Below are 115343 nucleotides of genomic sequence, written 5' to 3'. Positions count from 1 at the left end.
CCCGAGGAGCAGGAGCTCGTCGCCGGCCTCCTCCTCGACGTCCTCGGGAATTGAGGACGAACGGGACTGAGGTCCCGTGACGTGGACGCCCCTGGGTCGTTGAGATCCGCATGCAGCTGGGGGGCTGAAACGTAAAGGAGTGAGGGAACATGACGGCTCGGCCTGTGGACGTGCTGGTCGCCGGTGGCGGCGGCTTCATCGGAGGACATCTCGCGGCCGACCTGCTGGCGCAGGGCAAGTCCGTGCGGGTGGTCGACGTGAAGCCGCAGGACGAGTGGTACCAGGTCCACGCCGACGCGGAGAACGTCCAGGCCGACCTCTCCCTCCTCGACGCCGCCGAGGCCGCGACCGCCGGCGCGCGCGAGGTCTACATGCTCGCCGCCGACATGGGCGGCATGGGCTTCATCGAGAACAACAAGGCCCTGTGCATGCTGACCGTGCTGACCAGCACCCACATGCTCCAGGCGGCCCAGAAGTACGATGTCGAGCGCTACTTCTACTCCTCCTCGGCCTGCGTCTACGCCGCCGACAAGCAGACGGACACCGCGGTGACCGCGCTGCGGGAGGCCGACGCCTATCCCGCGATGCCGGAGGACGGCTACGGCTGGGAGAAGCTCTTCAGCGAGCGGATGGCCCGCCACTTCGCCGAGGACTTCGGCCTGATCACGCGCACCGCCCGCTACCACAACGTCTACGGTCCGGAGGGCACCTGGACCGGAGGTCGCGAGAAGGCGCCCGCCGCCGTATGCCGCAAGATCGCCGAGGCGGTCATCTCCGGCCGGCACGAGCTGGAGATCTGGGGCGACGGCGAGCAGACCCGCAGCTTCATGTACGTCGACGACTGCGTGCGGGGCTCCCAGATGATCCTGGCGAGCGACCTCCAGGAGCCCATCAACCTCGGCTCGGCCGAGCTGGTCTCGATCAACCAGCTCTACTCGATCGTCGAGGAGATCGCCGGCATCAAGTGCGAGCGGAAGTACGACCTGTCCGCGCCGCAGGGCGTGCGCGGGCGCAACTCCGACAACACGATGATCAACGAGGTCTTCGGCTGGGAGCCGTCGATCACCCTGGCCGACGGTCTCGCGAAGACCTACGCGTGGGTCTACGACCAGGTCAAGCGCGCCCAGGGCTGAGCGCTCCTCCCCGACGTGCGCATCCTCGTCCACGACTACTCCGGGCACCCGTTCCAGGTCGAGCTCAGCCGTGAGCTCGCCCGGCGGGGGCACGCCGTCACCCACTCCTTCTGCCCGGGGTGGGTGTCGGGCAAGGGTCACCTGCGGGCCGAGGCGGGCGAGACGCTGGTCTTCGACCCGGTCGGCCCGACCGATCCGATCGCCAAGGACCGCTTCGCCAAGCGGGTCCTGATCGAGGCGGTCGTCGGCTGGCAGCTGCTGCGCCAGGTGCGCCGCACCCGGGCCCACACGGCGATGCTGTCCAACGCGCAGATCCCGACCCTGGTCGTGTTCGCGCTGGGCATGGCGTTGCTGCGCCGGCCATGGGTGCTGTGGCACCAGGACGTCTACGCCGTCGCGGTGCGGTCCTTCGCCGGCGACAAGCTCGGCGGGCTGTTCCGGTTCGTCGCCACCGCCTTCAGCATCGCCGAGCGCTGGGTCTCGCGCCGCGCGGCGGCGATCGTCGTGATCGCGCCCTCCTTCGTCCCCGTCCACGAGGAGTGGGGCACCGCCGACAAGGTCACCGTGATCCCCAACTGGGCACCGCTCGACGAGATCGTGCCGGTGCCCCGCACCAACAGCTGGGCCAAGGAGCAGGAGCTCGACGACACCGCCACCCTGCTCTACTCCGGCACCCTCGGCCTCAAGCACGACCCGACGCTGCTGGTCGGTCTGGCCCGCCAGGTGATCGACGCGGGCCGACCGGTCCGCCTGGTCGTGGTCAACGAGGGCCCGGCGATCGAGGTGATCCGCGACGAGGCCCGCCGGCTCGACGTACCCGTCACGCTGCTGCCCTTCCAGCCCTACGAGCGGCTGTCCGAGGTGCTCGGCTCCGGCGACGTCCTCGTGGTCCTGCTGGACAAGCAGGCCGGCGCCTTCTCGGTGCCGTCCAAGACCCTGTCCTATCTCTGCGCGGGCCGGCCCGTGCTGGGCATGATGCCGAGCGAGAACCTCGCATCGGCCCTGATCAGCAAGGCCGGCGGGGCGGTGGTCGCCCCCGACGCCCACTCGCTGCCCGAGGCGGCCGCCTGGGTCGCGCGGGTCGTCGCCGACCCCGAGCTCCGCGAGGAGCTGGGCGAGGCGTCGCGGGACCTCGCGGAGCAGGAGTTCGCGCTGGCCGGGTGCGCCGACCGGTTCGAGACCATCCTGCATCAGGCCGGCCGGTGAGCCGTCCGGCCGCGACGGTCCTCCTCGGCCCGAAGACCCGGCTGGGCCGGGCCGTCGCCGACGAGCTCCGTGGATCCCCGCTGCTGGCGATCGCGCGCGACCCGGCCGACGTCGAGGCCGTCGCCGTCGCGACCGGACTCGCCCCGGCCGACGTCGTCGACGCCTCGGGCGACGGCCTCGCCGACCGGGTCCGCGCGCTCCCCGACGGCCCGGTGCGCCTCGTCGTGGCGGCGCTCGGCCCGGTCCACCCGGTGGAGCCCGACTTCGAGGCCGACCTCGCCGCGGTCCGCCGCGACCTCGCCTACGTCGACGACGTGCTCGCCTGCGGCCGGCCGGTCGAGGTGGTCCTCGTCTCCACCGTCATCGCGCTCGCACCGGGCGACGACCGGCGCTACTACGGCGGCTGGAAGTGCCTGCTCGAGGAGCTGCTCCAGCAGCGGGCCGCGCGTCACGGGGCCACGCTCGCCGTGCTCTACCCGGGACGTCTGCGCCCAGGGCGCGGCGGCGCGCCCTGGCACCGCCTGCACGCGTCGTACGACCGGCTCTCGCGCACCGCTCTCGACCCCGACCTGGGCGACGCCCGGCGGACCGTCGGAGCGGACGCGCGAATTTGGCTGGCCGTGAGGAGTATCTCTTTCGCATTTCGCTCGTTGAGTCTCTCATCGGGACGAGGCCGCAGCGCGCTGGGGGGCGCTAGGGACAGCGGGTCGACCGGGAGAGCACGGGAGTAGCGGATGCACATCAAGCGGGTGTTCGACGTGGTCGTGGTCAGCCTGGCTGCGGTGGTGTGGCTGCCGGCGGTGGCCGGTGGCGCGCTGTTGGTCCTGATCACCTCGGGGCGGCCGGTCTTCTACCGGTCCAACCGCCTCGTCGGGAGCGGGGATCCGACCAAGGTCGTGAAGTTCCGGACCATGGTCAAGAACGCCGACCGGCTGGTCAACCGCGACACGGTGCCGGTCACCAGCACCCGCTTCCTCAACATCGCCCCCGACTCCCCCCTCTACACCCGGGCCGGACGCCTCCTCGAGAAGTGCGGGCTGACCGAGATCCCCCAGCTCGTCCACGTCCTGAGCGGCAAGATGAGCATCGTCGGCAACCGGCCGCTGCCGACCAACGTGATGAACGCGCTGCTCGACGAGTACTCCTACGCCGGCGACCGGTTCCTCACCGCGGCGGGCCTCACCGGCCCCGCCCAGCTGGTCGGCCGCGACGCGCTCACGGACTCGGAGCGGCTGCGCATCGAGGGTGCCTACTGCCACGCCGTCATCGACGGCTACCGGCTGCGGCTCGACTTCACGATCCTGCTCCGCACGGTCCTGATCGTCGCCCACCTCAAGCCGTCGCTCAGCTACACCGAGGTCATGGACCTCATCGCGCGCAACAGCGGCTCCCGCTCCGTCGTCGCGCTCGACGAGCACGCCTCGCCGCGGGCCGACAACACCGAGGTCGCCTGAGCCTGTCCGCAGGCTGACCTTCGCGGTCAGTCGGCCAGCAGCCGGTCCAGCGCCTGCTCCACCCGGGCGGGTGCCAGGTCGATGTCGTCCATCACGCCCCGCTGGGGACGACCGGGGCGGGACGCCCGGGGACCGTCGCCGACGACGTACCGGTAGCGGCTCTCGGGGATGTTGCCGACGATCGACCAGTAGCCGCCGTTGAGATAGGTCGGCGCGAACAGCTCGAGCACCCGGACCCCGTCGCGCGCGAACACCAGGTTGGTCAGTGCCGCGCCGTGCGGTGCCACCACGACCCGGGCGGCCGCGAAGTGGTCGATCTGCTCCTGGACGCTCACCGTGCCGGGGTCGAGGACGGCGAAGCCCCGCCGGCGCAGCAGCGCGACCACGGCCTCCTCCTGGACCATCCGACGGGTGTTCGGGGTCGTCCCCCGGGTGACATAGAGACGGTCCGGCAGACCGCTCGCCGCCGCCCTGGGCGGCAGCCGGTCCCGCAGCCAGGCGCTGGTCTCCGGCGAGACCAGCGTGCTCACGTTCGGCAGCGACGGCACCAGCAGCCGCCGGGCCTGCAGCGAGAAGCCGGGGCCCGGCGCGACCAGCCGGTCCTGCTCGAGACCGAGCATCGCGATCAGCTCCCGCTGGTAGCGCGTGGCGGTGTCGACGACCCAGCGATCCGGCCGCAGGCCCGGATGGGCCGCGTCCAGCATCGCCAGCCGCGGAAGGCCGTCGATGAGGAAGTGGTAGTAGTTGTGGCCGGTGCCGCGGGCCGCGAGCACCGCCACGGTGCCGTCCACCCGCGCGGCCGGCCGCGGGCGGGGGTTCCAGAACACCGGGTGCTCGCGCCAGCCGGCGATGTCGAAGTAGTGGCTGGTCTCCAGGTCGAGCACGCCGCCGGTCGTGACGACCGCGGCGTGCCGGCCCTGCAGCCGCCCCTCCGTCAGCTCCAGGACGAAGCGCTCGGGGACCCGCTGCTCCAGCCGGTCCGCGAAGTACCAGTGCGCCGGCGGCTCACCGACGGGCAGGGTGCGCCGCACCGTGAAGGCCTCGCCGACCGACACGATGCGGGTGGTCGCAGGCTCCAGCAGCGCGGTGTCGCGGGACCGCTCGCTGCCGGTGCGCGGCAGGCCGCGCGCCGGTCCGACCGTACGCCGGCCCGCGGCACCCAGCACCCGGGCACCCCAGCGGTGCCCCCGTTTGACGACCGGCCACAGCGGCTGCAGCTGCGACGGCAGGCGGCTCACGGAGCGTCAGGCCGGTCGCGAGAGCCAGATGACCCCCAGGCCGGGGCGCAGGCCGGGGTCGTGGCGGCCGGGCTCGAGCCCGACGGCGGCGAAGAAGGCCAGCAGCTCGTCGAGCGTGTGCCCGTCGACCGGGTGGTACTCCATGACGACCTTGCGCACCTGGGCCCACGACGCCGGCGAGCTGCGCAGCACGATGTCGTACTCGGCGCCCTCGACGTCCATCTTCACGATCTGCACCGAGCGGCCCTCGGCCTCGATCTCGGCGACCGCGCGGTCGAACGACTGGGCGGGCACGGTCACCTCGGTGGCGCCCTGCTCCTTCATCCAGCCCGGCGCGGTGAGGCCGTTGTGGCCGCTGGCCGTGCCGCTGTCGACGAAGGTGAACTCGCCGGGCTCGCCGGCCATGGCCTCGCCGTGGACGGTGATCGTGGCGCCGAGGCCGTTGTCGTCGACGTTGCGGCCGATGTACGAGGCGGAGACCGGCGACGCCTCGTAGACGTGGATCCGGCTCTTCGGCAGCACCTCGGCCAGCGCCAGCGAGAAGCTGCCGATCTGGCCGCCGACGTCGAGCACGGCGGCGTCGGCGTCGACACCGGCGGTGAGCTCCTGCAGGTGGTAGGCGTCGTCGGCGAAGATCTCGTAGAGGGGGAAGCGGGCGCCGTTGACGTTGGGGCAGGTCACGACGTACCCGTTGCGCATCCGGAAGGTCATCTCCTTGCGGCGCAGGCGCGTCCGGTGCGTCCCGAGGTCCCAGAACACCTCCGGGAAGTTGCGGAACAACTGGGGCGTCTGGCGCACACGCTTGGCCAGGTGGGCGCCGCTGCGGACGAGCGTCATCGATCAGCCTTTCGGGGGGCGGCGCCGGCCGGGGCGAGCGCCGTGGGGGGCGTTCCTGACGGTCGTTCCGACAGGAACCAGGGTGTTGTTCGGCGGTACTCCATCACGGCCACGGCACCCAGGGCGAGGGGCAACCAGATGCTGCGGTCGTAGAAGCCCGGCACTGTCGCGCCGAACCCGATGAAGGCCCACGCGACATACAACAGCCGACGATGCGGAACGTCACTGAACAAAGGCCGGGCGAACACGAAAATCACGCAGAGGTACGCCGCGAGGCCGAAGACGCCGATGGCCGCCGCGATCTCGAGGTACATGTTGTGGATCTCGAACAGGTCGATCAGCCCAGTGCCGATGAACGGCTGGGACAGGAACCGTTCGATGCCGCTCTGCTGCCCGAGCTCGCGGGCCTGGTCGGAGAAGCCCGAGCTGCTGCCGCCCACCAACCGGCCCAGCGAGGACGTCTCGCCACTGATGTCGACCAGGATGGGGATCGCGATCACGAACAGCGCCCCGCCGATGGCGTAGAGGAAGCCCATGATCGCCGAGCGCTCGACGACCGGGATCATCAGGATCAGGACGGCGGCGACCACCATCGCCGCCCGGCTGCCGCTGAGGTAGATCGTCGCGCCGCACACGGCCCCGGCGCCGACGATCACGATCCGCACGAGCCAGGTGCGATGGCGGTAGAGCAGGTAGAGCAGCACGCAGAACGTGATCAGGCCGCCCTGCGCGAAGTAGTTGGGATGTGTCGCCAGGCCGCCGTACCGACCCTGGTTGGAGGGGCCGTAGTACATGGCGTAGCCGAAGCTGACCATGTGCCCGAAGACGTAGCACCAGCACAGCAGGTCGAACACGACGTCGCTCGGCCGCCAGATCGCGAAGACCGCCGGCAGCCCGGCCATGACGCCCAGCCACAGGATCATGGTGAGGTAGCTCTTCGCGGGCTCCGGCGAGGCCACCGACGCGATCGAGGACATCACGAACACGACCGTCACGCCGAAGGCGAACAGGCCCGGGACCTCGATCCGCTTGTTGAACAGCGACGGGGCGAGCAGCAGGACGCCGAGCGCCACCAGGCCGTCGGTGGCGGTCACCAGCGAGCTGGCCGAGGGCGCCAGGCCCTTGTACATCGGCGCGGTGGCGAAGGCCGCCATCAGCGTGAAGACCGCCGTGCGCTCGCGTCCGACGAGCGCCAGCATCAGGACGTAGAAGGCCACCGCACCGGCCACGATCAGCGCGATCGTGCCCTGACTGGCCAGCGCGGCCAGCACCACCGCCAGGAGCACCAGGCAGGCCGTGACGGCCATGCTGTCGGCCCGATACCGCCCGGGCGGGCGGGGCTTTCGGGAGGAGGCGAGCACCCGGGGAGTATAGGAGGTCCGGCCGCTCCGCGAAGGCGTCCTCAGCCTCCGGCGAACGGCGGCAGGAACTCGACGACGTCGCCGGGGCGGACCAGCACGGCCGCCGGGTCCTCCGAGGAGACCGGCCGCTCGCCGACCAGCACCGAGCAGATGCCGACGACGTCGGGCAGCCGGGTGCCCGGATGCCGGCCGACCACCTCGGCCCGCAGCTCGGCGAGGCTCACCGGTCCGCTGACGGCCACCTCCTCCTCCGCGATCCCGGCCGCCGCGCGGGCGGCCGCCCAGTACCGGACCCGGATGACCTGCGTCTCACTCACCTCGACGACCCTTCCCCGCTGCGTGCCTATGTCGGTATCGTCCCCCATCAGAAAACTGGCCGGGGCCCAACGGTGCGTTTCGGTCTCGACTCGGTGCCGCCGCGACGCGGCGCCGGCGAGGAGGCCAGATGAGCACGCTCCTGCTGTTGACCAGCGCCCTGCAGCCCTCGGCCGAGGTGCTGCCCGGGCTCGCCCTGCTCGGCCACCAGGTGCGGATCCTGCCCGCCGAGGGCAGCGCCCTCCTCGACGCACCCGACTCGGACCTCCTGCTCGTCGACGGCCGCCAGGATCTCGCCGGAGCCCGCGACCTGTGCCGGCTGATCCGCACAACCGGCACCGACGTCCCCGTCCTCCTGATCGTGACCGAGGGCGGCCTCGCCGTCGTCCACCACGACTGGGGCATGGACGACGTCGTCCTGCACACCTGCGGCCCGGCCGAGCTCGAGGCCCGGATCCGGCTGGCGATCGGGCGGCTCACCGCGGCCCGCGACGCCGCGGACCCCGACGCCCACCTGATCCGCTCCGGCGAGGTCGTCGTCGACGAGGCCACCTACACCGCGAAGGTCGGCAGCCGCACCCTCGACCTCACCTTCAAGGAGTTCGAGCTCCTCAAGTTCCTCGCCCAGCATCCCGGTCGGGTGTTCAGCCGCCAGCAGCTGCTGCAGGAGGTGTGGGGCTACGACTACTTCGGCGGCACCCGGACCGTCGACGTCCACGTCCGGCGGCTGCGCGCCAAGCTCGGCCCCGAGAACGAGACCCTGATCGGGACCGTCCGCAACGTCGGGTACCGGTTCGTGCTGCCCACCAAGGACACCGAGTCCGCTCCGGCCCCCGAGGTCGAGAACCACGGCGTCTGATCGCGCCATCCCACACCGTCGAGGCCACGGCGTGAACGCCGCACGAGAAGGCGTAGGGAGCGACGAAGGAGCGACCGGAGCCGACGAGGGCGGCGCTTCGCGTCGTGCCGATGTGTGGCCGCCACACGAACGGGCCCACCTGACCAAGCCAACCGCGTGCGCGGCAGCGCGGCGCGAGGAACGAGCGACGCGCTCGCGCCATCCCCTAGGGTTCGTGCCGTGAACGAGACCGGATGGCTCCCGACCCGGATCTTCATCCGGGGCGCATCGACGGCCGGCTGGACCAGCCCGATGAGCGGGCCGCGCAGTGACCTGGGGTTCCCGCGCGTCATCGAGCGCGAGCTGCTCGCGTCGGGACAGCCGACCGAGGTCCGCTCCGTCACGGTCGGCGGGATGCCGACGTCGACCGTCGTGCGCACCTGGGAACGAGACGTCGTCGGCTTCTCGCCCGATGTCGTCATCTACATGGTCGGCCACTACGAGACCCTGCACCTGATCTGGCCGAACTGGCTCGAGCGCCATGCCAATGCCTTCACCTGGCTGCCGCGACGCCTCTCGACGGCGTACCGGACCAAGGTGCTGCGGCCGCTGTGGCGCTCCCTGGTGCGTGCCCAGACGGCGCTGGACCGACGGCTCCCGCCTCGGTACGGCGAGCGCCGGGTCCGCAACGCGGTCGCCGACATCATGCGCGCCACCACCCGGGTCCGGGAGATCCAGAGTCCCCTCGTGATCCTCATGGAGACGCCGCTGCCGGGGACCTACGGCGTGCAGCTCTTCCCGGGGATGCCCCACCGGGTCGACCTCCTCAACCGGCTCCTCGCGGTGGCCGTCAAGGCGCGGGGCGACAGCGAGGTGCAGGTGTTCCCCACCAACGAGATCGTCTCGGCGGCGTACCCGGTCCGTGACGACGCGGTCCCCGACGGCTTCCACTTCTCCCCCGAGGCGCACGACCTGGTCGGCCGCGCGCTCACCGCCCGGATCCAGGAGTGGACCCGCACCCAGGCACACCTGCGTCAACCCGACTCGGCGCGCCCGCTACGGTCGGAAGGGTGACCTCGGAGCTCTCCCTGCTGACGGACGCGCCCGCCCTCGATGCGATCGGCCGGGTCCGCGACGCCAGCCGCGAGATCGACGGGACCGACCCGGTCGACGAGGCGGTGACCCTCCGACTCAAGCATCACGGGCTCGACGGCATCGGGGCCTGGGTGAGCGGCGACGGGTTCGCCCTGCGCCGCGGCACCGAGCTCGACCTCGTCGTCGCGCCGTCGGCCCGCGGCGGGGGGCTGGGCGCCGCCCTCGGCGCCCTGGCCGTCGCGGAGCCGGGGGCGCTGAGTGCCTGGTCGCACGGCGACCACCCGGCCGCGGGGGCGCTCGCCGCCCGCTGGGGGTTCGCCCGGACCCGCGAGCTGTGGGTGATGCGCCGGCCCGCCGCCGTACCGCTGCCGGCGGTGGAGCCGCCCGCCGGCGTCCGGATCCGCGGCTACGGCGACGGTGACGGCGCCGCGCTGCTCGCGGTCAACGCCGCCGCCTTCGCGCATCATCCCGAGCAGGGCGCACTGGACGCCGGCGGCCTGGCCGAGCGGATGGCCGAACCGTGGTTCGACCCCGCCGGCCTGCTCCTCGCCGTCGACGACGACGGCGTGCTGCTCGGCTTCCACTGGACCAAGCAGCACGACTCCTCGCTGGGCGAGGTGTACGTCGTCGGCGTCTCCCCCGCCGCCCAGGGCCGGGGACTGGGCCGGGTGCTCACCGTGGCCGGGCTGCACCATCTCGAGGCGCGCGGCGTGGCCGAGGTGCTGCTGTATGTCGAGTCGGACAACTCCCCCGCGCGACGGCTCTACGAGGATCTCGGCTTCCACCATGCGGCGGCCGACACCCACGTGCAGTACCAGCGCCCGGAACTCGCCCGTAACTCGGCGACCGCTGAGTAGATTTACCCACCATGAGCTCTGTCACCGACGGCGAGCCGGGTCCCGAGGACTCCCGGCTCGCTGAGGCGCGTCCCGGACGCGGCCGGGGACGGAGGGGACTCCTGCGGCGGCGTACCGACGACGGGCCGGTCGTCGGCGAGCTCGACGCCGACGACATCCAGGAGCTGCTGCGCCGCAGCAACACCTCGGTGCCGCCTGAGGAGGAGGCCGACGAGAGTCCCGTGGTCGCGGTCGACGAGCCCGTCGACGACATCGTGGCACGCGTCGGCAGTCGCACCGGGACGCTTCGTGCGGCCGAGGACGCGGACGGTGACGCAGACAATGGTGACGCAGACGATGACGCGGACGACGGCGACGAGTCGGCCGGGGACTCGGCTGCCGACGCCCTCACGGCCCCGACGAGCACCGACTGGGCCAGCGTCATCGACCGATCCCTGGGCCGGCCGTTGACGGAGATCGACCCACGGGAGTTCGAGGCCGGCTCGGCCGCGACCACCGACGACCCGACGCTGCGGGGCACGCTGACCGACCGGCTGGAGCGGATGCGCTCGGAGCCCGCCGGCGCCGTGGACGAAGCGAACGATCTGGACGACGCGAACGACCTGGACGACCCGGACGCGGCCGGCGAGCCGACTGCCGGGACCGCGGCCGAGGTGGACGCCGCGGCGGGAGCCGAGGCGGCAGGAGACGGCGCGGCGGAGCCGGGGCCGGACGCGCCCGACGCCGGCGACTGGTCGGCCATCATCGCCCGCGCCACGCAACGACCCTTCGGCGACTCGCTCGGGGTGATCGCCCCGGTCCCGGAGGTCGACCCGCTCACCGCGGAGGTCTGGCACGACGAGGGCGCTGGTACGGCCGACGCCTTCGACGCCCCGGCCCCGACGGAGGCGGAGATCGAGGCCGCGGCCGAGGGCGAGCAGCCGGTCGAGCAGCCGGTCGAGCAGGCGCCGCCCGCTCGACGGGTGAGCGACGAGGAGGCCGGTCAGCGGGTGATCGCGGCCGCCGTCGACGCCGGCTTCGCCGAGCCGACACCGGTACCCCAGCCCAAGGGCCTGGCCCGACTCCGCCGACGCCCCGGTGCGAGCGCGGCGCCGAAGCCTCAGGCCCGGCCCCGGCCGGAGGTCATCGAGCCCCCGCTGCTCGAGGAGCCGATCCCGAACATCACCGAGGGCACCGAGACGCCGCGCCGTCCGGAGGAGGTCCTGGCGCACGCCCGCGCCGAGATCGAGGCCGAGCTGGTCACGCCGACCGAGACCGACGGCACGGTGGCGGACGACGCCGCCGGCGTACCGGACAACGCGGAGGTCGTCGCCGCGCTCGCCGCCCGGCTGCGCCGCGACGCCGAGTTGGCCGCCGCCGAGCAGGCCGCCGAGCGACTCGCCGCCGAGGAGGCGGCCCAGCTCGCCAACGAAGCCCGCGCCGAGGCCGACCGCCTGGCTCAGGAGCAGGCCGAGACCGCTGCCCTGGCTCATCGGGCGCGGGCCGAGGCCGAGGAGCTCGCCCGCACCGAGGCCGCCGCCCGCGAGGCCGCGGAGCGGGCCGCCCGGGAGCGGGCCGAGCTCGCCGACGCCGAGTCCGCGCGGCGCGAGGAGGCCGAGCGGCACGCCGTCGAGCAGGCCGAGCGTGCCGCGGCCGCGCACGCCGCCCGGGAGGCCGCAGAGACCCGCGCGCAGGAGCAGGCCGAGCTGGTGAGCAGCGCCGCCGCGGCCCGGCAGGAGGCCGAATCGGCCGCCGAGTCGTACGCCGCCGCCGCTCGCCTGGCCCACGAAGAGCGCGCCGCCGCGGAGGAGCGGGCCCGCGTCATGGCCGAGGCGGCCGCCGTGAGTGCGGCCGAGCACGCCGAGTTCGCCCGTCGGATGCTCGAGGAGCGGGAGGCCGCCGAGCGCAGTTCCGCGGAGATCGCCCAGGCTCGGGCCCTGGCCGAAGAGGCCGCCCGCCAGCAGGCCGCCCTGGCCCAGGACGCGCACCGCGCCGCCGAGGCCGCCGAGGAGCGGGCCCGGCTGCTGGCCGAGCAGGCCGCCGCCAGCGCCCAGGAGCACGGCGCGCTGGCCCGCCAGGCCGTCGAGGAGCGGGCCGCGGCCGAACAGGCCGCCGCCGACCACGCCCGCCTCGCCCAGGAGGCCCACCAGGCCCGCGGCGCCGCGGAGCAGGCCGCCCTGGAGCAGGCCGAGATGGCGCGCCTCGCGCTCGAGACCGCCGAGGCCGCCGAACGCCGCGCCGTGGACGCCTCCGAGGCCCGCCGCCTCGCCGAGGAGGACGCCCGCCAGCAGCTCGAGCTCGCCGCCGAGGCGCACGCCAGTGCGGTCCAGGGCCTGCGCTCGGACCTGGTCCAGGCCGAGGAGCGCGCACTCGAGCACGCCCGGGCCCGCGAGGAGGCCGAGGCCCGCGCCGCCGAGCTCGCCCGCGAACGCGAGCGCGCTCTTGCCGACGCCGCCGCCCTCGCTCAGCAGGTGGCCCAGATCCAGGCCCAGCTGAGTACCGACGTCCCCGTCGCCGCCCCCGTCGCCGAGAGGTCCGTCCCCGAGAGGTCCGTCGCCGAGGAGTCCGTCCCCGAGGAGTCCATCCCCGAGGAGTCCCTCCCCGAGGAGTCCCTCCCCGAGGAGTCCGTCCCCGAGGAGTCCATCCCCGAGGAGTCCCTCCCCGAGGAGTCCCTCCCCGAGGAGTCCATCCCCGAGGAGTCCCTCCCCGAGGAGTCCCTCCCCGAGGAGTCCCTCCCCGAGGAGTCCGTCGCCATCTCCGTACCTGTCGACGATCAGCCGGAGCCCGAGCCGGAGCCCGAGCCGGAGCCCGAGCCGGAGCCCGAGCCGGAGCCCGAGCCGGAGCCCGAGCCCGAGCCGGAGCCGGTCGCCGCTCTCGAGCCCGCGCCGCTGGACGTCGAGGCCCTGGTCGAGGCCGAGCCGGCGTCGGACGTCCCACCGGTCGGCGATCTCGCCGCCCAGATGGCCCAGATCCGCGCCCGTCTCGCCGCCGAGGCCGCCCCTGCCCCCGTGGCGGAGCCCGAGGTCGACCTCGCCGTCACGACCGAGACCGGCGAGTCCGCGGCCGAGGACGCGCTCGACGCACCCGCCGGACGGACCCCCTCGTTGCTGGAGCAGTGGCGGGCGACGGCGAGCACGCCCGCCGAGACCGACGAGACCGAGGAGTTCCTCGACGACCTCGAGACGCTCGACGTCGCGGCGGAGGACGACGACGCCCTCGCCGCGGAGCTGATCGACGACGAGCCGGAGCCCGAGCCGGAGCCTGAACCCGAGCCGGAGCCCGAGCCTGAGCCTGAGCCCGAGCCCGAGCCTGGGCCGGAGGCCGAGCCTGCGACGCTGGTGCAGCCGGTCGTCGACGAGCCCGTGGTCGAGGAACCGGAGCCGGAGCCCGAGGCACTCCACCCCGAGCCCGAGCCCCAGCCCGAGCCCCAGCGCGAGCCTGAGCCCGCCCCTGTGGCCGCCGCGGTCGCCGCGCCAGGCCCGACGGTGAAGCGGGTGCCCTTCCACGCCAAGCGCGGCAGCGACAGTCTCGCCCCGCTGGCGATCCTGGGCGCGATCGGCCTGGCCGCGATGGTCGGCCGGATGGCGATCAAGGGCACCCTCGCCGACGACATCGCCTTCAGCGCGACCCTGACCGTGGTGGCCGCGATCCTGCTCGGCTACGCGCTCAAGGCCAGCAACTCCTCGCGCAGCGTCGCCATCGACGAGACCGGCGTCCTCAAGGTCACCCAGGGCGACACCAACAGCACCTTCGACCTGACCAGCCCGAACACCAAGATCGAGCAGACCGGTACGCCGGGCTCGAAGTCGTGGCGGGTCCTCATCCTGCGGCGCAGCATGTCGCCGGTCGTGATCGACGCCCGGATGGTCGACGCACCCATCTTCCTGGAGGCGCTGCGCCAGTGGCGTCAGGATCTGTGACCCGGAGCCGATGACCCAGCCCGACGTGGACCCGGTGGTCGCCCTCCGCCTGGAGCGCGACGACCTGGCCCGTCGGCTCACGGCGAGCCAGGACGAGGTCGTCCGGCTCGCCGCCGAGCTGGAGAGCGCTCGGGCGCAGGTCAGTGCGCTGCAGACGCAGGGCGGGGAGTCGCTGTCGCTGTTCGAGGGTGAGCCGGCCGCCGGTGACCGGCTGACCGGCGACGGCAGCGACCCCCGGGTGCTCTCGATGGTGCTCGGCGCGACGGCGATCGTGGCCGCGATGGTCGCGCTGCTGACCCTGGTCAACGGCAAGCTCGGTACGCCGTTCGGCGTGGTCATGGTGCTCATCGCGGTCGGCCTCGGCTGGGCCGCGGCGCGCACGCGCGTCGTACCCGTCGAGGTCAGCGTGGTGCGTGGCGTGGTCTACGTCGAGCAGGGCGAGTCCACCCACCGCTTCGACATCCGCAAGCCGGCCACGCGGGTCGAGATGGTCGGTCGCCCCGGCGACCCCGGCTGGGCGGTGCGCTTCCCCCGCCGGGGCCTGGACCCGTTCGTGATCGACGGCTCGATGGTCGACGCCGAGGCCTTCGTCCGGCAGCTGCGCGAACATCGTCCCGACCTCTGATGCCCGACCCGTCGCCGGGTCGAGGTCGCCTGCTCATCGACCCGTCGCATCTGAACGTCGTACAGACGCCGACCCGGCGCGTTTGAACGCGCCGGGTCGGCGCTTCTCAGACGTTCAGATGCGACGGGTCGGCTATCCCAGAGCAGCCCGGAGCCGGCCCGCGATCTCGCGCACGGCACCTCGGCTGCTCCGGCCGACGCCGACGATGTTCAAGAAGCCGTGGATCTGGTCGGCGTACCGGCGCAGCTCGACGTCCGCGCCGGCGTCGGCCATCCGTCGTGCGTACTGCTCGCCCTCGTCGCGCAGCGGGTCGAAGCCGGCCGTCACGACGTACGCCGGAGCGAGTCCGGGCGGCAGGTCGATGTCGAGCAGGTTCATCCGCTCGTCGGCCTGGTCCTCGGGGCGGGGCAGGTAGGTGTCGTTGAACGACGCGATCGACTCGGCGGTGAGGTAGAGCCCCTCGCCGAACAACCGGAGGCTGTCGGTGGCGCGATCGGCGTCGGTGCAGGGGTAGACCAGCAGCTGGAAGGCGAGCGGGAGGCCGGCACGGGCGGCGGTGATCGCGGTGTAGGCAGCGAGATTGCCGCCGGCGGAGTCGCCGGCGACGCCGATCCGGTCCGGGTCCACGCCGAGCTCGCCGTGGTGCTCGTGCACCCAGCGCAGCGCCGCCTCGGCGTCGTCGAAGGCGGCGGGGAAGGCGGCCTCGGGACCGACGCGGTACTCGACCGCCAGCACCCGTACGCCCGACCGCTCGGCGAGCACCCGGCACGGCGCGTCGTGGGAGGCGAGGTCGCCGTAGAGGAAGCCACCGCCGTGGAAGAACAGCAGCAGCCCCCGCCCGACCGGCGTGGACGGCTCGTAGAGGCGGGCCGGCAGGTCGGCCACGGCGAGGTCGCGGACGCTGCCGATCGCCGGCCGGCCGCCGGCGAGAGCGGCGTTCTCGCGCAGCGCCGTGCGTCCCTGGACGACGCCCCCGCCGGCGAGATCGCCCTTGCCGGCCAGGCGCTGCAGGGTCAGCATCATGCGCAGGTCGTCCGCGAGTGTCTGACCGTCCAGGACGAGGGGCCCGCCGGACAGCACCCGCTGCACCCGGGGCGGGAGTCCCATCACCGTCGTCAGCGCACGGGACTCGATCGCGGTTCGCATGCTCACGGGATTCAACATACTTCGGGTACGGCCGTCCCCGCAGGAGTCACCTGCCGTTCACCCGGAGGTGCCACACTCGCGAGCATGTCGACCGAGCAGCAGCCGACGTCCCTCCTGCCGGAGGCCGACACCGGCACCCTGAGCGCCGTGCCCGACGAGAGGGACGGCGCGCAGGAGTGCGGCTACGTCCCGGATCCCGCACTGGTGGAGGCGATCGAGTCGGTCGACAACAGGTTCGTCGACCGGGAGCTGTCCTGGCTCCGGTTCAACGAGCGCGTGCTCGAACTGGCCGAGGACACCGAGCTCCCGCTGCTCGAGCGGGCCCGGTTCCTGGCGATCTTCACCAGCAACCTCGACGAGTTCTTCATGGTCCGGGTGGCCGGTCTCAAGCGCCGGATCGCGACCGGTCTCGCCGTCCGCGCGGCCAGCGGCCTGATGCCGCTGGAGGTGCTCGAGGCGATCTGGCGCCGTTCGGCCGAGCTCAGTCAGCGCCACGCCCGGGTGTTCCACGACGACGTCATCCCGGCACTCAGCGCCGAGGGCATCGACCTGGTCCGGTGGGCCGACCTGGACCGCGACGAGCAGAAGGAGTGCAAGCGGCTCTTCAAGGACCGGATCTTCCCGGTCCTGACCCCGCTGGCCGTCGACCCGGCGCACCCCTTCCCCTACATCTCCGGCCTCTCGCTCAACCTCGCGGTCGTGCTGCGCAACCCCAAGACCGGCAAGGAGCTCTTCGCGCGGGTCAAGGTGCCCTCGAACTTCGACCGCTTCGTCGCGCTCGGCAACGCCCGCTTCGTACCGCTGGAGGACGTGATCGGCGCCCACCTCCGCCGATTGTTCCCCGGGATGGAGGTGCTGGAGGCGCACACCTTCCGGGTCACCCGCAACGAGGACCTCGAGGTCGAGGAGGACGACGCCGAGAACCTCCTCGCCGCCCTGGAGAAGGAGCTGCTGCGCCGCAAGTTCGGGCCGCCCGTGCGGCTCGAGGTCGAGGAGTCGATCGCGCCCTCGGTCCTGGAGCTGCTCGTCTCCGAGCTCGACATCAGCGAGAACGAGGTGTTCCGGCTGCCCGGGCCGCTCGACCTGCGCGGCCTGCACTCGATCGCCGACCTCCCGCGCGAGGATCTGAAGTACCCGTCCTTCGTGCCGAGTACCCACACCCGGCTGGCCGACTTCGAGTCCGCGGCCCCGGTCGACGTGTTCAAGGCACTGCGCCGCCGCGACGTACTCCTGCACCACCCCTACGACTCGTTCGCCACGTCGGTGCAGCGGTTCATCGAGCAGGCCGCGGCCGATCCGCACGTGCTGGCGATCAAGCAGACGCTGTACCGCACCTCCGGCGACTCGCCCATCATCGACGCCCTCATCGACGCGGCCGAGGCCGGCAAGCAGGTGCTGGTGCTGGTCGAGATCAAGGCCCGCTTCGACGAGCAGGCCAACATCCGCTGGGCCCGCAAGCTCGAGCAGGCCGGCTGCCACGTCGTGTACGGCCTGGTCGGCCTGAAGACCCACTGCAAGCTGGCGATGGTGGTGCGCGACGAGGGCGAGCAGGCGGGCGGGATCCGCCGCTACACCCACATCGGCACGGGCAACTACAACCCGAAGACCTCGCGGATGTACGAGGACCTCGGCCTCCTCACGACCGACGACGCGATCGGCGAGGACGTCGCCCACCTGTTCAACAACCTGTCCGGCTGGTCCCGCAAGGCGACCTACGAGCAGCTGCTCGTCGCGCCCGACTCGGTCCGCGCCGGCCTCATCGAGCAGATCCGCGCCGAGATCGACCACCACCGGGCCGGCCGCCCCGCCGGGATCCGGTTCAAGGCCAACTCGGTCGTCGACGAGGAGACCATCGACGCCCTCTACCTCGCCTCGTGCGAGGGGGTGCCCGTCGAGCTGCTGGTCCGCGGCATCTGCGCGCTGCGGCCCGGCGTACCCGGCCTGAGCGAGAACGTCCGGGTCCGCTCCGTCCTGGGCCGGTTCCTGGAGCACAGTCGGGTCTTCTCGTTCGAGGGCGGCGGCGAGCCGGTGACCTGGATCGGCTCGGCCGACCTCATGCACCGCAACCTCGACCGCCGCGTGGAGGTCCTGGTACGGCTGCCCGACGCCAGCCGCGACGAGGTACGCCGCCTCCTGGACCTCGCCTTCGCCCCGACCACCCAGGCGTGGGAGCTCGGCTCCGATGGCGAGTGGAAGCGCAACGACGGCACGGTCCACCTCCAAGAGACCCTCATCGAGCAGCAGCGCAAGCGCCGTACCGCCGGCTGAACGGCCTCTGACCTGCGACAACGTGGCCGCGTGCGCCGCGCCACAGGTGGGGAGTGCGCCCGCAGTTGCATTCACGCACTCGTGGTCCCCTAGCATGAGCGCGTTCGCCTCCGCCTCAACGGGAGTCCATGTGGGTCTACGTCTGCGTCCGGTCGATACCTCCTTCTACGACCTCTTCACCCAGTCGGCCCAGCACCTCGTGGGCGGCGCCGAGCTCCTCGCGGAGATGCTGTCCGAGTCCTCGGACAAAGGGTCCGTCGCCGAGCGGATGCGTGCCGCCGAGCACGCCGCCGACGAGACGACCCACGAGATCGTGAAGAAGGTCAACAGCACCTTCGTCACGCCCTTCGATCGCGAGGACATCTACGACCTCGGCTCCGGTCTCGACGACGTCATGGACATGATGGACGAGGCGGTCGACCTGATCCTGCTCTACGAGGTGCAGGTGGCGTTCCCCGCCGAGCTCTCCGAGCAGGTCGAGGTGCTCCAGCGCTGCGCCGAGCTGACCGCGGCCGCGATGCCGCGCCTGCAGTCGATGCAGTCGCTCGACGACTACTGGATCGAGATCAACCGGCTCGAGAACGCCGGCGACCGCAATCACCGGCGCACCCTCGCCAAGCTGTTCTCCGGGGAGTACCCGACCATCGAGGTGCTCAAGCTCAAGGACATCGTCGAGTCGCTCGAGAGCGCCATCGACGCGTTCGAGAAGGTCGCGAACATCGTCGAGCAGATCGCCGTCAAGGAAGGCTGACCGGTCCTCCCATGACCCTCACCCTGGCGATCGTCATCGCCGTGGTCGTCATCGCCTTGGCGTTCGACTACACCAACGGCTTCCACGACGCCGCGAACGCGATCGCGACCTCGGTCTCGACCCGCGCTCTCACGCCGCGGATCGCGCTCACGCTGGCCGCGCTGATGAACTTCATCGGCGCGCTCCTCGGACAGGAGGTCGCCAAGACGGTCGCGGACGTGATCACGATCGAGGACAAGAGCGGCACGCTGCTCGTCGGGGTGCACCACGGCCTCGTCATCGTGATGGCCGGCCTGCTCGGCGCGATCATCTGGAACATGATCACCTGGTACTTCGGGCTGCCGTCGTCCTCCTCGCACGCCCTCATCGGCGGCCTGGTCGGCGCGGCGATCGCCGGCGGGGTCAGCGTCAAGTGGGACACCATCGTGCAGAAGGTGCTCATCCCGATGGTCGTGTCGCCGCTGTTCGGCTTCTGCGCCGCCTTCGCGGTGATGACCGCCATCCTGTGGATCTTCCGCCGCAGCAACCCGCACCGGATCAACCGCGGCTTCCGCGGCATGCAGACCATCTCCGCCGCCGCCCTCGCGCTCGGCCACGGCCTGCAGGACGCCCAGAAGACGATGGGCGTCATCCTGCTGACCCTGGTGATCGCCTATCCCGGCGACTACAGCATCGACCACCTCCCCATCTGGGTCGTGCTGGCCGCCGCGGGCGCGATCTCCGCCGGCACGTACGCCGGCGGCTGGCGGATCATGCGCACGCTGGGCCGCAAGATCATCCACCTCGACCCGCCACGCGGCTTCGCTGCCGAATCGGTGGGCGCGGGCGTGCTCTACACGACGGCCTTCGTCTTCCACGCCCCGATCTCGACGACCCACACCATCACCTCCGCGGTGATGGGCGCCGGCGCGACGAAGCGGCTCTCCGCGGTCCGCTGGGGCATGGCCCGCACCATCCTGCTGGCCTGGGTCTCGACCTTCCCCGCCGCCGCGCTCGCCGCCTGGGGCTGCTACGAGATCCTCCGCCTCATCCTGCTCTGACCTCCTGGGCCGAGCGTGTCGACCATCGAAGGCTGCGCACAGACCCTCCGGGCCCATGCTCGCCCCCGATGCGCTGCGCGCGGCCGCCACGCTGCCGGCCGCTGACCTCCTGGGCCGAGCGTGTCGACCATCGAAGGCTGCGCACAGACCCTCCGGGCCCATGCTCGCCCCCGATGCGCTGCGCGCAGCCGCCACGCTGCCGGCCGCTGACCTCCTGGGCCGAGCGTGTCGACCATCGAAGGCTCGGGCGTTCAGCTCACGGTGAGCGAGTAGCCGCGTCCCCGGATCCGGCGTACGTCCGCGACGCCGCCCAGCCGCGTCCGCAGCCGGGTGACGTGCATGGCGATCGTGTTGCCGCCCGGCCGCTTGCCGTCGGTGCCCCACAGGGCGTCGCGCAGCTCGTCGTCGGTGACCACGCCGGGCGAGGCGAGCATCAGCGCTCGCAGCAGCTCGAACTCCTTGAGCGGCAGGTCCGCGATCCGCTCACCGTGGACCCGCACGCTGTATGCCGTCGCGTCGAGCGCGAGCGGCCCCACCTCGAGCCGGGCGTGCTCGGCGAGCGAGCGCGGTGCGTGGGTCAGCAGCTCCCACAGGTGCTGCGGCGCGTAGGGCCGCACGGCGACCGCGGAGGCGCCGGCGAGCATGAGGGCCCCCACGCCGTCCGTCCCGGCGTCCGCCGCGAGGCAGGACCCAGCGATGACGTACGGCGCCCCGTGCTGCCGGATCACGTCGACGAACTCCGCCGCCGGGATGCCCGGCGCCTCGGGGGTCACCACGACCGCGTGGGGATCGGTGCGCCCGAACTCCACGAGGCCGTCGAGGGTCGATCCGACCCAGGTCACATGCACGCCGCGCCCGGCCATCGCCTCCGCCAGCGCACCCCCGTCGTCGGTGGGGTCGACCACGAGGAGCTGTGCCCCCGAGGACTCGACCCAGCGGTGGAGGTAGGCGCGCACGGACTGGCGACGGACGTCGTGGCGTCCGTCCCGTGTGCCCATCGTTCTGCGGCGGCCCGGCTCAGCCGAAGCGACCGGAGATGTAGGCCTCGGTGGAGGGGTCGTCGGGGTTCGCGAACATCTTCTTGGTCGGGTTGAACTCGACCAGGTGCCCCGGCTCGCCGGTCGCCTTGAGGTTGAAGAAGCCGGTGTCGTCCGAGACCCGTGCCGCCTGCTGCATGTTGTGGGTGACGATCACGATCGTGAACTCGTCCTTGAGCTCGTGGATCAGGTCCTCGATCGCCGACGTCGAGATCGGGTCGAGCGCCGAGCAGGGCTCGTCCATGAGCAGGATCTGCGGCTCGACGGCGATCGCGCGGGCGATGCACAGGCGCTGCTGCTGGCCGCCGGAGAGGCCCATGCCCGGCTTGTTGAGCCGATCCTTGACCTCGTTCCACAGGTTGGCGCCGCGCAGCGACTTCTCGACGATGTCGTCGGCCGCCGACCTCTTCATCTTGCCGGCGTTGAGCTTGAGGCCCGCGAGGACGTTGTCGTAGATCGACATCGTCGGGAACGGGTTGGGGCGCTGGAAGACCATGCCGACCTGGCGGCGTACGGCGACCGGGTCGACGCCGGGCTCGTAGAGGTCCTGCCCGTCGACGACGATCTTGCCCTCGACCCGCGCGCCCGGGATCACCTCGTGCATCCGGTTGAGCGAGCGCAGGAAGGTGGACTTGCCGCATCCCGAGGGGCCGATGAACGCGGTCACCGCGCCGGCGCGGATCGTCATGTTGACGCCCTCCACCGCGAGGAAGTCGCCGTAGTAGATGTTGACGTCGGAGACGTCGATGCTCTTGGCCATGACTGTTTGCCTCTCAAACCCTGCGGGTCACTTGTTTCGGGGCGCGAAGATCTTGCCGACGATGCGTGCTGCGAGGTTGAGCACCATCACGATCACGATGAGGATGAAGGCGGCGCCCCAGGCGATCGCCTCGGCGGGGGCGTCGCCCCGCAGGTTCTGTCCGTAGATGAGGACCGGCAGGGTCGTCATCGCGCCGTCGAACAGGTTCATGTTGGTGCGGTCCGTGGCGCCGGCGATGAGCAGCAGCGGCGCGGTCTCGCCGATGACCCGGGAGGTCGCGAGGGTGACGCCGGTGAGGATGCCGCCGAGCGCGGTGGGCAGCACGATCCGCACGATCGTCTTCCACTTCGGCGTGCCGAGCGCGTACGACGCCTCGCGCAGGTCGTCGGGCACCAGCATCAGCATCTCCTCCGTGGCCCGCACCACGATGGGGATCATCAGCAGCGAGAGCGCCACCGATCCCCCGAACCCGGACACGTAGGCCGGGCCGAAGATCAGGGTGAACAGCGCGAAGGCGAACAGGCCGGCGACGATGGACGGGATGCCGGTCATCACGTCCACGAGGAAGGTGATCGCCTTGGCGAGCTTGTTGCCCTTGCCGTACTCGATCAGGTAGATCGCGGCCATCACGCCCACGGGGACCGAGATGATCGCGGCGCCGAGCGTGACCAGCAGGGTGCCGATGATCGCGTGGTAGACGCCGACCGGCTGGTCGATCTGCGTCTTGAAGAACGAGTAGCTGAGGAAGGTGCCGTCGATCCGGCCCGCTCCCTTGCTGACAACCCGCCAGATCAGCGAGACCAGCGGGACGACGGCGATGCCGAAGGACGTCCAGATCAGCCCGGTCATCAGCCGGTCGGTGGCGCCGCGGCGGCCCTCGATCACCAGCGACCAGACCGGCAGCGCGACCAGGTAGGCGACCGCGCCGAGGATGACGGCGCCCACGATGCCGAGACCGAGCACCAGCAGGAGGGCACCGAAGGCGACGGCGATCACGCCGACGATCGCGGGCGCCTGCCGCGGCAGCCGCGGCTGGACGAGCGGGATGTGGACCCGCGTCTGCACCTCTTCGAGGGTGGTCACTTCGCCATCCGCCTCTCACTGCGGCCCACGATCCAGCGGGCGAGGAAGTTGACCAGGAAGGTCATCAGGAAGAGCACCAGGCCCGTCGCGACGAGGACGTTGAGCAGGTCGGCGCTGCGCTCCTTGTACTTGAGCGCGATATTGGCGGCGATCGAGGTCGGGCTGGACGTGGCGATGATGTTCCAGGACAGGTCGAAGCCGACCGAGAGCACCATCGTGACGGCCATCGTCTCGCCGAGCGCCCGGCCGAGGCCGAGCATGACGGCGGAGACCATGCCGGAGCGGGCATAGGGGAAGACGGTCATCCGCACCATCTCCCAGCGCGTGGCGCCGAGGGCCAGCGCGGCCTCCTCGTGCAGCCGCGGCGTACGCGAGAAGACCTCACGGGTGATGGCGGTGATGATCGGGAGGATCATGATCGCGAGCACGATGCCGGCGGTCAGCACCGAGCGGCCGGCCGGGTTCGGCTCGCCGAACAGGTTGCCGACGATCGGGATCGGACCGATGTGCTCGTGCAGCCACACGTGCATCGGCACGAGCTTGTTGGCGAGGAAGAACGCGCCCCACAGGCCGTAGACGACCGAGGGGACGGCGGCGAGCAGGTCGATCACGTATGCCACCGGTGCCGCGATCCAGCGCGGCGCGTAGTGGCTGATGACCAGCGCGATGCCGAAGGACAGCGGGACCGCGATGATCAGCGCGATGATCGAGGCGGTGAACGTCCCGACGAGCAGCGGGAGGACGTAGCCGAGGAAGCTCTCGGCGTGGGGTCCGTAGACCTCCGCCGGCTTGGTGAAGCCGGACGCACCCTTGATCGCGAGGAAGATGAAGACGCCGGCCAGCGCGGCCAGGATGGTCAGGCCGGCCGCGAGAGCGCTGCCGGCGAAGATACGGTCGCCGACGCCGGCGCGGGCCCTTGCCCAGTTCGCGGAGGCCTCCTCGGCCTCGGCGGCGGGTGCTGTCACTGGTGTCACCTCATGCTCGGTGCTGCTCGGGGTGCTGCTCGGGGTGCTGCTCGGGTGGTGCCGGGGTGGCCGTGAGGGGTGAGGACGCGAACGCCGTCCTCACCCCTCACGTGGAGCTCACTGGGCGGTGATGCCCGCAACGATCTCCTGCGCCTGGGCGGCGGTCTCGGGCGCGAGCTTCGCGGAGCCGGCGAAGTCGGCCGCCTCGGCCTGGCCCTCGTCGGAGACGATGTAGCTCAGGTAGCCCTTGACGTTGTCCGCCTCGGCCTGGTCCTCGTAGGTCTCGCAGGCGATGAGGTAGGACAGCAGGATGACCGGGTAGGCGCCGGCCTCCGTGGTGTTGCGGTCGACGTCGACCGCGATGTCGGTGGCGTCGCGACCCTCGACGACCGGCGAGACCGCGACGGTCTTGGCGGCACCCTCGGGCGACGGGGCGACATACTCCTCGCCGACCTTGACCGAGACGACGTTCAGGTCGCCGGTCTGGCTGGCGTCGGCGTACCCGATCGCGCCGTCGACGTCGCCGATCTGCTTGACGACACCCGAGGTGCCCTCCGCGGAGAGACCGCCGGAGACCGGGAACGCGTCCTCTGCCTCGTAGCCCCAGTCGGACGAGGCGACCTTGCCGAGGTAGTCGGTGAAGTTCTTGGTCGTGCCCGAGTCGTCGGCGCGGTGGACCGGCGAGATCTTCAGGTCGGGGAGGGTGGCGTCCGGGTTCTGGTCGGCGATCGCCTTGTCGTTCCAGTTGGTGATCTTGCCGTCGAAGATCTTCGCGATGGTCGAGGCGTCGAGGTTGACGGTGTCGACGTCGGGGACGTTGAACGCGATCGCGATCGAGGAGATGTACGCCGGGACCTCGATGACGTTGCCGCTGCAGCGCTCCTTGGCCGCGTCGAGCTCCTCGTCGGCGATGTAGGAGTCGGAGCCCGCGAAGGACAGGGCGCCGCTGGTGAACTGGCTGCGGCCGTCGGTCGAGCCGAGCAGCGCGTAGTCGATGGTGAGGCCGTCGTTCTGACCCTGGAACGCGGTCTTCCACGCCTCCTGGGCCTTCTCCTGCGACGTCGCGCCGCCACCCTTCAGGTTGCCGCTGAGGCCGCTGGCGGAGTCACCGTTGTCGCTGCCGCCGTCCTCGTTGGACGCGCCGCAGGCGCTCATCAGCAGGGCCAGCGCAGCGATACCGGGCACCGCGGTGCGGCGGATGGACTTGAGGTTCAAGGAACTCGCCTCTCGGAGGTGAGGGGCATCGGTTCCCGCCCCTCGATACGTAGTAGGACGATCGTGAAGTTAGGCAGCGTCGGTAACACAACTCCCCGACCGATCTGAACGAACGGTGAACAGTGGCGGTCGGGGCGGGGACACCCCGTGGCGGCGGTCACCCGCTCCGTTGAGTTGCCCCGAACCAGCCGTTGAGTTGCCCCGAACTCACCGTTGAGTTCGCGGCAACTCAACGGTGAGTTCGCGACAACTCAACGGTGAGGATGGGGCAACTCAACGAGGACGGTGACGCTCGAGCGCAACCACGCGGCTCTTGCGCACGTGGAGGACGAGCACCTCGGCGGGGGCCAGTCCGGACTCGGGGTCGAGTTCGATCCCCGCGGCGTCGTACACGAGGGGCAGGACGGGGCGGTGGGTGCACAGCACGCTCCCGTTCTCGGTGTCGAACAGGTCCTCGACGACCTTCGCCACCGCCTTCGGCGTGGCGTGCTCCTCGCTCAGCCGCGGGCGCAGGTCGAGCGGGAAGCCCGCGGTCTCGGCGTACGGGCGCACGGTCTGCACGCAGCGGGTGCTGGTGGACGTGACGATGCGGGTGACGTCGTAGGCCGCCAGGAGCGGCACCAGCCGGTCCGCCTCGGTCTCGCCGACCTGGAGCAGCGTGCGCCCGGCGTCCGCGCCGCGCCAGGCGCTGCGCGAGCGGGCCCGGGCATGGCGCAGGACGACGACTGCGTGGGTACGTCGACGCACCCGGAGCGCCGCGGCGAGCGTCTCCCGGTCGTGGTCGTAGCTGAGGCGGGCCGGAGCCTCGTCGACCGGCACCCAGGCGACGGCGTCGATCTCGTCGTTGGGCCGGTACGCCGACACGTCGTCGTCGCCGACGACACGACCGGTCCAGTAGTGGACGGTCTTCATCCGCCGACCGACGGGGTAGCGCTGCGACAGCAGGGGCGGGCCGAGGCGGACGTGGACGCCGGTCTCCTCGGCGACCTCGCGGACCGCGGCCGCGGTGGGGTGCTCTCCACGGTCGAGCTTGCCCTTCGGGAACGACCAGTCGTCGTACTTCGGGCGGTGCACGAGGAGCACCTCGCGTCCGGGACGGAACACGACCACGCCGGCAGCGAGGATGTCGGGCACGGGCCCAGACTAGGGCCCCGCCCTTAGGGTACGGGCATGCGTCGCCGCCGGATCGTGCTCCTGCTCGTCGCGACACTCGTGATCTCCGCTGCCGTCGTCGTGGTCTGGCGACTGCGCTCGGAGGACCGCTCCCGGTTCGCCGACGCGCTCACGCTCGCGCCGACCACGGCCGCGCGGCTCAGCTGGACCGACTGGGCCGGTGTCCGGGAGGAACTGGAGGCCGACCTGTCGTCGACGTCCACCGGCACCGAGGTGGAGGACTTCCTCCGGGACGCCTTCGACCACGACCTGTCCTCGACCACGGCCCTCGACGCGTCGGCGCCGACGATCCAGGACGAGATCGGCCTCTCCCCCGCCACCCTCGAGTGGGAGCTGTTCACCCAGGGCGCGGACGGCGCACTGGTGCTGATGGGCCTTCCCGACGAATTCGACGTGGCCGGGCTGCGGGAACGGCTGCGCGCGATCGGCTTCGCGGAGCCCGACGACGCCGACGGCGTGTGGCGCGGCGGGGTCGACCTGCTCGAGGGGCTCGGCGGACCGGTCACCCCCGAGCTCGCGGCTGTCGCGATCGACGAGGACGCCGGGGTCGTGGCCGGCAGCGACGACCCGGACTTCCTCGAACAGCGCGGCGACCTGGCGCGTGGCTTCACCGACGATGGGGTCAGCGACGTCGTCGAGGCCGTCGGACCGGCCCTGAGCGCCTCCGTCGCGACCGGGGACCAGGCCTGCTCGGCGCTCGCGATGACGGATGCCGATCCGGCCGACCGGACCCGGGCTACCGAGCTGGTCGAGCAGGCCGGCGGCGTGCACCCGCTGACCGGGTTCGCGATCGCGGCCCAGCCGGGCGGCGACATCCGGGTCGCGATGGCCTTCGAGAAGGACGACCATGCCCGAGCGGACGCCGACAGCCGCTCCCGCCTGGCCGCGGGGCCGGCCCCGGGACAGGGCGGCACCTTCCCCGAGCGGTTCGCGCTCGGCAGGGTCGTCGCGTCCGGGCGCGTGCTCACCATGGCGATGACGCCGGTCGAGGGCACCTTCGTGCTCTCCGACCTCAGCCACGGGCCGGTGCTGTTCGCGACCTGCTGACCATCGCGCGGCAGCGTGGCGTCCACGCGGCGTGTGGCCGCCGGGACAACTCCATCCGCTCACTACCCGACGGCATGCGCGGCAGCGTGGCGTCCGCGCGGCGTGTGGCCGCCAGCACGGCCTCGCCCGCTCCTACTCGACCGCGTGCGCGGCAGCGTGGCGCACGGCGGCGAAGCCGCATCGTGCGACGCCCGCGGGGCTGAGCTTGCGAGGCCCCGGGCGGCGAGCACGATCTGCGACACGCTCGTGCAGACAAAAACTAATGCAGTACGCCGAGGATCCGGTCGATCTCCTCGACCGAGAGCCGGTCGTCGCTGGCGCTGGCGGCGATGATCAGGTTGGTGGTCAGCTCGACCTCCGTGAGGAGCTCGCCGTCCTCGAGGGTGACGTCGAACTGATCGGCCATCCTTCCCCTCCTCGAGCCGAGCCCAGCGCGGTCTTCCGACACCATGATCCCCCGCCGCGACCTCGGCAAACCCAAAAATTGCGGAAAAGTTCGGCGGGGCGAAAACCGTCGTGGGGCCCCGCCGACCGGCGGGGCCCCACGGGGGATGAGGTGTCCTCGGAACGGGTCAGAGAGGACGGACGTTCTCGGCCTGCGGGCCCTTCGGGCCCTGGGTGACGTCGAACTCGACCTTCTGGTTGTCCTCCAGGGACTTGTAGCCCTGGGACTGGATCGCCGAGTAGTGGACGAAGACGTCGTCGCCGCCACCCTCCTGCTCGATGAAGCCGAAGCCCTTCTCGGCGCTGAACCACTTGACGGTGCCCTGAGCCATAGTGCTCGTTACTCCTCGTATCGGGGCGAGAGCCGCCACCTCGACGGCCCGCAGCGGCTGCGATGACGCGTCGCTCCGACCGTGATGGGGCCACCACAAACCAGACACGCCGTCGGCCACAGACTCCGCAGGCGTTCACCTTCGAGAACTGCAGTCGCTGCGACGTCGACCCTACCAATCCGCGGCCGCAGCGGAACCTCTCGAGCGCAACGAACTTCGGTCCGCCCATGAAGGTTCCGCAACACACATGTGACGGTCCGGAAAACCGCTCGGGCAGGCTCACCCGAGCCGGTCGACGTAGGCGAGGACGCGGTTGAACAGCGCCGTCACGCCCGGTGGAGTCGGCGGCCGCGGCGCCGGTGGCTCGGCGAGCTCGTCGAGCAACGACCTCGCCTCGCCCGACCCGCCCGCGGCGGCCACCGAGGCCGCGACCCGGGCCGCGTCGCGCACGGCGGAGGGGTCCACGGTCCACAGTGTCTCGAAGATCCGTTGCCGGTCCGGTGTCGCGGCCTGTCCGGGCAGCTCCCATGCCGACAGGCACGCCGTCGAGTCCGGGGCGTCGCAGACCACGGCCCACTCCCGGCGCATGGGCGCGTCGGGGGCGAGGTCGACCCGGACCGGCCCCGGACGCGTCCGCGCGCCGGGATCCCACTGGTCGGCGAGGACGACCGCCGAGCGTGCGACGCGGGCGAGCTCTGACCACCGCGCCGCCGACACGTCGTAGAACCTGCCGCGCTGGAAGGCGCCGAAGAGGACCGGACGGTCGGCGACGGCACAGCACTCGTCCTCGATCGCCCAGGACAGGGCGATGAGCGTGGACTTGCGCAGACGGTGGACCGCCAGGGCGGGGTGGCGCCGGCGGAGCTCGGCGAAGACCGACGGGCTGTCCGGGACCGCACTGCCCGCCACCTCGGCGATCGCCACCTCCAGCCGGACCCCCGCGGTCTTGCGGCGCAGCACCTGCCGTACGAGATCGACGTCGGCCTCGGTGTAGCGCCGGTGGCCGCTGATCAGCCGGCGCGCGACGGGGAACCCGTGGCGGGACTCCCACATCCGCACCACGGCGGGGCTCACCCCCGCCCTGCGGGCCAGCTCACCGATGGTGAGCGTGCTGGCGTCCTCGTCGACCTCGACCACGACCGGGGGTTGCGCGACGCCGGTGCCCTGGTCCATGCTCATAGTCTAATCTTAAACAGATCGTTGAAGATCTTGTGTAACTTCGGGGAGGTCCCATGAGCAGGACGGCAACAACGCCGCGACCGCACGTCGGTGCGGCGCCCACGGACCCGGGTGACCGCACCGCCGTACCCGACGCGGAGCTGCGCCGCCTGCTCACCCGCGCGGCGACCGGCGACGTCGACGCCTTCCTGGCCTTCTACGACGCGACCTGTGGCGTCACCTGGCGGCTCGAGCTGTGCCGGCACGGCGACCGCGAGCAGGCGCGGGACGCCACGATGCTCCGCTACGCCGACGCCTGGCGCTCCGCCGCCGCCCAGGCCGGGTCGGGGCTCACCGCGCGGGCGTGGCTGCTCAGCCTCTCCCCCGAACTGCTGCCCCCCGCGCGCGGTGCCGCGATGGCCCGGGTCAGCGGGTGAGCCGCCCCCTCCTCGTCGCCGGCGGCACCGGGTTCGTCGGCCGTCGGCTCGTCGCCGCCCTGGTCGAGCAGGGACGCCCGGTCCGCGTGATGACCCGCCATCCGGACCGGTACGACGGACCGGGGACCCCCGTCCGCGGAGACGTCGCCGACCCGGCGTCGCTCGTCGCACCACTGCGCGGCTGCGGCGCGGCCTACTACCTCGTGCACTCCCTGGACAGCGCGGACTTCGAGGCGCGCGACGCCCGGGCCGCCGAGGCCTTCGGTACCGCGGCGGCGCGGGCCGGGCTGGACCAGGTTGTCTACCTCGGCGGCCTGGGCAAGGACGGCGACGACCTCTCGCCCCATCTGCGCAGTCGCCGCGAGGTGGAGGCACGCCTCGCCGCCGGCGGCGTACCCGTCACCGTCCTGCGCGCCGGCATCGTGGTCGGCCACGGGGGCATCTCGTGGGAGATCACGCGCCAGCTGGTGGAGCACCTCCCCGCGATGGTGACGCCGCGGTGGGTACGGACCCGCACCCAACCGATCGCCGTCGCCGACGTCGTGCGCTACCTGGTCGGCGTCCTCGAGCATCCTGCTGCCCGGAGCCGCGTCTTCGAGATCGGTGGACCCGACGTCCTGGAGTACGCCGAGATGCTCGAACGGGTCGCGGCCGTCGAGGGGAGACGGCTCCCGATCGTGCCCGTTCCCCTGCTGACGCCGGGACTGTCCTCGCGCTGGCTGGCGCTGGTCACCGATGTCGACGTCCGGTCCGGTCGCCACCTGGTCGACTCGATGGTCAACGAGGTCGTCGTCACCGAGTCCGGCATCCGCGAGGTGGTCCCCTTCGAGCCGATGGCCTACGACGACGCGGTGCGGGTCGCCCTGATGGAGCGCGCGGGCGGTCGATGAGTCCCCGGAACCGGCTGGACCGGCTGCTGCCCAGGCCGCTGTCGCACGTCGTGGTCACCGAGGTCGCCGCGACCCCGGCCGAGCATCGCCGCCGACGACGAGTGGTGGCGACCACCGCCGTGGCCGGCGCGGGCCTGCTCGGCGCCTCGCTCTCCACCGCCCCGGGATCACGCGAGTTCTACCTCTCGACCGCCGCGGTCGCGGGAGTGTGGAGCGTCGGCGGGTTGGCCTCCGGACCGCTCCACCTGGGCTGGATCGAGAACCGGGACGCGACGCTGCGCCGCCCGATCCTCACCCCCGTGGCCACCGGCGTGGCGGCCTTCGGCGTGTTCTACGCCGGGGCGCTGCTGACCCGGCGGGTCCCGCTCCTCGGTGACGCGGTGGCGCGGGTGCTGCGCTTCGCACACGAGGGGGAGGACCGGAGGGTGCTGGCCACCACGCTCGCCAACGGGGTCGGCGAGGAGATCTTCTTCCGCGGCGCACTGTATGCAGCCCTCGGAGGGAGGAACCCGGTCGCGCGGTCGACAGCGGTGTACACGCTTGCCACCGCCACCACCCGCAACCCCGCCCTCGTCCTCGCGGCGGGCGTCATGGGCACCCTGTTCGGCCTCCAGCGTCGCGCCTCGGGCGGCCTCCAGGCCCCGCTGATCACCCATACGGTCTGGTCGGCGCTGATGGTGCGCTACCTGCCGCCGTTGTTCCGCGGTGCGTCACGCGCCCGGGCGATCGCGACCGCACCCGGGCCGACCACTAGGCTCGCCCCGGGCCGTTAGCTCAGTTGGTAGAGCACCGGACTTTTAATCCGAGTGTCGCGGGTTCGAGCCCCGCACGGCCTACTCCGAGCGCTCTACTCCGAGCGCTGCGCCTGCCGCCGCGCGCAGTCGGCGCACAGTCCGACCAGTTCGACGGTGTGGCTGACCTCGGTGAATCCGTGCTCGTCGGCGATGGCCCGCGCCCACCGCTCCACGGCGGAGCCGGTGATCTCGACGGTGCGACCGCAGGAGCGGCAGACCAGGTGGTGGTGGTGCGAGTCGCTGCACTGCCGGTACGTCGCCTCGCCGGCCGGATTGTGGCGGACGTCGACGTCGCCGGCCTCGGCCATGGCCTGGAGCGTCCGGTAGACCGTGGCGAGGCCGACCTTGTCGCCGGTGCGCCGAAGACTGTCGTGGATCTCCTGCGCGCTCTGGAAGTCGGCCGCCTGGGCCAGGGCATCGGTGATCGCCCGGCGCTGCCGGGTCGGCCGGAGCACGGCGGGGCGGGTGTCGGTCACCGGACCTCCTGAGGACAGGGCCATCGGACTGGGAATCGCTCTCAATCTACCGTCCGGGCGGGAAGGACCACGCGGGCCTGGTCCGTTGGGACTACCCGGACGGGACCACCGGACCGGCGACGGTCCGGTCCGGTGCGGAGTAGCCTGAGCGGCGGAGAGGGAACAGAGAGGACTCGCTCGTGGGGAGCAATGACGAGTTCGGTCCGGACACGGAGAGCATCCGCGCCTGGCTGAACAAGCGGGCCACCTATGCGCGCGACGCCCGGGTCGTCGGTGCGCCCCGCGGCGGTGGCCTCGCCCCGGCCGCCTCCCCCGCTCCACGCCGGACCGACGCCACCCGAGCCGACTCCACCCGAGCCGACTCCACCCGAGCAGGCCGCACGGTCCTCGAGGCGCTCGGCGTCGAAACGCCGCCCGAGCCGCCGCCCCGGATCGCCCAGGCCGGCGGTCTGGACAGCACCGATCTCGGCCGGTCCGTGGTCGAGGCGCTGCGCGCCGACCTGCCGCGGAGGCCGAAGCCGCCGCGCGCGGCCCCCGCGGAGCCGGAAGCGGACCCGGAAGCGGACCCGACGACACCGGCACAGGCACCGGAGGCGACGGCGCCCGCGACCGACCCGGTCCGGCCGGCGCCCCCGCCCCGGGTGCGCGCGGTACCCGAGGTCACCCACGGCCGCTGGACCGAGCCCGAGGACAACCTGACCGCGCTCAACGCCAGCACCGACGCCCAGTTCCCGGTCCGCGGCGGGATCCGCCGGGCGCTCTCCTGGGTACTGCTCACGGTCCTCGCGGCGACCGGCGCGGCGTCGTACGCCGCGGTGCGGGAGCCGACATCGGCGACCGTCGGGGCGGCGGGCATCCTCGGCTTCCTGCTGCTCGTGGTCTGGGCGGTGCGCGCCGGGTGCACGACCACCGAGCTCGCCATCCGGCGCGGCCAGCTCAGCATCCGGCGCAACGGGCAGACCGAGATCGTCGACGTGGCCAGCCCGTACACGCCGATCGCGATCGTGGGCGAGCCGAGCGAGCGCCGCTGGACCGTGCTGATCGAGCGGGAGGGCCTGCCCCTGGTGGTGATCACCCGGTCGATGGTCGACCCGCACTGGTTCACCACCGTGCTCTACCGCCTCCGCCCCGGCCTGCGGCCCACGCCCGCCGACGAGGTCGAGGGCGCGGATGCCGGCGCGACGCTGGACGACCCGGTCAGCCGGCCGTAGGGATCCAGAAGCGCAGTCGACCGGCGCGCTCGTCCTCGAGCCGACCGCCGCCGGCCTCGATCGTGCGGCGCGAGGCCTCGTTGTCGTGGTCGCAGGTGACCAGCACCCGTTCGATCCCGAGCCGACCCGCCGCCTGGACGCCGAGCGCGAGCGCACGCACGGCATGGCCGCGCCGGCGGGCGCCCGGCCGCACGGAGTAGCCGATGTGACCGCCCTGCTCCAAGAGCCACGCGTTGAGCGTGTGGCGCAGGTGCAGGAAGCCGACCAGGTCGTCGTCGGCCGCGCCGGCGTCGGCCGCGATCCAGAAGTACGTCGACGCGACCCGGGTGCCGTCGAGGTCGGCGGTCGAGGTGGCCTCGGTCATGGTCACGAACGCCGCGCAGCCCGCGCGGGTGGGCACCGGGTCGCCGTCGAGGTTCCAGTACCCCGAGCCGTGCATCTCGCCCGGTCCGTCGAAGTCCGCCACCATCGCGGCCCAGGACTGCCAGCGGGAGAGGTCGGGATCGACGAGCGCGGTCATGGTCCCATCCCATCACTGCCGGTCAACGGGGTTTGCCCGCGCCCGAAACGAGAACGTGTTCTACTCTGACGGACATGAACTGGCACCTCCCCGACACCGACGAGACGCCGGCGGACGAGATCGCGCGTCAGGCGGCCGCGTGGGGACCCCTCGCCGCGGCCGCGCGCGAGCTGGTCGACCTGTGCGTGATGTCGGACGTCGACGAGGACGAGGTGCGCGCCGCGCAGGCCGACGTCGAGGCGGCGGTCGCCCGCCTGCGGAAGGTGCGACGCGTCCGGACCCTCGGCGAGGAGAACCTGACCGGCGGGCGACGCCGGCCCTGGGGCAACCCGGTCATCGGGCTGCGCAACCCGATCGCACCGCCGCTGGAGGTCATCAGCGACCCGACCGGCCGGGCGACGACGGAGTTCCACTGCGGCGCGGCGTACGAGGGGCCTCCGGGTCTGGTCCACGGCGGGGTGGTGTCGCTGCTCCTCGACCAGATCCTCGGGCATGCCGTGGGGGCCGCGGGCCGGCCGGGGATGACCGGCACCCTGACGATCGTCTACCGGCGGGGCACGCCGCTGGGCGACCTGCGCGCCGAGGCCTGGATCGATCGCGAGGAGGGCGTGAAGACCTGGGCCCGAGCGCACCTGATCGGTCCGGACGGCGTCACCGCCGAGGCTGAGGGCGTGTTCATCCTGCCCCGCGCGATCCGCGAACGAGGCGCCTGAGATGCGGACTTGTCGGGCATTTCCGGCACTTGTCGGGCGTTGCAACGCACGACAAGTGCCGGAATCGCCGGTCGACCGGCGATTCCTGCAGCCGGCTCAGCCGACCTTGACGCCCCGCTTGTTCTCGTCGCTCAGCCGCGCCTCCTCGGCCGCCTGGGCCTCGAGCTCGGCGCGGCGCTGCGCCTCGTCGTACTCGCCGGGCTGGGAGACCAGGTCGGTGGCGCCGCGGGCCAGGCGCTGGAGCGCCACCCGGGCGAAGATCTGCTGCTCCGTCGAGGTCCGCTCCGAGCGGCCCCGGCCCAGGAAGGAGACCGCCCAGCGCAGCACGGCGGTCACCCGGTTCTTGAAGCCGGTGAGGTAGAACAGATGCACCACCAGCCACATCAGCCACGCGAGGATGCCGGTGATCCGGAGCTGACCGACCATCGCGACGGCCCGGAAGCGGCTGATGATGGCCATCGAGCCCTTGTCGAAGTACTTGAACGGCGGCTGGGCGGGCTTGCCGTCGAGGCGGCCCTCGATCTCCTTGGCGGCGTACTTCGCCCCCTGGATCGCGACCTGCGCGACACCCGGGAGGTTGTCGAGCGAGATCATGTCGCCGACCACGAACACCTCGGGGTAGCCCGGGAGGGTGAGGTCGGGGTTGACCGAGATCCGGCCGGCGCGGTCCAGCGGCGCGCCGGTCTGGGCGGAGAGCTGCTTGCCGAGCGGGTTGGCCTGGACGCCGGCGGCCCAGACCTTGGCGACCGCCTCGATCCGCTCCTCGCTGCCGTCCTTGTACTTCACCGTGAGGCCGCGCTCGTCGACCTGCGAGACCAGCGCGCCGAGCATGACCTCGACGCCGAGCTTCTCCAGCTTCTCCTGGGTCCACTTGCCGAGCTTGGCGCCGAACGGCGGCAGCACCTGCGGCGCGGCGTCGACGAGGATCACGCGGGCGTGGCGGGTCGAGATCGCCCGGAAGTCGCGGGTCAGCGTGCGGTGGGCCAGCTCGGCGATCTGGCCGGCCATCTCCACGCCGGTCGGGCCGGCGCCCACGACCACGAAGGTCAGCAGGTGGTCGACGTTCTCCCCGCGGGAGGCGCCGAGCTCGGCCATCTCGAAGGCGCCGAAGATCCGGCCGCGCAGCTCGAGGGCGTCATCGATGCTCTTCATGCCGGGGGCGAACTCGGCGAAGTGGTCGTTGCCGAAGTAGGACTGGCCCGCGCCGGCGGCGACGATGAGCGAGTCGTACGGCGTCACGATCTCGCGCCCCAGGACGTGCGAGGTGATCTGGCGGCTCTCGAGGTCGATCGTGGTGACCTCGCCGAGCAGCACCTGGGCGTTCTTCTGGTTCGCCAGGACCTCGCGGGTGGGCGGTGCGATCTCACCCTCGGAGAGGATGCCGGTCGCCACCTGGTAGAGCAGCGGCTGGAAGAGGTGGTGGGTCGTCTTCGCGATCATGGTGACGTCGACGTCGGCCTTGCGCAGCTGCTTGGTGCCGAAGAGGCCACCGAAGCCGGAGCCGATGACGACGACCTGGTGACGGTCGGAACGCGGGACGATGATGCGGTCGGGCAGGTCGGGCTGAGTATCGCCTGCTGCCATGGCTTCCTCCTGGGCACCTCGGATGACGACACGATGACGTCCTCGGGTCTCATTCTTCCGCTTCGGCCGCACGACCCCCAACCCGACGTCAAGGTCTGCTCGGTCACACGCGGGTCGGACCGTCACCCAACAACCCGGAGGAGGTTGGTTTAGTGGTGTCCCGGGCGGGGTATCGCACCCGGGATCCCCACCTCCATCGACCGGACGAGACCCCGGAAGGTTCCTCCGTGCAGCACCGGCAGACCCTGGACCTGGCCCCCGGGCCACGGATCGTGCACGACGCACGACGCTGGGTGGTCCAGACCTGCGGTCAGCTGGGTCGCGAGGACCTCGCCGACTGCGCCGAGCTCGCCGTCTCCGAGCTGGTCACCAACGCGGTCCTGCACGGCACCGCCCCGGTCCGGCTCCAGGTGCGGGGCACCGCCGAGCACCCCCGGTTCGAGGTGCACGACGCCTCCGTCATCCCGCCGCAGCCCTCGACCCAGGCGAGCGGCTTCGACATCGACGCCTTCGACCTCGACGCCTTCGACGAGCTCGACGAGGAGCAGCTCGCCGCGCTGACGACCGTCGGCCGTGGCCTCGACATCGTCTCGCGGGCCTCGGTGGCCTGGGGGGCCGAGATCGACGAGGACGGCAAGGCCGTGTGGTTCGAGCCGGCGCCCGAACTGTCCGAGACCGAGGGCGCGCCCTACCAGCAGACCCACAGCATGCCGTCCCTCCAGGCCGATCACACCCGGGTGGGCGAGGTCGGCGTCCAGATCAACGGGGTCCCGATCGGGGCCTTCGGGCGCTTCCAGCGCCACTACCGCGACCTGCGCCGCGAGATCCGGCTGCTCGCCCTCGCCCACGAGGACGACTACCCCCTGGCCAAGGTGCTCTCCGAGCACTTCGACGCCCTGGAGCGTCCGCTGCGCGCCAACATGGGCCGCGAGCAGGTCGACAAGGCGTACGCCGACGGCCGCGCGACGATCGACCTGCGGCTGCGGATGCCGCGGGAGACCGCCCGGCAGATCGGCGGCCTGATCGACCTCCTCGACGCGGCTGACGAGTTCTCCCGCGCCCAGCGGCTGCTGACCGCGCCCCGTACCCCCGAGCAGCGGTCCTTCCAGATCTGGTTCCTCGGCGAGTTCCGCCGCCAGGCCGTCGGCGCCCCGCCGGTCGCCTGGCAGGGCAGTGGCAACGGCTCCGGAGCGCGCCCTAGTCTCCAGGCATGACGCCTGCCCTCCACCCGCGGCTGCTGCTGGCCGTGGCGGCGGGGGGTGCGCTCGGCGCGGTCGCCCGGTACGCCGCGACCGAGCTGGTCGCCGACGGCAGCGGCTTCCCCTGGACGACGTTCGCCGTCAACGTCTCGGGATCGACCCTGCTCGCCGCCCTGCTGCTGCTCCCCCTCGCCCGCCGCTCGGCGGTCTGGGCGGCGGCGCTGGGCCCCGGCGTGCTCGGCGGCTACACGACCTTCTCCGCCACGTCCGAGCAGGCGCGGGCGCTGCTCGCCGACGGCCGGGCCGGTCTCGCGCTCGCCTATGTCGCCGGCACCCTGATCGCCTGCCTGGTGGCGGTCAACCTGGTCGGCCTGCTGGCGCCGCCGCTGCCTGCGGAGGACGAGCTGTGAGCGCGCGATGAACGTCCTCCTCGTCGCGCTCGGCGCCGCCGTCGGCGCGCCCCTGCGCTACGCGCTGGGCCAGCGCTTCGACGGCCTCTGGCACCGCGGCACACTCGCCGCGAACACCATCGCGAGTCTGGTGCTGGGCGCCTGCGCAGGGTGGTCGGTCGGCGGCTCCACCCTGGCCCTGGTCGGGACGGGCTTCTGCGGCGGGCTGTCGACGTACTCCTCGCTCGCCGTGCAGGCACGCGACCTCGGCCCGCGGCGCGGCGCGGCGTACGCCGGCGTCACCATCGTGCTCGGACTGGCGGCCTGCGCGGCGGGATTCCGGGCGACCGGGGGCTAGGACGTGACCAGGGACTCCTCGGCCGCGGCGACCAGGGCGACCACCCGGTCGCGCTCCCGCGGCGCGAGGGGATAGTCGACGCGGCGGTAGTGCGAGAGGCCCTCGGTGCGGTACCACGCGGCGCGGACCGGATCGCCGAGCAGCTCGGTCGCGTCGGCGAGGCGGAGCGCGGCCCGACCGGCCAGTCCCCAGGCGCCGCACTCCCGCGCCAGGCCCAGGGCCTCGCGGCCGTGGACCGCGGAGCGGCCGGGCTCGTCGAACCGCAGCCACGCCTTCGCGGTCGCCCCGTGCGCCAGTGCCGCTGCCGGTCGCGCACCGGCCGAACGCGCCAGCTCGACCGAGGAGCGGAACCACCCCAGGCAGGTCCGGTCCCCGGCATCGCGCAGCGCGCTGCCGAGGTCGACGTGGACCAGGGCCCGGTACCCGGGATCCGCGCCCTTCCGGGCCAGGGCGACGCCTCGCCGCGCCGCCATGACCGCGCCGTCCTGGACACCGCGGCGCCGCAGCACCTGGGCCCGGGCCCGCCACCACAGCACCGCCGGCCCCGGCGTCCACTGGTCGGGCGCGAGGGCGGCGAGGACCCGCTCGGCGTCGTCCGTACGTCGCAGGTGAGTCAGGATCAGCGCCTCGGACACCCGAGAAAGCGCGGCGGGACCGGGCTGCTCCGCCACGTCCACCGACTCCCGGACCAGCCGCAGGCCGCGCTCCAGGTCGCCGATCTGGCAGTTCACCACCGCCATCGAGCGCAGCAGCAGGGCCAGCTCGTCGCGCAGGCCGTTGGCCCGACAGTGCACCTCGATCTGGCCGAGGAGACGCAACGCCTCACCCAGTCTGCCGGCGACGGCCCAGCGCTCCGCCAGCTCCCGCTGACCGGCGGCATGGCGGCCGTCGACGCCCGCTGAGTCCGGATCCGCTGTCACGGCCGGTGCCGCGAGGGGACCGGCCCAGTCGCCGCTGGCCGCCAGTCGCCGCAGCTCCTGCAGCTCACGCCCCGGCTCGACCCCGAGCTCGGCGCGCAGGTCCCGCTCGGCCTCGGCGTACAGGCGAAGCGCGTCGGCCCGGCGCCCGGCGCGCAGCAACGCGGTCATCCAGACCACCCGCAGCCGCTCCCGCCAGGGGTGCTGCCGCGCGAGGGACACGACGTCGCGCAGCACGACGACGTGCTCGCCCCGGTCCAGCAGGTGCTGGAACCGAGTCTCCTGCCCCGACACCTGCATCTCGAGCAGCCGCGCCTGCTCCGCGGCGACCCGCTGGTCGTCGAGCTGGGCGAAAGGCAGCCCCTGCCACAGCCCGAGCACCTGCTCCAGCCGCTCCAGCGCGAGACCGGAGCGGGTCAGCCGGCCGTGGTCGCGCAGCCAGCAGCTCATCGCGCGCTCGAACGTCCAGACATCGACCTCGACGCCGGGATCGAGGCGGTAGCCGTGCTCGCCCCGGACAACGACGCCGTCACCGATCCGCGCGCGGAGGCGATGGACCAGGACGTGCAGGCGGCCCTCGGCCCCCGGACCCGGGTCGTCCGGCCACAGCGCCTCGATCAGGACGTGCGGCGGCGTCCAGCCCGCGCCGTTGACCACCAGCGTCGCGAGCAGTGTGCGCTGCAGACGCCCGGTGATCCGCTCCCGATCGCCCGCGGCTCCGATCACCTCGGTCGTGCCCATCACCCGTAGAGACACCTCACCAGCGTAGGCAAAGTGCCCCGCGGCCGGTAGGGGCACCGGTCGCGGGGCCGCGAGGCTCCGGGCGGCCTCCTCAGCTGTACGCCGTCAGCCGTACAACCGGTCGATCCTCACCAACTGGTCCCAGTCGATGTCGTCGTAGCCGCCCGGCCTGAGGCTGTCGTTGATGTACATCTCGAGCGACTCGCCGTCGAAGATCTCGTCATCGAGTCGGAGCGTCGTCGACCGCTGCCCGGACGGCACCCGGTAGGACCCGTACGACGTGCCGGTGTCCGAGCCGAGCAGCGTCACGTAGAACGCGTCGCCATCGGCCTTGAGATCGCGCAGGCGCAGCACCTGCCCCTTCGGATGCCACTCCGCCTGGAACAGGGCCGCCGTCCTGCGGTACGGCGCCGAGGACGGGTAGACCGTCGCGACGACCCCCACGCCGCCCTTGTCCTTGAGGAACGAGGCGAACCAGTTCCAGCGCTGGTTGAAGCCGCAGGGGCACGAGTCCGTTCTGATCCGGTCCCACTTGACGCCCTTCTTCGCCGCCGCGGCGCCGGTGTCGCGCGCCTGGGCCGCTCCCGCGCCGGGCGCAGCCACCAGGCCCGCGAGGACCACCGCCACCAGCGTCGCCGTCGCTGCCAGTGCCGTCCGGCTGCGGCGGCAGCCGGACGACCTCTTGTCTCTTGTCATCTCGATCATGCGCCCCAGGCTCCGGCGAGCCACTTACGCACGGCTTACACCCGCGGAGCAACCGGACCCTGGGTTCCCCGAGCTAGGCGTAGCCGAGGTCGTGCAACCGGGCGTCGTCGATCCCGAAGTGGTGGGCGACCTCGTGGACCACGGTGATCCGGACCTCCTCGGCGAGGTGGTCCTCGTCGTCGCACATGTCCAGCAGCGGCCCCCGGAAGAGGAAGATCCGATCGGGCAGCTGCGGCAGCAGGCCGCCGCCGCGCTCGGTGAGCGCCACGCCGTCGTACAGGCCGAGCAGGTCGTCGGGCTCCCCCTCGGGCGGCTCGTCCTCGACCAGCACGACCACGTTGTGCACGAGGCGGGCCAGCTCCTCGGGGATGTCGTCGAGGGCGCGGTCGACGAGGGCATCGAAGTCCTCGGGGCTCATCTCGACGGGCATGGCGTCATTGTGCCGGGGGCACCCAGCGCCTCGCGGCCGAAGGCCGCTCACCTCGGCCCATGTCCTCTACAAGGAGCCCCAACCGATCCAATGAGTCGAGCACCACCGCGCGCAACCACTTGTCGCGCCACGTGCCGCGCCCACGTCCGCGGGGACCACGGCATGTGCCGACGGACCGGTGGCGTGCACGTCTGCTGGCGCCGCCACACGTACGGACGCAGCTCACACCGGACACCGACGGTGAACGACTACGGACTCATGGCACGAGCCAGGACATGGCATGGCGCGGCGCATGGAGGTGATGCGTCTACTGCTCGACAACACGCCGCCTGTACCGACTCTCGTAGACCCGCAGAGCCAGCCAGTGGATGAGCCCGGCCAGGCCGGCGCTGCCGACGACAATCGCCAGCACATCCCAGAAAGTCTCGACTCCCCGCAAGAGAACCAGGCAGGCGACCGCTGCGACCCCATAGAGGGTGCCCACCGCCGCGCGAAACGCGATCTCACGACGCATTGACGTCCTCCTCGGGTCACGGTCATTGTCGCGTGGGCCGTGCAGGAACGCACTCAATTCTGCAGATCCAGAAGTCCGCTACGGGCAGTTCGACGCAGGCAGTCGTCGGAAACTGAGTCGACTCCGAGAAGCGTCCAGACTTCAGGGTCATGGCTGTGCCAGGAGGGTGAACGCGTCCACGTGTCCGGGGCCGTGCGACCCGGAAGTGCCGATGTGCCCGTGTCGCGATGCCCGGCGATGCGAGTGACAGCCGACGGCGTGAGATCCGCGAGCTCGACGCTCCCACCTGCGATCGACTTGAGGAAGGCCGACCTCTGCGAACGTCCCCACCTTGGCCTCGAGCAGGTAACCCACTCGACCAAGACGGTCTGCGGCAACAGCAGACGTCTGCCTGCCAGCCGCAGACCGGTGAAGAGCTCGACACAGGCATGGTGGTCGGCGTCCTGGCGATCGGCCGCCGCGAAGATCGGGCCCGTATCGCAGATGATCACGACCGGCGAGCGCCGAACCCCTCGGCGAGGATCTCGTCGGCCCGACGTGCGTTGTCGGTGCGGCCGTCCGTGGATGCGCCGATGCCGAAGAACCTCGGTGGCCACTCACCCACAGGTTTCGTCGTGGTCAACCGACGTACGTCTGCGAGCACGACCTCGACCTGATCGTCGGGCGGGCCCTCGGAACAGGTGGATCAGCCGGCAGACGGTGGCACCTGACCGGCGGCCCGGAAATGCAAGAAGCCCGGACCTTGCGATCCGGGCTGCTGGCGACCCTGACGAGACTCGAACTCGCGACCTCCGCCGTGACAGGGCGGCGCGCTAACCAACTGCGCTACAGGGCCATTCGCTCACCTTGCTGTCGCGCGGTGAAGCGGATGGAACTCTAACCCATCCACCTCCGTGAGTCCCAATCGGGAGCCACGTCGACGGACAAGCGCACCCCCAACCGGATTCGAACCGGCGTACCCGCCGTGAAAGGGCGGTGTCCTAGGCCGCTAGACGATGGGGGCCCACCGCGCGGACAGGTCCGCACGGCGCGCGCCAGCATAGTGCCCGGCGGGGTGCGCCCGCTCATCGCGAGCGTGCACCGAGGGCCGGATCGATCGGATGTCGCCGCCGCTTTCGTACGTCGGCGCACCCTCCGGTAAGGTAGGCGACTGCTTGGGCAGGTAGCTCAGTTGGTACGAGCGATCGCCTGAAAAGTGATAGGTCGGCGGTTCGACCCCGCCCCTGCCCACCGCAGACCAGACCCCCGCCGGACTCCGGCGGGGGTCTCGTCGTCTCCTCCGGCTCTCATGCCCGGCCGGCGTCCTCGCCGACCCGCCGCGGCCACCAGAACCGGTCGCCCAGGCGGACCGCGACGGCCGGCACCAGGACCGTGCGCACCAGCAGCGTGTCGAGCAGCACGCCGACGCAGATCACGATGCCGAGCTGAGCCAGGACGACGAGCGGGAGCACGCCGAGGACGGCGAACACGGCGGCGAGCAGGATGCCCGCACTGGTGATCACCCCGCCGGTGGACGCCAGCGCACGCAGCATTCCCTCGCGGGCCCCGTGGCGGCGCGCCTCCTCGGCCGCCCGCGCGACGAGGAAGATGTTGTAGTCGACGCCGAGCGCCACCAGGAACAGGAACGCCTGGAGGGGCACGCCGACATCGAGCCGGTCGAAGCCGAACAGACCGGTGCTCAGCAGCCACCCCGCGCCGAGGGCCGCCAGGTAGGTCGCGACCACGGTGAGCACCAGCACGACCGGCGCCACCACCGAGCGCAGGAGGAGACCCAGCGCCAGCAGGACCACGGCCAGGATGACCGGCAGGATCAGCCCGCGGTCGGCGCCGGTGGCCGCGTCGGTGTCGACGTCCTCGGCATCGGTGCCGCCGACCAGGGTGTCCGGGAACCCGGCCAGCGCCGTGCGGAGCGCGGCGACGTCGGCCCGGGCCTCCGGCGTACCGGGCGCGTGGGCGAGCACGACGTCGATGCGGCTCCGGCCGTCGTGCTCCCCGGCCGGTCGTGCCGACTCGACACCGTCGGCCCCCTCGGCCGCCCGGACGACGGCCCCGACGTCGGCCCGGGTCAGCACGACCGCGGGGTCGGCGCTGCCGGCCGGGAAGGAGGCGGCCAGCCGCCCGGCGGCGGCGATCGACTCGGGGGTGTCGATGAACTGGTCGGCCTCCGACAGCCCGCTGCGGATGCCGAGCATGCCGCTCGCCATCACCGCCAGGACGACCAGACCCGCCGCCGCGGCGCGGACCGGCCGCCGCGCCACCACGTCGCCCACCCGGCGCCAGAACGAGCGCCCCTCCGAGAGGGCCGGCTCCCCCACCACCGGCCGGCGGGGCCAGAAGATCCACCGCGGGAAGACCACCAGGGCCAGGGGCAGTACGACCAGGACGGCGAACGCCGCGACCACGACGCCGATGGCGCAGGCCAGGCCCAGGCCGCGGGTGGTCGGGAAGGCGGACAGCAGCAGCGCCAGCAGCGCCACGACCACGGTGGCCGCGCTGGCCAGCACGGCCTCGCCCGTGCGCGTCCAGGCGCGGGCCATCGCCTCGGGCCGGCTCGGGGTCCGGCGCAGCTCGTCGCGGTAGCGCGAGATCAACAGCAGCGCGTAGTCGGTGCCCGCACCGAACACCAGCACCGAGAGGATACCCGTCGTCGACTGGTCGAAGGCGACGTCGAGCGCGGTGAGGAGATGGGTCGCGGCCACGGCCGCGAGCCGGTCGGTGAGACCGACGACGAGCAACGGCACCAGCCACAGGACCGGCGAGCGGTAGGTGATGATCAGCAGCACCGCCACGACCGACGCGGTCACCGCGAGCAGGGTGAGGTCGGCACCCTCGAACACCCGGGCCAGGTCGCCCTGGATCGCGGCCGGGCCGGTGACCTCGGCCCGGACCCCGTCGGGCAGGTCCGCGCGTACGCCGGCCCGCAACTCCTCGACGTCGTCGGCGAGCCGCGCGGCGTCCGTGCTCGGCATCGGGAGCACACCGACCAGGGCGGTGCCGTCCGCCGCTGCCTGCGGCGGTGCCGGCGCGGCGCCGCCCGCGGCGCGGGCGAAGACCTCGCCGAGCGTCTCCTGCTCGGCCGGCGTGAGCGTGCGCTCGGCCGTGAACAGCACCACCGCCAGCTGACCGTCGCCGGACGGGAAGTCCTCGAGGAGGCGGACGACCTCCGTGGCGTCGTACCCGTCGGGCAGCTTGTCGGTCGCCGCCCGGTCGACGGGGGCCGTGCCGAGCGCTCCGACAAGGGCGCCTCCGACAAGGAGGTAGAGGACGGGCAGGATCCAGGCCACCCGCGGGCGGAACAGGCGCGCGACCGCGGCAGATGGTTCCATGATGGAAGGATATGCGCATGCCTCCTCCCGCCGACACCCCCGCCCCCGACACCCCGGGGACCCGGGCACCGGTCCTGGTGCAGCGGTTCTCCTACGAGCTCAACCGGTTCACCCACCTGTTCGCGCGTCGCCACGGCCTCCACCCGACCGACGTCGACGCGCTCGCCCACCTCCACCAGGCGAGCCTGCGCGGTGCCGCGATGACGCCCAGCCTGCTCGCGTCCGCGATCGGGTTGAGCGCGCCGGCGACCTCCGCCCTGCTGCGGCGACTGGAGGCGAGCGGCCATGTCGAGCGCGGACCCGACCCGGCCGACGGCCGCCGCCAGCTGCTGGCCCTCACCGGGTCCGCCCGCCGGGTCGCGGGCTCCTTCTTCGGACCACTGGCCGACGCACTGCGGACATCGCTGGCCGACCTCGACGCCGCCGAGGTCGCGGTCGTCGAGCGCTGGCTGGCGAGCGCGGCCGAGGCCACGCGCGAGCTGGCCGACCGCGCATAGCGAAGGACGCGAGGAGAGCGCCGGAGCAGGGCGACCCGGATCTGTCACGGTCAACTTCCCCCAAAGATCCGCCCGAGAATTGCACATCTGTCTGACATCCGCATCGCCACCTGTTCGACAACTCTTGGTCTACCTGTCAGACAGGTGCGTGCGCGGGTGCAGGGCCCGCGTCCTGACCCTCCAGGGGGAGAGCAATGATGCGTTGGCAGCTGCACGGCGACGGGAAGACGATCCGACCGGGCGAGGTGGTGCGCCCCGACGAACGGCTGAGCGCGGGCCGGATGCTGGGCATCTCGGTCCAGCACGTGCTGACCATGTTCGGCGGGACGGTGCTGTTCCCCCTGCTGATCGGCCTGCCCTTCGGGACGGCCGTGTTCATGAGCGGCGTCGGCACCCTGCTCTTCTTCGCCGTCGTCCGGGGACGGATCCCGAGCTACCTCGGCTCGTCCGCGGCCATCATCGGCCCGGCGTTCGCGATCTACGGCCAGGGCGGCAGCGTCGCGGAGGTCACCGGCGCCATGCTGGTCACCGGCGTGGTGCTCATGGGCGTCGGCGCCCTGGTCCACGCCGTCGGCGCGCGAACCCTCCACACCTGGCTCCCGCCCCTGGTGACCGGGACGGTCGTGATGCTCATCGCCTTGAACATCGCCCCGATCCTCGGCGACTTCTGGACCAAGGACCAGACGATGGCGATCGTGACGCTGATCGTGGTCGTCGTCCTGTCGTGGCGGCTGCAGGGCTTCCTGTCGCGGCTGGCCGTGCTGCTGACGATCGTGATCGGCTACGCGCTGTCGTGGGCGGCGGACGGGATCTGGGGCCCGCTGAGCGGCACCGTCGACGGCGAGACGGTCAGCTACGACCGGGTCGACTGGAGCAAGGTCGGGGACGCGGCCTGGTTCGCCCTCCCCGACTTCGCCGCCCCGTCGTTCTCCTGGTCGGCCATCGTGGTGGTGCTCCCGATCGTCGTCGTCCTGCTCGCCGAGAACATCGGCCACGTCAAGGCCGTGGCCGAGATGACCGGCACCGACCTGGACAGCTCGATGGGACGCGCCATCATCGGCGACGGCGCCGCCACCGCCCTCTCCGCGGCCGTCGGCGGCTCCGCGACCACGACCTACGCGGAGAACATCGGCGTGATGGCCGCGAGCCGCGTCTACTCCTCCCTCGCCTACGTGCTGGCCGGCGTGATGGCGATGGCACTCGGCTGCTCGCCGAAGCTGGGAGCCGTCATCTACGCGATCCCGGGTGGCGTGATCGGCGGCATCCTCGTCTACCTGGTGGGCCTGATCGCGGTGATCGGCGCGCGGACCTGGATCGACAACGGCGTCGACCTGCACGAGCCGAAGAACTACATCCCGGCCGCCGTCGGCCTCTGCCTGGGCACCGGCTCGCTCGGCCTGGTGTACGGCGACTTCTTCCTCGGTGGCGTCGCCCTGGGCACCTTCCTCACCATCGTGCTGCACCGCCTGATCGCCCGCACGTCCGGTCCGGTCGCGCCGTCGACCGACGCCGAGGGGGCCGCCGCGTGACCGGCGGGTCCACCGGCGACGGCTTCACCGAAGCATGGTTCGCCGTCGCGGCCATCGGCGACGGGGTCCACCTGATCTCCGAGCCGGGACATGTGAACTGCTTCCTCGTGGTCGGCACGGAGCGCGCGCTGCTGTTCGACACCGGCCTCGGGCTCGGCGACATCGGCAGCGTGGTCGCGGGCATCACCGACCTCCCGGTCGTCGCCGTGAACTCGCACGCCCACCTCGACCACCGCGGCGGGAACCGGCACTTCGATCGGGTGCTCGCCCATCCCGCCGCCGTCCCCGGGCTCGCCACGTCCTACGGACCGCGGGACATCGCCTGGCTCGAGAGCTACGCCGGCCGCATGCTGGCCGCGCACGAGGAGACGCGGCTCGCCGACGAGACCTTCTTCCACCACCGCGACCGGCTGCTCACGCCCCGCCCGCTCCCGATGGAGCAGCTGGCCGGCTACCACGTGCCCGGCTCCGTCCCGACCGGTCTCCTCGAGGACGGCGACGAGATCGACCTCGGCGGCCGGGCCCTCCGGGTGATCCACTGCCCCGGTCACAGTCCCGACTCCGTCGTCCTCGTCGAGGACGCGACCGGCATCGTGCTGGCCGGCGACGTCCTGGTCGCCGGCGTCTCGTACGCCCACCTCCCGGGCGCCGAGCCTGCGGCCTTCGCCCGGTCGGTCGCCCGCCTCGCGGAGCTGACCCCGGGACGACGCCGGATCCTGCTCGCGCACACGATGCGCTACGAGCTGGACGGGACCTTCCTCGACGAGGCCGTCGAGGGATGGCGCCGGATCGCCGGCGGCGCCGCCGGGAGCTGGCGCGCCTGGACCGACATGTTCGACGTCGGCTGCTGGCGCACCGACCTGCGACGGTTCTCCGTCACCCTGTCCACGCCCGGGATGGATGCGCCACCCGGATAGGGGGCGTCACGGGCCCGGGCGGCGGATCCCCCGGCTCGCCGCCGCCAGCGCGGACGCGAACCGGCGGACGTCGGCCCGCACGGTCGGCGCGGTGACCGACAGCGACGCCGGCACCGCGTCGCCGCCGGCCGGCGGCGGGACCGGGACCGCGACCGAGCAGTAGCCGGCGCTGACCTCCTCGAACTCCACCGCGTAGCCGTCGCGAGCGGCCCGGGCGACCTGGTCGCGCAGCCGCTGGGGCGCGGCGACCGTGCGCGCCGTCCGGCGCGGCAGCCCGTGGGCGATCACGGACTCGACGAGCCCCGGCGGGCCGTGGGCGAGGAGCACCTTGCCGGTGGCGGTCGCGTGGGCCGGCATCCGGCCCGCGATCCGCGACGAGCGGGTCGCGCGGGTCGTGGCGACCACCTTCTCGACGTACAACACGTCGTGGCCGTCGAGCACCGCGAGGTGCACGGTCTCGTCGAGCGCGGCGCTGAGTCGCTCCATCGCCGGCCGCGCGGCGTCGCGCAGCAGCCGTAGGTGCGCGACGCGGCCGCCGAGCTCGAAGGCGCGCAGGCCGAGCCGGTAGCGCTCCCCCGCCCGTTCGAGCATGCCCCACGCGACGAGCTCCCGGTTGAGCCGGTGCACGGACGCCTTGGCGACGCCGGTGCGGCGGGCGATCTCACTGAGGGAGAGGTCGGCGTCGTCGGCACCGAAGCACTCCAGGATCAGCCGGGTCTTCCCCAGAACGCTGTCGGGCGGCACGGCGCCACCTCCTCCCCGATCGACACGTCACTCACGGAGCCGGGCGACCAGCTGGGCGCGGCTGTGCACGCCGAGCTTGGCGTAGACGGCCTTCATGTGGTGCTTGACCGTATGGGTGCTGAGGAACAGCTCGGCGGCGATCTCCCGGTCACTGCGCCCGCGTACGGCGCACGCCGCGATCTCGGCCTCGCGCGGGGTGAGCGCGCTGCGCAGCGCCGGGTCGATGCCGCGCTCGGGCTCGCCGACGTCGAGGATCGAGACGACGACGTCGGCGTCGCCGGGCAGGCGCTGCGACGTCGCCACGACGGTCGTGGCGCCGACCCAGGGCCGCACCGCCCGCATCTCGTCGCACTCGAGGAGCAGGGACAGCTCGTGCCCGGTCATCCCGGTCCGCGCGACCAGCTCCGCGGCGGGGGCGTTGACGTGACGCACGGCCGTGCGCAGGTCGGTGACGACGACCGGGGTCCGGCAGCGGTCCAGGGCGGCGACGAGCTGGTCGCGCTCGCGGGCCAGCGCCGTGCGCTCGTTCACGGCGACCACCGCAGTGCCGAGGACCGCGGCCGCGGTGCGGGCAGCCGAGCGGTCGGCGTCGTCGAAGCGGGGCTGCTGGTCATGACGCGCGAGGTTGAGCGTGCCGACCACGCGGCCGTCGACGACGAAGGGCGCGCACAGCACCCGGGCCATCGCGTGCGGCCCGAAGATCTCGCGGACCACGGGCAGCCGGCGCCACTGCTCCTCGGGCATCAACGCGTCGCTGTCGCACAACGCGTGGCTGCTCATCGCGACCTGGACGACGGGATCCTGGTCCCGGCCGTGGCGCTCGTAGCTGCGGACGTAGTAGCTGCCGAGCCCGCGCACCTCGGTGAAGGCCGGCTGCCCGGTCGCCTGGTCGTGGACGTAGACACCGACCGCGAAGGCGCCGAGCCGGTCGATGGCCTCGGTGAGGAAGCGGTCGACCATCTCCTCCACCGAGCGGGCGGCCACCAGGTCCGCGGCGAGGGCGGGCGGCAGCGCCGCCGGGGGCACCGGATCCTCTGGTCGCATCGGTCTCTCCGCTCCGCGTCACTCACCTGCCGGCGGCGCCCGAGGCCGCCGCCGACGCTACCCCGACCGTGCCCGGCACGTCACCCGTCCAGCCGGCCGCGGGCGAAGACCAGCGGGTCGCGGTCCTCGTCGACCATCAGCCGCACGACCCGCCCGATCACGATCCGGTGGGTGTGACTGGTGATCGCGTCGGCGAGGTCGCACTCGAACCAGGCCGCCGCGCCGTGCAGGACCGGCGGCGCGCCGTCGTCCGAGCGGTGCGGGACGCGTGCGAGCTTGTCGGGCTCCTTGGTCGCGAACAGCCGCGCCACATCGACCTGGTCGCGGGCCAGCACGTTGACCGCGAAGCGCCGCGAGCGCTCGATCGCGGGCCAGGTCCGCGACGTGCGGGCCAGGCACACCAGCACCTGCGCGGGCGCGAGCGTCAGCGAGCTGAAGGCGTTGACCGTGCTGCCGTGCAGGTCCCCCGCGTGCGCGGCCGTCACCACCGTGACGCCGGTCGGGAACTGGGCGCAGGCCCGTCGGAAGGCCGACTCGGACAGCTCCGGCCCGGTCAGCGGCATCGGCTCCCCGACCAGGCCGGCGGTCACGACGCGCTCCGCAGCGCGGGCGCCTGACTCGGGTCGAGGCCCATCGCGACCAGCCCGGCCATCTCGGCGCAGGCCAGCGCGTTGGGCGGCATGATCGGCCCCGTGGTCGCGTCGCGGAGCATCCGCTCGTAGGAGCGCGAGCGCAGCAGCGAGTTGAGCCCGCCCGCGGTGGTGCCGAGCGTCGCGACGGTGTTGATCGCGGTGGCGAGCATCAGCTTCGCGCGCAGGAAGGCACCGCAGGTCTCCAGACTGGGGCCGCTGCGCACATCCGCCTCCCACGCCGCCTGGTACATCATCAGCCGCGCCGCCTCGACCTGGGTCGTGGCGTGACCGACCACGCTGCTGATCGTCGGGTGGTAGCCCATCGGCTGGTCGTACCCCTTGGCCGCGCGGGTCCCGAGCGCCTGCTGGAGCCACGACACCATGCCCTCGACCACGCCCAGGTAGCAGCCGGTGTAGCCGCCCCAGGCGATGTGGGCCTGGGCGATGATCCAGTGCCCGATGAAGTCGTCGAACTCGCACAGGACCAGGTCGTCGGGCACGAACGCCCGGTCGATCCGGACCTGGTTGCTGCGCGTCGAGCGCATGCCCAGGGTGTCCCAGTCGTCGACGACGGTGATCGCGTCCGGCTGGTCGGTCGGCATCAGGAAGCCGACGACATGGGTCGGGTCCGCGACCCCCTCGGGGTGGGCGAACATGAAGGCGTAGTCGCTGGCCTCCCACAGCGAGGCGAACATCTTGGTGCCGCTCACCTCGAGGCCGCCCGGGACCCGGCGCGCCGACAGGGTCGGCACATAGCTGGCCGGCAGCAGGCTGGAGGCGGCCGGCTCCGAGAGCGGCGCACAGATCAGGGCACCGTCCAGGACCAGCCCCGCGGCTCGCTTCTTCGCCTCGGCGGGGACGACGTCCAGCGTGGAGATGATCCGCGTGGCGACGTAGTGCATGTTGAAGCCGAGCGCGGTCGAGGCGTCGCCCTGGGCGAGCGCCTCGACGAAGGCGAGCCACTGTGTGGTGCGGGCGCCCTGGCCACCGAGGTCCTGCGGCAGCGCGACGGCGTACAGGCCCTCGTCGCGGAGTCGGGCGAGGTTCTCGGTCGCGGTGCTGCGCTCACGGTCGTGCTGGTCGGCGCGGGTCGCGAAGTCGGCGGCCAGCTCGGCGCCGATCCCGGCCAGCAGCCGGCTGTGCTCATCGAGTCGGAAGTCCATGGTCGTTCTCCTCAGGGTGGGACCGTCAGGTCCACATCGGGGGTCGGGTGCTGTCGAGGCTGGCGTGGACGACCTTGGTCGAGGTGTACTCGAGCAGGGTCGAGGCAGCGCCCTCGCGGCCGAAGCCGCTGGCCCGGACCCCGCCCTGCGGCTGTCCGAGCGGTGTGGCGAACCAGGTGTTGACCCAGACCATCCCGGACTCGAGACGGTCCGCGATCCGCAGTGCCCGGGCCAGGTCGGTCGACCAGACGCCGTTGGCGAGGCCGTAGGCGACGTCGTTGGCGCGGCGTACGACGTCGTCCTCGTCGTCCCACGCCTCGACGGTGAGGACCGGGCCGAAGAACTCCTCGCACGAGGCCGAGGTCGTGCCCTCCGGGGAGGAGAGCACGGTCGGCGTCAGGTAGCTGCCGCCCGCGAGGTCGGCGCCCAGGTCCGGCACCCGGGCGCCGGTGCACAGCTCGGCGCCCTCCGCGACCGCCGCGGCGACCCGTGCGGCGACGCCGTCGCGGTGCGCCCGGGAGATCAGCGGCCCGAGCTGGGTCTGCGGGTCGAGGGCGTCCCCCACCCGGATCCGCTCGGCCCGGGCGCAGACCCGCTCCAGCAGCTCGGCGTGGAGGCTGCGGTGCACCAGGAGCCGGGAGGCGGCGAAGCAGACCTCGCCGTTGGCGGCGAAGATGCCGGTCAGCACGTCCTCGGTGACGGTGTCCAGGTCGGCGTCGGGGCACACCACCATCGAGCCCTTGCCACCGAGCTCCATGAGCGCGGGGACCAGGCGCTCGGACAGTCGCCCGAGGATGCGGCGGCCGGTCTCCGTGCCGCCGGTGAAGCTGACCTTCGCCACGTCGGGGTGCGCGACCAGCGCCTGGCCGACCTCGGGTCCCAGCCCGGTGACGACGTTGACCACGCCGGGCGGGAACACGTCGGCGATCATCCGGACCAGCTCGACGGTGCTGACCGAGGCGAGCTCGCTGGGCTTGACGACCACCGTGTTGCCGGCGGCCAGGGCCGGCGCCAGCTTGTGCGCCACCGAGATCAGCGGCGAGTTCCAGGGCACCAGCGCGGCCACGACGCCCAGCGGGCGCGGCGAGGTCGCGACGTGCGCGCCCGGCCCGCAGGGCAGGCTGCGGCCGTGCAGGTCGCGGACCACGCCGGCGAAGAAGCGGAAGATCTCGGCGGCCGTCGGTACGTCGATCAGCCCGGCCTCGCGGATCGCCCGGCCGTTCTCCGTGGCGAGCAGCGCGGGCCAGCGCTCGGCCGACGCGGTCAGCCGCTCGGCCACCTCCCACAGGCAGGCCTGCCGGGTGTCCAGGGAGCTGGTCCGCCACTGCTCGAAGGCCGCGCCGGCCGCGGCGACCGCCCGGTCGACGTCCGCCGCGGTGCCGGCAGCGACCTCGGCCCAGGTCCGCCCGGTGCTCGGCTCGACCGCGGCGAAGGTCCGGTCGGCGGCGACCTCCTCGCCCCCGATCAGGTGCGGCAGCGGCGCGTCGAGCGTGAGCCGCTGCGGCGCGAGGACACTCGTCATCTCAGAACCCGAGGTGGGCGGAGTGGAACGGGTTGTCGATGCGGATCTTCCAGGTGCCGTCCGGCAGCCGGCAGAAGACGTTGCTGTCGACCGCGCCCATCTCGATCGGCGCGCCGTCGGGTCCGGTGCCGGTCAGGTGCCAACGCAGGGCGACCAGCGCGACGTCGCCGGCCTCGACCCGGTGCAGCTCCTCGATGGTGAGGTGGGGATCGGTGTCGATGAAGGCCTGCAGGGCGTCACGCAGGTTGGCGGTGCCGCTGACCGGCTCGGTCCCCGGCGCGGTCTGGAAGACGGTGTCCTCGTCCCAGCAGGACAGGGCGAGGTCGAGGTCGCCGGCGTTCATCGCCTCGACGAACAGCTCGTTGATCTCGGTGACACTGTTGCGTGAGCCCATCGGACCCTCCTTGGTTGCGGCGTCGTCGCCCCCGGTCCTCGCCGGCGGGCGTGTCGCCAACCCTGGTCCGCGGGGCCGGCCCGCACATCCCTCGATCGCGGTCGCCGACCGGCATCCCCCGATCAGGGGATGCCGGTCGGAAGGGGCCCGGGCAGCACGAAACCCCCGCCGGGACTCATCGAGCGGGGGTTTCGCGTCTGGGGGACCGGGGCGGTCCGGCTCAGCCGACCAGGCGGCTCTCGCGGTCGTAGTTGCGCCCCAGGAACGACGGCTGCCGCGCCCAGCGGAACGCGAACACCATCACGAGCAGCGTGGCGACGTACGGCAGCATCAGCACGAACTGGTGCGGGATCCCGATGCCCGCGACCTGGGCCCGCAGCGCCAGCACCTCCATGCCGGCGAAGAAGGCCGCGCCGGCGACCACGAGGTGGGGACGCCAGCCACCGAGGAACGCGAGCGCGATGACCAGCCAGCCGCGACCGGCGACCATGCCCTCGGTGTAGAGGCCGGTGTAGACCATCGGCAGGTATGCGCCGGCCATGCCGACCAGCCCCGAGCCGACCACCGTGGACCAGGTCCGCGCCCAGGTGACGTTGATGCCGAGGCTGTCGGCCGCCTTCGGGTTCTCGCCGATCGACCGGAACGCCAGGCCGCTGCGGGTCTTGTACATGAACCACCAGATCGCGAGGGAGATCGCGAACGCGAGGTAGACCACCAGGTCGTGGTCGAACAGCACCTCTCCCAGGAACGGGATGTCCGAGAGCAGCGGGATCGGCTTGTCCTCCAGGGTGGGGATCAGCGGCGGCTCCATGGTGATGCCGATGACCTCGCGGTAGAGGAGGCCCGCTGCCCCCAGCGCGGCGAAGTACAGCGCCAGGCCGACGACGAACTGGTCCAGCCGCAGCTGGGTGGTCATGTAGGCCAGCACGAGGCCGAAGACGCCGGCGATCGCGAAGGCCGCCGCCATGCCGACGGTGTTGCTGCCGGCCTTGAAGCTGACCAGGAAGCCCACCGCGGCGCCCAGGACCATGAGGCCCTCCTGCGAGACGTTGAAGACGCCGGCCCGGCCGCTGAGCACGGTGCCCTGCGCCGCGAGCAGGAAGGGCACCATCGCCGGGATCATCAGCGTGAGGAACTCGGTGATCTCACCCATGTCAGGACCTCCGGATCTTCGCTCGGGCGATGTCGGACAACAGCAGGAACAGCAGGATCAGCGCCTCGATGATGAGGACCATCTCGACGGGCACCTGCGCGGTGCGCTGCATGGACCCGGCACCGACCTCGAGGACCGCGATGCCGAAGGCGATGAACGGCAAGGCGAGCATGCTGCCCCGCGCCATCAGGCCGACGATGATGCCGAGGATCAGGAAGTTCGACTGCATCCCCTCGAGCATCTTGCCGTGGACGCCGGCCACCTCGATCGCACCGGCCAGGCCGGCGACGGCGCCGCCCACGACGAGACCCGCGCCGGCGAGTCGCGAGGTGCGGATCCCGTGCACCTGGGCGGCGCGGAGGTTGGCGCCCACCGCGCGCATCTCGAAGCCGGTCGACGTACGTCGCATGAACACCGCGATCACGATCACGAGGAGGACGGTCAGGAGGACACCCGTGTGCATGGGCGGGGCCTGGCCGATGCCCGGCAGCAGCGCACCCTCCCCGACCGGGGTGGTCGCCGGGTGGCCGGCGCCGCGGTCGGGCCAGACGTGGCTGGCGACGTAGTCGATGAGCTGGAAGGAGATGAAGTTCAGCACGACGGTGCTGAGGATCTCGTTGACCTGGAACTTCGTCATCAAGAAGGCGGCGATCCCGGCCCACACGGCGCCCGCGAGGGCTCCGGCGATCAGGACGCAGGGCAGCAGCACGATCATCGGCAGGTCGGACCAGAGGATGCCGAGCGCGACACCGCCCGTCGCGCCGACCAGCAACTGCCCCTCGGCGCCGATGTTGAACTTGCCGGTCGCGAGCGGGATGGCGAAGGCGTAGGCGCACAGCAGCACCGGCACCCACTTGTGCAGGGTCTCGATGGTGCCGAACCGCGTGTTGAAGCTGGTGGTCAGCACCGACTCGAAGGCGGCGAACGGATCCCGGCCGATGGCCGCGATGATCAGGCCGCCCACGACGAACGCGAGGACCACCGAGACGACGTACGGGATGACCAGCCAGAGCGCTTCGGCGACCCGGGAGGGCCGCTTCGCGGGCGCTTCGGCCGGCGGCGCCGGTGGAGCGGTCAGGGTCTCAGACACGGGCTTCTCCCAGTCCAGTCATGCTGCGGCCGACGGCATAGGCGTCGACGGATCCGTGCTGCCACTCCCCTGCCTTGGAGCCCTGGTAGAGCGCGATCACGCGGTCGGACAGGGCGATCACCTCGTCGAGGTCCTCGGAGATCAGCAGGACGGCGCAGCCGGCCGCGGTGGCCTTGCGCACCTGCTGGTACACGAATCGCGTCGAGCCGATGTCGAGGCCGCGCGTCGGGTTGTGCAGGATCAGCATCCGCGGCTGCCGGGCGAAGGCCCGGGCCAGGATGACCCGCTGGATGTTGCCGCCGGACAGGTCGCCGACCAGCGTGCCCGGACCGTTGGCGCGCACCGAGAACTCGGCGATCGCGTCGACGGCCCGCTGCTTCGCGGCGCCCCAGTCGATGAGCCCACGCTTGCGGACCTGGTCGCTGCGCTGCGAGCCGAGCACCAGGTTCTCCGTGATGCTCGCGGTCGGCAGGATGCCGTCGCGGTGCCGGTCCTCCGGCACGTAGGCGACGCCGTGCTCCAGCCACGCCGAGGTCGCCAGGCCGCCCATCGAGCGCCCCGTCACCTCGACCGAGCCCGCGCGCAGGGGGCGTACGCCGGCCAGCGCCTCAGCGAGCTCGACCTGTCCGTTGCCGGCGACGCCGGCGATGCCGACGATCTCGCCCTCGCGCAGCTCCAGGTCGAAGCCCTGGATCAGCTCGTGGCCCTGGTCGTTGACGACGACCAGGTCCCGGACGGCGACCGCGGTCGTCGTACCGACGGAGGACAGGACCTCCTCGACCTTCTCGGCGTCCACCGCCCCGAGAGCGGCGGCGTCCACCGCGGCCCCCGGGTCCGTCGTACTCCCCACCATCTTCTCGGCCAGGTGCTCGGCGTCGGTGTCGGCGCGCTCGATGGTCTCGACCCGGCGGCCGTCGCGCATCACCGTCATCCGGTCGCAGACGCTGAGCGTCTCGCGGATCTTGTGGGTGATGAGCACGACGCTCATGCCGTCGTCCACCATCGCCCGCATCGAGCCGAAGAGGTCGTCGACCTCCTGCGGGGTGAGGTTGGTGGTGGGCTCGTCGAGGATGAGCAGCTTCGCGCCGCGGTAGAGGGCCTTGAGGATCTCGACCCGCTGGCGGACGCCGACGGGCAGCTCCTCGACGACCGCGTCCGGGTCGACGGTGAGGCCGAACCGCTCGCTCAGCTCGCGGATCCGCTCCTTGGCCTCGGAGAGGTCGAGGCGGAGCGGGCCGGGCACGTCGGTGCCCAGGACGATGTTCTCGGTGACGGTATAGTTGTCGACCTGGAGGAACGTCTGGTGGACCATGCCGACCCCGACGGCGATGGCGTCCTTCGGCGAGCTGATGCTGGCCGGCTGGCCGTCGAGGAGCACCTCGCCGGCGTTGGGCCGGTACAGCCCGTAGAGGACGTTCATCAGCGTCGTCTTGCCGGCGCCGTTGCCGCCGAGCAGACCGTGCACCTCGTTGCGCCCGACCACGAGGTCGACAGCGTCGAGGGCGGTGACCGGCCCGAAGGTCTTGACGATCCCCCGCATCTCCAGACGCGGGTTCTCCATGGTGGTCACTTCACTTCGGACTGGTCGAGGCCGACCTCGATCGAGCCGTCCGTGATGCCGGCGACGGCCTTCTCGACCTCGGCCTTCACCTCGGCCGGGACGTTGTCGCCCACGTGGACGCTGGCGCCCTGGCCGAACCCGATGACGTAGTGCCCCGTCGTCGTGTCGCCGTCGATGTCGGCGAGGATCTCGGTCAGCGGCTGCACGAAGTCGTAGAGGACGGTGGCGGCGTAGTGCTCGGGACCGTTCTGCGACTTGTCGGTGTACTTCACCGTCACCCAGGCCGCGCCCGGGGCGGTGTCGTTGACCGCCTTGAACGCGCCGACCACGCCGAGGTTCAGCGAGGTGACGATGACGTCCGCGCCGCCGGAGAGCAGCTGGCTGGTGAGCTGCTGGGCCTTGACGGTGTCGTTGAAGTCGCCGCTCCAGACGGGGTTGAGCTCGACGTCCTTGCCGCTGTCGGCGATCGCCTGCTCCACGGCGTGCACCTCGGAGTAGGAGAAGGGCAGGCTCAGGCCGCCGAGGTAGCCGACCTTGCCGCTCTTGGTGAGGTTCGTGGCGAGCACGCCGATCGGGTAGAAGACCGTGTGGAAGTTGCGGTCGATGACCCAGACGTTCTCGGGCTGGCCCTCGGGCTCACCGTCGAACTCGCCGATGAAGCGGACGTCGGGGTTCTGCTTCGCGATCTTCGCGGTGGCCTCGTAGAACTGCGAGCCGTGCGTCCAGATCACGTTGAAGCCGTCGGCGACGTACTCCTGCAGCACGCGCTCGATGTCGGGCACCGCGACACTCTCGGAGTACGACACCTCCGCGCCGTCCTTCTCGGCCGCCTTCAGCGCCTCGAGTCCGAGAGCGTTGTAGTCGGCGTCCGTCGTCGGTCCGGAGAAGATCGCGGCGATCCGCGTCTTCCCGTCGCCCGAGCCGCCGTCACCGTCGCCGCCACCGCAGCCGGCCGCGACGAGGAGGACCGCCGTCAGGCCCGCCAGAAGTCGAATGAGTCCACGCATGTTGCTTCAACCCTTCAAGGAGTCCGCCGCCCGACCGTCCTGGGGCCCGCCCCGAGGCGGATGTGTCAGGCGTCACTTCCGGAGATCCTTGTGTGGTCTGGTATGCGTCGGCACCGGCGAGCGTTGCCCAACGGTGGGGCGCGGCTTGGTAAACACCTGACTGCGGAGCACGACGGCGACGGCGGCTAGGGTGGTGCTCTCCCCTCGGGACACTCCCGCACCAGCCGGCTCCGCCCCCGGCGCCGGGTTCACAGCCCAGCGGCTCATCGACCAGCCCCCGCGCCGAGCAGGGATGTAGCCGCGTAGCCTTCGCGGGTGCTGCCGTCCTTCGAGATCGCCGCCCGCCACCGCCCGATCACCCTGGTGGCGGCCGAGGGCCTCCCGCTCCGCGCCCCGTTCGGAGCCGTCGAGGCGGCGGTCGAGAGCGGCGCGGCGACCGAGCTCGCCCTGGACGGGGCCGACGGGACCCGCCTGGCGGTACGGCTCGCGGAGGGCCGGGCGTCGCTGCTGGTGCGCGTCGACGGCGCGGAGCACCCGCTGCGCAGCCGCAGGTACGGGCGGGTGGGCGAGCCGCCCACCCGGCTCGGCCTGACCCTGACCGGCAGCCACCTGGCGGTGCTGACCCACGAGGGCGGCACCTGGGTCGCGCGGGGGCGGATCGACCTGCGGGAGGTCGGTGCCCCCGACACCCGGGACCCCGACTGGCTGGCGGGACTCCGGCCGGCCGTGTCCGGGCCGGTCAGCGACGTGCGCGCAGGGAGCTTCGGTCAGCTCGGGCTGCGCGACGTCCGGCTGGTGACGCACGCCGACGGGTCGCCGTACCGGGTCGGGACCGACGTGCTCCTCACCGCCACCAGCGCCGGGCCCGGCTTCTTCGACACCGCGCACACGTCGGTGTGGGCGCTGTCGGCGACCGGCGACCTCTCCTGGCGCAGCGACCTGTTCTTCGAGCGTCCCGATCGTCCCGGCGTGTACGGCGACCACGCCACCCACCTGGTCCGCGACGGCGACCGCTGGCTGGTCGCGACCAGCACCTGGTCCGACTTCCCCGCGCGCCGGGCCGACCGGGCGCCGGGCGCCCTCGGCATCACCCTCGCCACGGCGACCGACAACCTCACCCGCGGGCGGCACGTGCTGGCGACCCGGCGGCTGGAGGTGCCGACCGACGGCCCGAGCGTCGGCGTGTGGGATCCGTACCTGGTGCGTCCCGACGGGCCGGACGGCGGCTGGCTGGTCGGCTACGTCAGCGCGCGGAGGTTCTTCGACTTCCACCCGTTGCTCGCCGCCGGCCCCTCACTCGACCACCTCGCCCTGCGGGGCGCGGCGACCGACCGGCGGGCGACCGAGGGCACCACCCTGCTCCGTGTGGGCGAGGACTGGCGGGTCCTCGCCAGCGACGGCAGGGACAACCGACGCGCCGTCCGGGCCCGCTTCCCGGTCTTCGACACGACGATGACCGAGATCGGCACCCTGGCCGCGCCGTACCCCACCAACATCCCGTGGCCGACCGTCGTACCGCCCGACCCGGACGTGCCGGGCGACGAGTGGCGGCTGGTGACGTTCGACGGCACCAGGTACGGCGGCCGGCTGGCCGGCTACGGCACCCACGGAGACGTGGTGGTCATGCGACAGGCCGCCCCCGCCTGACCCGATCCGCGTCGACCCACGTCGTCGGTCATCGCGGGAAGCGATGGCGACGGAGCGCAGGGAGCGAGGAACGAGCGACCGCAGCGGAGGAGCCGAGTCTTTCCGCGAGCCGACGGTGTCGCCGCCACGCGAACGTGACGACCACGGAACTCGGCTGCGGCGCGGCAGCGCGGCGCGAGGAACGAGCGACGCGCCCGCGCCATTCAGCTCAGTCGCGACGGTCGGCGTAGTCCGACCACTTGTCGTCGATGTCGTCGACCTCGTCGGTCCTGCCGACATCCTCGGACTCACCATGGAGCTCACGCGCGAGTGCGCCGAGATCCGTGTCGTGAGTGCGGTACTTCAGGTCGCGCGCGACCTTCGTCTGCTTGGCTTTCGCTCGGCCGCGGCCCATAGGGTCCAGCCCCCTCGCACACTTGGCCGGGAGCCCTCCGGGCCCCGGACTGCTGAATACGTAGTCTCGTGGGTCCAACGGTACATGGCCGGTGGCTGTTCCCGCACGCCGGGAGGCCCTTCCGCGCGCGTGGCGCGCGCGGATGAGGCGCAGGTCACCAACCGGGGTGCTGACCCACCAGCTCGACGGTGCCCTGGCGGGCCGGGTCGGGGGCGACCTCGCCGGCCACCCAGCTGTCGATCCCGAACTCGCCCAGGCGGGCCACGACGGCGTCCGCGGAGTCCGGCGCGACGAGGGCGACCATGCCGACCCCGCAATTGAGGGTGGCCTCGAGGTCGGGCTGCGCGACCTCGCCGACCGAGCGGACGACGTCGAAGACGGGGGCGGGGGTCCAGCTGCCGCGGTCGAGGGTCGCCTTCAGCTCGGGCGGCATCACCCGGGCGAGGTTGTTGGCCAGGCCGCCGCCGGTGACGTGGGCCATCGCGTGGGTCTCGGTCTCGCGGGCGATCGCGAGGCACGGCTTGGTGTAGAGCCGGGTGGGCTCGAGGAGCTCCTCGCCCAGGGTCCGGCCGAACTCCTCCACGTGGCGGTCGACGGTCCAGCCGGCCTGGGTGAAGAAGACGTGCCGGGCCAGGGAGTAGCCGTTGGAGTGCAGGCCGCTGGCGGCCATCGCGATCACGATGTCACCCGCGCGGACCCGGGAGGCGCCGAGCAGGGCGTCGGCCTCGACCACGCCCGTGGTGGCGCCCGCGACATCGTACTCGTCGGGGTCGAGCAGGCCGGGGTGCTCGGCGGTCTCGCCGCCGACGAGCGCGCAGCCGGCCTCGACGCACGCCTCGGCGATGCCCTTGACGATCGCGGCGATCCGCTCCGGCACGACCTTGCCGGTCGCGATGTAGTCGGTCATGAACAGCGGCTCGGCGCCGCAGACGACGAGATCGTCGACGACCATGCCGACCAGGTCGAAGCCGATGGTGTCGTGCTTGTCCATCAGCTGCGCGACGGCGACCTTGGTGCCGACGCCGTCGGTCGAGGTGGCCAGCAGCGGCCGCCGGTACGCCGTCAGGGCGCTCGCGTCGAAGAGGCCGGCGAAGCCGCCGAGGCCGCCGAGCATCTCGGGACGGCGGGCCTTCTCGACCCACTCCTTCATCAGGTCGACGGCGCGGTCCGCGGCCTCGATGTCGACACCGGCGCGGGCGTAGGCGTTGTCAGTCAATGCAATTCCTTAATCTGCGGTGTTGCCGGCAGCGTGGCGCGCCGCGCGAAGCGCATCGAGGGCGTCCGCGGTGCGAGCGAAGCGAGGACCGTGCGGCGTCCTCGATCGGGCGACCCCGCTCGGCCCATCATGGATTGTTGAAGACGGGGAGGGCCTCGCCGTGCGTGCTCGGCTGGAGCGTCGCCTCGAGGAGGTGCTTGCCGAGCAAGCTCTCGTCGGGGAGCTCGATCGGGTACTCGCCGGTGAAGCAGGCGGTGCACAGCGTCTGGACCGGCTGCCCGGTCGCCTGGACCATGCCCTCCAGCGAGATGTAGCCCAGGCTGTCGGCGCCGACGCTGGCGGCGATCTCGTCGACGTCGAGGCCGTTGGCGATCAGCTCCGCGCGGGTGGCGAAGTCGATGCCGTAGAAGCACGGCCACTTCACCGGCGGGGAGGAGATCCGGACGTGGACCTCGGTCGCGCCGGCCTCGCGCAGCATCCGGACCTGGGCCCGCTGGGTGTTGCCGCGCACGATCGAGTCGTCGACCACGACGATCCGCTTGCCGCGGATCATGTGCTCGAGGGCGTTCAGCTTGAGCCGGATGCCGAGCTGGCGCAGGGTCTGCGACGGCTGGATGAAGGTGCGGCCGACGTAGGCGTTCTTGACGAAGCCCTGACCGAACGGGATGCCGCTCTCCAGCGCGTAGCCGGAGGCGGCCGGCGTACCGGACTCGGGGACCGGGATGACCAGGTCGGCCTCGACGGGGAACTCGCGGGCCAGCTGGCGGCCCATCTCGACCCGCGCCTCATGGACGCTGCGGTTGGCGATGGTGGCGTCGGGGCGGGCGAGGTAGACGTACTCGAAGACGCAGCCCTTGCGGCGCGGCTCGGCGAACCGGTGGGAGCGCAGGCCGTCCTCGTCGATGACGATGAGCTCGCCCGGCTCGACCTCGCGCACGACGCTCGCGCCGGTGGTGGCGAGCGCGGCGTCCTCGCTGGCGACGACCCAGCCGCGCTCGAGACGGCCGAGGACCAGCGGTCGGATGCCCTCGGGGTCGCGGGCGGCGTAGAGCGTGTTCTCGTTCATGAACACGAAGGAGAAGGCGCCCTGGACCTGCGGCAGGAGCTCCAGCGCGCGGGCCTCCAGCGACTGGTCCGGGTGGTGGGCGAGCAGCGCGGTCACCAGACTGGTGTCGTTGGTGGACGACTCGAGGTTGCGGGCGTGGATGTCGAGCTCGCCGTCGTCGCTCGGCAGCGCCTTGACCAGCTCCGCGAGGTGTGCGGTGTTGATCAGGTTGCCGTTGTGGCCCAGGGCGATCGAACCGTCCTCGGTGGGTCGGAAGGTCGGCTGGGCGTTCTGCCAGGTGCTCGCGCCGGTCGTCGAGTAGCGACAGTGACCGACGGCGAGATGACCGGCGAACGACTCCAGCGTGTTCTCGTCGAACACCTGGGACACCAGGCCCATGTCCTTGTAGACGAGGATCTGCCGACCATTGCTGACCGAGATGCCCGCGGACTCCTGTCCGCGGTGCTGCAGCGAGTAGAGACCGAAGTACGTCAGCTTCGCGACGTCCTCGCCCGGGGCCCATACTCCGAAGACTCCGCACACGTTGCGCAAGCCTACCGGCCGGGCTCCCGATCCTTCAGTTCGCGGCGACCCGACGAGACGCGCGCTCGACCACGGCGGTCGCGACCTGGGCGGCCTGACCCCGGATCTCGGGGATGGCGGTCGACTCCCACAGCGTGCCCTTGCGCGGTGGGCCGACGACGAAGAGCCCGTCGACCACCCGGCCGCCGGCGTCGCGGACGGCGCCGTCGACGGTGGCGTCGATGCCGAGGGCGAGGGGATCGGGCGCGACCGTGCCGCGGGCGACGAGAGCGCGCAGCAGCGGGTCGCCGCTGTGCCGCACGTCGGCGAGCGGGCCGGTGCAGTTGACGACCGCCTCGGCCTCGACCGGCTCCTGGCCGGGCGCGAGGGTGACCCGACACCGCTCACCGAGGTCCACGACGGCGTGCAGACCGCCGGCCCGGAGGTCCAGCCGGTCGTCGTACCGGTAGGACTGGAGTCGCAGCGCGACCTCGGGCGCCATCCGGTGCCGACGTACCTCCCAGTCGCGGGCGTGGACGTCGAGGAAGCGGCGGCGCTCGGCGAGCGGGAGCCGGCGCCACAGCTCCTGGGTGAGCGGGCGGAGACCGTCGACCACCGCCCGCCAGCCGACGCCGCGCTCGACGGCGGCCCGGCACTCCTCGGCGACCGCGGCCGCGATCGCGTCGGCGGTCACGGCGTCGTCGGGGACCTTGGTGACCCACGCGGTGTGGGCCTGGCCGACGTGCGGCTTGGGCAGCAGGCCGTGGCGACTGACCAGGGTGACGTGCCGGGCCGGGCCGTCCTCGAGCAGGGTGATGGCGGTGTCGATGCCGGTCAGGCCGGTGCCGACCACGACGACCCGCGCGTCGGCCGGCAGCGTGCGCAGGCGGCCCAGCTCCCACGGGTTGGCGATGTGCCAGGACGCGTCGGGCAGCGCCGCCCCGTCCGCCGTGGCGAGCGGACGGGGCGGCTGGTTCCCGTGGCAGAGCACGACGGCGTCCGCGGTCGACCTGGACCGCTCGGTGACGAGCTCGAAGCCGGCACCGGTGCGGACGACGTCGAGCACCCGCCCGGCCCGGATCCGGAGCCGGTCGTCGGCGACGTCGGCCAGCCGGTCCTGGAGGTAGATCGCGTAGTCGGCGCGCGGGAGGAAGCCCTGCGGGTCGCTGCTGCGGCCGGTGCGCTGCGCCCAGTCGAGGAGATCGGACGGGGCGTCCGGGAACGCGCTCATGTGACGGGCCCGGACGTTGAGCAGGTGCCGCCAGTCGTTGGTGCCGTACGCCACGCCGCGGCCGACGATCCCGCTGGCCTCGTGGACCACGACCTCGAAGCCGGGGTCGTGCGAGCGGACGAGCAGGTTGATCGCGGTCAGCACCCCACTCGCGCCACCGCCGATCACCGCCACCCGGGTACGCGCGCGAGGGGCTGTCGAGGGGATCGTCACCGTCATGGAAGTTAGTTTAGCGGATCACTCTACTTAGGTCTGTTTCGTTGAGTTGCCGCATCCTCGCCGTTGAGTTGCCGCATCCTCACCATTGAGTTGCGCACCGCGCAGACTCGACACCTCGACAGCGGCAACTCGAGCGCGAGGATGCGGCAACTCAACGGCGAGAACGGGGAAACTCAACGACGGCCGAGGTTGCGCAGCAGCAGCGCCTCGGCGAGCAGCACCTTCTCGAACTCGGCGAGGTGGAGTCCCTCGTTGGGGCCGTGGGCGCGGGTGTCAGGGTCCTCGACGCCGGTGACCAGCACGGCGGCCCGGGGGAAGGACTCCAGGAACTCCGCGATGAACGGGATCGAGCCGCCGACGCCCATGTCGACCGGCGCGGTGCCGTCCCAGGCCTCGGTGAACGCCGCCCGCGCGGCGTCGTACGCCGGGCCGGTGACGTCGAGCGCGATCGGCTCGCCGGTGTCGACGACCTCGATCGAGAGCTGGGCACCCCAGGGGACGTGCGCCTCGAGGTGGGCGCGCAGGCAGGCCAGCGCGTTCTCAGAGGTCTCGCCGGGGGCGGTACGCAGCGCGAGGCGGGCGCGGGCCGACGGGATGAGGGTGTTGGAGGAGCCGTCGACCTTGGGCGCGTCGAGTCCGATGACCGAGAGCGCGGGCTGGGTCCACAGCCGCTCGACGGCCGGCCCGGAGCCGATCCACTCCACGCCTTCGGCGACGCCGGACTCGGCGCGCAGCCGCTCCTCGGGGTAGTCGATGTCGGCGGCCGGGCCGCTGTGCAGGCCGGCGACGGCGACCGTGCCGGCGTCGTCGTGCAGAGTGGCGATCAGGCGCGAGAGGGTGATCAGGGCATCCGGGACGAGGCCGCCCCACATGCCCTGGTGGACGGCGTGGCCGAGGGTGCGGACCTCGACGTTGACCCGGACCAGGCCGCGCAGGCTGGTGGTCAGCGCGGGGACGCCGATGTCCCAGTTGCCGGAGTCGGCGATGACGATGACGTCGGAGCGCAGCTCGTCGACGTACTTCTCCAGCAGCTGCGGGAGGGTCGCGCTGGCGACCTCCTCCTCGCCCTCGATGAACAGGCGCACGGTGACGGGCAGGTCGTCGCCGAGCAGCCGCAGGGCGGCGACGTGGGTCATGATGCCGGCCTTGTCGTCGGCGGCACCGCGCCCGTAGAGCCGGCCGTTGCGCTCGGTCGGCTCCCACGGCGCGCTGTCCCACTCGGCGTGGTCGTTCTCGGGCTGCACGTCGTGGTGGGCGTAGAGGAGCACCGTGGGCGCACCCGCGGGCCCCACCTTCTCGCCGATCACGGCGGGCGGGGCGCCGTCGAAGGCGCGCACGATCTGCACGTCCACTCCCTCGGCAGCGAAGAGGTCGGCGGTCGCCCGCGCGCTCACCTCGACCTGGTCGAGGCGGCTGGGGTCGGCGCTGACGGACTGGATGCGGACGAGGGCCTCGAGGTCCGATCGGACACCCGGGAGGAGCTCGGCGAGGCGCGTGCGCAGGTCGGTGGTGGAGACGGGTCCGGACATGCCTCTCAACATAGGGGGCAGGATCGGGCCATGGCACTTTCTCGGACCCTCGTGACCATCGCCGCCTCGGCGGCCCTCGCCCTCGCCCTCGGTGGGTGCGGAGACGACGGCGACGACAGCGTCAGCGGGGGCGACCGCGCGACCCCCTCCCCCACCGACGACGCCGGTACGCCGGCCGAGCCGGTGCAGGTCCGCCGGGTGCTCGCGATGGCGGCCGACGCCTGTCCCGCCGCCGCCCAGCCGGACCCGGCGGCGGAGGCGCTCGCCTGCGACGACGAGGGCACGGCCTACCGGCTCGCGCCGGCGGACATCGTCGGCGGCGTCGACGACGCGGAGGCGGTGCTCGGCGCGGACGGCACCGGATGGACGGTCGCGGTCGAGTTCGACGACGAGGCAGCCTCGGCCTTCGCGGACCTCACCCGGGAGCTGGTCGGGACGGGACAGCAGGTCGCGATCGTCGCGGGTGGGACGATCATCACCGCGCCGGTCATCCAGTCGGCGATCACCGACGGCAAGGTGCAGATCGCGGGCGACCTGGACCGCGCCGGGGCCGAGGCCCTGGCCGGCGAGCTGGAGGGCTGAGCCCCCTCACCCCAGCGGCAGGTACGGCGTCAGGTCGGTCCGCTCGCCGCTGGCCCGCACCCGGCCGTCGGCGACGGCCGACGCCCACCCGAGTCCTCCGGTGGCGAGGGCGATCCAGGTGGCGGCATCGGTCTCGATGACGGCGGGCGGGGTGCCGCGGGTGTGCCGCACGCCCTCGATCACCTGCACGGCGGCGTAGGGCGGCACCCGGACCTCGACCGAGCGTCCGGGCGCGCGGGTCTCCAGGAGCGCGAGGAAGTGCTTGGTGAGCAGCCGGAGGTCCGCGCGCTCGGCCGGACCGGACGCGAGGCGGGCCAGGGCGGCCGCCACGTCGCCGTCAGGGGCGGGCTTGAGCCGGGCGGGCATCAGACGTCGTCCTCCGGATAGGGCTGGATGAGCTGGAACACCGAGTAGGTCTCACGATCCTCGCCGGGCCCGCGGGCGCGGCCGGCCTCACGCCGGCGCTCGACGACCTCGGCGAGCTCCTCCATCAGTGCGCGGGCCTCGTCGGCGCTCAGCAGCAGCGACCACTCCGAGACGCTGCGGCCGGGGTTGTCCGTGCCGTCGACGGCGAGCGCGCGCTCGACGAGGTGCCGGCCGCGGGCGACGGTGTTGCGCTGGAAGACGGCGTACGCGGCACGCCCGCCGGGCTGGGCCAGCATGTCGGCGGTGCGGAACCGGATGCCGTCGGGGTCGACCAGCCGCCAGACCCGGTCGCGGCGGTCGCGCCCGGCGTCGGGGTCCTCCTCGACCAGGCCGTACTTCGCCAGCTGCCGCAGGTGGAAGCTGGCCTGGTTGGCCGGGATGTCGAGCAGCCGGGCGATGTCGGCGGCGCGCAGCGAGCCGGCGGCGGACAGCTCGTGGAGGACCCGGTTGCGGGTGGGGTGAGCGATCGCGCGCAGGATCCGCGGGTCGTCGTACATCACCATGACGCCACCCTAGCGATCATGCGCAGGACCTATTGCGCACATACCCTTGCGCAACTATAGATGCGCAACTTACGGTGCGGGAATGACCTCCTACCGCTCGCTGGCGCGCAACCGCGACTTCACCGCGCTCTGGATCGGGGCGACCGTCACCGAGCTGGGCACCCGGGTGATGACCTTCGCGCTGCCCCTGGTGACCTACGCACTGACCGACTCGGTCCTGTGGGCGGCGGTCGCGGAGGCGGCGTACCTGGTGGGGATGGTCGCGATGCTGCTCCCGGCCGGCGTGCTCGCCGACCGCTGCCACCGGCTGCGGCTGATGCGCCTCTCCCTCGGCGCGGGTGCCGGCCTGCACGCCTCGCTGGTCGCGGCCGGCCTCGCCGGACGGCTCACCCTCCCCCACCTGCTCGCGGTCGCGGTCACCAGCGGCGTGGTCGCCGGCCTGTTCACGCCGGCGGAGAACTCGGCGGTCCGCCGGGTCGTCGCGCGCGGGGACCTGCCGACCGCGCTCAGCCAGCAGCAGGCCCGCCAGCACATCGCCAGCCTGCTCGGGGGGCCACTGGGCGGCGCGCTGTACGGCGTCGCCCGCTGGGCACCGTTCGCCGCCGACGCCCTCACCTACGCCCTCGGCTGGGCCCTGCTCGGCCGGGTCCGCACCGACCTGTCACCCGAGCCGCGGCCGAGCAGCGCTGCCCGGAGCCGTCCCCTGCACGACCTCGGCGAGGGCCTGCGGTTCCTGTGGACGCACCGCTTCCTGCGGATCCTGCTGTGCTGGTCACCGGCCGCCAACCTGGTCGTCAACGCGCTCTTCTTCGTCGCCCTGCTGCGCCTGGTCGAGGCCGGGTTCCCGGCCTGGCAGATCGGGCTGGCCGAGACGGCGGTCGGGGCCTCCGGCATCCTGGGCGCCCTCGCCGCGCCCGCGCTCATCGAACGCCTCCCGACCGGGGCGCTGGTGCTGCTGGGGGCCTGGAGCTTCGTGCCGCTCGCCGTGCCGCTCGCGCTGTGGAACCACCCGACGGCGCTCGCCCTCGCCTCCTCCGTCGGCATCTTCCTCAACCCGGCCGGCAACGCGGCCCTCGGCTCCTACCGGCTGCTGATCACGCCGCCCGAACTGGCCGGGCGGATGCAGGCGACGATGCAGGTCGCGTCCATGCTGACCATCCCGGTCGCCCCCGCGCTGGCCGGCGCCCTGCTCACGCTCGGCGGCGGCCGGGACGCCGTCCTCGCGCTCGGCGCACTGACCGCCGTCGTCGCCCTGGTGCCCACCCTGGCCCGGTCGGTCCGGGCGGTGCCGCGCCCGGCCGAGTGGCCCGTGCCCGACGTCCCAGATCCGAGTCCGGCACCCACCGGATGACGCCAGCCACCACAATGGGGCCCATGCTCCCTCGTCGACGCTCAGCGAGCGTGCTCGGCCTGCTCCTGCTCGCGCCCGCCCTCGCCGCCTGCGGCGGCGACCCCGCCGGGATCGCGGCCGGCGACGTGGTCCCGGCCCGGCACGACGCGGGGATCGCCGAGAGCGGGAGCGAGACCACGATCGCGCTGCCGATCGGCAACCTGCTGGTCACCGTCGGGAAGGCGGTCCGCGAGATCTCCGCCGACGACACCCGCCAGCTCGAGAAGCTGAGCGCCGCCGACGGCGAGGTGTTCATGCCGGTCAGCTGGCAGTACGACACCACCTCGCTCGGCACCTACGCCCGCTACCTGGAGACGACCTCGACGCCGGTGGTCGACCTGATCGTCGACGGTGCGTCCTACCGGATCCCGCCGCCGGAGGTCTCGACCGAGGGCCCGGAGTCCTTCTTCGTCGCCGTCCGCGGGTCGGGTGACGGGCCCGAGCTGAAGGTCGACTTCGACGGCGTCGTGCAGACCGCCGACCTGACGACCGGCGACGTCGACTCCGGCGCCGCGGCGCCTCTCTACGACCTGGCCCCGGCGACCGGCGAAGCCGTGCCCTGCGGCGGCGCGGTCCGACCGAGCCGCGCCGTCACGGTCAGCGAGCTGTCCTTCACCTGCACCATGACGCCGCCCGTCCGGCTGCCGTACGCCGGCGACGCATGGGCCGCCGACGGTCGCACCTGGCTCGCGACCACGGTGGAGACGGCCTTCGGCCGCTGGGACGAGGCCGCAGCCGACCTCAGTGCGGGCGCGATCTACTACGCCGGCACCGTCGACGGCGTCTTCACCCTCGGCGGGTCGAAGGCCGTCCAGGTGATCCGCGACGCCGGCCGGGGCACCTGCCCCGATATCGCCAACCAGAACTGCAGCGCCGTCTTCCACGTGCTCTTCGACGTCGGCGAGGACGCGCCGCGGAACCTCGTGATCAAGCAGCGCTACGAGCTCGGCCGGACCTCGACCTGGGGCACGATCGACGCGCCGGAGCAGATCAAGCTGACCGTGACCGACCGGACCCGGCTGCCGTAGCGGAGGACCGCTCAGCCCAGCGCATCCGGCAGGGTGGCGCTCCAGGCCTCCCGGAGCTCGGCGACAGGCACTTCGAACTGGCCCTCGACGGCGAGGACGTCGCCGCCGGTGGTGCCGAGCTCCGTCATCACGACGTCGTGGCGGGCGCACAGGGCGCGCAGCTCGTCGAGGTCGCCGGCCGGGAGCGTGACGACGGCACGGGCGGCCGACTCGGCGAACAGGCCGACGAAGGGGTCGCCCTCGAGGCGCACCGAGACGCCGATGCCGCTGACCATCGCCGCCTCCGCGAGGGCCTGGGCCAGGCCGCCGTCGGAGAGATCATGGGCACTGGTCGCGACGCCGACCAGGTCCTGGAGCAGGCGGGCGAGGTTGCGCTCGGCCCGCAGGTCGACCCGCGGCGGGAGGCCGCCGAGGTGGCCGTGCACCACGTGGGCCCACTCCGAGCCGGACAGCTCCTCGCGGGTGGTGCCGAGCAGCACGACCTGCTCGCCGGCGGCCTGGAAGGCCGAGGGGGTACGGCGGCGCACATCCTCGATCACTCCGAGCACCGCGACGACCGGGGTCGGCAGGATCGCCGTCTCGCCGGTCTGGTTGTAGAGGCTGACGTTGCCGCCGGTAACCGGGATGCCGAGCTCGGCGCAGGCGTCCTTGAGGCCGCGGCAGGCCTCGGCGAACTGCCACATCACGTCGGTGTCCTCGGGCGAGCCGAAGTTGAGGCAGTCGCTGACCGCCAGCGGCAGCGCTCCGCCGGTGGCGACATTGCGGTAGGCCTCGGCGAGCGCGAGCTGGGCGCCGGCGTACGGGTCCAGCTTGGCGAAGCGGCCGTTGCAGTCGGTGGCGACCGAGACGCCGAGATGGGTCTCCTCGTCGACGCGGACCATGCCGGAGTCGGCGGGCTGGGCCAGGACCGTGTTGCCCTGGACGTAGCGGTCGTACTGGTCGGTGATCCACGACTTGTCGCAGAGGTTCGGGCTCGCGACGAGCGTGCGCAGCGTCGCCAGCAGCTCCGCGCCGGTCTGCGGCCGGGCCAGCTTCTCGGCGCCGTCGGCCTGCAGCGCGTCCTGCCAGTCGGGGCGGGCGTACGGACGCTCGTAGACCGGCCCGTCGTGCGCCACGGTCCGCGGGGGTACGTCGACGACGGTCTCGCCGTGCCAGTCGATGACCAGGCGACCGGTCTCGGTGACCTCGCCGATCACCGCGGCCTCGACGTCCCACTTCGTGGTGATCGCGAGGAAGGCGTCGATGTCGCCCGGCTCGACGATCGCCATCATCCGCTCCTGGCTCTCGCTCATGAGGATCTCCTCGGGCGAGAGCGTCGAGTCGCGCAGCGGCACCTTGTCGAGGTGCACGAGCATGCCGCCGTCGCCGGCGGACGCGAGCTCGGAGGTCGCGCAGGACAGGCCGGCGCCGCCCAGGTCCTGGATGCCGGCGACCACGCCGGCACCGAACAGCTCGAGGGTGCACTCGATGAGCAGCTTCTCCATGAACGGGTCGCCGACCTGCACGCTGGGGCGCTTCGCGGGGCCGTCAGCGTCGAACGTCTCGGAGGCCAGCACCGACACGCCGCCGATCCCGTCGCCGCCGGTGCGGGCGCCGTACAGGACGACGAGGTTGCCCTCACCGGACGCCTTCGCGAGGTGGAGGTCCTCGTGACGCAGCACGCCGACGCACAGCGCGTTGACGAGCGGGTTGCCGAGGTAGGTCTCGTCGAAGACCGCCTCGCCACCGATATTGGGGAGCCCGAGGCAGTTGCCGTAGCCGCCGACGCCCGCGACGATCCCGGGCAGCACGCGGTGGGTGTCATCGGCGTCGAGGGGGCCGAAGCGCAGCGGGTCCATGACCGCGATCGGGCGCGCGCCCATCGCGATGATGTCGCGGACGATGCCGCCGACGCCGGTCGCGGCGCCCTGGTAGGGCTCGACGTACGACGGGTGGTTGTGGCTCTCGACCTTGAAGCTGACGGCGTAGCCCTGGCCGATGTCGATGACGCCGGCGTTCTCGCCGATGCCGGCGAGCATCGGGCCGATCGGGGTCTCCTGGGCGAGCTCGCCGAACTGCTTGAGGTGCACCTTGGAGGACTTGTAGGAGCAGTGCTCGCTCCACATCACCGAGTACATCGCCAGCTCGGCCCCGGTGGGCCGGCGGCCCAGGATCTCGCGGATCCGGGCGTACTCGTCGGCCTTCAGGCCCAGCTCGGACCAGGGCTGCTCCCGGTCGGGGTCACCGGCCGCCACGGCCACGGTGTCGAGCGTCGGACGGGCGGGTGCGGAAGCGGTGTCGGCCACGGCCCCAAGGGTATCCGTGGCCGGTCCGATCGCCCTGATCGGCTCAGCCCCCGTGACTGCGAGCGACCTCGGCGCCGGGCCGCAGGTCGAGGTCGGCGAGCTCGCCCAGGACCTCGGCCTCGGTCGGGCCGTAGATCGTCACCGAGTACGGCGCGCCGCGGTCGGCGTACCAGACCGCGAGCTTGCGCCCCCGGTCCCGGCCGTCCGCCTTGGTCATCGCGACCCAGGCCGCCTCGAGGTCGTCGCGGACGTCGGCCGACCGCAGGGCGTCGCGGCGGTAGTTGTCGTCCATCAGCTCCCAGTCCCGCCACTGGGTGTAGTGCACCGAGACGGCGGACGACTCGTCGTGGCACCAGCTGGCCCGCAGCCGCCTCGGTTTGGGCTCGGCCACCTCCGTGCAGCCGGCGGCGCGCGGGAAGGCGGCGACGAGCGGGTCGGACGCGGGCTGGGCCCGAGCGGCCACGTCGGCGCCCCGCGGCAGGTCGAGGTCGGCGAGCGCGACGAGCACCGCCCGCTCGGTGTCGGCGCAGACGGTGACCGAGTACGGCGCCGCGGGGTCGTCGTACCAGAGGGCGAGCTTGCGCCGGCAGAGCCCGCGGTCGACCTCGGCGAGCTCCACCCAGGCCGCCCGCAGGTCGGAGCGGTACGCGTAGCCCCGCTCGGTCCGGTCGCGGTAGTTGGCGTCCATGGCCTCCCCGTCCCACCACTGGGCGTAGTACACCGACGACCTGTCGTCGAGACACCAGCGGGCCCGCAGCCGGGCCGACTTGGGATCGGGCACGACCTCGCAGTCGGCGGCGCGCGGGAACACCCTGAGCAGCGGGTCGGACTCCGGCTCGGCCCCGCCGGTCGTCGCGGCGTCCGCGCGCGGCGACGGCGACGGGTCGGAGCGGGTGAGGGCCCAGGCGGCCGCGCCGACGACCAGGACGAGGAGCGCGAGGACGACGAGTCCGATCGGCCAGGAGACCCGCCGGGGACGTCCGGCCGGCGTGGCGAGCGCCGGACGCGGCCGGGTCGGCGGACCGGTGTCGACGAGGGTGGGCTCGGCGTCGTCGAGCGGGATCGCGTCGAGCGCGGCGACAAGCTCGGCCGTCGTACCGAACCGGGCGGCGGGGTCCTTGGCCATCGCGAGGGCGAGGACCTCGTTGACCGCCGCGGCGTCGGTGCTCGAGGCCGGCAGCTGCGGGACCGGGCCCTGGAGGTGGCCGAGCAGGACCTGGCCGGTGGCCCCCTCGTACGGCGCCCGCGCGGTGAGCGCCGCCCAGAGCACACAGCCGAGCGCGTAGACGTCCGCGGCGACCGTCGCGTCGGCGCCCTGGTGCCGCTCGGGCGCCATGTAGCCGGGCGTCCCGACGGCGCCGGTGGTGGCGAGCTGCGCGAGGTCGGCGACGGCGGCGATGCCGAAGTCGCACAGCACCGGACGGATCCGGCCGTCCGGCTGCCGGGAGACCAGCACGTTGGACGGCTTGATGTCGCGGTGCAGGATGCCGACGTCGTGGGCGGTGCCGAGCCCCAGCGCCAGGTCGCGGACCAGCGCCACGGCGTCGGGCAGGAACAGCGGGCCCTCGTCGCGCAGCAGCTGGTTGAGATCCCCGTCGGCGACCAGCTCGGTGGCGATGAAGAGCGCGCCGTCCTCCTCGCCGGCGTCGAAGACGCGCACGACGTACGGCGAGTCCAGCCGGGCGAGCGCCTTCGCCTCGCGCAGGAAGCGGGCCCGGTAGGCCGCGTCGTCCACGAGATGCGGCGCGAGCACCTTGAGCGCGACCGGTCGGTCGAGGTCGCGGTGCACCGCCGCCAGGACCACGCCCATCCCACCGCGACCGAGCCGTCCGGTGACGTCGTACCGACCGAAGGAGTCACCCGGTTGCAGCGCCACCCCGCCACCGTATGCGAATTACAGAGTTGTAGTTCACCGGGAGGCCTGTTACCGATGTGAAAGTTGTGGTTATCGTGACTCGGCTCCCCGCCCGAAAGCTTCCCCTTCCCCTGGAGTCTGCGATGCCTTCCCGGCCCCTTCCCCCGTCCGCCCATCCCCGGTCCGGCCACCGGTTCCGCGTCCCGATCGCGGGTGCCGCCGCCGGTGCGCTGGCGGTGCTGCTGACCCTGGCCCTGCTGACCCCGCTGGGCGGAACGCCGCGGGCGGCGGACCCGGACGCGCCCGTCGACGCGCCGGTCGACGCGCCGATCAACCTGGCCGCGAACTCGACCAACCCGGTCACACCGGGCGACTTCACCGGCTACGGCTTCGACCAGTGCGAGACCCAGTCGCAGAAGAACATGGACGCCTGGCTGGCCCATTCCCCCTTCCGCGCGGTCGGGATCTACATCTCCGGCGCCTCGCGGTTCTGCCGGACCCAGAAGAACCTGACCCCCACCTGGGTGTCGACCCAGCTCGCCAAGGGCTGGCGGCTGCTCCCGATCACGCTCGGCCCGCAGTCGAGCTGTGTGGGTCGCTTCCCCCGCTACGGCGCGGCCATCGACCCGACCATCAGCAACGCCGCCGCCGGCGGCTACGCGGCCGCCCGCGGCCAGGGCACGGCCGAGGCGGACAGCGCCGTGGCCGCGGCCCAGGCGCTGGGGATCGTCCCCGGCAGCACGCTCTGGTACGACCTCGAGGGCTGGGGCAACTACAAGGACGCGACCTGCCGTGAGTCGTCCCTCGCGTTCCTGAGCGGCTGGACGACCCGGACCCGCGAGCTCGGCTACGTGTCGGGCGTCTACTCCAGCGCCGGCTCCGGCATCCGGATCCTCGACGACGCGCGCCGGCAGGCCCGGACCGACGTCGTGCTCCCCGACCGGATCTGGATCGCCCGCTGGGACGGCGTCGCGAACACCTCCACCAGCTATATCGCCGAGGACGGCTGGCGGCCCGGCAACCGGATGAAGCAGTACCGGGGCGGCCACAACGAGACCTGGGGCGGCGTGACCATCAACATCGACAGCAACTGGCTCGAGCTGGGCAACGGGACCCCGCCGCGCTGCGGCGGCGTCAAGGTCGACCTGGCCAACTACAAGAAGATCACCCCGAGGAAGGCCAAGCCCAAGCAGGTCCGGGCACTCAAGTGCCTGCTGCAGGAGCAGAGCCTCTACCCGGGCAAGATGTCGAAGAAGTACAACAAGTTGCTGAGGAGTGGCATCCACGGCTGGCAGGCGCGCGCCGGCCAGAAGGTCAAGGACAAGTGGACCAAGAAGAACTGGGCCTCCCTCCTGGCTGGGGGCGCCTCGTAGGTCACCGTCGCGACGGGAACGGACCCCCAGGTCAGCCGCCGAAGCCGACCTGCGGGTCGAGACCGGTCCGCATCCGCCAGCCGAGCAGCGCGATGCCGAGCCCGGTGCGATGGTCCGGCTCGTCGAGGGAGACACCGAGCAGTCGCTCGATCCGGGTCAATCGGTCGTAGAGCGACTGGCGGCGGATGCCGAGCAGGTCGGCCGCCCGGGCCTTCGACAGCGAGCAGGCGAGATAGGCGTCGAGGGTCCGCAGCAGCTCGCTGCGGTGCTCGCGGTCGTGGTCGATGAGCGGGCCGATCTGCTCACGGACGAACCCGCGCATCGCGGCCGGATCGACCGACGAGGTGACCAGCCGGTGCGCCGCGACGTCGCGCTCCATGACGACCCCGTCGCGCCGGCCGTAGCGCCGGGCGGTGCGCAGCACCTGTCGCGCGCGGCCGACCGCCGGCGCGAGATCGCCGGGGTCGGCGACCGGAGTGGCGGCCGCGACCAGGACCCGCCCGGGGAGCCGGGCGACGAGCCGGTCATGGGCCGCGGTCAGCTCGTCGCGGACCTGTGCCGGCACCGGGCGCCGGCCACCGCGATGCACCACGACGACGTGTCCGCCACTCACGCCGACCAGCACCGCGGGGTCGGCCCGCTCGTCGTCATGGAAGGCCGCCTCGACGGCGGCCGCCGCGTCCGTCAGTGGCACGGCGGCATCCACCTCGACCGCCACGACGACCAGGTGGCGCCCCTCCTGCGGCGGCCAGCCCAGCGCGGCCAGCCGGCGCAGGACGTCGGCCCGGGACACCACGACGCCGGCCACCAGGTCCGAGACCAGCGACTGGGCCGGGCCAGGACGGTGCCCGGCCCCGCTCCCCCGGCCGACCTCGAGCGCGACGGCGTGCGCAGCGACCTCGGCCAGCCGCAGCCGTTCGGGGCTCTCCGTGCCGAGGAGCCGCAGCGTGCCGACCGGTCCCGCCGGCCCCCGCACCGGCGTGCGGATCTCGGCGTCGTCGGACACCGAGGCGATCCGGCTGCGCTCGACCGTCTGTCCCTCCGGGTCGCGCAGCTCGACCGCGCAGCCGGCGAGCCGGGACACCTCGTCGAGCAGGGACCGCAGGCCCCGGCCCTCGATCACCACCTGGGTGAGTGCCCGCCAGCCCGCGTCGCCGGCGTCGCCGCCCGCCGCGACCCGGCGGCGGACCAGCAGCTCGTGGAAGTCCTCGACCATCCGCTCGAAGGGCACCATCGCCGGGAACGCCAGCAGCGCCAGATCGCGACGGCGGGCAGCCGACAGGATCGGCTCGGGTACGGCGAAGAAGGTGCGGCCCAGCTCCAGCGCGAGAGCCGCGATGCCGGCGTCGGCCAGCTGGTCGACGTACGCCGCCAGGTGGTCGGCCGTGCGCCCGTGCAGGCCGAGGCCGGTGGTGAGCAGCACCTCGCCCCCGGCGAGCAGGGCGCCCATCTCGAACACCTCCGAGGAGTGCACCCAGCGCACCTGGACCCGCTCGACGTCGCCGTGCAGCACCTCAGTGCTGGCAGCCCGGAACGACGGGAGGGCCAGCACCTCGGCGAGAGTTGCCCCCACTAGGACGCTCTGTCCGGAGAATCACAGGTCATGCCGGACATTATGTCCCTTGTCGCCGCGTGGCGCCTCTGGTGATGTGAGCCCCGACACACCGACTTCACCGGAGGCAGCCCATGATCACCGACGACGACCGCAGGTTCCTCGGCCTCGCCATCGAGCAGGCCCGGATCGGCTGGGAGGAGGGCGGCATCCCGATCGGCGCCGCGCTCGTCCACGAGGGCGAGGTCCTCGCCGTCGGCCGCAACCGGCGCGTCCAGCAGGGCTCCGCGATCCGGCACGGCGAGACCGACTGCATCGAGAACGCCGGCCGGCTACCCGCCAAGATCTACCGGGCGAGCACGCTCTACACGACCCTCTCCCCGTGCTTCATGTGCGCCGGCACCTCGGTGCTCTACGACATCCCGCGGATCGTGGTCGGCGAGAACCGGAGCTTCCAGGCCTCCGAGGAGTGGCTGCGCTCGCGCGGCGTCGTGGTCGACGTGCTCGACGACCCGATCTGCCGCGAGCTGATGGACACCATGATGCGCGAGAAGCCCGACCTGTGGGCCGAGGACATCGGGGAGGAGGCATGACCCTCTCCAGCGACCAGGCACGGCCCGGCAGCGAGGCCGCCGCGGCGGTCGTCGACCCCGACTACCCGGTGACGCCGGTCCCGGCGCAAGCCCGCAAGTCGTTCATCTCCCTGGCGGTCGTGCTGCTCGGCTTCACCGTCTTCACGCCGACGATGCTGGCCGGCGCCCAGCTCGGCTCGGCCTTCGCCCTCGGCGAGCTGCTGCGGGTGATCCTGCTCGGCTCGCTGATCCTCGGCACGTACGTCGCCCTGCTCGGCTGGATCGGCGCCAACACCGGCCTGACCACGGTCGTGATGGCCCGCTACGTGCTGGGCCACCGCGGCAGCAAGCTCGGCTCGATCCTGCTCGGCGGCACCCAGATCGGTTGGTACGGCGTCGTCATCGGCACCATCGGCGACCTCACCGCCCAGGCCTTCGAGTGGGAGTCCGGCGCCGCCAAGGCCGCCGTGATGATCCTGACCAGCATCCTGATGTGCCTGACCGCCTGCTACGGCTATCGCGGCATGTACTGGGTCTCCGCGATCTCCACGCCGCTCATCCTGATCCTCGCGTTCTGGGTGCTCTTCCGCTCCCTCGAGGAGGTCGGCGGCTGGTCCGGGCTGGCCGATGTCGAGCCCAACGGCTCGATGACCATGGCGGTCGCGATCACCACCGTGGTCGGCACCTTCGTCTCGGCCGGCACCCAGGCACCCAACTGGACCCGCTTCGCCCGCACCGGCAGCCAGGCACTGGTCGCCTGCGTCATCGGCTTCCTGATCGGCAACGGGCTGATGATCTTCTTCGGCGCGACGGGCGCGATGACCTTCGGCCAGGGCGACTTCGTCCTCGTGCTCTACGACCTCGGCCTGGTCACCTGGGGCCTGGTGCTGCTCTTCGGCAACCTGTGGAAGTCCAATGCGGACACCGCCTACGCCTTCGGCGTCGCCGGCGCGGAGCTGTTCGAGAAGCCCCGGAAGACGCCGTTCGTCATCTACGGCTCGGTCATCGGCACGGTCCTCGCCCTGGTCGGCGTGCAGAACCACCTCGTCGACTACCTGGTCCTGCTCGGCGTCTTCATCCCGCCGCTCGGCGGCGTGATCATCGGCGACTACTACGCCCGCTGGCGCCGGGGCGGGATGCCCGAGGGCGAGCGTCTGCCGGCCCTCAACGTCATGAACCTCGCGGTCTACGCGGTCGCCAGCGGCGCCGCCTGGATCGCCAAGGAGACCGAGTTCGGCGTGCCACCTGTCATCGGTGTCGTGCTGGCCGCATGCGGCTCGTACGCCGTCGGGCGCGCCGGACTCAACCGCCGGCTCACCCCCACCGGGCACTGAGCCGGCTCCTGGCCCCGGGCCCCACTGGGGCGGGTCCGGGGCCGGGGCACACGTCCGCGGGCAGGGAGCGTCAGGCGAAGGCGGTCTCGACGAGCGAGGTGAAGAAGCCGAGCCCGTCGAGGCCGCTGCCGGTCAGCTCCTCGACGGCGTGCTCGGGATGCGGCATCAGGCCGACGACATTGCCCCGCTCGTTGGCGACACCGGCGATGTCGTCGAGGGAGCCGTTGGGGTTGACCTCGAGATAGCGCGCCACGACCTGGCCCTCGCCCTCGATCCGGGCGAGGGTCTCGGCGTCGGCGACGAAGCCGCCCTCGCCGTTCTTGAGGACGATCCGGATCTCCTGGCCGGCGGCGTAGGCCGAGGTCCAGGGGGTCCGGTTGTTCTCGATGCGCAGCAGCTGGTCGCGGCACACGAACCTGCGGTGATCGTTGCGGATCAGCGCGCCGGGCAGCAGGTGGGACTCGCAGAGGATCTGGAAGCCGTTGCAGATCCCGAGGACCGGCATGCCCGCGCCGGCGGCCTCGACGACCTTGTCCATGACCGGGGCGAACCGGGAGATGGCCCCGCAGCGCAGGTAGTCGCCGTACGAGAAGCCGCCCGGCAGGATGACCGCGTCGACGCCCTTGAGGTCGGCGTCACCGTGCCAGAGGGCGACCGCCTCGTTGCCGCCGATCCGCACCGCGCGCTGCGCGTCGACGTCGTCGAGCGAGCCGGGGAAGGTGACGACGCCGACCTTCACCGCGCGACGCCCTGCTCGACCGTGACGGTGTAGTTCTCGATCACCGGGTTCGACAGCAGGGTCTCGGCCATCTTGTCGACCTCGGCGAGGATCGCGTCGGTGACCTCGCCCTCGAACTCGATCTCGAACCGCTTGCCCTGGCGGACGTCGGTCACGCCGGCGAAGCCCAGCCGGGGCAGTGCGCCCTGGACGGCCTTCCCCTGGGGGTCGAGGATCTCGGGCTTCGGCATGACAGCTACGACGACTCGGGCCACGGCCCGCAGTCTAGTGGCGCGGCGCGTGGCGACCGATTCCGCGCTCCCCTCGCGGACGAGGGGCAGACTGGGGGCATGAGCAACCCGACACCCGGCGCGTACGCCCGCTCCTCACTGCTGAAGCTGGAGTTCCCCCAGTCGCTCGCGGTGTACGACGACTACACGACCGCGCAGCGCACGGTCGACTTCCTCGCCGACGAGGGCTTCCCGGTCCAGAACTGCATGATCGTCGGCACCGACCTCAAGCAGGTCGAGCGGATCACCGGACGCCTCACCAGCGGCCGGGTGGCGGCCGGGGGCGCGATGAGCGGGCTCTGGTTCGGCCTGTTCGTGGGCGTCCTGTTCAGCTTCTTCGGCACCGGTGACACGCTGGCGATCATCGCCTCGACGGTCCTGCTGGGCCTGGCGTTCGGCGTGGTCTTCGCCCTCGCGGGCTACGCCGTCACCCGGGGGCAGCGGGACTTCTCGTCGGTCAGCTCGGTCGTCGCGACCCGCTACGAGGTGCTCGTCGAGCACAAGGTGGCGGCGCAGGCCCGGGAGCTCCTCGCGAAGCTCCCGGGCGCCCTGCCCAACCCGTTCAGCTGACGCAGCGCCGCCTTCGATAGGCGACCCGCTCGGCCCCGACCGACTCAGGCCGGCCGCCAGGCGGACTCAACCCACCGCCGGTCCCGACCGCGTGGTCGGCAGCGTGTCGCCCCGCGCGCAGCGCATCGGAGGCAAGCATGGGCCCGGAGGGCCTGTGCGCCGCCTTCGATAGGCGACCCGCTCGGCCCCGACCGACTCAGGCCGGCCGCCAGGCGGACTCAACCCACCGCCGGTCCCGACCGCGCGGTCGGCAGCGTGTCGCCCCGCGCGCAGCGCATCGGAGGCAAGCATGGGCCCGGAGGGCCTGTGCGCCGCCTTCGATAGGAGGCCCGCTCGGCCCCGACCGGCGCAGGCCGGCCGCCAGGCGGACTCGGCCCACCGCCGGTCCCGACCGCGTGGTCGGCAGCGTGTCGCCCCGCGCGCAGCGCATCGGAGGCAAGCATGGGCCCGGAGGGCCTGTGCGCCGCCTTCGATGGGGCGACACGCTCGACCAATTCAACTCAGCTCGCGCTTGAGGATCTTGCCGGTGGCGGTCATCGGCAGGGCCTCGACGATCTCGACGATGCGCGGGTACTTGTAGGCCGCCATCTGCTCCTTGCCCCAGGCCACGATCTCCTCCGGGGTGGCGCTCGCGCCCGGCTTCAGGATGACGAACGCCTTGATCTCCTCACCGTGGCTCTCGTGCGGGACACCGATCACGGCCGCGAGGGAGACCGCCGGGTGGGTGAGGAGGACCTCCTCGATCTCACGCGGATACACGTTGAAGCCGCCGCGGATGATCATGTCCTTGGAGCGGTCGACGATGTAATACCAGCCGTCGGCGTCCTTGCGGCCGAGATCCCCGGAGCGGAACCAGCCGTCGGCGTCGATCGCCTCGGCGGTGGCGTCGGGCCGCTTGTAGTAGCCCTTCATGATGTTGTGGCCCTTGATGGCGATCTCGCCGATGCCGTCCGGGTCGGTGACCTCGTCCCAGGTCTCAGGCACGAGCAGCTTCATCTCGACACCGGGGATCGGCGTGCCGATCGAGCCGACGCGCACCGGTGAGCCGAACGGCGAGAAGCTCGCCACCGGCGAGGTCTCGGAGAGGCCGTAGCCCTCGAGGATGGTGACGCCGAAGCGCTCCTCGAACTGGTGGTGCACCTCGACCGGGAGCGCCGCGCCGCCGGCGACCGCGACCCGCAGGTGGGCGGCGAGCGTCTTCACGTCGACGCTGTCGTCGAGCGCGTTGAGCAGCCCCCAGTACATCGTCGGGACGCCGGCGAAGAAGGTGACCTTCTCCTTGAGCATCAGACCGATGGCGGGCGCGGCCTCGAAGCGCGGCAGCATCACGACGGTGCCGCCGAAGGCGAAGCCGCCGTTCTGGATGACGGTCTGGCCGAAGGAGTGGAACAGCGGCAGCACGCACAGGTAGGTGTCCGGGCGGGCGGGGTCGGCCCCGAACAGGTCCGTGCCGGACAGCGCGTTGTCGCGCATGTTGCGGTGCCGCAGCTCGGCGCCCTTGGGCTGGCCGGTGGTGCCGGAGGTGTAGAGGATGACGGCGGTGTCGTCGTCGTCCACGGCGACCGTGTCGAAGGTCGGCGCCTGACCGGCGAGCGCCTGACCGAAGGTCTCGGTGCCCTCGATCGGCGACGGCGCGGTCGGGTCGGCGGTGATGACGAAGAAGTGCTCGCAGCCGCCCTTGTCGCGGTCCTCCTGGAAGCCGGCGTACGCCTCGGCGCCGATCGCGAGCTCCGGCGTGCCCTGGAAGGCGAAGTAGGCCTTCGCGTCCGAGTCGCCGAGGTGGTAGGCGACCTCGCGGCCCTTGAGCAGCACGTTGAGCGGGACGACGGTCGCGCCGGCCTTGAGGATGCCGAAGTAGATGATCGTGAAGTACGGCAGGTTCGGGCAGCTCAGCGCGACCTTGTCGCCGGGCTTGATCCCGCGCGAGACCAGGAGGTTGGCGACCTGGTTGGCCGCGCCGTCGACCTGCGGATAGGACAGTCGCGTGTCCCCGAAGACGATCGCGGTGCGGTCGGGAAAGTTCTGGGCGCTGTTCTCGAGGAACTCGGCGAGGTTCGTCATGCGCACAAACTACTGGCCGGACGTGAGTCCGGTCATCGGTCGTGGGCCCAGGGGCTCGCCGGAGCGGTCGGGCGCGGGACTAGCCGGTCGCCCCGGCAAGTAACACGCCGTCCACCGCACTGGCCTCCACTTCTCCGCAGGAAGGCGCCGATCTCGACCGGAACGACGCGGACAACCGCCGGGGAGTGCGGTGGACAGCGTGTTACTGCCCCGCGCGCCCCGCCCGAATGGCACCGCCCGGGCGGGTCAGAACCGCTCGCCGGTGAGGAGCTCGTAGGCCTCGAGGTAGCGGCTGCGGGTGCGCTCGACCACCTCGGCGGGAAGCGGCGGCGGGGCCTCCCCCGAGGCCTTGTCCCAACCGCTCTCGGGCGAGAGGGCCCAGTTGCGCACGATCTGCTTGTCGTACGACGGCTGCGCGCGGCCGGGTCGCCAATCGTCGGCCGGCCAGTACCGCGAGGAGTCGGGGGTGAGCACCTCGTCGGCGAGGACGATCCGGCCGTCGCCACCGGGGACGAGGCCGAACTCGAACTTGGTGTCGGCGAGCAGGATGCCCCGCTCGCGGGCGATCTCCTCGGCCCGGCCGTAGACCCGCAGGGTCAGGTCGCGCAGGGCCGCGGCGGCGTCCGCGCCGACCGTGGCGACCACCGCGTCGTACGAGACGTTCTCGTCGTGGTCGCCGAGCTCGGCCTTCGTCGCGGGGGTGAAGATCGGCTCGGGCAGGCGGCTGCCGTCCTGGAGACCGGCCGGCAGGGCGATGCCGCACACCTCCCCCGAGGCGCGGTAGTCGAGGAGACCGGACCCCGTGAGATAGCCACGGGCCACACACTCGACGGGGAACATGTCGAGTCGCTCACAGACGACGGCGCGGCCGCGCACGGCCTCCGGCACGTCGGTCGAGACGACGTGGTGAGGCACCAGGTCGGCCAGCTGCTCGAACCACCACAGCGACATCCGGGTGAGGATCTCGCCCTTGTCGGGGATGGTCGTCTCCAGCACGAAGTCGAAGATCGAGAGCCGGTCGCTGGCGACCATGAGGAGCTTGCCGGCGTGCGGCCCCTCGGTGAGCTCGTAGAGGTCGCGCACCTTGCCGGAGTGCAGGTGGCGGGCGCCGGGGACCTCCGGGGCGGGCGGAATGTTCGCGAGCGTCACGGGCCTAGCCTATTCAGCCCTGTCCGGTGACCGCCGCCGCGTACTCCTCGGGTGAGACCCACTCCGCCGAGGCGACGACCTCGAGGAACTCCTTGCGGGTCAGCCCGGTGCCTTCGAAGATCAGCGCCGAGGTCGAGGTGGCGGGCACGGCGGCAACCCGGTACTGCGTGCCGTCCGCCTCCTTCCACTCGGCGAGCAGGCTCCGCTCGCCCAGCACCGTGATCTCCTCGCGGACGTCGGCCTCGAGGTAGCGGTCGTAGACGAACGGGTCCTCGACTCCGCCGACCGGCGACATGAGAACCTGGGCGCGGCCGCGCTCATAGAAGTACTGATGGTCCTCCATGCCCAGCGACCAGCCCGGGTCCCGGATCAGGGCGGGCCGCTCCGGGATGAGCGGACGATAGCTTCCCGGCGCTTCGTAGCCGGCGTCGGCGAACGCCTTCGCCGGGAGGTGGTCGCGGGCGTCGGCCGGATCCAGCGGCGTGAGCCGGTCGAGCAACCCGAGATAGGCACTCTTGGAGAGGCCCGTGCCCCGCGCCTCGATGGTGTGCTCGCCAACCACCTCGCGGATCACCGTGTGGTCGTCGTCCGCGTAGGCCCACAGGCGTGCCGGAGCGCCCAGCACCTCGACATCCTCGCTGACCCCGATGTCCTCGCGATCGGTCACATATCCGGCGTACGCGTCGGCGGGGCGCCAGTTGATCTCCAGATCCGCCTCGTCGCCGCTCCGGTAGACCAGGTCGCCGCCGTGGTCGTCGACCCTGGCATAGGTCAACACCCAGCCCGGTGCCTCCAGGACGGCGAGCTCGCCGCTGCCCCGACCGGGCGTCGCGGTCACGGCGGAGCCGTCGTCGCCCTGTCGGCCGAGCCAGGCCGTTCCGGCGACCACGGCCGCGACCGCCGCCACGGCGACGAGGACGGGCACGATCCGGCGAAGCGGTGACGGGGCGATCGGATCGGGGGTCTCGACAGGGGTCAGGGTCATGATCTCCTCCAGCAGCTCGGCGCGACCCTCCCGGACGGCGAGGCCCGCGACACCGGCGTCGGTGATCGTGCGGTTCATCGGGAGCCCTCCTTCGGGGTCGAGGTGATGGGTTCTGCAGGGAGATGTCCGGCGCCGGGCGGATCGTTGCCGAGCAGGCCCCGCAGTCGGGTCCGGGCGCGCGACAGCCGCGGCCGTACGACGGTCGCGGGGAGACCGAGCACCTCGGCGATCTCCCGCGGCTCCAGTCCCTCCCACAGGTGCAGCTGGAGCACCTCCTCGTCACGGGCGCTGAGCCGCTTCATCGCGGCCGTCACGTCGGCCCGGTGCACCACGTCGTCGGCCAGATCGGCCATGGCATGGGCGATCTGGAGCCGCAGACGATCGCCGAGCGCCGCCCGGCGTCCCTCCCCGCGACGGTGGTTGGCGAGCGTGCGCCGCGCGACGCCGTAGAGCCACGGCCGGGCTCCCTCCCCCGGCGGCACGTGACCCAGCCGGCGCCAGGCGACGAGGAAGGTGTCGGCCGTGACGTCGGCCGCATCCTCGGGGCGGTCGGTGCGGCGCAGGGCGAAGCCGAGCACCGCGTCGAAGTGCGCGGCGTACAGCCGGCGGAAGTCGTCCTCCCGGGCGGGGCCCGGGCCCGAGATGTCGCTCATGCCTCTCCCATGTCCGGCTCCGGGAGGATCGTTGCACCGCGGGGGCCGGCCAGGTGCGGTTCACCTACCGGAATTGTCGTGAACCGGGCTCCGCGGCGACGAATTCGGTAGGTGAACCGCACAGACACCAGGGGCGCCGGGCGAGGCCGGGAGGACGGGTGGCAGAGTGAGGCCATGACGGAGTCCGCGCAGCCGCTCATCGACAGCACGTCCTTCGCCCCCGGCCAGGTGATCTGGGAGGACGAGGTCTGGATCCTCGCCCGCCACGACGCCGGCGACCGGCTCGGCCTGACCCTCCACCACCGCGAGCCCGAGGCCCTCGGCCAGCTCTCCGACGAGCACGCCTCACAGCTCGGCCGGATCGGCAACCGCCTGGTCCGGATCATCGAGCACCTGCCCGAGTCCGGGAGGGTCGGCCTCGCCCGCACCTCCGACGACCACGTCCAGCTGTCCTTCGAGGCCGAGGGCGTCCCGGAGAGCCGGCTGCACGACATCGCCACGAAGCTGGCGAACTGGGGCGGCGAGGCCCGGGCCTGACCTCGGGGTCAGTCTGGGATTCGGTTCCCCGGGAGGCGCCCCGACACTAGAGTCACCCCGAAAGGTGGCGACTCATGACGGGACCGGTCCTGCTCGCGCGTCCCCGGCTGCACGAACGGCTGGATCGGGACGAGCCGCGTCTGGTGGTGCTGTCCGCGCCGAGCGGCTCGGGCAAGACCAGCCTGGTCCGGTGCTGGGTGGCGACCCGCACCAGCGGGTCGGTCGTCTGGGTCACCCTCGAGACCGACCATGTCGCGCGGTCGAACTTCTGGCAGGCCGTGCTGACCAACGCCGGCCGCCTCGGCGTCCTGCCCGCGGACGAGGCCGCCGGACTGGTCGACGACGTGGAGCGTGCCGACGACCTGCCCGCGCTCGTCGCCGGCGCCCTCACCGGCCGAGGGCCCCTGGTCCTGGTGGTCGACGCCCACGAGCGGCTGCGCGACGACACCGGCCCGGTCGACGCCGACCTCGCCCAGCTGGTCCGGCTCTGCCCGGAGCTCACGATCGTCGTCACCACCCGGACCGCCACCGGCCTGGCCAGTCCCGGCCGGACCCTGCGCGGGGAGGTCGAGCTGCTGACCGGCACGGACCTCGCCTTCACCGAGGAGGAGACGCAGGAGCTGCTGCGGACCTTCGGCGAGCCCGGCCTCGCCGAGCGGGCCGAGGCCCTGCACGCCGCGACCGGAGGCTTCCCGCTCGCCGTCCGCGCGGGGATGCTCTCGCTGGCCCGCGCCGCCGCCGACCCGGCCGCGCCCGACTGGCAGTCGCTCGTCGCCGAGGACCTCCGCATCCAACTCGGCACCGGTGCCGCCTACGACCTGGTGCTCGCGACCTGCCTGCCGCCGTACTTCGACACGGATCTCGCCATCGACCTGACCGGGACGACCGACGTCAAGGAGACCCTCGCCGAGCTCGAGTGGAACGGCTTCGGACGCTGGATCCCGTTCGCGCCCGGACGCCAGGTCTTCCAGTACGTCGAGTCGCTGCGGACCGCGATGCTCGCCGACGCGAGCCGGCTGCCGGCGCCGACCCAGGCCCGGCACGCCCGGCTCGCCGCCACCTGGCTGTACCGCAACGGCAACTTCGAGACCGCCTTCGAGGTGGCCGTCGGCGCCCGCCAGTACGACGTCGCCGGGCGGGGCTACGCCGCACTGGTGGCGAGCAACCCGGAGACGATCACGACCGCCCGGTTCGACCGGCAGCTGGCGAGCGTGCCGAGCCGCGCGCTCACCCAGTACCCCGCGCTGGCGCTCGGCCGCGGGCTGGCGTGCCACCGCGACCCGGCGACCCTCGGCGCGGCGGCCGACTACTTCCGGATCCCCGCCTCGGTCAGCCAGCCCGCACCGGGCTCGACGCCGGGCGAGGTGCTGATGGTCCACACCGCCAAGGTCGCCAGCCTGCGGGCGCTGGGCCGATTCGACGACTCGGGCCGCGCCGCCCAGCAGGCCCTGGCCCACTTCGACACCATCCCCGACGGGGAGCAGCACCACGTCGCCGACCTCGGCGCCACCACGCTGCGCCACCTCGGCTACTCCCTGTTCCAGGACGGGCAGGTCGAGGCGGCCCGCACCGCCGCCACCCGGGCCATCACGATGAGCACCCGCCCCGAGACGCTCAACCACACGGCGGTCTACGCCGTCGGCTTCAACGCCCTCGACGGCCGCTGCGGCGAGGCCCGGGCCGCCCAGGCCCACGTCGACCCCGCCGCGTGGCGCCCCGGCCAGACCCACACCTATGTCAACGCGATGGGCCGGATCGGGCAGGCCGCGCTGCTGCTCGACGACTTCGAGCTGACCGCGGCGATCGCCGAGTACGACGACTGCCCGTTCGTCACGGCCTCGGAGTTCTGGCCCTTCGTCACCTGGACCCTGATGCACGCCCGCCTCGGCCTCGGGCACGCTGCCACGGAGGCGCACCGGATCGAGGCCGCCCTCGCCCGCACCCCCGCGCCGCCCGGCACGGCCGACAGCCTCGGCGGCGCCGCGGTCCGCGCCACCCTCGCCGTGCTCTGGCTGGCCGCGGGCAACCGGACCAAGGCCGGCCCCCTGCTGCGCACCCGGACGCGGTACGCCGGCCAGCTGGCGCCCGCCGTCCTGCTCGCCCGGCTGCTCGCCGGTGAGGCGGCCGATGCGCTCGGCACGCTGCCCCGGCTCGAGACGCGCCCCGGGCACACGACCCGGTCGCTGGCCGCCGTCCTCACCCTCGGCGCCGCCGCGGCGCTGCGCTCGGAGCGTCCCGACACGGCGGCCGCCCTGCTCGATCGGGTCCTCGCGATCGTCGGGCCCACCGGCGCCCGGGCACACCTGATGTACCTGCCCGCGTCCGACCTGGCCGGACTGCGTGCGCTGGCCGCCGAGCAGGGCGACTCGGCGTTGCGCGACTACCTCGCCGCGCCGGTCCCCGACTGCATCACCGGCGAGATCGTGGCCGCCTCGCTGACGCCGCAGGAGCGGACCGTCATCGCGGCGTTCGCCCAGCACCCCACCCGGGCCACGGCCGCCGCCGCGCTCCACGTGTCGGAGAACACGGTGAAGACCCACCTGCAGCGGATCTACCGCAAGCTCGGGGTCAACTCGCGCGAGGCGGTCATCCAGAAGGCGATCGAGCTGGATCTGCTGGCGCAGCGCTGAGTGCGGCCGCGCGTGCCGTGACGGCGAGCACGATCGCCGCGAGGAGTCCCGACGCGGCGCAGATCGACCACACGGCGTAGTAGCCGCCGAGGCTGCCTCCGCCGACCCCGAGCGAGCCGGTGCTCGCCAGGCAGATCGCGAAGATCGAGGACGCGATGCCCCCGCCGATGGTCTTGGTCGCATTGGTCAGGCCGGTCGCCGAGCCGACCCGGTCGGCGGGCGCGGCGGCCGCCGCGGCCGCCGGGATCGCAGCCACCAGGCCACCGGTCCCGAGCCCGATCACGGCCATCACCCCCCAGGCCGCGCCCGGACTGCCGTGCAGCGGCAGCCAGGCGGCGTACCCCAGCGCGTAGACGACACAGCCGGCGATCATCGCCCGCCGGGCGCCGAGGAGACGGCTGACCGGCCCGAGCGACAGCGCGCCCACGGCCAGGCAGGCGACATAGAGCGCGATCCGCGCCGAGCCCTCGGCGGCGGTCAGGCCGAAGCCGTAGCCGTGCACCGCGGGGTCGCTGCGGAAGTACGTCGACAGCGGCACCTGCGCGCCGAGCAGCGACATGCCGACGAGGAAGGCGGTGGCCTGCACGCTCCACTGGGCGGGGCGGGACAACAGCCGGACGTCGACCATCGGGTCGACGTGGCGCGCCTCGTAGCGCCACCAGGGCACCAGCAGCGCCGCCCCGGCGAGGACGAGCAGCCAGGCCGGCACGGACCCCGCCCCGTCGAGCCGGATCAGCACCAGACCGCCGAGGACCGCCAGGACGGCCACCGCCATCAGGGCCAGCCCGCCCCAGTCGAACCGGCCGCCACGCTCGCCGGGTACCTCCTCGAGGAACGCGAGGACCGGGAGGCACACAGTGACCACGACGGCCGGCAGGACCAGCATCGTCGTCACCGAGACCCGGTCCGCGAGCTGACCGGCGAGCACGGCGGCGACGATGACCGAGAGCTCCAGCGTGGCGACCAGGATGGCGGCCACGCGCCGGGTGACCCGGCCCTGGTCCGGGCGGCCGGCGGTCCGGCGGTGGATCACCGCGACCTCGATCGGCAGCCAGACCACGTAGATGCCCTGCACCGTCCAAGCAACCAGCATCAACGGGAAGCTCGGCGCGAACGCGATCCCCCACGTCGCCGCGGCCGTCACCGCGGTCGCGAGCACCAGCACCCGCCGGTGCCCCACCAGGTCGCCCAGCCGGGCCAGGGGCGGGACGACCAGGGCCGAGAAGATCAGCTGGGAGGCCTCGAGCCAGTTGAGGTCGGCGTACCGGACGTCGAGGTCGTGGGCGATGTCGACCATGATCGGGCCGTAATAGCCCTGGATGACGCCGCTGGCGACCTCGACGACGGCAAGCAGGGCGATGACGACCAGGAGCGGGTGACCCGGCGGGCGACATCCGGGGCGGATCATTGTCACCCGGCTAATGGTGGAGGTTCGCTTGATCCGCCGGTGCGCATCGTCCGCACCGCGGACTGAAAGTTGCTCCCCACCATGCGCGCTCCCCGCATCCTCACCCTGCTCGGCCTGCCCTCCTGCGGTCGGTTGGCGGCGGCCTGCGCCGCGACAGCGGCCCTCCTGACCCTCACCGCATGCTCGGGCGGATCGCCTGACGCGGAGGCCGATGCGGAGGCTCGGGCGATGCCGCCGGAGCGCAGCGCGCCGGCCTTCACCGGTGTCCGGCACGAGCTCCCGAAGGGCGCGGCGCTGGACAACGACCCGGACCTCTACGAGCACGTCACGCCGACCGGATGTGCCGCGACAGCCGACGGCTGGCGGGCCGAGGGCACCGCCGAGAACGCCGGGGCCGAGGAGCAGGCCTTCGCGGTGCTGGTTCTCTTCACCGACCCGCAGGGGCGCAGCGTCGACTCCGCGACGGCCTCGGTCACAGTCGGCCCGGGCGAGACCGGTGACTGGATCGCCGAGCGCGACTTCGATGCACCCGCGGGGACGCTCTGCGTCGTCCGCGCCGTCAACCAGGCGAAGTGAGGACCACCATGAAGCTCTACCGGATCGCACTCGCCGCAGCACTCGCCGTCAGCGGCGCACTGGTCGCCGCCACCACGACGGCCGTGCCCGCCCGGGCCGCGGCCCCCCTCCTCGGCTGCGACACCCTGGCGGCGTCGGGCTACCGCCAGTCGACCATCGCCACCGGGCTCACCACCCCCCGTGGCATCGATGTCGACACCGCCGGCGTGGTCTACGTCGGCAACGGCAGCCAGGTCGACAAGCTGACACCGTCGGGCGGGAGCTACGCCCGCACCACCGCGGGCGGCAACTTCGCGCCGTACGGCCTCGCGGTGGGGACCGACGGCACGATCTACGGCATCGACCGGCCCAACGGCAGGGTGGAGAAGCTCGTCCCGTCGGGCGGCGCCTACACCCAGGAGAACGTGGCCTGGGGCCTCGGCGGCACCGTCGGTGCGCTCGACGTCGACCACACGGGCACGGTCTTCATCGGCGACACCGCCCACCAGCGGATCACGAAGCTGTCGCCGGGGGGTGGCGGCTACACCCCCTCCGGGGTGCAGTCGCTCCCGCTGCCGACCGAGGTCCACGGTGTCTCCGTGGCCGGCAACACCCTGTTCTTCACGATGGGCGACACGGTGCGCTCGCTGAACATCCCCGGCAACACCCCAGGCAACCCGCTCCCGACGACCGGACTGTCGTCCCCCGGCGGGCTCGACCTCGACCCGTCCGACGCGGTGCTCTCCCTCGTCGTGGCGGACACCGGCAACGACCGGCTGGTCCGGATCGGCGGGGCGCCCGACGACCAGAGGACCGTGCCGACCGAGGGCCTCGACCAGCCCCAGGACCTCGCGGTCGACGCCGGCGGCAGCATCTACGTCGCCGACACCGGCAACGGCCGGGTGGTCAAGCTGACCCCCGTCGCGGTCGACGCCGTCGCCGACACCGCGACGACGAGTTCCGGCGACGCCGTCACCACCGACGCGCTCGACAACGACAGCACCGACGGCACCGATCTGGCCGACGCGCCCACCATCGCCGAGAACCCGGCGCACGGCACGGCGAGCGTCAACGCGAACGGCACGATCACCTACACCCCGGCCGCCGGCTTCTCGGGAACCGACAGCTACACCTACGCCGTGCGGGACACCTCCGGGTCCGTGTGCGCGACCACGAAGGTCACCGTCACGGTCGCCCAGGGCAACGCCTGCGACCCGCTCGGCACCACCGGCGGCCACGCCCGGACCATCCTGCCGGCGGGGATCGACTATCCGGGCGATCTCGAGGTGGACGCCGACGGCAACGTCCTGGTCCCCGACCCCGACAACGGCCAGATCGTCAAGCTCACCCCCACGGCATCGGGTTACGTCCGCTCCGTGGCCGCCACCGGCCTGCCGGGCGTCACCAACCTCGCGATCGCCGGCGACGGGAGGCTCTACGTCACCTCCTGGAGCACCGGGACGGTGGTCCGGCTGACCCCGTCGGGCTCGACCTACACCAGCGCCACGATCGCCACCGGAGCCGACCTCTCCCAGGCGGCCGGCATCGACGTCGCCGCCAACGGCGACCTCTACGTCATCACCAGCGACGCCGGCGGGGCCGACGGCAAGCTGCTGCGCCTGAGCGCGGCCTCGTCGTACAGCCAGCAGGTCCTCGCCACCGGTCTCGAGTACGGCCAGGATGTGGCGATCGACGACGAGGACCGGGTGTTCGTCCTCAGCTCCGACGGCGTGCAGCGGCTCGAGGACCTCGGGGGCGGCAGCCACGACCTCGTCACCGTCACGAGCTCGGTCCAGGACGCCGAGGGGCTCGCCTTCGACGACGACGGCCGGCTGTACGTCGCCGACACCTGGAACGACCGGATCCTCGTGCTGACCCCCTCGGGATCGGGCTGGACGGAGTCGGACCTGCCCGGCTGGGGCGACGACAACGGTCCGGCCGGCGTCGCGGTCGGTCCGGACGGGACCGTCGTCGCCACCGACGCCAGCATCAACGAGGTCATCCTGCTGGGCCCGGCGACGATCGGGGCCAGGGACGACTCCACCACGGCCGGGGCGAACGGCTCCGTCACGACCGACGTGCGTGCCAACGACACGACCAACGCCACGCTCGGCATGCCCAGCATCGCCGCGGCCCCGGCCCACGGCACCGCCGAGGTCAACGACGACGGCACGGTGACCTACACCCCGACGCCCGGCTGGAGCGGTACCGACCACTACGACTACCTGATCCGCGACGAGGAGGCGCAGGTCTGCGCGGTCGCCCGGGTGAGCATCACCGTCACCACGTCCGACGGCTGCGGCGACATCCCGTCGAAGGAGTACGGCTACGACATCGTCGTCAGCGACGGCGACTTCGTCGAGCCGACCGGGATCGCGGTCGATCCGAGGAATTTCATCTTCATCTCCGACGCGGCCGGGGCCAAGGTGAGCGCCTGGGCTCCGGGCGCCGGACCGTCGACGATCGATGACCGCCCGGACCTGGACCCCCAGGGCATCGCCGCCGACACGCAGGGCAACGTCTACTACGCCGACGAGCGCGACCACGAGATCGTGAAGCTCACCTGGTCGGACGACGACAACGGCTACCCGACCAGGACCGTCCTCGCCGGCAACCTCCAGCGCCCCGCCGGCGTCGCCGTCGACGCGGACGGCAACGTCTTCTTCACCGAGCGCAGCAGCGGCCACGTCCACCGGCTGACGCCGTCCGGCGGGGCCTACACCTCCTCGCTCGTGGCCTCCGGCCTCGACAACCCGCGCGGTGTCGCCGTCGATGCCGACGGCAACCTCTTCGTCGTCGACCGTGGCAACGGCCGGGTCGTGAAGCTGACGCCGTCGGGACCCGACTACGCCCAGAGCGTGGTCTCGACGAGCCTCAGCGAGCCGATCGGCGTGACCGTCCGTCCCGACGGCGCGGTCCTCGTGGCCGACACCGGCAACCGGCGCGTGCTCCAGCTGACGCCGAACGGCTCCGGCTACGCCCAGACCGTGGCCCAGCGGTGGGACGCGCGCACGCCGACCTGGATCGTCGCGCCCGACAACGAGCGGCTGATCGTCGCCGACCCGGAGAACGACGACATCCTGATGATGGTCACCGTCGGCATCAACGCCGAGGACGACACCGCGGCGACGACCCTCCAGACCCCGGTGACCACCGACGTGCACGCCAACGACACCGGCATCGACGGCGTGGACGCCGTCACGACGGTGTCGGTGCAGCCCGACGGAGGGACGGCGAGCATCGAGCCCGACGGGCGGATCACCTATACCCCGCAGGCCGGCTTCTCCGGCACGGACCACTACGTCTACCAGACCCGGGTCACGCTGGAGGGGAGCGCCGAGTTCATCGGGATCGTCGCCTACTTCCACATCGACGTCTGCGACTCCGCCGAGGTCACGGTGACGGTCCCCAACGTGTTCACCGCCGGCCCCGGCGTCACCACGCCGCAGAACAAGCCGGTGACGACCCCGCTCGCGGGCATCGCGACCACCCAGGGCAAGCCACTGGACGCGACCGCAGTCACCCAGGACCAGGCGCCGGACCACGGTTCGCTGTCGATCGACGGCACCACCGGCGCAGTGACCTACACGCCCGACGACGGCTACAGCGGCGACGACTCCTACCGGGTCCAGGTGTGTGACACCGCCGATCCGGTCGAGTGCACGACGATCACGGTGCCCGTCGCCGTCGAGGCGAACACGGTCACGGCCGTGGACGACTCGGCGACCACCGATGTCGTGACCGCGGTGACCACCGACGTCACGGACAACGACGTCTCCGCATCCGGCCAGGCCTTCGACGACCCGACCGTCACCTCCGGACCCGGGCACGGGACGACGAGTGTCGGAGCCGGCGGGATCACCTACACCCCCGCCACCGGATTCTCCGGCGAGGACTCCTACGACTACCAGGCCTGCGACACCAGCACTCCGACCCCGATCTGCGACACGGGTGCGGTCACCATCACCGTGCGGAACGGCTTCCTCCCCGGCCCGGACGTGCAGACACCGCAGAACACGCCGCTCACCACGGCCCTCGACGACCACGTCACCACCTCGGGCAGGCCCCTCGACCCGGCGTCGGTGACCTCCGTGACCGCTCCCGGTCACGGCGTGATCGCGATCGACCCGGCGACCGGCGCGGTCACCTACAGCCCGACCTCCGGCTACTCGGGGGCCGACAGCTACACGATCGAGGTCTGCGACACCTCGGCGCCGGTCCAGTGCGCGGACCTGATGATGGGGGTGACGGTCGGAGCCAACACCGTCACGGCTGGTGACGACACCGCCTCGACCACCGTGGGAAGGGCGGTCGCCACCGACGTCACGGTCGACGACACCTCCGCCTCGGGCCAGGCCCTCGGCGACCCGACCGTGTCGTCGGGCCCCGCCCACGGCAACACGTCGGCCACCGGAGGCACGATCACCTACACCCCGGATGCCGGGTTCTCCGGCGAGGACTCCTACGACTACCAGGTCTGCGACACGTCGCACCCGACGCCGATATGCGACACCGCGACCGTCACCGTGACCGTCGACAACGTCTTCACCACCGGCGCGACGATCACCACGGCGTACAACTCCCCCGTCACCACCGGTCTCGACGACTACGCCACGGTCACCGGCATGCCCCTCGACCCGGCCGCGACCACCTCGGTCACGGCCCCGATCCACGGCACGATCACCATCGACCCGGACACGGGCGCCGTGACCTACAACCCGACCCCCGGCTTCAGCGGGGACGACGCCTACACCGTCCAGGTCTGCGACACCTCGGCTCCGGTGCAGTGCACCGAAGCCACCATCAAGATCACCGTCCAGCCGAAGCCGGCCCCGACCAGCGGACCCACCCTCACCGTCCACGCCCCCGACAAGGCCACCCTCAAGGTCACCAAGACCGGCAACGTCAAGCCCGTGGCCCTCACCGGCTCGGTCACCATCACCGGCATCAACCCCGCCACCCGGGTCGCCGGCAGGGCGATCACCGGGACCGCGACCCTCTACGGCCCCGCCAGGAAGCCCGGCCCCGGCATGTGCACCCCGGCCGCCGCCGTCGCGACCGTGCCCTTCGCACCAGTCAACGGCACCACGGCGCTCCCGCCGGTCCGGGTCACCCGGCCAGGTCACTACACCTGGGTCGCCTCGACCAGCGCCGACGGCGACAACACCGCCAGCACCCAGTCGTGCGGCTCGCCGGACTCGACCACCCTGGTCCACCGGCCCGCGCTGCCGGCCAAGGTCACCGTCAAGACGGGCTACACCGGGGTCGTCGCCGATCCCTCGGCGCACGGCCGCAAGCTCCGCCCCGCCCGGATCAGCATCCCCGGCATCAGGCTCGACGCCCGCGTCGACACGGTCGGCATCCGCAAGAGGAACATGGTGATCCCCACCAACACCGCCCGCGGCGGCTGGCTCGCCGGCTCCGCGGCACCCGGCGAGAGCGTCGGCTCCACCGTCATCGCCGGCCACGTCTCCGACCGCGGCGACCGCCCCGGCGCCTTCGGCAGGCTCCGCAACGCCCGCCCCGGACAGATCGTCACGGTCCGCACCGCCGACGGCACCCGGCTGCGCTACCGCATCCAGAGCGTGACCACCCAGCCGCGTGCCAAGGGACTCACCGGCACCGCCACCTCCACCACCGGCGGCCACCAACTCACCCTGGTCACCTGCACCGGCCGCGTCACCTACCGCAACGGCAACTTCCACTACACCAAGAACCTCGTGGTCACCGCCACACCGATCGGATGAGCCGCCGGCAGGCAACATTCACGACAGTTCGTTGTTCGACAGGCCGGCCCAACGGTTCGCTGAACCCGCCGGTCCGTGTCCTCCGCACCACGGAACGAAAGCTGCTTCCCACCATGCGCGCTCCCCGCAATGCCCTCCCCTACCGTCGCGCTCTCGGCGCGGTCGGTGTCGCCCTCACGCTCGCTCTCGCTCTGAGCGGCTGCTCGGGAGACGGCGCCGAGGCCGACAAGTTGTCGCCGGCGTCGGGGGTGACGAGGGGCTCGGGCAGCGAGTCGGACGGCACGTCGGAGAAGAAGGGCGACGAGGCCGACAAGCCGGTACTGGGCAGGCCCGCCAAGGACAAGGTGCCCACGTTCGTCGGCGTCCAGCACAAGCTGCCCACAGGCAAGGCCCTGAAGAACGTGCCGGACCTCTACGAGCAGGTCGCGCTCACCGGCTGCGAGGCCACCGACGGCGGCTGGGCCGCCACCGGCACCGCCGGCAACAGGTCCGGCGAGGACCTGAGGTTGACGGTGCTGGTCCTCTTCACCGACGCCCAGGCCCGGATCGTCGACTCCGCCGCCACCACCGTCGCCGTGCCTGCCGGCGGCAGCGAGGCCTGGACCGCCGAGCGCGCCTTCACCGCCCCGGACGGCACCCAGTGCCTGGTCCGCGCCGTCTCCCGGGAGAAGTGAGAACCACCATGAAGAAGTCTCTGCACCTCGCTCTCTCCGGACTGGTCGCCGCCACCGGAACACTGGTCGCGGTCGGCCTCGGCGCCGCCGTCGCGCCCACCGCCCAGGCCGCGCCGACGCAGCCCTGCGGCCCGCTCGGCTCGTCCGCTTCGGACTACACGGTCTCGGAAGTCGTCACCGGCTGGTGGCTGGTCACGGCCGTCGCGGTCGGCGCGGACGGCAGCGTCTTCGCTGGCGACTGGACCCCCGACGCCGACGTCAGGAAGTTCACCCCGTCCGGGAGCGGCTACACCAGCATCGACCTGCCCGGGAGCTTCCACAACGTCACGGGCGTCGCGGTCGAGACCACCGGCAACGTCTGGGCGGTCAATTCGTCGGACGACGACCTCGTCCGCATGCTGTGGAACGGCTCCGGTTACCAGCAGGAGAGCCCTTCACCGACGGGTATCCCCATCCCGATGGACGTGGCTGTCGACAGTGCCGACAACGCCTACGTCGCGGCTTGGGCGGAACCCGGCGGGACCGGTGGTCGAATCCTGAAACTCTCCTCGACCTCTCCTTGGACCACGTCAGTCGTCCGCGCTGCGAGCGCCGATGCGTGGGGGGTCGCGGTCGGACCGGACGACAGCGTCTATTCCACCAACTTCCCCGGCGAGGTCGTGCGTTCGACGCACACCGGCGGGACCTGGACGAGCCAGACGATCCCGACCACCGGCCTGAGCCACCCGCGCGGGCTCGCCGTGGACGCGGACGGCGTGGTCTACGTCGCCGACTCGAACAACCACCGGATCGTGGTCCTCACTCCGTCCGGCGGATCCTGGACCCAGACCACGCTGCCGGTCACCGGCCTCGACAACCCGACAGACGTCGCCGCCGGGCCCGACGGGGCGCTCTACATCGTCGACAACGGGAACAGCCGCGTCCTGAAGGCGACGCGCGCCTCCCTGACCGCTGTCGCCGGCACCGTGAACACCACGCTCGGCAACGCCGTCACGACGCCGGTGCTGGACAACGTCACCGCCGCCCACGCCACCCTGGCCAACCCGACCATCGCGAAGAACCCCAAGCACGGCACCGCGACGATCAACGCCGACGGCACCATCACCTACACCCCGGCGGCCGGCTTCTCCGGCACCGACACCTACTCCTACGCCGTCCGCGACAACGGCAGCCCGGCCAGCGTCTGCGCCACCGGTACCGTCACCGTGACCGTCGCCCCGGGCAACGCCTGCGACCCGGTCGGCACCACCGGCGCGGACACCCGGCTCCCGGTCGAGACCGGCACGGACTACCCCAACTACTTCGACGTGGACGCCGACGGCAGCATCTTCGTCACCGACTCCGAGACCGGCGAGATCGTCAGGCTGACCCCCACGGCATCGGGCCACGACCGCACGGTCGTGGCCACCGGCGTGGGCAACGTGACCGCCATCGCGATCGGCCAGGACGACACGTTGTGGGTGACCCGCTATCCGGGCGAGGTGCTGAAGCTGACCCCCTCCGGGGCCGGCTACACGATCGCCGACACCTACAGCGGAGGACTCCTCGCGAACCTCGGCGGCATCGACGTCGCGCCCGACGGCGACCTGTTCGTCAGCGTCAACGCCACCTCTTTCGGCTCGGGCGGCGTGGTCCGCCTGGCGACCGGATCGGGCATGGCACAGACCCAGGTGGTGAGCGGCCTGGACGTCCCGCACCAGGTGACGGTCGACGACGACGGAGCGGTGTACGTCGCCAGCTACACCCGGGTGGTCAAGGCGGTCGACACCGGGGCCGGCTGGACCCAGACCAACGCCGTCACCGGTCTCGGCAGCGGCCAGGGCGTGCAGGTCGATGAGACCGGCACGATCTGGGTCAGCACCAGTGAGGACCCCGGCGTGTGGACCGCGGCTCCGTCGGGCTCCGGCTACGCCGCCAAGCAGCTCTACGCGCCCTGGGGCACGGAGTACGCCACCACCCTCCAGGTTCGTGACGACGCCGTCCACGTCTCCTCGTTCGACCAGCTCTGGACCTTCGGCCCCACGACACTGCGGGCGACCGACGACACCGCCACCACGAGCGCGCCGCGGCCGGTGACCACCGACGTCCGCGCCAACGACGAGTCCAACGTCAGGCTCCGCGACAAGCCGGTCATCATCGGCGCTCCCGCCCACGGCACGACGACCGTCAACGACGACGGCACCGTCACCTACACCCCCAACGCCGGCTGGCACGGCACGGACACCTACCGCTACCGGATCGGCGACGACAACAACGGTGACCCGTCTCGGCTGTGCGACATCGCCACGGTGACCGTCGCCGTCACGTCCCCGACCGGCTGCGGCCTGCTGCCGACCTCCGCGTACACCTCCCGGAGCACCGTCATCTCCAACCTCCGGCAACCGAACGGCATCGTGAGCGACGCCAACAACACCATCTGGCTCGCCGACTCCGGCTACGCGATGGTGGCGACCGCGTGGGGCCCCGGCTACACCCCGAACACCATCGACGGCACCGGCGGCATCGACCCGCAGGGCATCGCGATGGACAGCGTCGGCGCTGTCTACTACGCCGACGAGGGCGAGCACGAGATCGTCAAGCTGACCCGGACCGGCTACACCTGGGCCCGTACCGTGCTCGCCACCGACCTGCAGCGACCCTCGGGGGTCGCCGTCGACGCCGACGGCAACGTCTACTTCTCCGAGAACTCCAGCGGCGACGTGCACAAGCTGACCCCGTCCGGGGGCAGCTACACGAGCTCGCTGGTCGGCTCGGGCCTCGAGCGTCCGCGGGGTGTCGCCGTCGACGCCGACGGCAACGTCTTCGTCGCCGACTGGGCCGACGAGGACAAGATCGTGAGACTGAGCCCGTCCGGCGCGACGTACACCAGGTCCGTGGTCGCGCTCGGTCTCGACAACCCGTACGGCGTCGCCGTCCAGCCCGACGGCACCCTCCTCGTCGGCGACTCCGGGAACAACCGGGTGCTGCGGCTGATCCCGAACGGCAGCGGCTACGACCAGGAGACCCTCACGGTCTGGGGCAGCAGCTCGCCGAGATGGATCGCGGCCATGCCCTCCGGTGACCTGCTCGTCACCGACCAGGACGCCAAGACGATCGTCCGACTGGGCAGGGTGAGCATCACCGCCGCCGACGACACGGCGTCCGTTCCCGCTCCCATGTCCGTGTTCACCGCGGTACGGGCCAATGACGCCAAGATCCCGGCCAACCCGGCCATGTCACTCCCGACCGTGGTCGGCGGCCCCGCCAACGGCGCCGCGAACGTCGCCGGCGACGGCCGGATCGCCTACGCCCCCGACCACGGGTTCTCCGGGCTCGACATCGTCCGCTACCGGGTCACCGACGACGAGACCTCACCCCACGTCTGCGCCGCGGCCGACCTCCGCGTCACCGTGCAGAACGTCTTCACGCCCGGCACCGTGAGCACGCCGCAGAACACCCCGGTCACCACACCGCTGTCCGGCCTGGCCAGCACCAACGGAGCTCCGCTCGCCACCGACCACATCTGGTCGATGGGCAACCCCCAGCACGGCAGCATCGCGATCTACGACGTGCCGTGGGACCGGCCGATCCGCGTCGACTACCTGCCGGATCCCGGCTACAGCGGACCGGACAGCTACACCCTCAACCTGTGTGACCAGTCCGAGCCCCAGCAGTGCGCCGATGTCGCCGTCCAGGTCACGGTCGGCACCAACACCGTCACGGCGGTCGACGACTCGGTGGTCACCGATGCCGCGACCCCGGTGACCACCGACGTCACGGGCAACGACATCTCGGCCTCGGCACAGGACCTGGCGGCGCCCACGGTCACCTCGGCGCCCGCCCACGGGGACACCTCTGTCGGCGCCGGCGGGATCACCTACACACCGGTTGCCGGGTTCTCCGGCGCGGACTCCTACGAGTACCAGGTCTGCGACACCTCCATCCCGACCGCGGTCTGCGACACCGCGACTGTCGACGTCACGGTCACCGCTCCGCCCGGCCCGACGACGGCACCGACGATCTCGGTGACCGCGCCCGCCAAGGCCACGCTCAAGGTCACCCGGAACGGCCGGACCAAGCCGCTCGCGCTGACCGGGCAGGTGACCATCACCGGCCTCCACGCTCGCCGGACGACGACCGGCACCGCCACTCTCTACGGCCCGGCCAGGAAGCCCTCCGCCGCCATGTGCACTCCTGCCGACGCGGTCGGAACGGTGTCCTTCACGCCCGGCAACGACCGCATCCCGCTCCCGGCGGTCACCGTCACCCGCCCCGGCTACTACACCTGGGTCGCCACGACGAGCGCCGACAGCCGGAACCTCGCGGCCACGCAGTCATGCGGCGCGGCCGGGGCCACCACCCTGGTCCACCGTCCCGACCTCGGCCGGGTCGAGGTCAGCACCGGCTACTCCGGCGTCCGTGCCGACGGCTCCACCGCCGCTCGCAGGATCCGCCCGGTCAAGGTGAGCGTCCCCGCGGTGGGGTTGCGGGCCAGCGTCGAGACCGTCGGCATGCGCAAGGGCTCGATGAGGATCCCGGCCGACATCTCCAAGGGCGGCTGGCTCAACGGGTCCGCCGCTCCCGGCGAGTCCGTCGGCTCGACCGTCATCGCCGGCCACGTGTCCGACCGCGGCGACCGCCCCGGCGCCTTCGGCAAGCTCCGCAGGGCCCGCCCCGGACAGGTCATCACGGTCCGTACCGCCACCGGCGCGGCCCAGCGCTACCGGATCGCCACGATCACGACCCAACCCCGGGCGAAGGGGCTCGGTGGCGCCACGGTCTCCACCGCCGGAGAGCACCAGCTCACCCTCGTCACCTGCACCGGGAGGGTCACCTACCGCAACGGGCGCTTCCATTACACGAAGAACCTCGTGGTCACGGCCACGCCGATCGGATGAGCCGCCGGACCGGGCCCGTGGGTGACATGACGGGCGACATCCGCCTCCCGGCGTTGCCGGCGCCACGGGGGTGGGCGTTGGCTTGACCCGCGGCGCGTGTCCCCGCACCGGCGGACGGCGCGCAGCGGCACCGGCGTCGCGGGTGGGGCGACGACGCCGGCAGACCGGTGCGACCCGGACGGCCCACTCCCCCCAGGCCGATCCGGGTCGCACCTCCTGCCCCTCCCGTACCCGGCGTGCGCGATGATGGTCTCGTCGACTCGGGTCGAGGAGGAGCGATGGCCGGAGGGAGTCCCGTGCTCCTGCGGCGCGCCCGCCTGCACGACGCACTGGACCGGTCCGGCCCGCGGCTGACGGTCGTCGCGGCTCCCAGCGGCTTCGGGAAGACCAGCCTGGTCCGGGCCTGGGTCGCGACCCTCGACCAGGCCGGGGACGGCGTCGATGTCGTCTGGGTGACCCTCGAGAACGACCTGGAGTCCCCCTCCGCCTTCTGGCAGACCGTGCTGGCCGGCGCCGGCCGGGCCGGCCTCATCGACGGCGCCGGGACCGGCCTGCTGACCGAGATCGAGTCCAGTGCCGACCCCGCCGCGGTGATCGCCCGAGGCCTCGCCGGTCGTTCCCGGCCGCTGCTGGTGGTCGACGCCTACGAGAAGGTCCGCACGACGGCCGCGCAGGTCGACGCCGACCTGCTGCGACTGGTCGAGCTGGTCCCGCGGTTGCGGGTGGTCGTCACGACCCGGACCCCGGGTGGGCTGGCCGCACCGGCCCGCAGCCTGCGCGACGAGGTGCAGCTCCTCACCGAGGACGACCTCGCCTTCACCGTCGACGAGACCCACGACCTGGTCGCCGCCTTCGGCAACCCGGACACGGCGGACAGCGCGCCCGCGCTGCACGCCGCGACCCACGGCTACCCACTGGCGCTGCGTGCGGCGATGCTCGCCCGCCCCCAGGACCGGACCCGGCCGGTCGGCGGCCAACACGACCCGGCCTGGCAGGCCCTGGTCGCCGAGGACCTGCGGGTCCAGCTCGAGCGCGGCGCGGCGTACTCCTTCGTGCTCGCGACCAGCGTGCCGCCGTACTTCGACGCGGACCTGGCGCTGGAGCTGGCCGCCGGGCTGCCCGGCGTCGCCGGCCCCGCCGAGGTCAAGGAGATGCTCGACGACCTGGAGTGGAACGGCTTCGGCCGCTGGATCCCGTTCGCGCCCGGCCACCAGGTCTTCCAGTACGTCGAGTCGCTGCGCGAGGCCGTGCTCGCCGAGGCCCGGCGCCGGCCGGCCGACGAGCAGCGCCGCGCCGCCGAGCGCAGCGCCGCCTGGCTGCACCGGCACGGCAGCTACGAGGCCGCGCTCGAGATGGCCGTGGGCGCCGGGCTGTTCAGCATCGCGGCCCGGGTCTACGCGGCGGTCGTGGTCACCACCCAGGACGCCCACTCCACGAGCCTGGTCGACCGCCATCTCGCCTCCGTGCCCAGCCGGGCGCTCACCCAATTCCCCGCCCTCGCCTTCGGCCGCGGACTCGCCTGCTTCCGCGACCCGTCGCTGCGGGGCGCCGCCGCCGACTACTTCCGGATCTCCGCACGCTGGGACGGTCCGCGCTTCCCGAACCCGACCGCCGGCGAGTACCTCCTCGGCTATGTCGCGAAGGTGGTCAGCCTGCGCCTCCTCGGTCGGGTCGAGGAGTCCGGCCGGGCCGCGGTCGAGGCGCTCGCCTTCCACCACCGGATGCCTGACGCCGACCGCGAGCGGGTGGCCTTCCTGGGGCCGATGGCGCTGCGGCACCTCGCCTACTCCCAGTTCCTCGCCGGCGACCCCGAGGGGGCGCGCGACACCACATCCCGCGCGGTCGCCATGGCCACGGACCCCGTGGTGCGCAACCACACCGCGGTCTACGCCGTCGGGCTCGGGGCCGTCGAGGGCCGGACCGTCCAGGCGCGCTCGGCCCGGGCCCTGATCGCACCGGACGCCTGGCGCCCCGGCGAGGAGCGCTCGTACGTCAACGCGCTCGGCCGGATCGGCGTGGCCACCCTCCTGCTCGACGAGTTCGACTTCGCCGGTGCCGCGGCCGCGTTCGACGACGCGACCTTCCGCGACACCACGGAGCACTGGCCGCTGCTGACCTGGACCCTGCTGCACGCGCAGATCGGACTCGGGGCCGCGGCCGCCGAGGCGCGCCGGGTCGAGGAGCAGCTGCGCCGCACGCCGGCACCTCCCGTGATGGGCGACAGCGTCGCTGCCGCCGCGGTCCGCGGCGCCCTCGCCGCGGCCTGGCTCGCCGCCGGGAACCATGCGCGCGCCACGACCGTCCTGCGCACCCGGACGAGGTACGCCGGTCAGCTCGCCCCCGCCGGCGCGCTGTCCGGCCTGCTCGCCGGCGACGCCGGCCGCACGCTGGCGTCGCTCCCCGCATGGGAGGCGCGCGCGGGCCACACGACACGCTCCCTCGCCGCGCTGCTGGTCCTCGGCGCCGCGGCCGCCGTCCGCGCCGGCCAGGAGGAGGCCGCGGCGGCCCTGCTGGAGCGGGTCCTCGCCCAGGTCGGTCCCGACGGGGCACGCCTGCACCTGATGTACCTCCCCCCGGAGGATGTCACGGCGCTGCGCCGGACCGCCGCGCGCCGCAGCAGCCTGGCGGTGCAGGACCATCTCGCCGGGACCGTGCCGGCCTGCTTCGTCGCGGCGCACACGGTCGTCGCCCTGACCCGCCAGGAGCGGGCAGTGCTCGCCGCGCTGGCGCGCCACCCGAGCCGGAGCGAGCTCGCCGCCGCGATGCACCTGTCGGAGAACACCGTGAAGACGCACCTGCAGCGGATCTACCGCAAGCTCGGCGTGAGCTCCCGCAAGGCCGTCCTCGAGCGGGCGATCGAGCTGGACCTGCTCTGACTTCGGGTCGAGCGTGTCGCATACGGAGACCGACGCACGGACCCTCCGGGCCCATGGCCGGCCTCCGTGCCGCTCCGCGGCCGTGCGCCACGCTGCCGACCAGACTTCGGGTCGAGCGTGTCGCATACGGAGACCAGCGACCGGCCGGCCGCCGGCATTGGGGTGACATTCGGGGCGACTTCATGGCGAGATGTGTTGCCGGGGACCGGGTCGGGGGCGTTCGGTGGAGTCGCCCGCAGCGTGACCGGCCTGCGGGGTCCCCCGATCGGAGTCCTCCCCATGCGCGCACGCCGTCGCCCGGCCGTGGCCCTCGCTCTCGGCGCAGCCACCCTGCTCCTGCTGACGGGCAACGCGCCCGCCGCGGCCGACGACCCCGCGTCCCCGGCTCCCTCCACGGCCGCGACGACAGCCGACTCCGGTGCCGCCGGCGCCGAGACCACTGCGGAGCCGGAGCCCGTGCCCGAGCCCGTGCCAGAGCCGGAGCCGGAGCCGGAGCCGGAACCCGAGCCGGAGCCGTCGCCGTCGCCGGAGAGCGACCCGACGCCGAGCTCGCCGCCCCAGCGCGACGAACCGGCCGAGCAGGCCGAACCGGCCGAACCGGCCGACCCGGCCGAGCAGGCCGACCCGGCGCCGACTCCGACCGGGCTCGTACTGGATCCGCACTCGGGCACCACGCGGGCGGGTGTCGCGGTGACGTACGAGGTGTGGACCATCGGCGTCGGGGGTGCGGCGCTGACCGACGTGACCGACGAGGCCGTCGTGGAGTTCGTGGGCGACGCCGGATCGTGTGCCGCGGGCTCGTGCATGTCGACGACCAGCGGCCGCTTCCCGCTCAAGGCGACCTGGGGCGGCTTCACCGCCTTCACCGCACTGCATATCGCTCCCGACGAGCCCACCGGCATCATCCTGCGGCCCGCGACCGCGACGGTCGGGGTGGGCGGCAACCGGGTCTTCGAGGCGAAGCTCGCCGACCAGTACGGCAACCGTGTCGACGACGCCGACGACGTCGAGTTCGCGCCCAGCGCCGGACTTCACTGCACGCCCGAACCCGCCAGCGTCCGATGCTGGCCGACCGAGCCGGGCACGTTCACCATCGCGGCGAGCCTGCGCAGTGACCCGACGCAGACGGCCACCTCCACCCTGGTGGGCGAGCCGGGGGACGACGTCCTCGCCGGCCTCTCTGTGGAGCCGGACCGGGCGACCGTCCCGGCCGGGACCCCGGTGCCGCTGACCGTCCGGGGGCTGACCACCAGCGGCCACTACATCGACGTCACCGAACGGGCCACGGTCGTGGCCCGGCCGGTGAACGCGAACGGCGTACCGGACTTCGCCGCCGAGCAGGATTGCCTGGGCGGTCTCTGCACCCTCACCACGGCGGGCACGTATCGCATCCTGGTGAGTGTCGCCGGCTCCGCACTGAGCGCGGATGCGCGGATCGAGGTGTCGCCCGCCGCGCCCGTGGGGCTCGCGGTGGCTCCTGTCCAGGCCGCCGTGACCGTCGGCGCGACCCACGACTTCCAGGCGGCGCTCGTCGACGCGCACGGCAACCGCATGCCGGCGGACGGAGCGACCTACACGATCGAAGCGCCGGGCACGTGCACCGCGGGTTCGTGCACCGCGGCCGTCCCGGGCAACTATCTCGTCACCGCGCACCACGAGGGCCGGACGGCGACGGCGACCCTGCACGTGCACGCCGACACCCGCCCCACCGCCGGCGTCGCCCGGATCGACGTCGCGCCGACGACGCCCAGCGTCCTGGCGGGCCAACCGGGAACCTTCGTCGTGCGCGCCTACGGCCCCGGCGGCGAGCCGCTCGGCACCGTCACCGACGACGCCACCCTTGCCATCGAGGGGGCGGGCACCTGGCAGAGCCCCTACGGCAAGCGCCATCTCGGTTGCAGCGCCGACACCTGCACGTCGACGGTCGCCGGCGACCACGTCGTCACCGCCCGCCTCGGCGCCCTCAGCGCGACCACCACGATGACGGTCGTCAGCGATGGCATCCGGGCGTTCAGTGGCCTCGCGCCGGGCAACGCCGTGATCCGCGCCGGCGGCACGCAGGCCTTCTACGCCGGGATCATGGATCGCTACGGCAACCTGGTCGAGGCCTCCGACATGCCGGGTCGCGTCCAGTTGCGCGCCAGCGCCGGCGCGACCTGCACGGGTCTGGTCTGCGGGGCGACCAAGACGGGCATCTACCTGATCGGGGTCACGTCGGTCAACGGGGTCGAGGTCGACGAGGAGGCGGGCTGGATCTTCAGCGGCTTCCTGACGGTGATCCCCGAGGCGGCGCACCACCTCTCCCTCGACCCGCCGAACACCACGGTTCCGGCCGGCACGGCCGTCGAGCTGACCGCGACCGCCTACGACGAGTACGACAACGTGATCGGCGACGTCACCGACGAGACGACCTTCACCACCGCGCCCGGCGCCACGTGCGAGGCCACCCGCTGCTCCAGCACCGTCGCCGCGTCGTACCCGATCACGGGCACCCACGACGGCATGACCGCGGACGCACAGTTCACCGTCGTCCCCGGCCCGGTCGACCGCGTCACCGTGACCCCGGGCACCGCGACCATCACGGCCGGCCAGACGCAGGTGTTCCGTACCGACGGATTCGACGCCTACGACAACCCGGTCGGTGACCTCACCGACGCCACGACCTTCACCGTGACCGAGCCCGGGACGTGCACGGAGAACGCATGCGGGTCCGCCCGGGCCGGCGAGCTGACCGTCACCGGTTCGTACGTCGTGCCCGCACCGCCCCTGCTGCAGCGGCTCGCTACCGGCGGCCTCGGCGCGGTGTTCGCCGCCCCCGGCGACACCGTGACCGGCACAGCCGTGCTCACCGTCACCGCTGCGAGCACGCCCGGTCCCGGCACGAGCGACCCGGGCGCCGGGGCACCGGGCGGCAGCGCCCCCGGCGCAGGCGCCGCACCAGGCGGCGGGAAGGGCACGGGCGGCAAGGGCGGTGCCGGCGGGAACGGCCCCGGAGCCGGTGGGCAGAGCGCCGACGCCGGGGAGGCCGGCGCCCTGCCCGCCACCGGGTCCGGGCTGGAGTGGTGGCACCTGCTGGTCGGCGCACTCCTGCTCGGGGGCGGCCTCACGGTCGTCGGTGCCCCCGGCCGGCGGCGACGCACCCCCTGAGCCGCGCGAAGGTGGCCGTTTCCACAGCCTTCGAACATATGTTCGAGATCTGTGGTAGGGTGGTAGCAGGCCGTACGGCGGGATGCTCAGAGTGGTCCCGGGGACCTGAGGCCCAGCGTTGCAGGACAGGGCGCGCACCTGCCAGGTGCGTTACGACCGCTGAGCCGCCGAGGCTCCTCCTGGAAGGCGAGACCTTGTTGTCGCGCCCACCGGAAGGAGGCAGCCGATGTCCACCGCCGCTCTCGCACCACCGCACCCGATCGTGGGGTGCCTTGCCGGGGTGCGGGCCGCGTTGACGGGCGTGGCGCACGTGCAGCCGGTGTTCATGACGACCGCGGACAAGGAGTCCGCCCTGGTCGAGCTCACCCGGGCCGAAGCCCAGGTCGCTGAACTCAAGGCCCGGATCCTCGCCGCGAGCGATGACATCGCGACCGCGCACGGCGCCCACGATGTGGCTGCCTGGCTCGCCCACGCCACCCAGGCCGACCCCCGCACCACCCGCGCCGACCTACACCTCGCCACGGCCTTGGACCGGCACCCCGCTGTCGCGGCCGGCATGCGGACCGGCGCCGTGTCCGCGGCCCAGGCCCGCGTCATCACCACGGCCATCGACGACCTCCCCACCGACCTCGGCCCCGCGGTCGCCGCGTCGGCCGAAGAGACCCTGATCGCCTACGCCGCCCACCACCCACCCCGCGACCTGCAACGGCTGGGCCGCCGGATCCTCGACGTGATCGCGCCCGAGGTCGCCGAGGCCGAAGACGGCAAGCGGCTCGAGGACGAAGAACGACGCGCCCGCGAGAAGGCGTCCCTCCGCTTCCGCGACCTCGGCGACGGGACCACCCGGATCTGGGGCCGGCTGCCCACCACCGTCGCCCAACGACTCCGGACCTACCTCCAGGCCTACACCTCACCCCGACAAGGCCAGAGCACACCCACGACCGACACCGGGACCAGCACCGGGGAGACCGGCACTGGGACCGGGGCTGGGACTGGGACCAGCACCGGGGAGCGGGTGCCGCAACACCGGGCCTACGCCCACGCCTTCGCAGCCCTGCTCGAGACCCTCGACCCCGACCGGCTGCCCGAACACGGCGGCGACGCGACCACCGTCCTCGTCACGCTGTCCCTGGCGCAGCTCCTCACCGACCTCGCCACCGCCGGGGTGATCGCCGGCGACGGCGAGGAGACCATCTCCGCCACCGACGCCCGCCGTCTGGCCTGCCAAGCCACGATCATCCCCGTCGTGCTCGGCGGCCAGGGCGAGATCCTCGACCTCGGCCGCCGGACCCGGCTCTTCACCCGAGCCCAACGCCGCGCCCTCCGCCTCCGCGACCGACACTGCCGCGCCGAAGGCTGTTCGATCCCCGCCGCCTGGACCGAAGCCCACCACCTCCACCCCTGGTCCGAAGGTGGGCCCACCGACCTCACCAACGCGATCAGCCTCTGCAACCACCACCATCACCGCATCCACGACCACGCGTTCATCCACGACCGCCTCCCCAACGGCGACCTCCGCTTCCACCGACGCACATAGGCCGACAGGTGTCGTGACTGGATAGGCTCACAGAGCCGAATCGACGGTGGGCGTTCGCGGTACTCCACCGGGATCGCCGCCGCGAGGGCCAGATCGCGTACGGGCGTGCCCTGCGCGGAAGCCCACCGACCCGAAGGAAATCCATGTCCGTCGTGAAGATCAACGCCATCCAGGTCCCTCCGAACGCCGGACCCGAGCTGGAGAAGCGGTTCGCCGCCCGGGCCGGGGCGGTCGAGGGCGCCCCCGGCTTCCTCGGCTTCCAGCTGCTCCGGCCGACGGCCGGCGAGCAGCGCTACTTCGTCGTCACCCAGTGGGCCGACGAGGCCTCCTTCGCCGCCTGGCGGGACGGCGACGCCCGTGCGGCCCACGCCGCGCCTGCGGGCGAGGCCCCGCGCAAGCCGGTCGCGACGGGTGCCGACCTGCTGGAGTTCGAGGTCGTGCTGGACGTCAAGCCGGCCTGAGACGCTTCTATGGGTTGTCAACCCATAGAAGCGTCTGAGCCCGATCCGGGTCAACAGCCGGCGGGCACCGCGGCCTGGGCAGCAGTGACCGCTGCGTTCGCCGCCACCTGGTCGGACCGCGCGGCCGCGAGGGCCTTCCGGGTGGCCTTGGCCCGCTTCCTCGCCTTGGCGACCTTGGGCTTCGCGGCCCCCGCCTTCCTCAACTTCTTCAGCTTCTTCGCCGCCTTGGCCGCCTTGGTGCTCGCCGCATCGGCTCCCGTCGCCGCGGCCGTCGCCGCCGTGCTCGCCCCGGCGATCGCGCCGGCGGCCGCCGCGCACGCCGCCGGGTCGATCACCGGCCCCCGGGCGTCGGACTCGGCGAATCCCGGCTCGGTGAAGCCCGCGGCCGTGACGATCTCCTGGACGACGATGCTCCGGCCCGCGTCACCCGGCCGCACGACGTACGTCGGGGAGGGGCCGGTCGCCACGATCACGTCGCCGGCCGACCACACGTAGGACTGGACCTCGACGTCGCCGGGCTCCCACACGCCCGGGGTGACGGTCAGGGTCCGGCCGACCTCAGGCGGGCCGGTGATCACCGGTCGCTGGACGTTCGCGATGCTGCGTCCCGGGTCGGCACCGGTGCAGTCCCCCGCGTCCGCGGAGGTGAGGTTGGCGTCGATGCCGGCGCGGTCCTGGCTCCCGACCTCGATGGTCGTCGCGTCCTGCAGCATCCCGGCGCCCGCGTAGAACTCGCACCGGTGGATCGTCGGGTCGCGGAACCGGACCAGATAGGAGCCCTCGGGAACGGTGAGGGAGTAGCTGCCGTCCGGTTTGCTGAACGTCCAGTCGTCCTCGGTCCACGGCTCGGACGGGACGACCGACGCGTCCCGCCACGACACCCGTGCGAAGCCCCGCGCCACACCGTCGACGCTGACCCGCCCGGTGATGGTGCGCGCGGCCACGAGACGCGGGCTGATCCCGTCCACACCGGCGGCACCGACCGTGATCGGTGCCCCGTCGGCCCACCGCTCCTCGAACCAGGCCGCGCCGTCCTGGTCGTCGAAGCGGATCGCATAGCTCCCCGGGACCGCCCGGAGGGTGTAGGTCCCGTCGGCGGCGGTCCTCGTGCTGGCCACGGGGGTCAGGCCGCAGCCCTCGCCACACGTGCCGGAGGCGGACACGGTGATGCCGCCGATCGGGTGACCGTCGAGGTCGCGCACCACGCCGGAGACGTGGGCGAGCGGAGCGAACCGGATGTCGACACCGCTGGCACCTCCGGCGGGTACGACGAGATCCGCTCCGCCGTCGTACGACCGCGTGCCGTAGCCGTAGGTCTCCTGCCCGCCGCCGACGGCAAGGGCGTTGCCCTCCGCCCTGACCCGATAGGTGCCGGGTGCCACCGCGACCGCATAGCCGCCGGTGCCGGTCGTCGTCTCGGCGACCACGTCCCAGACGCCGTCTCCCCCGTTCTGCAGCACCGCGACACGCGCGCCGAGGACCGGAGTCCCCGCATCGTCGCTCACGACGCCCGCGACGGGAACGGCGCTGGTGAGCTGCGCGTCGATGACGACGTCCGCCGAGGACAGCGCGAGGGTCGTCGCCTTGCGCGGCGCTCGCGCGTCGTCGTACCACTCCGTGGCGTAGCCGCTCGCACTGAACCGGAGCCGATACCCGGTCGCGGCGAGGGAGAGCGCGGAGGTGTCGTAGCGGCCCGTGGCATCGGTCGACGTCGTGCCCGCCTGGATCCAGAGCGTGCCCGTCCGTGTGTAGAGGGTGAGCGACGCCCCGGCGATCGGGTCCCCCTCGCCGTCGGTCACGTGACCGGTGATGACACCGGCGGCCGCGGCCGCGGGCGGCCCGGCCATGCCGAGGCCGCCGAGGACCAGGGCCAGCGCGACGAGCGGGCGGAGGAGTCGGAGAGGGCGCACGCAGGTACAACGGCCCGCCGTCCCCGGGGGAACGGCGGGCCGTCGATCTCGCCGGCTACTTCATCAGGTAGCAGGGCTCGCTGAACTCATAGCCCTCCGCGGTCGCGCCCGTGAACGGGTCGACGGCCACGGAGACCTTCGACGACGCGGACTGGTCCACCTTGTTGAGCTGGGTGACCCGGACGGCGTCCTCGTTGGGGTCGCCCGCCCAGTTGGCCGTGCCCTCGGGCAGGGTGCCCTCGCTGTCGATGCCGGTGAGGCTGTTGGCGACATCGACCATGCCCTCGCGGTCGAGCTTGTCGTCCTCGATCGCCTGCTCCAGGATCGCCTTCATCACGTAGCCGCTGCTGAAGCCGATCGAGAACCAGTCGTTGGGTGCGGTGTCGCCGGCCGCCGCCCGCATCTTCTCCATCCCCGGAGTGTCGGCGTCCCACGTGGGGAACGACGACGCCTGCAGGTACATCGCCTCGATCGCCGGCCCGGCGGGGGAGGCGAGGATGGCCGCGTTCCAGCTGGGGATCGAGCCGATGAAGCGGCCCTGGTAGCCCTGCTGCGCGGTGCCGCCGACGACGGCGGCGACCTCCTTCGGGCTGGTGGCGATGACGACGTAGTCCGGCTTCGCCTTAAGCACGGCCGCCACCGCGGCGGACTGGTCGTCGCCACCGTCGACGGTTCCGGTGGTGATGTCGGTGAACTCCAGACCCCGCTCCTCCGCGGCGATCCGCGCGCCGACCATCGCGTCGTCGCCGTAGTCGCCCGGGAAGTGGACGACTGCGACGGACTTGCCGCCCTCGTCCGCGGCATAGTCGACGATATTCATCGCCTCCGTGCAGTAGCTCGAGCCGACCTCGATCGAGATGTCGTCGAAGATCCAGTTCGACCCCAGCGACGCCGGGCCGAGCAGGATCGACTCGTTGGTCGCGTCCTCGAGGATCGCGTTGGTGTGCGCGGTCCCGAGGGACTGGGTCACCGCGAGGATGTCGTCCTTGATCTCGTTGAAGAGCTCGGCGTGCTTCTCGGGGTCGTAGCCGCTGTCCTTGACGTACTCGGACACGTTGACCTCGTAGTCGCCTACTCCGCCGTCCGCGTTGACCTGGTCCCAGAACGCCTTCTGCCCGGCGGTGAACGGCTCTCCGACGCCCTTGAAGACGCCGGTGAGGTCGGTGATCGTCCCCAGGTAGATGCAGCCCTTGCTGTCGTCGACGGCGTCCGGGCACGCCTCGTCCGTGACGCCCGGCGCGGCGCCGCCACCGCCGTCGCCGTCACCGCCGTCGTCACGACCGCAACCCGTGACGGCCACGGACAGGGTCAGGGCGCTGGCGAGGACGCCCAGCCTTCTCGACCTACGATTCACGGTTCCTCCTGGGTTTCCTGGTGGGGTCCCCGGCTCAGTACGAGAAGGGGAAGCTCTTCCAATAGGTGCGGATCCGATGCCAGATGCCGAAGAGTCCCCGCGGCTCGAACAGCAGGAAGGCGACGATCAGCACGCCGTACATCACCTGCTCGAACTCGAAGACGTTCGGGTGCTCGCTGGCCGAGCTGGACAGGAAGGGAACGAAGGCCGGCAGCTCGCCCGCGATGCGCGGCAGCAGCGCGATGAGCAGCGCGCCCATGATCGTCCCGGACACGGTCGCGACGCCGCCGATCAGCACGATCGCGATGAACTGGACCGACATCAGCAGGCTGAAGGACTCCGGGGTGAAGTGCCCGCTGGCGGAGTACATCAGCGCACCCGCGATGCCGGCGTAGAACGACGACAGGGTGAAGGCGATGATCTTGTAGTGGGTGAGGTTCACGCCCATCACGCCCGCGGCCACGTCACGGTCGCGGATCGCCGCGAAGGCCCGGCCGATCCGCGAGCGCGCGACATTGCGGGCGGCGACGGCGGCGATCACCAGGATCGCCAGGAACAGCCAGAACAGCTTCTGCTCCTCGGTCCACCCGCCCTTGAACCCGTTGTCGACGGTGAACTCGATGCCGAACAGCTCGGGCTTCGCGGCCTCGCGGCCGACCTGGGGACCACCGCTCAGATCGTTCCACTCGAAGAAGAGGTACTGGCCGATGAAGACCAGCCCGAGCGTGACGATCGCCAGATAGAGCCCCCGCAGCCGGGTCGCCAGCGGAGCGACGAGGGCGCCGCAGAGCGCGGCGACCAGACCGGCGCCGAGCAGCCACAGGGGCATGAAGTCGATGCCGAGGCCGAGATAGCGCCCGTCCGGGTCCCCGGCCATCACCGCGGCGGTGTAGGCACCGACCCCGACGAAGAAGGCGTGGCCGAGCGAGACCTGTCCGGCGTACCCGGTGACGAGGTTCAACCCGAGCGCGCCGATCGCGAGGACCAGTCCGCCCCCGAGGATGACGAGGAGGTCGTCGGCCACCATCAGCGGCAGCAGGGCCGCGACGACCAGGATCGCAGCGACCCCGACCGCCTTGGCACGGGTGTTGAGCAGCGCCATGTCCTGCTGGTAGTCGGTGTAGAGCTCCGGCCGTCCCCACGGAGTCCCGATGCTCATACCCGTTCGACCTCCTTGGTGCCGAACAGGCCGTAGGGCCGGACGAGCAGCACCACCAGCATCACCAGATAGGGCGTGATCGAGCCGATGTTGGTGTCGAGACCGGGGAACCACTGGCGGTGGTACGACGCCACGACCTGTTGCGCCACGCCGATCAACAGCCCGCCGAGCACCGCACCGCCGAGCGAGTCGAGCCCGCCGAGGATGATCACCGGGAGCGCGGCGAGGGCGATGTGCCACAGGTTCTGGTCCATCGTCCGCCCGCTCGCGGCGAACACGCCCGCCACCGCCGCCAGCCCGCCCGCGAGCGCCCAGGAGACGGCGAACACCGCGCCCACGCTGACGCCCTGGGCCATCGCCGCCTCCTGGTCCAGCGCCGAGGCGCGCATCGCCAGGCCGATCGGCGTCCAGCGGAAGAAGGCGAACAGTGCGAGCACCAGCACGGTCGTGACGAGGAAGGCCGCGATGTGGCGGTGAGCGATGTAGACGCCGCCGACCTCCCAGGCATCGATGCCCCACGGATCGCCGACCTGGCGGGGGTCGCGGCCGATGAAGGCGCCCGCCACGACCCGCACGACGATGTCGATCCCGATGGTGATGATGGCGATCACGAAGACGGCCTTGCCGACCATCGGCCGGATCGCTACCCGCTCCACCACGAGCGCGACCCCGGCGATCGCGATCGCGCCGACGACGACGGCGGGCACGAAGCCGATCGACGGCGAGAGATAGGACACCAGGACCGCTCCGGCCAGCATGAAGGCGGGCTGGGCGAAGCTGATCACCCGCATCGACTTGTAGATGATCACGAAGCCCAGCGCCAGCAGGGCGTAGATGGAGCCGAGGCCGACGCCGCCCGCGACCGCGCCGAGGAACTGGGTCATGCCGCCCCCTCCCGCCCCGCGCCGTACATCTCCTCGACGAGGTCGTGGAACATCGCGTCGATCGCCGAGCGCTTGACCTTCTGCGTCGCGGTGAGCTCGCCGTCCTCGTGGTCCAGCTCCTTGGGCAGCATCCGGAAGTGCTTGATCTGCTCGACCGGGTTGTGGCGGCTGTTGACGTCGTCGACGATGCCCTGCACCAGGGCCCGGACCTCCGCCTTCCCCGAGAGGTCGCGGTAGGTCGTGAACGCCAGTCGCTGCTGCTGGGCCCAGGCGCCGACGGTGTCGAGCTCGATGCCGATCAGCGCGGTGAGGTACTTGCGGCCGTCGCCGACGACGACCGCCTCCTTGACGAAGGGCGATGCCTTGAGGGCGTTCTCGATCTCGGACGGCGCGACGTTCTTGCCGCCCGCCGTGATGATGATGTCCTTCATCCGGTCGGTGATCCGCAGGTGGGTGCCGTCGACCCACTCCCCCACGTCGCCGGTGTGCAGCCAGCCGTCGGCGCTGATGGTGCGCTCGGTGGCCTCGGGGTCCTGCCAGTAGCCGGCGAACACCGCGGCGTGCCGGGTGAGGATCTCGCCGGTGGCTTCGTCGAGGCGCACCTCGGTGCCGCCGTGGATCTCGCCGACCGTCCCGAGCCGCACCCGTCCCGGCCGGTTCGCCGTCGCTATCGCGGTGTTCTCGGTCATGCCGTAGAGCTCGTGCATCGGCACCCCGATCCCCA

97 protein-coding genes and 4 tRNA genes (2 of these 101 only partly in view) are annotated in these 115343 nt (G+C 72.5%); 45 read left to right on the top strand and 56 right to left on the bottom strand.

The annotated features are described in order from the left end of the window. The 5 genes from QJ852_04445 to QJ852_04425 all read left to right on the top strand — a co-directional run. On the top strand, positions 1–54 hold the final stretch of the coding sequence (locus QJ852_04445) for an SGNH/GDSL hydrolase family protein (protein WGX97688.1). 858 nt of this gene lie to the left of the window's left edge; only the last 54 of its 912 coding nucleotides appear in the window; its start codon lies beyond the left edge, outside the window; it ends in the stop codon at positions 52–54. A gap of 95 nt (positions 55–149) precedes the next feature. Then, entirely contained in the window at positions 150–1133 is a 984-nt protein-coding gene (locus QJ852_04440) for an NAD-dependent epimerase/dehydratase family protein (GenBank protein ID WGX97687.1), read from the top strand. Between the two features lie 15 nt (positions 1134–1148). Further along, complete coding sequence (locus tag QJ852_04435) at positions 1149–2339, top strand: glycosyltransferase family 4 protein (protein ID WGX97686.1); 1191 nt, start codon at positions 1149–1151, stop codon at positions 2337–2339. Next, positions 2336–3070 carry a hypothetical protein gene (locus QJ852_04430; protein WGX97685.1) on the top strand — a complete coding sequence of 245 codons (735 nt, stop codon included), beginning with the start codon at positions 2336–2338 and terminating at the stop codon, positions 3068–3070. Before QJ852_04435 ends, QJ852_04430 begins: the two co-directional genes overlap by 4 nt. A gap of 3 nt (positions 3071–3073) precedes the next feature. Then, positions 3074–3793, top strand: coding sequence for a sugar transferase (locus QJ852_04425; protein ID WGX97684.1), 720 nt, complete (start codon positions 3074–3076; stop codon positions 3791–3793). A gap of 26 nt (positions 3794–3819) precedes the next feature. Here the strand turns inward: QJ852_04425 and QJ852_04420 are convergent, their stop codons facing one another. The 4 genes from QJ852_04420 to QJ852_04405 are packed head-to-tail and all read right to left on the bottom strand — an operon-like array spanning position 3820 to position 7546. After that, positions 3820–5031, bottom strand: coding sequence for a glycosyltransferase 61 family protein (locus QJ852_04420; protein ID WGX97683.1), 1212 nt, complete (start codon positions 5029–5031; stop codon positions 3820–3822). Positions 5032–5037: 6 nt separating this feature from the next. Then, entirely contained in the window at positions 5038–5868 is an 831-nt protein-coding gene (locus tag QJ852_04415; protein ID WGX97682.1) for an FkbM family methyltransferase, read from the bottom strand. Further along, positions 5865–7229 carry an O-antigen ligase family protein gene (locus QJ852_04410; protein ID WGX97681.1) on the bottom strand — a complete coding sequence of 455 codons (1365 nt, stop codon included), beginning with the start codon at positions 7227–7229 and terminating at the stop codon, positions 5865–5867. The genes QJ852_04415 and QJ852_04410 overlap by 4 nt, the downstream gene beginning before the upstream one ends. A 41-nt stretch (positions 7230–7270) precedes the next feature. Beyond that, positions 7271–7546: a MoaD/ThiS family protein gene (locus QJ852_04405; GenBank protein WGX97680.1), complete on the bottom strand. Its 276-nt coding sequence runs from the start codon at positions 7544–7546 to the stop codon at positions 7271–7273. Positions 7547–7674: 128 nt separating this feature from the next. Here QJ852_04405 and QJ852_04400 point away from each other — a divergent pair, with 128 nt between their 5' ends. The 5 genes from QJ852_04400 to QJ852_04380 all read left to right on the top strand — a co-directional run bounded on the left by QJ852_04400 (position 7675) and on the right by QJ852_04380 (position 14858). After that, positions 7675–8403, top strand: a complete 729-nt coding sequence (locus QJ852_04400) for a response regulator transcription factor (protein WGX97679.1) — start codon at positions 7675–7677, stop codon at positions 8401–8403. A gap of 219 nt (positions 8404–8622) precedes the next feature. Further along, a complete protein-coding gene (locus QJ852_04395; GenBank protein WGX97678.1) occupies positions 8623–9456 on the top strand; it encodes a hypothetical protein in 834 nt (277 codons plus the stop codon). Continuing rightward, positions 9453–10334, top strand: a complete 882-nt coding sequence (gene mshD, locus QJ852_04390) for a mycothiol synthase (GenBank protein ID WGX97677.1) — start codon at positions 9453–9455, stop codon at positions 10332–10334. The genes QJ852_04395 and mshD overlap by 4 nt, the downstream gene beginning before the upstream one ends. An 11-nt stretch (positions 10335–10345) precedes the next feature. Next, complete coding sequence (locus QJ852_04385; protein WGX97676.1) at positions 10346–14233, top strand: hypothetical protein; 3888 nt, start codon at positions 10346–10348, stop codon at positions 14231–14233. A 10-nt stretch (positions 14234–14243) separates the two neighbouring features. After that, complete coding sequence (locus QJ852_04380) at positions 14244–14858, top strand: hypothetical protein (GenBank protein ID WGX97675.1); 615 nt, start codon at positions 14244–14246, stop codon at positions 14856–14858. A gap of 132 nt (positions 14859–14990) precedes the next feature. On the opposite strand, the gene QJ852_04375 is transcribed toward QJ852_04380, so the two are convergent. After that, positions 14991–16004, bottom strand: coding sequence for an alpha/beta hydrolase (locus QJ852_04375; protein WGX99528.1), 1014 nt, complete (start codon positions 16002–16004; stop codon positions 14991–14993). 84 nt (positions 16005–16088) lie between these two features. Here QJ852_04375 and QJ852_04370 point away from each other — a divergent pair, with 84 nt between their 5' ends. From QJ852_04370 to QJ852_04360, 3 genes are all read left to right on the top strand, one after another. After that, the gene (locus QJ852_04370; protein WGX97674.1) at positions 16089–18272 is read left to right on the top strand and encodes an RNA degradosome polyphosphate kinase; all 2184 of its coding nucleotides are present in this window, start codon (positions 16089–16091) and stop codon (positions 18270–18272) included. A gap of 130 nt (positions 18273–18402) precedes the next feature. Further along, positions 18403–19023 carry a DUF47 family protein gene (locus QJ852_04365; GenBank protein ID WGX97673.1) on the top strand — a complete coding sequence of 207 codons (621 nt, stop codon included), beginning with the start codon at positions 18403–18405 and terminating at the stop codon, positions 19021–19023. Between the two features lie 11 nt (positions 19024–19034). Next, positions 19035–20063, top strand: coding sequence for an inorganic phosphate transporter (locus QJ852_04360; protein ID WGX97672.1), 1029 nt, complete (start codon positions 19035–19037; stop codon positions 20061–20063). Positions 20064–20314: 251 nt separating this feature from the next. Here QJ852_04360 and QJ852_04355 read toward each other — a convergent pair whose 3' ends face one another. The 6 genes from QJ852_04355 to QJ852_04330 form a co-directional block, all read right to left on the bottom strand. Then, a complete protein-coding gene (locus QJ852_04355; GenBank protein ID WGX97671.1) occupies positions 20315–21061 on the bottom strand; it encodes a winged helix-turn-helix domain-containing protein in 747 nt (248 codons plus the stop codon). Positions 21062–21080: 19 nt separating this feature from the next. Beyond that, the gene (gene pstB / locus QJ852_04350) at positions 21081–21860 is read right to left on the bottom strand and encodes a phosphate ABC transporter ATP-binding protein PstB (protein ID WGX97670.1); all 780 of its coding nucleotides are present in this window, start codon (positions 21858–21860) and stop codon (positions 21081–21083) included. A 27-nt stretch (positions 21861–21887) separates the two neighbouring features. Continuing rightward, the gene (gene pstA, locus QJ852_04345) at positions 21888–22943 is read right to left on the bottom strand and encodes a phosphate ABC transporter permease PstA (protein ID WGX97669.1); all 1056 of its coding nucleotides are present in this window, start codon (positions 22941–22943) and stop codon (positions 21888–21890) included. Then, positions 22940–23908: a phosphate ABC transporter permease subunit PstC gene (gene pstC / locus QJ852_04340; protein WGX97668.1), complete on the bottom strand. Its 969-nt coding sequence runs from the start codon at positions 23906–23908 to the stop codon at positions 22940–22942. Before pstC ends, pstA begins: the two co-directional genes overlap by 4 nt. Positions 23909–24025: 117 nt before the next feature. Then, positions 24026–25123 carry a phosphate ABC transporter substrate-binding protein PstS gene (locus QJ852_04335; GenBank protein ID WGX97667.1) on the bottom strand — a complete coding sequence of 366 codons (1098 nt, stop codon included), beginning with the start codon at positions 25121–25123 and terminating at the stop codon, positions 24026–24028. Positions 25124–25396: 273 nt separating this feature from the next. Next, the gene (locus QJ852_04330) at positions 25397–26257 is read right to left on the bottom strand and encodes an NUDIX hydrolase (protein WGX97666.1); all 861 of its coding nucleotides are present in this window, start codon (positions 26255–26257) and stop codon (positions 25397–25399) included. Positions 26258–26293: 36 nt separating this feature from the next. Here QJ852_04330 and QJ852_04325 point away from each other — a divergent pair, with 36 nt between their 5' ends. Further along, a complete protein-coding gene (locus QJ852_04325) occupies positions 26294–27343 on the top strand; it encodes a hypothetical protein (protein ID WGX97665.1) in 1050 nt (349 codons plus the stop codon). Positions 27344–27602: 259 nt separating this feature from the next. Here QJ852_04325 and QJ852_04320 read toward each other — a convergent pair whose 3' ends face one another. From QJ852_04320 to QJ852_04310, 3 genes are all read right to left on the bottom strand, one after another. Further along, positions 27603–27749 (bottom strand): hypothetical protein, encoded by a 147-nt coding sequence (locus QJ852_04320; GenBank protein ID WGX97664.1) that lies wholly within the window; start codon positions 27747–27749, stop codon positions 27603–27605. A 166-nt stretch (positions 27750–27915) separates the two neighbouring features. Continuing rightward, a complete protein-coding gene (locus QJ852_04315; protein ID WGX97663.1) occupies positions 27916–28119 on the bottom strand; it encodes a cold-shock protein in 204 nt (67 codons plus the stop codon). Between the two features lie 279 nt (positions 28120–28398). After that, positions 28399–29292 carry a DICT sensory domain-containing protein gene (locus QJ852_04310; GenBank protein ID WGX97662.1) on the bottom strand — a complete coding sequence of 298 codons (894 nt, stop codon included), beginning with the start codon at positions 29290–29292 and terminating at the stop codon, positions 28399–28401. Between the two features lie 59 nt (positions 29293–29351). Here QJ852_04310 and QJ852_04305 point away from each other — a divergent pair, with 59 nt between their 5' ends. From QJ852_04305 to QJ852_04290, 4 genes are all read left to right on the top strand, one after another. Then, on the top strand, positions 29352–29714 hold the full coding sequence (locus tag QJ852_04305; protein ID WGX97661.1) for a hypothetical protein: 363 nt from the start codon (positions 29352–29354) through the stop codon (positions 29712–29714). Beyond that, positions 29711–30604, top strand: coding sequence for an NAD(P)H-binding protein (locus QJ852_04300; GenBank protein WGX97660.1), 894 nt, complete (start codon positions 29711–29713; stop codon positions 30602–30604). The genes QJ852_04305 and QJ852_04300 overlap by 4 nt, the downstream gene beginning before the upstream one ends. Continuing rightward, positions 30601–31377: a type II CAAX endopeptidase family protein gene (locus tag QJ852_04295; protein ID WGX97659.1), complete on the top strand. Its 777-nt coding sequence runs from the start codon at positions 30601–30603 to the stop codon at positions 31375–31377. Before QJ852_04300 ends, QJ852_04295 begins: the two co-directional genes overlap by 4 nt. Continuing rightward, positions 31368–31440: transfer RNA gene (locus QJ852_04290), tRNA-Lys, on the top strand. Before QJ852_04295 ends, QJ852_04290 begins: the two co-directional genes overlap by 10 nt. Before the next feature lie 11 nt (positions 31441–31451). Here QJ852_04290 and QJ852_04285 read toward each other — a convergent pair. Further along, positions 31452–31874 (bottom strand): Fur family transcriptional regulator, encoded by a 423-nt coding sequence (locus tag QJ852_04285; GenBank protein WGX97658.1) that lies wholly within the window; start codon positions 31872–31874, stop codon positions 31452–31454. Positions 31875–32053: 179 nt separating this feature from the next. On the opposite strand from QJ852_04285, the gene QJ852_04280 reads away from it, so the two are divergent. Continuing rightward, complete coding sequence (locus QJ852_04280) at positions 32054–33085, top strand: hypothetical protein (protein ID WGX97657.1); 1032 nt, start codon at positions 32054–32056, stop codon at positions 33083–33085. On the opposite strand, the gene QJ852_04275 is transcribed toward QJ852_04280, so the two are convergent. Beyond that, positions 33072–33605, bottom strand: coding sequence for a GNAT family N-acetyltransferase (locus QJ852_04275; protein ID WGX97656.1), 534 nt, complete (start codon positions 33603–33605; stop codon positions 33072–33074). The genes QJ852_04280 and QJ852_04275 overlap by 14 nt on opposite strands. Before the next feature lie 74 nt (positions 33606–33679). Here QJ852_04275 and QJ852_04270 point away from each other — a divergent pair, with 74 nt between their 5' ends. Beyond that, positions 33680–34318, top strand: a complete 639-nt coding sequence (locus tag QJ852_04270; GenBank protein WGX97655.1) for a PaaI family thioesterase — start codon at positions 33680–33682, stop codon at positions 34316–34318. A gap of 96 nt (positions 34319–34414) precedes the next feature. On the opposite strand, the gene QJ852_04265 is transcribed toward QJ852_04270, so the two are convergent. Continuing rightward, entirely contained in the window at positions 34415–35902 is a 1488-nt protein-coding gene (locus tag QJ852_04265; GenBank protein ID WGX97654.1) for an NAD(P)/FAD-dependent oxidoreductase, read from the bottom strand. A gap of 227 nt (positions 35903–36129) precedes the next feature. Here QJ852_04265 and QJ852_04260 point away from each other — a divergent pair, with 227 nt between their 5' ends. From QJ852_04260 to QJ852_04250, 3 genes are read left to right on the top strand one after another with little or no spacing between them, the layout of a single operon-like run. Next, complete coding sequence (locus QJ852_04260) at positions 36130–37116, top strand: ATP-binding protein (protein ID WGX97653.1); 987 nt, start codon at positions 36130–36132, stop codon at positions 37114–37116. Continuing rightward, the gene (locus QJ852_04255; GenBank protein ID WGX97652.1) at positions 37113–37511 is read left to right on the top strand and encodes a CrcB family protein; all 399 of its coding nucleotides are present in this window, start codon (positions 37113–37115) and stop codon (positions 37509–37511) included. Before QJ852_04260 ends, QJ852_04255 begins: the two co-directional genes overlap by 4 nt. 7 nt (positions 37512–37518) lie before the next feature. Next, complete coding sequence (locus tag QJ852_04250) at positions 37519–37848, top strand: CrcB family protein (GenBank protein WGX97651.1); 330 nt, start codon at positions 37519–37521, stop codon at positions 37846–37848. On the opposite strand, the gene QJ852_04245 is transcribed toward QJ852_04250, so the two are convergent. The 6 genes from QJ852_04245 to QJ852_04220 form a co-directional block, all read right to left on the bottom strand. Continuing rightward, positions 37845–39521: a BTAD domain-containing putative transcriptional regulator gene (locus tag QJ852_04245; GenBank protein WGX97650.1), complete on the bottom strand. Its 1677-nt coding sequence runs from the start codon at positions 39519–39521 to the stop codon at positions 37845–37847. The two genes, QJ852_04250 and QJ852_04245, sit on opposite strands and share 4 nt — an antisense overlap. Positions 39522–39611: 90 nt before the next feature. Beyond that, positions 39612–40211, bottom strand: a complete 600-nt coding sequence (locus QJ852_04240; GenBank protein WGX97649.1) for a hypothetical protein — start codon at positions 40209–40211, stop codon at positions 39612–39614. 73 nt (positions 40212–40284) lie between these two features. Then, positions 40285–40641, bottom strand: a complete 357-nt coding sequence (locus QJ852_04235) for a metallopeptidase family protein (GenBank protein WGX97648.1) — start codon at positions 40639–40641, stop codon at positions 40285–40287. Between the two features lie 307 nt (positions 40642–40948). Continuing rightward, on the bottom strand, positions 40949–41155 hold the full coding sequence (locus tag QJ852_04230) for a hypothetical protein (GenBank protein ID WGX97647.1): 207 nt from the start codon (positions 41153–41155) through the stop codon (positions 40949–40951). Positions 41156–41913: 758 nt separating this feature from the next. Continuing rightward, positions 41914–41990 (bottom strand) — tRNA-Asp (locus QJ852_04225). A gap of 95 nt (positions 41991–42085) precedes the next feature. Beyond that, a tRNA-Glu gene (locus QJ852_04220) sits at positions 42086–42158 on the bottom strand. 153 nt (positions 42159–42311) lie between these two features. Between QJ852_04220 and QJ852_04215 the strand changes: the two genes are divergently transcribed. Continuing rightward, positions 42312–42385: transfer RNA gene (locus QJ852_04215), tRNA-Phe, on the top strand. Between the two features lie 56 nt (positions 42386–42441). On the opposite strand, the gene QJ852_04210 is transcribed toward QJ852_04215, so the two are convergent. Further along, positions 42442–44481 (bottom strand): MMPL family transporter, encoded by a 2040-nt coding sequence (locus QJ852_04210; GenBank protein WGX97646.1) that lies wholly within the window; start codon positions 44479–44481, stop codon positions 42442–42444. A 17-nt stretch (positions 44482–44498) separates the two neighbouring features. Between QJ852_04210 and QJ852_04205 the strand changes: the two genes are divergently transcribed. The 3 genes from QJ852_04205 (at position 44499) to QJ852_04195 (ending at position 47424) form a co-directional block, all read left to right on the top strand. Continuing rightward, entirely contained in the window at positions 44499–44978 is a 480-nt protein-coding gene (locus QJ852_04205) for a MarR family transcriptional regulator (GenBank protein WGX97645.1), read from the top strand. 194 nt (positions 44979–45172) lie between these two features. Next, the gene (locus tag QJ852_04200; GenBank protein ID WGX97644.1) at positions 45173–46507 is read left to right on the top strand and encodes a solute carrier family 23 protein; all 1335 of its coding nucleotides are present in this window, start codon (positions 45173–45175) and stop codon (positions 46505–46507) included. Next, positions 46504–47424: an MBL fold metallo-hydrolase gene (locus tag QJ852_04195; protein ID WGX97643.1), complete on the top strand. Its 921-nt coding sequence runs from the start codon at positions 46504–46506 to the stop codon at positions 47422–47424. The genes QJ852_04200 and QJ852_04195 overlap by 4 nt, the downstream gene beginning before the upstream one ends. 6 nt (positions 47425–47430) lie before the next feature. On the opposite strand, the gene QJ852_04190 is transcribed toward QJ852_04195, so the two are convergent. From QJ852_04190 to QJ852_04145, 10 genes are all read right to left on the bottom strand, one after another. After that, entirely contained in the window at positions 47431–48168 is a 738-nt protein-coding gene (locus QJ852_04190; protein WGX97642.1) for an IclR family transcriptional regulator, read from the bottom strand. Between the two features lie 27 nt (positions 48169–48195). After that, positions 48196–49212, bottom strand: a complete 1017-nt coding sequence (locus tag QJ852_04185; GenBank protein WGX97641.1) for a LuxR C-terminal-related transcriptional regulator — start codon at positions 49210–49212, stop codon at positions 48196–48198. 80 nt (positions 49213–49292) lie between these two features. Then, complete coding sequence (locus tag QJ852_04180; GenBank protein WGX97640.1) at positions 49293–49802, bottom strand: flavin reductase family protein; 510 nt, start codon at positions 49800–49802, stop codon at positions 49293–49295. After that, positions 49799–51007: an acyl-CoA dehydrogenase family protein gene (locus QJ852_04175; protein ID WGX97639.1), complete on the bottom strand. Its 1209-nt coding sequence runs from the start codon at positions 51005–51007 to the stop codon at positions 49799–49801. The genes QJ852_04180 and QJ852_04175 overlap by 4 nt, the downstream gene beginning before the upstream one ends. Before the next feature lie 25 nt (positions 51008–51032). After that, positions 51033–52529 carry an aldehyde dehydrogenase family protein gene (locus QJ852_04170; GenBank protein WGX97638.1) on the bottom strand — a complete coding sequence of 499 codons (1497 nt, stop codon included), beginning with the start codon at positions 52527–52529 and terminating at the stop codon, positions 51033–51035. 1 nt (position 52530) lies between these two features. Beyond that, positions 52531–52923, bottom strand: coding sequence for a nuclear transport factor 2 family protein (locus QJ852_04165; protein WGX97637.1), 393 nt, complete (start codon positions 52921–52923; stop codon positions 52531–52533). A gap of 220 nt (positions 52924–53143) precedes the next feature. Next, positions 53144–54076, bottom strand: a complete 933-nt coding sequence (locus QJ852_04160) for an ABC transporter permease (protein ID WGX97636.1) — start codon at positions 54074–54076, stop codon at positions 53144–53146. Between the two features lies 1 nt (position 54077). Beyond that, positions 54078–55166: an ABC transporter permease gene (locus tag QJ852_04155; GenBank protein WGX97635.1), complete on the bottom strand. Its 1089-nt coding sequence runs from the start codon at positions 55164–55166 to the stop codon at positions 54078–54080. Continuing rightward, the gene (locus QJ852_04150) at positions 55159–56727 is read right to left on the bottom strand and encodes an ABC transporter ATP-binding protein (protein ID WGX97634.1); all 1569 of its coding nucleotides are present in this window, start codon (positions 56725–56727) and stop codon (positions 55159–55161) included. The genes QJ852_04155 and QJ852_04150 overlap by 8 nt, the downstream gene beginning before the upstream one ends. A gap of 5 nt (positions 56728–56732) precedes the next feature. After that, positions 56733–57734, bottom strand: a complete 1002-nt coding sequence (locus QJ852_04145) for a BMP family protein (protein WGX97633.1) — start codon at positions 57732–57734, stop codon at positions 56733–56735. A 315-nt stretch (positions 57735–58049) separates the two neighbouring features. Between QJ852_04145 and QJ852_04140 the strand changes: the two genes are divergently transcribed. Next, complete coding sequence (locus tag QJ852_04140) at positions 58050–59381, top strand: hypothetical protein (protein ID WGX97632.1); 1332 nt, start codon at positions 58050–58052, stop codon at positions 59379–59381. Positions 59382–59589: 208 nt separating this feature from the next. Here the strand turns inward: QJ852_04140 and QJ852_04135 are convergent, their stop codons facing one another. The 5 genes from QJ852_04135 to QJ852_04115 form a co-directional block, all read right to left on the bottom strand. Beyond that, positions 59590–59775 (bottom strand): DUF3073 domain-containing protein, encoded by a 186-nt coding sequence (locus QJ852_04135; protein WGX97631.1) that lies wholly within the window; start codon positions 59773–59775, stop codon positions 59590–59592. A 154-nt stretch (positions 59776–59929) separates the two neighbouring features. Next, the gene (gene purM / locus QJ852_04130) at positions 59930–60991 is read right to left on the bottom strand and encodes a phosphoribosylformylglycinamidine cyclo-ligase (protein WGX97630.1); all 1062 of its coding nucleotides are present in this window, start codon (positions 60989–60991) and stop codon (positions 59930–59932) included. A gap of 127 nt (positions 60992–61118) precedes the next feature. Beyond that, complete coding sequence (gene purF, locus QJ852_04125) at positions 61119–62588, bottom strand: amidophosphoribosyltransferase (protein WGX97629.1); 1470 nt, start codon at positions 62586–62588, stop codon at positions 61119–61121. A 25-nt stretch (positions 62589–62613) separates the two neighbouring features. Next, a complete protein-coding gene (locus QJ852_04120; protein WGX97628.1) occupies positions 62614–64008 on the bottom strand; it encodes an FAD/NAD(P)-binding protein in 1395 nt (464 codons plus the stop codon). Positions 64009–64181: 173 nt separating this feature from the next. Further along, positions 64182–65537 (bottom strand): dipeptidase, encoded by a 1356-nt coding sequence (locus QJ852_04115; GenBank protein WGX97627.1) that lies wholly within the window; start codon positions 65535–65537, stop codon positions 64182–64184. Positions 65538–65567: 30 nt separating this feature from the next. Here QJ852_04115 and QJ852_04110 point away from each other — a divergent pair, with 30 nt between their 5' ends. Then, entirely contained in the window at positions 65568–66119 is a 552-nt protein-coding gene (locus tag QJ852_04110) for a hypothetical protein (protein WGX97626.1), read from the top strand. A 6-nt stretch (positions 66120–66125) separates the two neighbouring features. Here the strand turns inward: QJ852_04110 and QJ852_04105 are convergent, their stop codons facing one another. Together QJ852_04105 and QJ852_04100 are read right to left on the bottom strand one after the other, a co-directional pair. Further along, entirely contained in the window at positions 66126–66485 is a 360-nt protein-coding gene (locus tag QJ852_04105) for a sterol carrier family protein (GenBank protein ID WGX97625.1), read from the bottom strand. Further along, positions 66485–67048 (bottom strand): helix-turn-helix domain-containing protein, encoded by a 564-nt coding sequence (locus tag QJ852_04100; protein WGX97624.1) that lies wholly within the window; start codon positions 67046–67048, stop codon positions 66485–66487. The genes QJ852_04105 and QJ852_04100 overlap by 1 nt, the downstream gene beginning before the upstream one ends. 82 nt (positions 67049–67130) lie before the next feature. Between QJ852_04100 and QJ852_04095 the strand changes: the two genes are divergently transcribed. Then, the gene (locus QJ852_04095) at positions 67131–68399 is read left to right on the top strand and encodes an MFS transporter (protein WGX97623.1); all 1269 of its coding nucleotides are present in this window, start codon (positions 67131–67133) and stop codon (positions 68397–68399) included. A gap of 23 nt (positions 68400–68422) precedes the next feature. Further along, entirely contained in the window at positions 68423–69466 is a 1044-nt protein-coding gene (locus tag QJ852_04090) for a hypothetical protein (GenBank protein WGX97622.1), read from the top strand. Positions 69467–69477: 11 nt separating this feature from the next. Here QJ852_04090 and purL read toward each other — a convergent pair whose 3' ends face one another. Beyond that, positions 69478–71751 (bottom strand): phosphoribosylformylglycinamidine synthase subunit PurL, encoded by a 2274-nt coding sequence (gene purL / locus QJ852_04085; protein WGX97621.1) that lies wholly within the window; start codon positions 71749–71751, stop codon positions 69478–69480. Between the two features lie 43 nt (positions 71752–71794). Continuing rightward, entirely contained in the window at positions 71795–73627 is a 1833-nt protein-coding gene (locus tag QJ852_04080; GenBank protein ID WGX97620.1) for a serine/threonine-protein kinase, read from the bottom strand. Positions 73628–73749: 122 nt separating this feature from the next. Between QJ852_04080 and QJ852_04075 the strand changes: the two genes are divergently transcribed. Next, positions 73750–74979, top strand: a complete 1230-nt coding sequence (locus tag QJ852_04075) for a DUF1906 domain-containing protein (GenBank protein ID WGX97619.1) — start codon at positions 73750–73752, stop codon at positions 74977–74979. Positions 74980–75010: 31 nt separating this feature from the next. On the opposite strand, the gene QJ852_04070 is transcribed toward QJ852_04075, so the two are convergent. Continuing rightward, positions 75011–76552, bottom strand: a complete 1542-nt coding sequence (locus QJ852_04070; protein ID WGX97618.1) for a PucR family transcriptional regulator ligand-binding domain-containing protein — start codon at positions 76550–76552, stop codon at positions 75011–75013. Between the two features lie 113 nt (positions 76553–76665). Here QJ852_04070 and QJ852_04065 point away from each other — a divergent pair, with 113 nt between their 5' ends. Together QJ852_04065 and codB are read left to right on the top strand one after the other, a co-directional pair. After that, the gene (locus tag QJ852_04065) at positions 76666–77124 is read left to right on the top strand and encodes a nucleoside deaminase (protein ID WGX97617.1); all 459 of its coding nucleotides are present in this window, start codon (positions 76666–76668) and stop codon (positions 77122–77124) included. After that, entirely contained in the window at positions 77121–78437 is a 1317-nt protein-coding gene (gene codB / locus QJ852_04060; GenBank protein ID WGX97616.1) for a cytosine permease, read from the top strand. Before QJ852_04065 ends, codB begins: the two co-directional genes overlap by 4 nt. 70 nt (positions 78438–78507) lie before the next feature. On the opposite strand, the gene purQ is transcribed toward codB, so the two are convergent. Together purQ and purS are read right to left on the bottom strand one after the other, a co-directional pair. Further along, positions 78508–79176 (bottom strand): phosphoribosylformylglycinamidine synthase subunit PurQ, encoded by a 669-nt coding sequence (gene purQ, locus QJ852_04055; GenBank protein ID WGX97615.1) that lies wholly within the window; start codon positions 79174–79176, stop codon positions 78508–78510. Beyond that, positions 79173–79430 (bottom strand): phosphoribosylformylglycinamidine synthase subunit PurS, encoded by a 258-nt coding sequence (gene purS / locus QJ852_04050; protein WGX97614.1) that lies wholly within the window; start codon positions 79428–79430, stop codon positions 79173–79175. The genes purQ and purS overlap by 4 nt, the downstream gene beginning before the upstream one ends. A gap of 75 nt (positions 79431–79505) precedes the next feature. Between purS and QJ852_04045 the strand changes: the two genes are divergently transcribed. After that, positions 79506–80015 carry a hypothetical protein gene (locus tag QJ852_04045; GenBank protein WGX97613.1) on the top strand — a complete coding sequence of 170 codons (510 nt, stop codon included), beginning with the start codon at positions 79506–79508 and terminating at the stop codon, positions 80013–80015. Between the two features lie 495 nt (positions 80016–80510). Here the strand turns inward: QJ852_04045 and QJ852_04040 are convergent, their stop codons facing one another. The 4 genes from QJ852_04040 to QJ852_04025 all read right to left on the bottom strand — a co-directional run bounded on the left by QJ852_04040 (position 80511) and on the right by QJ852_04025 (position 84863). Further along, the gene (locus QJ852_04040) at positions 80511–82076 is read right to left on the bottom strand and encodes a long-chain fatty acid--CoA ligase (protein WGX97612.1); all 1566 of its coding nucleotides are present in this window, start codon (positions 82074–82076) and stop codon (positions 80511–80513) included. A gap of 246 nt (positions 82077–82322) precedes the next feature. Continuing rightward, on the bottom strand, positions 82323–83225 hold the full coding sequence (locus QJ852_04035) for a phosphoribosylaminoimidazolesuccinocarboxamide synthase (GenBank protein ID WGX97611.1): 903 nt from the start codon (positions 83223–83225) through the stop codon (positions 82323–82325). A 13-nt stretch (positions 83226–83238) separates the two neighbouring features. Beyond that, positions 83239–84288, bottom strand: coding sequence for a hypothetical protein (locus tag QJ852_04030; GenBank protein ID WGX97610.1), 1050 nt, complete (start codon positions 84286–84288; stop codon positions 83239–83241). Next, a complete protein-coding gene (locus QJ852_04025; protein ID WGX97609.1) occupies positions 84285–84863 on the bottom strand; it encodes a sigma-70 family RNA polymerase sigma factor in 579 nt (192 codons plus the stop codon). Before QJ852_04025 ends, QJ852_04030 begins: the two co-directional genes overlap by 4 nt. Positions 84864–85037: 174 nt before the next feature. On the opposite strand from QJ852_04025, the gene QJ852_04020 reads away from it, so the two are divergent. Together QJ852_04020 and QJ852_04015 are read left to right on the top strand one after the other, a co-directional pair. Beyond that, positions 85038–85400 (top strand): hypothetical protein, encoded by a 363-nt coding sequence (locus tag QJ852_04020; GenBank protein WGX97608.1) that lies wholly within the window; start codon positions 85038–85040, stop codon positions 85398–85400. 74 nt (positions 85401–85474) lie between these two features. Continuing rightward, entirely contained in the window at positions 85475–88030 is a 2556-nt protein-coding gene (locus tag QJ852_04015; GenBank protein ID WGX97607.1) for a LuxR C-terminal-related transcriptional regulator, read from the top strand. Here QJ852_04015 and QJ852_04010 read toward each other — a convergent pair. Further along, positions 87987–89438: an MFS transporter gene (locus QJ852_04010; GenBank protein ID WGX99527.1), complete on the bottom strand. Its 1452-nt coding sequence runs from the start codon at positions 89436–89438 to the stop codon at positions 87987–87989. The two genes, QJ852_04015 and QJ852_04010, sit on opposite strands and share 44 nt — an antisense overlap. 81 nt (positions 89439–89519) lie before the next feature. On the opposite strand from QJ852_04010, the gene QJ852_04005 reads away from it, so the two are divergent. The 8 genes from QJ852_04005 (at position 89520) to QJ852_03970 (ending at position 109312) form a co-directional block, all read left to right on the top strand. Beyond that, positions 89520–90014 (top strand): hypothetical protein, encoded by a 495-nt coding sequence (locus QJ852_04005; GenBank protein WGX97606.1) that lies wholly within the window; start codon positions 89520–89522, stop codon positions 90012–90014. 8 nt (positions 90015–90022) lie between these two features. Then, positions 90023–95740, top strand: coding sequence for an Ig-like domain-containing protein (locus tag QJ852_04000; protein WGX97605.1), 5718 nt, complete (start codon positions 90023–90025; stop codon positions 95738–95740). Positions 95741–95853: 113 nt separating this feature from the next. Further along, positions 95854–96414, top strand: coding sequence for a hypothetical protein (locus QJ852_03995; GenBank protein WGX97604.1), 561 nt, complete (start codon positions 95854–95856; stop codon positions 96412–96414). An 8-nt stretch (positions 96415–96422) separates the two neighbouring features. Beyond that, the gene (locus QJ852_03990; protein ID WGX97603.1) at positions 96423–101291 is read left to right on the top strand and encodes an Ig-like domain-containing protein; all 4869 of its coding nucleotides are present in this window, start codon (positions 96423–96425) and stop codon (positions 101289–101291) included. A 278-nt stretch (positions 101292–101569) separates the two neighbouring features. After that, positions 101570–104167, top strand: a complete 2598-nt coding sequence (locus tag QJ852_03985) for a LuxR C-terminal-related transcriptional regulator (protein WGX97602.1) — start codon at positions 101570–101572, stop codon at positions 104165–104167. A gap of 279 nt (positions 104168–104446) precedes the next feature. After that, positions 104447–107314, top strand: a complete 2868-nt coding sequence (locus tag QJ852_03980; GenBank protein WGX97601.1) for a hypothetical protein — start codon at positions 104447–104449, stop codon at positions 107312–107314. Positions 107315–107540: 226 nt separating this feature from the next. Next, positions 107541–108851 (top strand): DUF222 domain-containing protein, encoded by a 1311-nt coding sequence (locus tag QJ852_03975; GenBank protein WGX97600.1) that lies wholly within the window; start codon positions 107541–107543, stop codon positions 108849–108851. A gap of 143 nt (positions 108852–108994) precedes the next feature. Beyond that, positions 108995–109312, top strand: a complete 318-nt coding sequence (locus tag QJ852_03970; protein WGX97599.1) for an antibiotic biosynthesis monooxygenase — start codon at positions 108995–108997, stop codon at positions 109310–109312. 50 nt (positions 109313–109362) lie between these two features. Here QJ852_03970 and QJ852_03965 read toward each other — a convergent pair whose 3' ends face one another. The 5 genes in view from QJ852_03965 to QJ852_03945 are tightly spaced (at most 55 nt apart) and all read right to left on the bottom strand, a layout consistent with a single transcriptional unit that may run on beyond the window. Next, positions 109363–111222, bottom strand: a complete 1860-nt coding sequence (locus tag QJ852_03965) for a carboxypeptidase-like regulatory domain-containing protein (protein WGX97598.1) — start codon at positions 111220–111222, stop codon at positions 109363–109365. A gap of 55 nt (positions 111223–111277) precedes the next feature. Continuing rightward, on the bottom strand, positions 111278–112576 hold the full coding sequence (locus QJ852_03960) for an ABC transporter substrate-binding protein (protein ID WGX97597.1): 1299 nt from the start codon (positions 112574–112576) through the stop codon (positions 111278–111280). Positions 112577–112610: 34 nt separating this feature from the next. After that, positions 112611–113735, bottom strand: a complete 1125-nt coding sequence (locus tag QJ852_03955; GenBank protein WGX97596.1) for a branched-chain amino acid ABC transporter permease — start codon at positions 113733–113735, stop codon at positions 112611–112613. Further along, the gene (locus QJ852_03950; protein ID WGX97595.1) at positions 113732–114619 is read right to left on the bottom strand and encodes a branched-chain amino acid ABC transporter permease; all 888 of its coding nucleotides are present in this window, start codon (positions 114617–114619) and stop codon (positions 113732–113734) included. The genes QJ852_03955 and QJ852_03950 overlap by 4 nt, the downstream gene beginning before the upstream one ends. Beyond that, positions 114616–115343, bottom strand: the end of a protein-coding gene (locus QJ852_03945) for an AMP-binding protein (protein ID WGX97594.1). Its footprint extends 1114 nt past the window's final position; only the last 728 of its 1842 coding nucleotides appear in the window; its start codon lies beyond the right edge, outside the window — the gene reads right to left on this strand; it ends in the stop codon at positions 114616–114618. Before QJ852_03945 ends, QJ852_03950 begins: the two co-directional genes overlap by 4 nt.

The organism is Nocardioides sp. L-11A (assembly GCA_029961745.1).
GTDB lineage: Bacteria > Actinomycetota > Actinomycetes > Propionibacteriales > Nocardioidaceae > Nocardioides.
Note: the sequence above shows the minus strand (reverse complement) of the source record. Positions and strands in the feature narration are given on the sequence as shown.

Bases quoted from the DNA above. Each gene is read 5' to 3' on its own strand.
- QJ852_04440 (WGX97687.1), top strand. From the start codon at position 150: ATGACGGCTCGGCCTGTGGACGTGCTGGTCGCCGGTGGCGGCGGCTTC.
- QJ852_04425 (WGX97684.1), top strand. From the start codon at position 3,074: ATGCACATCAAGCGGGTGTTCGACGTGGTCGTGGTCAGCCTGGCTGCG.
- QJ852_04415 (WGX97682.1), bottom strand. From the start codon at position 5,868: ATGACGCTCGTCCGCAGCGGCGCCCACCTGGCCAAGCGTGTGCGCCAG.
- QJ852_04400 (WGX97679.1), top strand. From the start codon at position 7,675: ATGAGCACGCTCCTGCTGTTGACCAGCGCCCTGCAGCCCTCGGCCGAG.
- QJ852_04385 (WGX97676.1), top strand. From the start codon at position 10,346: ATGAGCTCTGTCACCGACGGCGAGCCGGGTCCCGAGGACTCCCGGCTC.
- QJ852_04380 (WGX97675.1), top strand. From the start codon at position 14,244: ATGACCCAGCCCGACGTGGACCCGGTGGTCGCCCTCCGCCTGGAGCGC.
- QJ852_04375 (WGX99528.1), bottom strand. From the start codon at position 16,004: ATGCGAACCGCGATCGAGTCCCGTGCGCTGACGACGGTGATGGGACTC.
- QJ852_04370 (WGX97674.1), top strand. From the start codon at position 16,089: ATGTCGACCGAGCAGCAGCCGACGTCCCTCCTGCCGGAGGCCGACACC.
- QJ852_04360 (WGX97672.1), top strand. From the start codon at position 19,035: ATGACCCTCACCCTGGCGATCGTCATCGCCGTGGTCGTCATCGCCTTG.
- QJ852_04355 (WGX97671.1), bottom strand. From the start codon at position 21,061: ATGGGCACACGGGACGGACGCCACGACGTCCGTCGCCAGTCCGTGCGC.
- pstB (WGX97670.1), bottom strand. From the start codon at position 21,860: ATGGCCAAGAGCATCGACGTCTCCGACGTCAACATCTACTACGGCGAC.
- QJ852_04325 (WGX97665.1), top strand. From the start codon at position 26,294: ATGCGTCGCCGCCGGATCGTGCTCCTGCTCGTCGCGACACTCGTGATC.
- QJ852_04320 (WGX97664.1), bottom strand. From the start codon at position 27,749: ATGGCCGATCAGTTCGACGTCACCCTCGAGGACGGCGAGCTCCTCACG.
- QJ852_04315 (WGX97663.1), bottom strand. From the start codon at position 28,119: ATGGCTCAGGGCACCGTCAAGTGGTTCAGCGCCGAGAAGGGCTTCGGC.
- QJ852_04310 (WGX97662.1), bottom strand. From the start codon at position 29,292: ATGGACCAGGGCACCGGCGTCGCGCAACCCCCGGTCGTGGTCGAGGTC.
- QJ852_04305 (WGX97661.1), top strand. From the start codon at position 29,352: ATGAGCAGGACGGCAACAACGCCGCGACCGCACGTCGGTGCGGCGCCC.
- QJ852_04295 (WGX97659.1), top strand. From the start codon at position 30,601: ATGAGTCCCCGGAACCGGCTGGACCGGCTGCTGCCCAGGCCGCTGTCG.
- QJ852_04275 (WGX97656.1), bottom strand. From the start codon at position 33,605: ATGACCGCGCTCGTCGATCCCGACCTCTCCCGCTGGCAGTCCTGGGCC.
- QJ852_04270 (WGX97655.1), top strand. From the start codon at position 33,680: ATGAACTGGCACCTCCCCGACACCGACGAGACGCCGGCGGACGAGATC.
- QJ852_04265 (WGX97654.1), bottom strand. From the start codon at position 35,902: ATGGCAGCAGGCGATACTCAGCCCGACCTGCCCGACCGCATCATCGTC.
- QJ852_04255 (WGX97652.1), top strand. From the start codon at position 37,113: ATGACGCCTGCCCTCCACCCGCGGCTGCTGCTGGCCGTGGCGGCGGGG.
- QJ852_04250 (WGX97651.1), top strand. From the start codon at position 37,519: ATGAACGTCCTCCTCGTCGCGCTCGGCGCCGCCGTCGGCGCGCCCCTG.
- QJ852_04240 (WGX97649.1), bottom strand. From the start codon at position 40,211: ATGATCGAGATGACAAGAGACAAGAGGTCGTCCGGCTGCCGCCGCAGC.
- QJ852_04235 (WGX97648.1), bottom strand. From the start codon at position 40,641: ATGCCCGTCGAGATGAGCCCCGAGGACTTCGATGCCCTCGTCGACCGC.
- QJ852_04230 (WGX97647.1), bottom strand. From the start codon at position 41,155: ATGCGTCGTGAGATCGCGTTTCGCGCGGCGGTGGGCACCCTCTATGGG.
- QJ852_04210 (WGX97646.1), bottom strand. From the start codon at position 44,481: ATGGAACCATCTGCCGCGGTCGCGCGCCTGTTCCGCCCGCGGGTGGCC.
- QJ852_04205 (WGX97645.1), top strand. From the start codon at position 44,499: ATGCCTCCTCCCGCCGACACCCCCGCCCCCGACACCCCGGGGACCCGG.
- QJ852_04200 (WGX97644.1), top strand. From the start codon at position 45,173: ATGATGCGTTGGCAGCTGCACGGCGACGGGAAGACGATCCGACCGGGC.
- QJ852_04185 (WGX97641.1), bottom strand. From the start codon at position 49,212: ATGCGACCAGAGGATCCGGTGCCCCCGGCGGCGCTGCCGCCCGCCCTC.
- QJ852_04175 (WGX97639.1), bottom strand. From the start codon at position 51,007: ATGGACTTCCGACTCGATGAGCACAGCCGGCTGCTGGCCGGGATCGGC.
- QJ852_04170 (WGX97638.1), bottom strand. From the start codon at position 52,529: ATGACGAGTGTCCTCGCGCCGCAGCGGCTCACGCTCGACGCGCCGCTG.
- QJ852_04165 (WGX97637.1), bottom strand. From the start codon at position 52,923: ATGGGCTCACGCAACAGTGTCACCGAGATCAACGAGCTGTTCGTCGAG.
- QJ852_04160 (WGX97636.1), bottom strand. From the start codon at position 54,076: ATGGGTGAGATCACCGAGTTCCTCACGCTGATGATCCCGGCGATGGTG.
- QJ852_04150 (WGX97634.1), bottom strand. From the start codon at position 56,727: ATGGAGAACCCGCGTCTGGAGATGCGGGGGATCGTCAAGACCTTCGGG.
- QJ852_04145 (WGX97633.1), bottom strand. From the start codon at position 57,734: ATGCGTGGACTCATTCGACTTCTGGCGGGCCTGACGGCGGTCCTCCTC.
- QJ852_04135 (WGX97631.1), bottom strand. From the start codon at position 59,775: ATGGGCCGCGGCCGAGCGAAAGCCAAGCAGACGAAGGTCGCGCGCGAC.
- QJ852_04120 (WGX97628.1), bottom strand. From the start codon at position 64,008: ATGACGGTGACGATCCCCTCGACAGCCCCTCGCGCGCGTACCCGGGTG.
- QJ852_04115 (WGX97627.1), bottom strand. From the start codon at position 65,537: ATGTCCGGACCCGTCTCCACCACCGACCTGCGCACGCGCCTCGCCGAG.
- QJ852_04110 (WGX97626.1), top strand. From the start codon at position 65,568: ATGGCACTTTCTCGGACCCTCGTGACCATCGCCGCCTCGGCGGCCCTC.
- QJ852_04105 (WGX97625.1), bottom strand. From the start codon at position 66,485: ATGCCCGCCCGGCTCAAGCCCGCCCCTGACGGCGACGTGGCGGCCGCC.
- QJ852_04100 (WGX97624.1), bottom strand. From the start codon at position 67,048: ATGGTGATGTACGACGACCCGCGGATCCTGCGCGCGATCGCTCACCCC.
- QJ852_04095 (WGX97623.1), top strand. From the start codon at position 67,131: ATGACCTCCTACCGCTCGCTGGCGCGCAACCGCGACTTCACCGCGCTC.
- QJ852_04090 (WGX97622.1), top strand. From the start codon at position 68,423: ATGCTCCCTCGTCGACGCTCAGCGAGCGTGCTCGGCCTGCTCCTGCTC.
- QJ852_04075 (WGX97619.1), top strand. From the start codon at position 73,750: ATGCCTTCCCGGCCCCTTCCCCCGTCCGCCCATCCCCGGTCCGGCCAC.
- QJ852_04065 (WGX97617.1), top strand. From the start codon at position 76,666: ATGATCACCGACGACGACCGCAGGTTCCTCGGCCTCGCCATCGAGCAG.
- codB (WGX97616.1), top strand. From the start codon at position 77,121: ATGACCCTCTCCAGCGACCAGGCACGGCCCGGCAGCGAGGCCGCCGCG.
- QJ852_04045 (WGX97613.1), top strand. From the start codon at position 79,506: ATGAGCAACCCGACACCCGGCGCGTACGCCCGCTCCTCACTGCTGAAG.
- QJ852_04040 (WGX97612.1), bottom strand. From the start codon at position 82,076: ATGACGAACCTCGCCGAGTTCCTCGAGAACAGCGCCCAGAACTTTCCC.
- QJ852_04030 (WGX97610.1), bottom strand. From the start codon at position 84,288: ATGAACCGCACGATCACCGACGCCGGTGTCGCGGGCCTCGCCGTCCGG.
- QJ852_04025 (WGX97609.1), bottom strand. From the start codon at position 84,863: ATGAGCGACATCTCGGGCCCGGGCCCCGCCCGGGAGGACGACTTCCGC.
- QJ852_04020 (WGX97608.1), top strand. From the start codon at position 85,038: ATGACGGAGTCCGCGCAGCCGCTCATCGACAGCACGTCCTTCGCCCCC.
- QJ852_04015 (WGX97607.1), top strand. From the start codon at position 85,475: ATGACGGGACCGGTCCTGCTCGCGCGTCCCCGGCTGCACGAACGGCTG.
- QJ852_04010 (WGX99527.1), bottom strand. From the start codon at position 89,438: ATGATCCGCCCCGGATGTCGCCCGCCGGGTCACCCGCTCCTGGTCGTC.
- QJ852_04005 (WGX97606.1), top strand. From the start codon at position 89,520: ATGCGCGCTCCCCGCATCCTCACCCTGCTCGGCCTGCCCTCCTGCGGT.
- QJ852_04000 (WGX97605.1), top strand. From the start codon at position 90,023: ATGAAGCTCTACCGGATCGCACTCGCCGCAGCACTCGCCGTCAGCGGC.
- QJ852_03995 (WGX97604.1), top strand. From the start codon at position 95,854: ATGCGCGCTCCCCGCAATGCCCTCCCCTACCGTCGCGCTCTCGGCGCG.
- QJ852_03990 (WGX97603.1), top strand. From the start codon at position 96,423: ATGAAGAAGTCTCTGCACCTCGCTCTCTCCGGACTGGTCGCCGCCACC.
- QJ852_03985 (WGX97602.1), top strand. From the start codon at position 101,570: ATGGCCGGAGGGAGTCCCGTGCTCCTGCGGCGCGCCCGCCTGCACGAC.
- QJ852_03980 (WGX97601.1), top strand. From the start codon at position 104,447: ATGCGCGCACGCCGTCGCCCGGCCGTGGCCCTCGCTCTCGGCGCAGCC.
- QJ852_03975 (WGX97600.1), top strand. From the start codon at position 107,541: ATGTCCACCGCCGCTCTCGCACCACCGCACCCGATCGTGGGGTGCCTT.
- QJ852_03970 (WGX97599.1), top strand. From the start codon at position 108,995: ATGTCCGTCGTGAAGATCAACGCCATCCAGGTCCCTCCGAACGCCGGA.
- QJ852_03955 (WGX97596.1), bottom strand. From the start codon at position 113,735: ATGAGCATCGGGACTCCGTGGGGACGGCCGGAGCTCTACACCGACTAC.
- QJ852_03950 (WGX97595.1), bottom strand. From the start codon at position 114,619: ATGACCCAGTTCCTCGGCGCGGTCGCGGGCGGCGTCGGCCTCGGCTCC.